Here is a 115,343-nt window from a genome sequence, read left to right as displayed (position 1 = left end):
ATTGAGTCCTGGCTGCGCGGCCATGGCGCCGTTGCACTGAACAACCTCATGGAGGACGCCGCCACGGCCGAGATCTCACGGTCACAGATCTGGCAGTGGATCCACAGCGAAGCCATCACCGACACCGGCGAACTCATCACCTTTGACTGGGTGAAGGAGATGCTGGCGGAGGAGTTTGAGAAGATGCCCCGCTTCGACGCCGACAGGTTCAACGACGCCCTGGAGATCTTCGAAGCAGTAGCCCTGGGTGAGGACTTCCCGGCCTTCCTGACCACCTCGGCGTACGCCAATTACCTCCACGAAACTCCCGAACCGGCCCCCGTTGGCGAGAGGGAACTGGCCGCAGTCTAGATTTGGTTGATTCACCGGGTGCGACGCCACTGCAGGCCCGAGATCCGGGTCCCGGTGAATCACCATTAGTTCCCGTCGAACGGGGAGTAGTTGTTGATGTTCACGGCGAACATCAACAACTACTCCCCGTTCGCGTGGCGCGGTGCTGGAATATTCGCCGCACTCCACCGGTTGGGCGAAGTATGAAGATTGAGATCTGGTCCGATGTGGCCTGCCCCTGGTGCTACATCGGCAAGCGCCGTTTTGAAACCGCCCTGAACGCTTTCCCGCACAAGGATTCCGTGGAGGTGCAGTGGCGCAGCTACCAGCTGGACCCCACCATCCCCGAGCACTATGACGGCACCGAGCTGAGCTACCTGAGCGACCGCAAGGGCATGGACCCGGCGCAGGTTGCCGGCATGTTCGCCCACGTCACCGAGCAGGCTGCCGCCGAAGGCCTGCACTACAAGTTCGACGACGTGGTGGTGGCCAACAGCTTCAACGCCCACCAGCTGCTGCATTTGGCTGCTGCCCAGGGAAAGGGCGACGCCGTCAAGGAAGCCCTGCTCTCGGCCCACTTTGAGCATGGGGTGGACATTGGCAACCGCGAGGCCCTGATAAAGGTTGGCACCGAGGCAGGACTGGACGCCATCGAGATCAACGAGGCGCTGGACACCGACAAGTACGCCGACGAGGTCCGCCACGACTTTGCCGAAGCCCGTGCCATTGGCGTGACGGGTGTGCCGTTCTTTGTCATCGACAGGAAATACGGCATTTCCGGAGCCCAGCCTGCTGCCATGTTTACGCAGGCACTGGAAGAAGCGTGGCAGGAAGCCAATCCGCTGACCATGGTGGCCGCTGGATCAGATGCCGAGGTGTGCGGGCCCGACGGCTGCGCCATCTAAAACAGCGCCTTGGCGGGCTGGCCGGTTTCCACCGGCTGGCCCGCTTTTTGTTTGGGCGACATCTCACAAATAGACGGAGTCGGTGCCGTAGGCTGGGCATTCCTAAAGTTTCCGCTGTTGTCTCGAACGGAGCCCGCCATGCACCAAACGCCCAGCATCCCCTGGTTCAGGCGCCTGCCGCTATCGGCTGTTATCGCCAGTGCCGTTGCCGTGGCGCTGGTAGCGGGGCTGGCCGGTGGCTGGATCGCCTACCTGTTGACGCGTCCGGCGACCACAAGCGTTGCGGCCGTTGCCGGGGCCTGTGACTCCACAGCCGTTGCCCATCAAGTGCTGCCCGGAGTGGTCACTGTCTCCGTCAGCAATGGTGAGGTGGGCGGCGTCGGAAGTGGTGTCATTGTCCGCAAGGAGGGCTACATCATGACGAACAACCACGTCATTTCTGCAGCCGCGGATGGCGGCACCATTGAGGTGTTGTTCAGCGATGGCAGGAGCTCCGAGGTTGACCTTGTTGGCCGTGACCCCAAGTCGGATCTAGCTGTCCTGAAGGTAAAGTCCACCGAGGTGCTGCCCACCGTTGAGCTTGGGAAGTCCGGTGACGTCCTGGTGGGCCAGCCGGTGGTGGCGCTCGGCGCCCCCTTGGGCCTCTCAAGCACAGTAACCTCCGGCATTGTCAGCGCGCTGGGCCGGAATGTACCGGTTCCCAGCGACGATGACACAACCGCGATACTTGTTGGCGCCATCCAAACTGATGCCTCCATCAATCCAGGAAACTCCGGCGGCGCACTGGTTGACTGCGCCGGGAAACTGATCGGCATCAACACAGCCATCGCCACCATCCCCAACGAGGCGCAGATTGCCAGCGGCAGCGTGGGTATCGGCTTCGCCGTCCCCGTGGATCTGGCCGCACGCATCACCGATCAACTCATTGAGACGGGCACTGTGGCCTACCCCTTCTTCGGCGTGAGCGCTGTTCCGCTGCCACCCGAGGCCGCAGCAAAGTTGGGCGTATCGGCCGGCCTATACCTGCAAGCCGTGGCCCCCGGGGGCCCCGCCGCCAAGGCCGGACTCCAACCCAGCGATGTGGTGACGCTGCTGGACGATCGGCCAGCCACGAGCATCGCTGTGCTCACCGAAGTCACGCTGGCCCGGAAGGCCGGCGACACCGTTCAGGTCACCTACGTACGGGACGGCAAAACGGCTACCACCAAGCTCACGATGGGGACCCTCCCCTAAGCTGGCGTCTGAGCCCACGCCGGCATATCCAACGACGAGCCAGGTGCCGAACAAGAATTAGATCTCGAGGAACTTATGCCGAGCATCATTCAAAAGATGGCATTTCTTTGAAAACTTATGAATGTGAGGGGTTTATTGGACGCTTCAGACCACAGTGGAGCACCACCCTGAGCCGGTTAATCAATCATCTTGTTTTGATCGTCAGGTGTTGCATATGAAGCTAGACGTGACCCACACCCGGCCCTGCCGTTGAGCGCGTAGGAGACAGCTGCTTCGGAGATCCCCTGCTGGTGCGCCAGATCGGCGATCGCCACATTGGCCCCGGGGAAGCTCCTATTGCTGCTGCACTTGGACCAGGTGTTCCACGTTGGAGGCGGAGAGCACGTGGTCAATGACCATGTGCCCGGCGCCGAGCACACCGGCATGCCCCGCCGCCATGGACTGTACTATACGCAAGCGGGCAGTGGCCAGCGGCAAGGAACGTTGGTACACAATTTCGCGCACGCCGGCCAGGAGGTATTCACCCGCCGAGGCCAGTCCGCCGCCAATCACAATGACCGAGGGGTTGAGCAGATTTACGCAGGCTGCAAGCACATCGCCGATGTCCCGGCCGGCCTGGCGCATGGCTGAGATCGCAACCAAATTCCCGCGCCGAGCCAGGTCCAGCACGTCCTCACCGCTCACCGCGGGAACGCCCGCAGCTGCCAGGGCCGCCGCCACTGCAGGGCCCGACGCCATGGCTTCCAGACAGCCGAAGTTGCCGCAGCGGCACATGACCTCGCCGCCGCGCGGGACGCGCACATGGCCAATGTCGCCAGCTGTTCCGTCAGCACCGCGCTGGAGCAGCCCGCCGCTGATGATGCCTGCGCCAATGCCCGTGGCAACCTTGATGAATAGGAGGTTCTCGGCGTCGGGCCAGTACGACGCGCGTTCCCCGAGGGCCATGATGTTCACGTCGTTGTCCACCAGCACATCCACGGCGAAGCGCTTCTGCACATACGCAGGAACGTCAAACCCATCCCAGCCCGGCATGATAGGCGGGCTGGCCGGCTTCCCGGATGAGTGCTCCACTGGCCCGGGCAAGCCCATGCCCATCCCCACGAGTTCCCGTTCGTGGCGGCCAGCCTGCTGGAACAGCTGACCGCAGAGCTCCAACACCTGATCGAGCACCGCGGTGGGACCTGCGGCGATGTCCATGGTCTCGCGCAGCTCGCTCAGCACTGTGCCACGAAGATCCAGCAACGCAATCAAGACGTGCGTTGCGCCAACATCAACGGCCAGGATGACCCGTGCCGATGGCTGAAAGGCAAAGCGCGACGGCGGCCGGCCACCTGAGGAGACGGCCTCACCTGCGGGGCCAATCAGCCCGGCGGCGGTGAGGGAATCAATGCGAGCCGCCACCGTGGACCGGGCAAGGCCTGTTATTTCCGCCAATTCCGCCCTGGTCCGGGCGCGTCCGTCGCGCAAAAGTTGGAACACATCCCCCGCACGCGAGTAGCCATAGGGCTGCCCACTGAAATCGGGGCCCTGCGCACCGCTGGAGGACGCGCCACGGGACAGGGGTTGCACTGGTTTCATTGGCATTCACAATAGATAACACACAGGCTTCTATCTGTCACAATCCGATAGTCCCACGACGTTTCACAAACTTTTGCTTGACGCTCGACAAAAGTTCCCCTAGCTTGGAATGGAACACTCATCCATGCTTTCAGGAGACCCCAGTGACGTATTCTCTGCAGCTTTACACCGTGCGCAAGCCCCTTGAAGAGGACCTGCCCGGAACCATTGCCCGCGTGGCAGAACTAGGTTTTACCAAGGTGGAGCCCTACAACTTTGTAGCCACGGCCGATGCCCTCGCCGCCGCCTTCGCTGAAAATGGCATCACTGCTCCATCAGGTCATGCACCGTTGTTGAGCGCCGATCAGGACGAAATTTTTGCCGCAGCCAACAAACTAGGCATCACCACAGTCATTGACCCCTTCATCGCTGCCGAACAGTGGCAATCCGCCGAGGACATCCAAAAGATTGCCGACGGCCTCAATGCCGCAGCCAAGAAGGGTGCCGAATACGGTGTCCGGGTGGGTTACCACAATCATGCGTGGGAGCTGGAGTCCAAGATCAACGGCACCACGGCCCTGGAATACTTTGAAACGCTGCTTGACCCCGAACTGGTACTGGAGGTGGACACGTACTGGGTTTCCGTGGGCGGAGCCAACGCCGTTGACATCTTGACCAGCTTGGGTGAACGCGTGAAATACATCCATATCAAGGACGGCCCCTTGAACAATGACACCAAGGCCCAGCTGCCGGCCGGCCAGGGCGAGGTGCCCATCTGGGACGTCATCGGCGCCGCCAAGTCGTTGGAAGTTGGCGTAGTGGAATTTGACGACTACGAAGGCGACATCTTCGACGGCATCGCTGCGAGCCTTGCCTTCCTCAATGCCGGAAAGGCCTGATCCTCATGGCAACAACAGGACCCGTTGGCGTCGCCGTAATCGGCGCTGGCAACATCAGCAAGCAATACCTGGATAATCTCACCACCTTTCCCGACATCAAGGTACTCGTGGTGGCTGACCTCTTCGAAGAGGCCGCCGCCGCACGTGCCGCAGAATACGGCATTGAAACTTCCGGCAGCGTTGACGTTGCCTTGAACCACCCGGACGTTGAGATCGTGGTGAACCTGACCATCCCGGCAGCCCACGTTGAGGTTGCCACGGCAGCAGTACGGGCTGGCAAGCATGTATGGACGGAAAAGCCGTTCTCACTGGATCGCGACAGCGGGCTGGGCCTGTTGAAGGAGGCCCAGGCTGCAGGGATGCGCCTCGGTTGCGCCCCGGACACCTTCCTTGGCGCTGGCCTGCAAACGGCCCGCCGCCTCATCGATTCCGGAGCCATTGGCACGCCGTTGACGGCACTGACCATGTTCCAGTCCCCCGGGCCGGAATCCTGGCACCCGAATCCGGCCTTCTTGTTCCAGACAGGTGCCGGGCCCTTGTTTGATATGGCCCCGTACTACCTGACCGCACTCATCCAGACCTTTGGCCCCATCGCCAAGGTGGCCGCCGTCGGAAGTACCGCCTTCTCCACCCGGACAGTTGGTTCAGGTCCCAAGGAAGGCGAGGTGTTCGACGTCGAGGTGCCCACCCATGTCAGCGCCATCGCCCAGTTTGAATCCGGCGCTTCCTCGCACAGCGTGTACAGCTTCGAATCTCCCAAGGCGCGCACGGGCTTTGTGGAAATCACCGGCACCGAGGGCACCATCTCATTGCCCGACCCCAACAACTTCGACGGCGAGATTCAGCTGTGCCAGCGCGGCGAGGACGAGTGGACCACCATCGCCGCCGAGGGACCCGCCCAAGGCCGCGGCATGGGAGTGCTGGACATGGCCCGTTCCATCCGCGCAGGCGTCCCCCACCGGGTGCCGGGCGAACTGGCGTACCACGTGCTCGATGCAATGGTCTCCATCGCCGAGTCCGTGGAAAGCGGCGAATTCGTCTCCGTCCAGAGCACTGCACCAGCTTCCCCGGCACTGCCCGCGGACTGGAACCCCACCGAAGCAACCCTCTAGGAATCGCTGACATGACCTCCCTCCAGACCTCCCGCACCTTGGGTGTTGCCGCGATTGGCTATGCGTTTATGGGCCAGGCACACTCCAACGCCTGGCGCACAGTGGCCAATCACTTTGACGTCCCCAACTTTGAACAAAAAGTCTTGGTGGGACGCGATGCGGCCGCCGTGGCCGCAGCCGCGCACAAGTACGGCTGGAGCGAATCCGCCACGGACTGGCGGGAGGTCATTGCCCGCGATGACATAGACATTGTTGACATTTGTGCCCCGGGCTGGCTGCACGCTGAGATTGCGACGGCGGCACTTGCCGCGGGCAAGCATGTCCTGGTGGAAAAGCCGCTGGCCAATTCCATGGCCGAATCTTTGGCCATGGTGGCGGCGGCACAGGCGGCCCGCTCCGTTGGCGTGCGGTCAATGGTTGGCTTCAATTACCGCCGGGTGCCTGCTCTGGCCCTGGCACGGAAGCTCATCGCCGCCGGCGAGCTGGGCACCGTTCGCCAGATCCGCGCGTCGTACCTGCAGGACTGGCTGGTTGACGACTCAGCCCCCATGACCTGGCGGCTGCGCAAGGAAACCGCTGGTTCAGGTGCGCTGGGCGACATCGCCTCGCATGCGGTGGATCAGGTGCAATATTTGCTCAATGACACCGTGGCCGACGTCTCTGGCCGGCTGCACACCTTTGTCACCGAGCGCCCCGGCCCTGATGGCCCCGAGCAAGTAACTGTCGACGACGCAGCTTGGGCCACGTTGACCATGGACGGCGGCGCCGTGGCCAGTGTGGACGTTTCGCGCGTGGCGCTGGGGCAAAAGAATGCGCTGCGCCTGGAAGTTTATGGCACAGCCGGGTCAATTACGTTTAATCTGGAGAACCCCAACGAGCTGTACTTCCTCAACGGCACCGACCCCGTTGAGGTTCAAGGATTCCGGCGCATTTTGGTCACTGAACCCGAACACCCCTACATTTCCGGCTGGTGGCCGCAGGGGCATGTGATTGGCTGGGAGCACAGTTTTACCCATCAGATCCGTGACTTCCTGCTGAACATTGCCAACGGCACTGACCCGTCGCCGTCGTTCGAGGAAGGTTTGGGCGTGCAACGTGTTCTCGCCGCCATTGAAGCCTCCTCGGCAGCTGGCGGCGCCACAGTTCCCACCGCCGCACCCCAACTCGTCTCAAAGGACTAACACCATGCCCCGCCCTTACACCTTATTCACCGGCCAGTGGGCCGATCTCCCCCTGGAAGACGTGGCGCGCCTGGCCTCCGAGTGGGGCTATGACGGCCTGGAAATCGCGTGCTCCGGTGACCATCTTGACCCGTGGCGTTGGGACGAGCCCGGCTACGTCTCCGGCAAGTTGGCCCTGTTGGAACGTTATGGCTTGAAGGTGTGGGCCATCTCCAACCACCTCAAGGGCCAGGCCGTGTGCGATGACCCCATCGATTTCCGGCACCAGGCCATTGTTGGCACCAAGGTGTGGGGCGACGGCGATCCCGAGGGCGTGCGCCAGCGTGCCGCCGAGGAAATGAAACTCACGGCGCGTTTGGCTCAGGCTCTGGGCGTCAACACCGTTGTGGGCTTCACGGGCTCCTCCATTTGGCAGTACGTTGCCATGTTCCCACCCGTTCCGGAATCGGTGATCGAGGCCGGCTACCAGGACTTCGCCGACCGCTGGAACCCCATCCTTGACGTCTTTGACGAATGCGGTGTGCGCTTCGCCCACGAGGTGCACCCCTCCGAAATCGCCTATGACTACTGGACCACGGTGCGGACGCTCGAGGCCATCGGCCACCGTCCGGCGTTTGGGCTGAACTGGGACCCCTCCCACTTCATGTGGCAGGGGATCGACCCGGTCTCCTTCATCTGGGACTTCAAGGACCGGATCTACCACGTTGACTGCAAGGACACGAAGCTGCGCCCCACGGGCCGGAACACCGTGATGGGTTCCCACCTGCCGTGGGGCGATCCGCGCCGCGGCTGGGACTTTGTCTCGGCCGGACGCGGCGATGTGCCCTGGGAATCATCCTTCCGCGCCTTGACCGCCATTGGTTATGACGGCCCCATCTCCATCGAGTGGGAGGACGCGGGCATGGACAGGCTCCAGGGGGCGCCCGAGGCGCTGGCTGCGCTGAAGAAGTTCGACTTTGCCCCGTCGGCCCTGTCCTTCGACGCTGCGTTCAGCAACCAGGACTGAGCCCCACATACCGAGCTTGCCTCGCGAACGGGCAGTAGTTGTTGATGTTTCCAAGGAACATCAACAACTACTGCCCGTTCGGCAGGCCCCCGGCGCATTCCGTCTGACTCGCCGTCCGGCGCTAGAGTGGATTCCATCATGAGCATTCCAAAAACTGTCCGGGCCTCCGTCCGCATTGATGCGTGGTTGTGGGCCATCAGGGCCTACAAGACGCGTTCGATGGCCACGGCCGCCTGCCGCGCGGGCCACGTGAAACTTAACGATGTCAACGCCAAGGCCTCGCACACGGTGGTGCCCGGGGATACCGTCCGGGTCCGTCAGCCCGGCTATGACAGGATTCTGGAAGTCCGCCAGCTCATCAACAAGCGCGTTGGTGCCGAGGCCGCCTCACACTGCTTCACCGACCACACTCCCCCGCGACCCGTCCTGCCGGCCCTTGGCCTGCCACAGCGCGACCGCGGCACAGGCCGACCCACCAAGAAAGACCGCCGGGAGATGGACCGGCTGCGCGGGGACCACTAAATCAGCCCGGTCGATCAGCGGTTCGGCGTCCAGCCAATGGCCGGGGCAATGTACTTGGCAATGTTCTCCAACATTTTGGTGTTGTAGGCAACACCAAGCTGGTTGGGCACTGTCAGCATCACGGTGTCTGCAGCCTGCACTGCCGCGTCGGCCGCCAACTCCTGTGCCAGTGCGGCAGGATCGCCAATATAGCTCTTGCCAAAGCGCGAGACCAGGCCGTCAATGATGCCCACCTGGTCCTTGCTGTCAGCCTGCGCGCGGAGCCCAAAGTACATTTGGTCGACGTCGTCAACCACGGGAATGACGCTGCGGCTGACCGAAACACGCGGCGTGAAGTCATGCCCCGCCGCAGCCCACTCATCACGGAAAAGCTGAATCTGCTCGGCCTGGAGCTGGTCGAAAGGAACGCCGGTATCCTCGGTCAGCAGCGTGGAACTCATCAAGTTCACGCCCTGCTGAGCCGCCCACACGGCTGTGCCGCGAGATCCGGCACCCCACCAAATCCGCTGGGAAAGCCCCGGCGACTGCGGCTCAATGCGCAGCAGCCGTTCCCCACCCATGGAGGCGTGCTCGGCGGGTTCGGCCACGCCAGCACCGGAAATGGCGTGCCTGAAGCTTGCAGTGTGGCGCCGGGCCATGTCGGCGCCGGTCTCGCCGTCGAGCGGGTGATACCCAAAGTCAGCCGCGCCGTTGGCGGCAGGCTCGGGTGAACCACGACTCACACCGATCTGCAGCCGGCCGTCGCTGATCAAATCTGTGGCGGCCGCCTGCTCGGCCATGTAAAGCGGGTTCTCATAGCGCATGTCAATAACGCCGGTGCCGATCTCAATCCGGCTGGTGCGCGCGGCAATGGCCGCCATCAAGGGGAACGGTGCTGCCTGCTGGCGGGCAAAGTGGTGCACCCGAAAGAATGCCCCGTCGATGCCCATCTCCTCCGCGGCAACCGCCAGGTCGATGGCCTGGTGCAGTGAATCTGCTGCCGTGTTGGTTTGTGAGCCACGGCCTCTGCCGTAGTGGCCAAAGGACAGGAATCCAATGCGTTTTTTGAAGTTCGTTTCCATACTGGTCACAACACGGACCCCCAGCCAGCTATTCCATGCATACGCATATAGCTGGCTGGGGGCCTTGCCGAGCTAGCGCTTTTTGACAATGTGGGCAACGGGATCGGCGGACTCATCCGCGGCGCCGCGCGACTTCTTCTGGGCACGCTTGGCCTTGATGGCGTGGCCCTTATCCAGCTTCTTGTGTTCGTGGTGGTGTGGCTGTTTGTCAGGCATCTTTTTCGAACGCTCCTCCAGTGGTCAAGCCGGTTTCGGTTCGGGCCGTCCGGTCCAAATCGCCCCCTCTGCCCACGTTACGCCGAATTCGGACGCGGCAGTAGGGCCTGATCTAGGCGTCCTGCCGCCAGGAATTCCACAGGGCCGCATAGGCGCCACCCTGGGCCAGCAGCTCGTCATGGGATCCGAGCTCGGAGATCCGCCCCTTTTCCACCACCGCCACCCGGTCGGCGTCGTGCGCGGTGTGCAGCCTGTGCGCAATGGCCACCACCGTCCGGCCGCTGAGCACTGCGCTCAGCGAAAATTCCAGCTCGCGCGCCGCCGCCGGGTCGATCAGCGACGTCGCCTCATCCAGCACCAGCGTGTGCGGATCGGCCAGCACCAGGCGGGCAAGCGCCATTTCCTGGGCCTGCCCCGGCGTCAAGGTGTGGGCGCCCGAGCCCACCTCCGTGGCCAGTCCCTGGGGCAGGGCGCGCACCCAACCCAGGGATCCGACGTCGGCCAGGGCCTTTTCAAGCTCGGCGTCTGTAGCGCCGGCCTTGCCCAGGCGAAGATTGTCCGCCAGGGTTCCCACAAAAATGTGGTGCTCCTGCGTCACCAGGGCCACCTCTCGGTGCAACTCATCCAGCGGCCTGTCAACCAGCGGAACCCCGCCCACTTTGACCGAACCGGCCGTGGGCGGGTGGATGCCCGCAATCAGGCGGCCCAGCGTGGACTTGCCGGCACCGGACGGGCCAACCATGGCAAGGCGCTCCCCGGGAACCAGCGTCAGGTCGATCCCGTGGAGCACGTCGCGGCCCTCACGGTAGGCGTAGCGAACCTCATCCACCACCAGGGATTCATCCGCCGGATGGGCGTCGGTGGCTGTCCTGTCACCGGCCACGTTGCGGATGCCCACAATGCGGGCCAGCGAGGACGCGCCCACCTGGATTTCATCAATCCACATGATCAAGGTGTCCACGGGGTCGATCAGCTGCATGGCGTACAGTGCCACGGTGGCCACCATGCCGGCGCTCACTGTTCCGTTGGAGGCAAGCCAGCCACCCCACAACAGGACAGCCGCCACTGGAAGCCAGAAGGAAAATTCGGCCACCGGGAACAGCACGGTGCGCAGGCCCAGCGTGTACTTTTCCACGTCAAAGCAACGGCGCAGTGCCGCGTCGATCCGGCCCCGGCGGTGCGGGCCCAGGCTCAACGCATCAACGGTGCGGGCACCCTCGATGGTCTCGGTGATGGCGCCGTTGAGGACAGCGTAGCTTTCACGTTCGCGCAGGTAGCCGGGGGTGGCACGTTTGAGGTACCACCGTGTCACGGGGATCAGCATGGGCGCACCCACCAGCAAGGCCAGCGCCAGCAGCGGGCTGGTAAAGATTGCCGCGGCAACTGTCAGCGCAATGGTGGCCACCGAAACCAGCACCTGCGGCACGCCAAACCTGACGGTGTGGGAGACGGCGTCGACGTCGTTGGTGGTGCGGGAGACAAGGTCGCCGGTGCCGGCCTTTTCCACCGTGGACAGCGGCAGCGAGGTCACCTGCTCCATGAATTCCTCGCGCAGCTGGGCAAAGACTTTTTCGCCAAGCACCATGCCCTTGCGCCGGGCCCAGCGCGCCAGGAACGTTTGCACCACCACAAAGGCTGCCAGCGCCAGGGCAACATTGGTGACAAACCCGGCGGTGGTGCCGCCGGTGATGGCGTCCACCAGCCGGCCCAGCAGGAACGGGCCGGCCAGGCCCGCGATGGCAGCCAGGACATAGAGTCCCACCACCATTGTCAGCGGCTTGCTGTGCTGGCGCATGAGCCGGACACCTTCGGCCTTGACCTGCGCCGAATCCGCTACGGGAAGTTTATTCTCAGCCATTAGCGCTGCCCTTCGCTGCTCGAGGTGCTGTGGTTGTCATCTGCGGGGCCGTCCGGTTCGTGCCCGCGATCTGCATGGCCGTCCATGCCGGCGCCGCGGATCACCACGTTGCGGTAGTCCGGCACCGTCGCCAAAAGTTGGTGGTGTGTCCCCTGGGTCAGCCGCTCCTCGCTGTCGAGGAAATAAACCGTGTCCATGGCGCCGAGCATGAGCGGGCTGGCCGTCACCACCACGGTGGTGTTGGCCTCCGTGCGCCGCTCCGTTTTCAGTGCGGTGGCAATCCGGGATTCCGTGTGCGCGTCCACCGCGCTGGTCGGTTCAATGAGCACCAGCACCTCGGCCCCGGTCAGGAGGGCGCGGGCCAGGGCCAGGCGCTGACGCTGACCGCCGGAGAAGCCGCGGCCCTTCTCGGTGACTTCATCGTCGAGGCCGTGCTCCAGCCCGTCAAAGACGTCGGCGGCGCTGGCCACGTCAATGGCCGCCATGATGCCGGCGTCGTTGTGCCGCCCCGACGGGTCCAGCTCTTCACGCAGGGTGCCGGTGAACAGTTGCGGTTCGGCGTCGGAAACCACAATGCGCGAGCGCACATCACCGAGCGGGACCAGGTGCAGGGCGGCCTCGCCCCACAACACCTGGGCCTCGCGCAGCACCGCATCTTCAAAGCGGCCAAGGCGGCGGGCAAGCTCCGCCGACGCCGCCGGGTCCGCCGAGACGATGCCCGTGAGCAGGCCAGGCTGGATCAGCGCCCCTGAGCTGCTGTCCAGCAAGGCGCTCGGCGCAGAGGGCGCGCCAACTGTTGTGCCGCCGTCGTGCACGGCAGAGGGCGTGGCCAGAACATCAATGATGCGCCGGGCCCCCACGTTTGCGCGGATGAAACGCGAGACGGCGTCGGAGGCGGTGCGGATGGGCGAGACCAGGAAGACGGCGTACCCGTACAGCGCCACCAGCTGGCCGGTCTCAATTTGGCCTGACAGTGCCTGCATGGCACCAATCCAGGTGAAGGCGACGCTGAAGACACCCACCACCAGCACCTGGGCTGCGTCAAGGTCGGCGAGGGAGTAGGCCACCTTGTTCCCGGCCAGCTGTGTTTCCCGGGAGCGCTCCCGGTACCGCTCCACGAAGATGTGCTCCCCGCCAATTCCGCGCAGCACACGCAAACCGGTCACGGTGTCGGCTCCCAGGGCCGTCATCTTTCCGGCGGCATCACGTTGGTCCTTCTGCCGTTTTTGCAGGGGCCGGATCACGAACAACAGCATGGCGCCGCAGAGGGGAACGCCGAAAAGCACCACCAGGCCCAATTGCCACGAGGACTGAAACACCAGGAACGCCACCAGCAGGTAGCCCACTATGGAACCGGCCAGCCGGGCCGAGACGTCAAAGATTTCCCCGATGCGCATGGCATCGGAGGCGGAGGTGGAGACCACCTCGCCGGTAGAGAATTTTTGCGGCAGGGCGTCGCCGCTGCGGGTGACCTTGTAGCCGATCAACTGCGAGCACCTGAAAGCGGCTTGCATCCAGTTGCTCACCGCCGCCCGGTGCCGCAACGTTGAGGTCACCGCCTGGATGAGCGTCAGACCAAGGAGCAGGGCCACCCATCCTGCAAGTGCCCTGAAGTTCCCGGCAACAATGCCCAAGTCAATGGCCTGGCCCAGGACATACGGGATCAGCGCCTGGGACACCGTCCAGAGGGAGCCGTAGATGATGCCAAGAAGCAAGGTTGCCCGTTGGGCCTTGGCAAGCCACCACAGGAACCGCGAGGGTGAACGGAGGTCGGGACTGCCGGCATCCGGATAAGGAAATGAGCGCACAAAAGCCTTCTAAAAAATGGGGGTTTGGCAGACGTGTCTAACGCGATCAAGCGGCGCATCGAAGCGCGGCGATCAACGGACGGATTGGGGCTGCTGTTCTCTAACTCACAATATGAAACTGTAACGCAAAAAACTTCACTTGTGGAAGAGCCGCGCTGTCCCGCCCTGATCCGCCCCAGATTCCCGCTTTGGGGCGTGCGGTTCGGAGAGGATCAGCTCGGACGGGGGCCTGCATTGGGAGGTTTCGGTGGCTGAATCGCATGAGCTGGACAGGGCGTATCTCGCGCAGCAGTGGCGGGCCCACGGTGGTACTGCGGGTGACAAGCCGCAGCCCGGCCCCGCGCCGGCTTGACCGTCAGCGGGAAGTGGGTGCCCGACGTCGTGCTCGGATTAGCGGAACAGGCCACTGTAGGCGTTCAGCGCCAACTGTCCGCCCAGGTGCGCGTAAAGGACATTGCTGGTGGCGGGGATGTCCTTGGCGCGGACCAGGTCGATGAGTCCGGCCATCGACTTTCCTTCGTAGACGGGGTCGATGATCATGCCTTCGAGGGAGCCAGAGAGGCGGATTGCTTCCATGGTGGACTCCACGGGAATACCGTAGAGGTCTCCGGCCCACCCTTCAAGGACGGTGATCTCGTCGTCGCGCAGTTCGCGTCCCAGCCCTATCAGCGCCGCTGTGTGGCGGGCTATGCGGGCCACCTGCGCGCGGGTCTTCTCGATGGTGGCGGAGGCGTCAATGCCGATGACGCGGCGGGGACGGTCCTGCCCGGCAAAGCCGGCGATCATGCCGGCGTGGGTGGACCCGGTGACAGTGCAAACAATGATGGTGTCGAAGAAGACGCCCATTTCTTCTTCTTGCGCCTGAACTTCATAGGCCCAATTGGCGAAACCCAGGCCACCCAAGTGGTGCTCCGAGGCGCCAGCCGGGATGGGATAAGGTTTGCCGCCGGAGTCCTCTACATCCTTGATGGCTTGCTCCCAGCTGCTGCGAATGCCAATATCAAAGCCGGCCGCATCGAGACGGACATCGGCGCCCATGATGCGGGAAAGCTGAATATTGCCCACGCGGTCGCTCAGTGGATCCGGCCAGTCCACCCAGTTTTCCTGCACCAGGCGCGCCTTCATACCAATTTTTGCCGCAACGGCAGCCACCTGGCGGGTGTGGTTGGACTGGTAGCCGCCAATGGAGACCAGGGTGTCGGCACCTTGGGCGATGGCGTCCGGAACAATGTACTCAAGCTTGCGCGTTTTGTTGCCGCCAAAGGCCAGCCCGCTGTTCACGTCTTCGCGTTTGGCCCAAATTTTGGCCCCGCCCAGGTGGTTGCTCAGCCTGGGCAGATCGTGGATGGGGCTGGGCCCGAAGGTTAGCGGATAGCGTTCAAAATCGGCGATGGCCATGGGAGGTCCTTGTCGGGTCGGAGCTTGGGTGGGTGCTGCTCGGCGGGAGCACACCTCCTTTTGCGTATGCAATATATTGCATACGCTTTGTGCGTGGCTGTCAAGGGTTTTCGCGCTTTGCGCAGCTGGGCAGCTGGTTGCAAGCAATTTGGGGCCGGGCCATTCCAAGAACGCCTCGAGAGACCTACGGCGATATATCCTATGTTGCATGCCCACTCCCCTGCCGCACGGCATTCACAAGCGGTCCCTGCTGCGCGATGATGTCTACGATTCCATCCGCAATGCCATTATTGACGGCATCTTTGCCCCGGGCGAACGCCTCAAGGACCCCGAACTGGAGTCATGGCTGGGCGTCAGCAGGACCCCCATTCGTGAGGCGTTGCTACGCCTTGAGCGCGCCGGTCTTGTTGTCACCACACCGGGCCGGGCAACCATCGTGGCCCCGCTTGACGCGCAGTCAACCCGCAACGCCCAGCAAGTGGTGGCCGCAATGCATGAGCTGGCCGCCCGACTGGCCGTGCCCGCCTTGGGCCCGAACCAGATTGCCGCCATGGTTGCTGCGAACGCAGGCTTCTCCGCAGCGCTGGATGCGGACGACGTCGATGCCGCCCTGACTGCCGACGACAAGTTTCATGCCGTGATGGTTGACGCATCAGGAAACGCCATGATTCCGGTGGTCCTGGAACAGGCCATGCCCGTGCTCCGGCGCAGCGAGTACCAGCGCTTCAGCACTGACGATGCCCGGCATTCAGTGACGGTGCACGCACAGATCATCAAGCTCGCCAGTGTTGGGGATGCCGATGGGGCCGCGTTGGCAACACGAGAAAACTGGCTGTCGTTGGACGCTGGGCAGGACCGCTGAATCGGCCTGGACGGTGCCGATGAGTGATGGCAAGGACTCGCTGATGGCCCGTGCATCATTCCCCCAATGTCAGTCCGGGTTGTAGATCTAGCTGAGCGTTTCCATCGCCGCTCGCGGAAACACAACGACGCAGACGCAGGCCGCGCAGGAAGGGCTCACCCTACCCACGCGACCGGCCGTCACATCGCTCACCGATTAGCGACTGATGGCTTCCGCCCGGCAGGCGAGGCGGCCCAGCGGTGATCCCCAAGCCGCCAGGACAGCTTTGACCTCGGCATTCTTTTCGGCGACCAGCGCCTGCTCATAAGCAGCCGTCAGGACGTCGTCAATCCGCACGCGCTGTCCGGTTTCGGCGGAAAGCACTGCCGCTTCCACCATGGCCAGCGAATGCACATTGGCATGAATCTCCCCGTCCGGCACCTTGCCTGTGCGGATCGCGGAGACGAACTCGGCCAGTGATCCGGCGATCTGCTCGGGACCGGCGGCGACTGCCGGCACCCCAAGCTTGCCGCCGGCCGCATCGACGGCGTCAACAACAGGCGCCTGCTCGCCGTCCCAACGCGCCGTCCCCCGTTCCCCGTTGACCCGCCACTGCCCGTTCCACGAGGTTTCTTGGCCGTCCGCGCACCAGGAACCTGAGTACACATAGCGCAGGCCGCTGGAGAATTCGAAGATGGCGGTAGCCGCGGCGTCGGCCTTGTACCAGCTCCAGGCGGGGTTGAATTCCTCGCAGTACACGCTGACTGGGTCCTGGCCCGTGAGGTGACGGACGGCGTCGAACGGGTGAATGGCCATATCCACCAACAACACGTGGTCCATGTCCTCGCGGAATCCGCCGAAGTGCGGCGCCTTGAAGAACTCGGTGGTGATGACCCCGATCTCCCCCAGCTCGCCGGTGACTGCCTTGAGCTGGGTCAGGGAGTTGAAGTAGCGACGGGACTGGCTGATCATCAGCAGCTGGCCACTGGCTTCCGCGCTGGCGGCCAGGGACAGCGCCTCGGCAACGGTCGGTGCGGCCGGTTTCTCACACAACACCGGCAGGCCGGCAAACATGGCCTCAACATTGACAGGGTGGTGGGCCACGGGCACTGTCACATTGACCACCGCGTGGGCACCAGTTGCTGCGGCGACGTCGCTGACACTGGTCCCCACCAGGACGCCAGCAAGTCCCTTCTCGGCAAGCGCCGCGTGGGCGGTGTCCGTGTTCAGATCAACCAGGCCCACCAATTCCACGTCCGGGTTTGCCGTGATCGCCTCGATCCAGGCCTTCCCCATGCCGCCGGCACCAACTTGGACCAGGCGCAGCCGGCCGGGAGTATCAGTGGTGGCAAAAGTGCTCAATGTGCAATCGCCCCCTGGTAGCCTTTGCCGTTGTAGAAGTCTTCGGTTTCATAGCGCAACAGCACAGGCTCGGCGCGTTCCGGGCGAAGCGTCTTGGCCCATTGAACTCCGTTGGCAATGACTTTACGGACTTCCTTCTGGTGGTAGACGGGGTAGTCCTGGTCGCCGGGACTGAAGAAGAAGATCTTGCCGAATCCGCGACGGTAGGTCATGCCGCTGCGGAACACTTCCCCGCCGGTGAAGGTAGAGAGGAAGATGAGCTCATCCGGTGCGGGGACGTCGAAGTACTCGCCGTACATTTCCTGGGCCGGAATGATGAACGGGTGCGGCACGCCCTGGGCAATGGGGTGGGTGGGGTCTACTGTCCACACGAGTTCGCGGTCTTGCTCCGAACGCCAGCGCAGGGTGCAGGAGGTCCCCATGAGCTTGCCGAAGATCTTGGACCAGTGGCCCGAGTGCAACACCAGCAGGCCCATACCTGCCAGTACATGCTTGTGCACGCGCTCAACCACCTCATCGGAGACTTCATCGTGGGCGGCATGGCCCCACCAGATCAGGACGTCGGTGGCGGCAAGAACTTCCTCCGTCAGACCGTGTTCTGGATCATCCAGAGTCACTGTGGTCACGGCAACAGCTGCGCCCAGGTTCTCTTCGATGCCTTCTTTAATGGTGGTGTGCATGCCGTTCGGGTAGATGTCCCGAACGCTCTGCTCCACTTGTTCGTGCCGGTTTTCTCCCCACACGACGACGTTGATGGGGGTTTCCGGGTTAGCGATTGCAGACATTGGTGTTCACTTTCCTTTTTCATGGTGTTGCGTAAGTTGTAGGGGGTGCACGTTTGGGGGCTATTTCACGGCTCCACCGGTTGCCCCGGCGGCGATGTACTTCTGTGCCACCACCAAGAGCACGATGGCTGGCAACGAGGACAACACGGCAGTTGCCATGACGGCGCTCCAGTTGGAGACTTGGGTGCCGAGGTACTGGTAGATGCCCAGCGTCACGGGGCGAATCTCATCGGTGGTAGTCAGCGTCAACGCAAACAAGAAGTCGCTCCAGGCGAAGAGGAAGGCAAAAAGGCCTGCCGTGATGAGGGCATTTTTGGCGATGGGCATGGCGATGGAGAAAAAGGCCCGGACTTGGCCTGCCCCGTCCACGCGCGCAGCCTCAATGATCGACGCCGGGATGCTCATCATCGATGCCCGCATGATCAAGATGGCGAACGGGATGGCATGGCTTGCATCTGCCAAAACAAGACCGGGGATGGAGTTCAAAAGTCCCAGATTGTTGTAGGCGGCATACAGGGCATTGGCGATAACAACGCCCGGGATCATCTGGGCGATCAGGATGGCAAGCAACGCCCAACTAATCCAGCGAAATTTGAACTGGGCCAGGGCGTAGGCTGCCGGCGCTGCGATGGCAAGTGTCACAACAACCGTTCCGAGGGCAATGACAAGACTTGTCAGCAGATTCTTGCCTTGATCTGCGATGGCCTTTTCATAGCCGGCAAAACTCGGATTCCATGGGAAGAAGTCCGCTGAGAGGGTGTTGCCGGATGGTTGCAGCGAGGCGTTGACCATCCAATAGATGGGGAACAACATGAAGGCCAGGAAAAGGATTCCCAGGACGGTGGAGGCCCGGGTTTTGATGGCTTTACGTCGCAGCGCGCTCACGCGAACACTGCTGTGGTTCAGGGTTGCAGTAGTCATTGAGGTCTCCTACTCATCGACAGCGCGGCGATTTGCCCGCAGGTAGATGACGGCGAACACGAGGGAAATGATGATCAGAATATTGGAGAATGCGGCACCCACCCCGAACTCGAAATTGACGAACGATTCCTGGTAGGACCGCACAGCAATGGTTTGGGTCGAGTTTGCCGGGCCACCGTTCGTCAGACCCAAAATGATGTCCAAAACCTTGATGGTGTAGACAACTCCCAGAATCAGCACCACACTGACAACCGGGCGAAGGTTGGGCCAGGTGATGTACCGAAACGCCTTCCACCCGGTGGCGCCGTCCAGTTGCCCAGCCTCATAGAGTTCCGCCGGGATGTCTTGGAGTCCGCCGTAAAGCAACGTGACGTTGAAGGGAATGCCCACCCAGATGTTGACAAGGATGACGGCGAGCAGTGCCACGTCGGGGCTTGTCAGCCACGGGATGGCGGGGACGCCAAACGTACCCAGGAATTGGTTCAGGATTCCGGAGTCCTGATCAAGGATGGAGCGCCATGTGGCACTGGCTACAATCAGTGGCAGCAGCCACGGGAGCAGCAGCATGGCCCGCAGGAAGCGGCTGAGCGGAAAGTTGCGGTTGAAGAAACATGCCAGCGCGAGCCCAATTGCGAACTGGCCGGCAATGGAGGCAATAGTGAACAGTGCCGTGTTGAGCAACGCCGGCCCAAACAGATTTGAGCTGATGACTGTTATGTAGTTCTGGAATCCAACCCACGGGGCTTCGCCGGTGAAGAAGGTCTTGGTTGTGTAGTCCTGCATGCTCATGACGAGGTTCTTGGCCACGGGGTAGCCAAAGAACAGCAGCATGTACAAGCCAGCAGGCACTACGAAAAGAATTTTGGCGATATTTTCGCGGGCCCAGAAACTCTGCCGCGGCCGCGATTCAGGTGTAGCCGCCCTCTTGCCGGATCGGGCGGTGGACGCAGCGGGCGCGTCGGTTGAAAGGGAAGTCATGGTGGCCTCTCTGCCGGTTCCGCAGCAACGTTGGGTGCGGAACCGGCGTCGAAATGGTGGTGGCGTTAGCCCTTGGCAGCTTGAGCGAAGGCCTCATCAACGCTGGCCTTGTCCGTCAGCACCAGCTGGATGGCCGTGTAGATGGCGGTTGCCGCCTTGGGCCATTCGGCGCCGAGGTTGCCCGTGCGTGAGCGTGCGTTGGCGATCTGCTCGGTGAACGATTCCATGTCGGGCATCTTGGCGACATATTCCTTGGCAAGCTCGGGCTTGGTGGGTACCGTGTAGCGTTCGGAGCCCAATGCCACCTGGGTATCTCCTGCGGTGAAGCAACTGATGAATTCAGCGGCCTTGGCCTGCTTGGCCTTGTCCCCTGTCTGCGGAATGGTCCAAACCTCGCCACCCAAAGGTGCTGTGGGCGTCTGGCCGGCCTTGTTGACAGGCACCTGAACGGATCCCCATTCCAGGGCGGCGTCATCGTTGAGTGCCGGAATCTGCCACGGTCCGTTGATCATCATGGCTGCCTTGCCAGACATGAACTGGTCCTTAACATCGCCCTGGCCCCAGTTGATGGCGCCCTTGGAGACCGCACCGCTGTCGATCAGGTCCTTCCAGAGCTGCAACGCCTCTTTGTTTTCAGGCGAATCCAACTCAGTTTCGCTGCCGCCATTGGTCCACATGAACGGCAGGAACTGCCATGCTCCCTCGTAGGTGGCTATGGCGGAGAACGCCAGACCGTACTGGTCGCCGGCGGTCAGCGTGGCGGCTGTTGTCTTGAGTTCCTCCCATGTTGTGGGCGGCTTCAGGCCAGCGTCGGCCAGGAGCTTCTTGTTGTAGAACAAGCCCAAGGTGTTGGCCGTGGGTGCCAGTCCGTAGACCTCGCCTTCGTAGGTGCCGGCGTCGAGCATGCCCTGGGCAAACCCGGAGGTATCCACATCGAAGTCACTGAGCGGGGCAAGGCCTCCGGTGGAGGCAATCTCCTGCACGTCCGGGTTGTCCAGCATCAAGATGTCCGGCAGAGTCTTGGAGGACGACTTCTGCAAGACCTTTTGAATCAGGTCCTTGCCGGGCACCACTTCACGGGTAATCGTGACACCAATATCTGCGGCGCATTTATCGATGGCCGTTTGGATCAGGGCCTTGTCTGGATCGTTGTTGTAGTAGTCCATGAGGGTCAGGCTGCTTGCGTCACCGGAGGCGCTGTTGCCGCCGCCGCCACAGGCTGTCAGGACGAAGGGTGCGATTGCTGCCATGGCCAAGAACTTGCTCAGGCGGGTCTTAGTTTGTTTCTTCACGGGTAGCTCCTTTGCTCGGTTACGTGATGCGGTGCCTTGGTTGTGAACGATTCCGCCCTCGCATAGCGGCGGAGAATCAAGCAATTTTCCTAAAGTTCGACGGCGGTTCCTTACGGACCGGGCGGCGCCCGGCGTTCGCTGACGGGAGGGAATTCTCGCCATTGATGGTTCCTGGGTTAGGTCCAAAGTGTTCACGGTAAAGCGCTTTACTTAGGGTGTGACATTGATCATGCCTGTGCCAATGCCGTTGTGTCAAGGAAAAAGTAAAGCGCTTTACTTTGTGTCTTCCCTGGAGCACACTTTGATTAGAGTTGGGTGAGGTAGCTTAGACCCAGAACACTTGGGAGGAGCAACGTGGCAACCATGCAGGATGTCGCCAATCTGGCGAACGTGTCCTTGGCGACCGTGTCATTTACCATCAACGACTCAAAACCCGTCTCGCCCAAAACCCGGGCCAAGGTGGAGGCGGCCATGAAGGATCTGGGCTACCGCCGCAATGCCGTCGGTAGCGCGCTGGCCAGGGGCCGCACCCACGTACTCGCATTGCTGTACCCAGCCTTGCAGCACCGCTTCTCTCCCACGTCGGTGCGATTTTTCACCAGCGCCGCCGACCAGGCCCGGCTCCGGGGCTACAACCTGGTGCTGTGGCCCATGAGTAACGACGCCGAGGCAGTCACCGAGCTAACATCCTCAGGGCTGGTGGACGGCGTGGTACTGATGGAAGTCCAACTCGATGACCCCCGCGTGTCCGAACTATCCGGAAGCGCCGTCCCCTTCGCCTTGATCGGGCGTACCCGGGACACCACAGGGATTCCCTTTGTTGACGTTGACTTTGAATCCGCCGTGGAGAACGCCATTGACAGGCTGGTTGAACTCGGGCACACCGACCTGGTGCTCATCGACGGCGGAGTTGGCAACCAGCTGCTCGGCGGCTACGGTCCGGTCGCCAGAACTCGCAAGGCGTTCGGGGAAGTCACAGCCCAACGCGGCCTCTCCGGCGCCATCATGAGTGGCGTGCATTCATCGGCAGGAGGCCGCGAGCTGGCCAAGGAATTTGCGGCAAAGCACCCCGAAACAACCGGCGTTTTGATGATGAATGAACATGCTGGTCCGGGTTTTGTTGCCGGGCTCCAACAGGCAGGCTACCGGTTACCGCAGGATATTTCCGTCCTAGCCTTGGCCTCCTCGCTGGACACGGCAAGCATGTCAGAGCCGGAAATGGCCGTGCTCATTTCCCCGGCCGATGAACTTGGCCGACTGGGAGTGGATGTCTTGATTGACCAGATCGACAAGAAAAACAACCCGCTGCCTCAATTGCTGATCGAGTGCTCGTACTCTCCCGGCGCCACCATGGGCCCGGCGCTCAAACATGGACGCTGACACCGGCAGGGGAGACTAGCGACGTCCTTAGGTTCCCAGCATCTGCTCCACGGCTTCACAGGCACCCAGATCATGCGCGGAAACGGGCGGGGCATCGCAGGCCACGCGGCGCAGCAGTGTCCGGAACAGCTCGCGTTCTTCGGCGGCCAAGGCGCCCAGCACGGCGTTTTCAGCTCCCGCCACGCGCAGTTGCAAATCAGCGAGTGCCTTGTTGCCAGCGTTGGTGGCCACCACAATGCGGGCCCTGCGGTCGGCCGGGTTCAGCTGGCGTTCCACCAGGCCCTCCTTGACAAAGTCATCGATCAAGTACGTCATGACTGTGCGGTCAATGCCCAGGTGCTGGGCCAGCGCCAGCTGGTTGGGCAGCTCCCCGCCCACCACGGCAACAAGCACCTGATAGCCACGCGCGCCGTGCAGGAATTCCCCCATGGCTGCCGTCGAGGCGTTTTGGTAATTGCGGACCAAAACGCCCAGTGTCCAGCCAAAGTCTTCCTGGGCATCGACGGAGGGGCGCTGCTCGGTTGGACTGTTACTCATGGCACCCATCATAACGGATAACTGGGCTTTACAACAGATCATATTCAGATAAGATGATCTGTAAAGCAACGTACATGAAGGAAGTTTGATCGCATGACTATGCAGACCGTTGGCATCCTGGGCGCCGGCAAGGTGGGCACCGGCGTTGCCCGCCAAGCCCTGAAGGCTGGTTACCGTGTACTGATAGCGGCATCCGGTGATCCCAAGGACATTTCGTTGATCATTTCCGTCATGGCCCCCGGCGCCGTTGCTGTTACAGCTGAGAAAGCCATGGCCGAGGCCGATCTGGTGGTTTTGTCGGTGCCGCTGCACAAGTTCCGCACCCTGAACCCGGACGCTCTCGCCGGAAAGCACGTGGTGGACACCATGAATTACTGGCGCGACACCAACGGTGACATGCCGGAGCTGGAGGATGCGCCGTCGAGCTCTGAAATGGTGCACGCCCACGTGCCCGGCGCCCTCGTGGCCAAGTCGCTGAACCACATTGGCTACCATGAGCTTGAGCTGGACGCCCGCGACGCCGGTACGCCCGACCGCCGCGCGCTGGCCGTTGCCGCGGACGACGACGATACGCGCGCCTTGGTGTTGGAGTTTGTGGACAGTCTGGGTTATGACGCCGTTGACGCCGGATCCTTGAGCAACGGTGCAGCCTTTGAACCGGGCACCCCCATCTTCACCGGCAGCTATACCAAGGCCGGCATGGAGGCCGAACTTCAGGCGCAGCGCGATGCCGGCGATGAACTGGTGCTCACCGCCAGCATCCGCTGACAAGTTCTTTCATGATCCGCTGCGCGGTGCCGTCGATTCCTTCTGCTTTTTCCTCGATCTCGCACCCGGTGCGGGGATGAAACGTCAGGCCTTGGTGACCACGGCACTGACGGGTGTCGCATAGCTACACATAGCGGATTCAGTCATGAGGGTTCCTTCGTGTGAAGGCGAGTGCCGGGCACCGCGCCATACTTACACCGCGCAGTCCTTTGCCGCACGAGTGTCGAATCGTCACCAGGGGCACCCCACTATGGTTTTGAGGGTTGCCGCCCGATCGGCCTGGGCCGCATGATCGGGACTCTTGATTCTGTCCACCAGTCTGCCCGCCGCAGCGCGCCGGATTCAAACCCCTCGTCACATGCGGCAACATTCTCTCGAGCTGGGCCCGTCGACGAGCCTCCGCGCCCGTCCCCCAACTGTGACGCACTTGTTGTCGCAAAACGGCGCAATTTGCACAACAAGTGCGTCACAGTTGGGTGGGGTGGGGCGAGATGTGGGCCACCACCGTCAGGGCAGTGGCCGGAAGCAACTTAAGATTGAATCATGAGCGCAACACTTGTGGTGAAGGACCTCTCCGGAGGCCACGCCCACCGCACCTTATTCAGCAATCTTTCCTTCACTGTGGCCCCCGGCGATGTCATTGGCGTGGTGGGTGCCAACGGCGCCGGGAAATCCACCCTTTTACGTCTGCTGGCCGGAGCCGACAAACCCCAGGGCGGCACCGTCAGTACGGCGCCACAGGATGCCTTCGTTGGCTGGTTGCCGCAGGAGCACGAGCGCCTCGACGGCGAAAGCATTGCCGCCTACATTGGCCGCCGCACAGGCTGCAGCGAGGCCACCGAAGCCATGGAATCCTCAGCTGAGAAGCTGGGCTCGGGCAACTCCGAGGACGACGACAACTACTCCAACGCCCTGGACCACTGGCTGGCCTGCGGAGCCGCCGATCTGGATGAGCGAATCCCCGCCACCCTTGCCGAACTTGGCCTGGATGTTGGCCCCGAGGCTCTCATGACCGGCCTTTCCGGTGGCCAGGCTGCCCGCGTGGCCCTTGCTGCGCTGCTGCTGAGCCGCTTTGACATGGTGCTGCTGGATGAGCCCACCAATGACCTGGATCTGGCCGGTCTGGCCCGGCTGGAGCAGTTCGTCACCGGTTTGCGCGGCGGCGTTGTCCTGGTCTCCCATGACAGGGAGTTTCTGGCCCGCTGCATCACCTCCGTGGTTGAGTTGGACCTGGCCCAGAACAACGTTGCCGTGTACGACGGCGGGTACGATTCCTTCCTGGAGGAGCGCGCCATCGCCAAGCGGCATGCCCGCGAGGCGTATGACGAGTTTGCCGACAAGAAGGCTGATTTGGTGGGGCGTGCCCGCACCCAGCGCGAATGGAGTTCGCAGGGCGTGCGCAACGCCCTGAAGAAGTCCCCCGACAATGACAAGATCCGCCGCCGCGCCAGCGCCGAGTCCAGCGAAAAGCAGGCACAAAAGGTCCGGCAAATGGAGTCCCGGATTGCCCGCCTCGATGAGGTGGAGGAGCCGCGCAAGGAGTGGGCGCTGCAGTTCAGCATTGGTGCCGCCACCCGTTCCAGCACAGTTGTTTCCACCTTGAATGAGGCCGTGGTGCAGCAGGGCAACTTCACCCTGGGACCTGTGTCGGCGCAGGTCAACGCGGGTGAAAGGATTGGCATCACGGGCCCCAATGGTGCCGGCAAGTCCACCTTGCTCAGACTCCTGCTGGGACACGCAACGCCGGACACCGGCACGGCTTCCTTGGGCGCCAATGTGGCCTTGGGTGAAATTGACCAGGCCCGCAGCCAGTTCCCCGAGGACACACCCCTGGGCGCAGCCTTTGAGTTACTAGTCCCCGAGCTGAACCAAGCTGAGGTCCGCACGTTGCTGGCCAAATTTGGGCTCAAGGCCGATCAGGTCACCAGCACCGTCGCTGCCCTCTCCCCCGGCGAACGCACCCGGGCCTCACTGGCGCTGCTGCAGGCCCGCGGCGTCAACGTGCTGGTGCTCGATGAGCCCACCAACCACCTTGACCTGCCGGCCATTGAGCAGCTTGAAGAGGCGCTGGAAAGTTACGAGGGCACCCTTTTGCTGGTCACCCATGACCGCCGGCTGCTGGAGAACGTCCGCCTGGACGCCCGCTGGGACGTCCGCGACGGCAAGGTCACCGAACTGTAACCACGGAAACCGACACCCAAAACGCGCCGCGGCACCCTCGGGTGCCGCGGCCCCAATGAGTTAGCTTTCCTTATCTATTGCCGGATTTTGACTTAACATTTCTAAAATGTTGCAATGGGTAACAAGTTGTTGTTTCTTGGATTTGCAACAACTGCTTGTCGAATCTTGGTGCGTAAAACGCACCAATACCTGGTTCCGGACTACCATTTGACGCCGTTTTGGCCTTGATGCGTATGAGCTCCTTGAAGAACCACTGGCGGCCATCCGCCAGATTACTGCCGCAGCCACCTCTGCCGCCGCGCACCTTGCGCCTTGATGTTTCGCCACAGATGCGCCCTTTTGGCCCTTTCTAGTACTTTCTGGCGGACATGGATTCGAAGCATCGTTTTTATCAGCGACACAAAGAATCCAAGGGATCAGGAGAGCACCATGACATTACGAGTCGGAATCATTGGAGCAGGCCCCAGCGGCATGGCACAGCTGCGGGCATTTGAATCAGCCCGCCAGAACGGCGCGGAGATCCCCCACATCATGTGCTTTGAAAAGCAGGACGACTGGGGCGGCCAATGGAACAGCAGCTGGCGCACGGGTCTGGACGCACACGGCGAACCCATCCACTCCAGCATGTACCGCCACCTGTGGTCCAACGGCCCCAAGGAATGCCTGGAATTCTCCGACTACTCCTTTGATGAGCACTTTGGCCGCGCCATTTCTTCCTTCCCGCCGCGCGAAGTCCTCTTTGAGTACATCAAGGGGCGGGTGGAAAAATCCGATGTCCGCAAGTATGTGCAGTTCCAGACGGCCGCACGGTGGGTTTCCTACAATGAGCTGACGCAGGAATTCACCCTCACCGTGGAAGACCTCCCCACCGGAAGCACCTCGGAGCACATCTTTGACAAGCTGGTTGTCTCCACAGGGCATTTCTCCTTCCCCGCTGCCCCCGAATTTACGGGCATCAATTCCTTCCCCGGCGAAGTCCTGCATGCCCACGATTTCCGTGGCGCAGAACGCTTTGCCGGCAAGAACATTCTCTTGATTGGCAGCAGCTATTCAGCCGAGGACATCGGCATGCAGTCCCACAAGATGGGCGCGGCATCAGTCACCTTCAGCTACCGCTCAGCCCCCATGGGCTTCGACTGGCCAGAAAACACGGTGGAGCGTCCGCTGGTCACACACTTTGACGCGAACACGGCCCACTTCAGTGACGGCAGCAGCGGCGACTTTGACGCCGTCGTACTGTGCACGGGGTACCAGCACAAGTACCCGTTCCTTCCCAGTGATCTGGCCTTGAAATCCAAGAACGTGCTGTACCCGGCCAACCTGTACAAGGGCGTGGTGTGGCAGCAAAACACCAACCTGTTTTACCTGGGCGCGCAGGACCAGTACTACACGTTCAACATGTTTGATGCGCAGGCCTGGTTTGCCCGCGACGTCATGACGGGGGCCGTGGAACTGCCGTCGCTCGAGGCTCGCGAAGCGGACATCGAACGTTGGCTGGGACTCCAGGCCGCCTTGCTGGACCACAACGCCGAGGCCGATTTCCAGTCGGAATACTTGCGTGAGCTCATTGCCGCCACCGACTACCCGCCGTTTGACCTAGCCGCCGTCTCGCAGTTGTTCAAGGACTGGATGGGCCACAAGGCGACTGACATCCTAGGCTACCGGGACATGAGCCACCGCTCGGTTGTCACCGGAACCCTGGCTGCCAAGCACCACACGCGCTGGCTCAACGCCATGGATGATTCCCTGCAGCGCTACCTGCAGGGTCCCTCACAGGATGTGGACACCGCCACCTTGGATGCCGTCACCGCGGAAGCCATCAGCAGATAGCCTGCAAGGGGCCCTCTGACGGCGTGTGGCAGGAAAACCGAAGGCCCGGCCGCTGCCCCACCTCCATGACGGCGAGGGGGCAGCGACCGGGCCTTCTAGGTGCGGTCCTACTTAGGACTCGACGATGATGACCGTGTACACCGGCTTGCGGCGCAGCGCGCGGTCGGACCAGCGCAGCAGGGCTTCGGCGACGGCCTTTTCGGCGCCATGGCCCGTCTTCTCGCCGCGGAGCCCGGAGATGGTCTTCTCCACGATCCCGGTGGCCTTTTCAATGTCCTTCGGCGTGAGGTTGAAACCTACGGGGAAGTATTCCGGGTCTTCTTCAATCTTGCCATTGTCAGGGTTGACGATCAGCAGTACGGTGACAGCACCGTCCTCGGCCAGACGGAGGCGGTCCTGGAGGGACTCCTCCGTTGCCGCGCCGGGCACCATGTTTTCCACGTAGACGTAGGCTGCGGGAACGCTGCCGGTGACCTTGGCAACGCCGTCCTTGAGGTCAATGGTGGTGCCGTCCTCAACGATGAATGCATTCTTGGGGTCGACGCCGGTGCGGACCGCCAGCTCGGCGTTGGCCTTCAGGTGGCGGTATTCACCATGGACCGGCATCACGTTCTTGGGGCGGACCAGGTTGTAGCAGTAGACGAGCTCGCCGGCGCTGGCGTGGCCGGAGACGTGCACCTTCGCGTTGCCCTTGTGGACAACATTGGCACCCTGCTTGGTGAGGTCGTTGATCAGACGGTAGATCGAGGACTCGTTGCCGGGGACCAGCGAGCTGGCCAGCAGGACGGTGTCGCCCTCGGTCAGGTTGATCTGGTGGTCACCGCTGGCCATGCGTGCCAGTGCTGCCATGGGCTCACCCTGTGAACCGGTGCAAATGAGCACGGCCTTGTTGGGGGCCATGCGCTCAAGTTCCTTGGCGTCAACGAGCATGCCGCGGGGGATCTTCAGGTAGCCGAGGTCGCGGGCGGTGCCCATGTTGCGGACCATGGAGCGGCCCACAAAAGCGATCTTGCGGTTGTACTTGTGCGCAGAGTCAATGATCTGCTGGATGCGGTGCACGTGGCTGGCGAAGCTGGAGACAACGACGCGGCGCGGCGCGGTGCGCATGACCTGGTCGATGGCCGGAATCAGGTCCGCCTCGGCGGCCAGGAAGCCGGGAACTTCGGCGTTGGTGGAGTCAGGCATGAACAAGTCAACGCCTTCCTCACCCAGACGGGCGAAGCCGGCAAGGTCGGTGATGCGCTTGTCCAGCGGGAACTGGTCCATCTTGAAGTCACCGGTTTCCAGCACCAGGCCGGCAGGGGTGCGAATGGCAACGGCCAGGCCGTCCGGGATGGAGTGGTTGACGGCCAGGAATTCGACGTCGAACGGGCCAAACTTGCGACGGTCACCTTCCTTGACAGTGATCATCTTGCCCTTGATCCTGTGCTCGTCCAGCTTGGTCTTCAGGAAGGCCAGAGTCAGCTTGGCGGAGATGACAGGGATGTCGCCACGGTGCTTGAGCAGGTACGGAACACCGCCAATGTGGTCCTCGTGGCCGTGGGTCAGCACCAGGCCAACCACGTCCGCCCAGCGGTCCTTCAGGTAGGAGAAGTCGGGGATGATGACGTCAACGCCGGGGTGGTGCTCCTCGGGGAAGAGCACGCCGCAGTCAACGATCAGCAGCTTTCCGGCAAATTCGAAGACGGTCATGTTGCGGCCGATCTCCCCCAATCCACCGAGGGCGACGATGCGCATGGCGCCTTCGGCAAGGGCGGGCGGAGTTTGGCGAGCAGTTCTTCTCATGGGATTCCAGACTTTATTGGTGATATGGGCGTCAGGCCGTCGACGGAGCGAGGCCTTCTAGTGCGATTCTTTCGGCCAGAAGCTAGACCGGTATCGCTAAAAGTTTGTGCGTGCTAGACCCGATTTTACCACCGCACCCGCACCTACATTCGCGCCGGCGCTGCGCTTCGCTTGGGCTAGCGCCTGAAGCCTCATTTCGGGGCCTCGGTGGTGGCTAGATAATTGATCGCCGGGACGTGACTGACGCCCGTGCTGAACGCCGTGACGGCCGTGAGCAGCGGCTCCTCACCCTCGAGGTGAATGATCAGCTGTGCAGCCCTCACAGGCTCGACGACGTGGATTCGTTGGGTCCCGATGGTCCCGGCCTCAACCACGAGCCGGCCGTCCTCGGTCAAGACCAAGTGGTGGGCCACACGCTGGCCCGTCACCAAATCTTCGCTCAGGCGCAGATGGTCAAAAGCAATCTCGGCGCCGAAGTCGGCAAGCCAGGTACCGTCACCCGCAGCGCTGAGCGCGGCGGTAAGCGGAGTCTGGAAACGGCGTCGAACTTCAGTGGAAAACTCCCCCAGCCGGGCAACGTCCTGGGCCGGAATCAGCCCGCGCGTGTCCGGGGGCAGGTTGAGCAGCAAATTGGCGCCCAGCCCAATGGAACGGTAGTAAATGGCCAGCAGGTGGTCCAGTTCCTTCGGCTCGTCCTCCGGGTGCCAGAACCAGCCGCGACGCAGCGACACATCGCATTCCGGCGGCAGGTACAGGGCCTCGGTGAGGGCCGCCGAGTGGACCGTGTAATTGGAGAAGTTGGTTTCAGCCACCACGTAGTGCACGGGGTCGGCGGCCAGGCCGTCCTCATTTCCCACCCAGCGGATGGTGGGGGCGCCCATGTTGAAGACCATGGCTTCGGGCTGCAACTCGGCGATCAGCGCGCTGATGCGCTCCCAGTCATATTCACGCCCCTGCGAGCCGGCGCCGTCGAACCACAGCTCTGCCAGCTCACCGTAGCTGCTGCACAGCTCACGCAGCTGGGCCAGGTAAAAATCGTCGTAAGCTTCCCTGTCCGGGTAGCACGCGGCGTTTCTGTCCCAGGGCGAGAGGTAAATGCCCAGCTTCATGCCGAACTTCCGGCATGCAGCGGCCACCTCGGCCACAACGTCACCATCACCCCCGCGCCAGGGCGAGGATGCCACGGAATACTCCGTGGTGGCCGTGGGCCACAGGCAGAAGCCGTCGTGGTGCTTGGCCGTCACAACAACATATTTGGCACCCATGGACGCTGCGGTGTGGACCCACTGTTCGGCGTCCAGCTCGGTGGGGTTGAAGGACGCCGCAGGCAGGGTCCCATCGCTCCATTCCTTGCCATGGAAGGTGTTCAAGCCGAAGTGGAAGAACGCCCCCATGGCGTCTCGCTGCCAGACGAGTTGTGCAGGGGTGGGGATCACGGAATGCATGAACCAAGCTTTTCACAACTTTGGAGCCAGGTGGCTCCAATGTTGTTGCTAGCTGCCAACCCCGGCGTAGGAGTGCAGGCCGGAGAAGTACATGTTCACAATGGTGAAGTTGAAGACCACGCAGAGGTAGCCAACAATGGACAACCAGGCCGCACGGGTGCCCGTCCAGCCCTTCGTGGCGCGGGCGTGCAGGTAGCCGGCGTAGACCACCCAGATCACGAATGACCATACTTCCTTGGTGTCCCAGCCCCAGAAGCGTCCCCAGGCCTTTTCGGCCCAAATGGAGCCGAACATGACTGTCACCGTCCATCCCACGAACGCGATGCCGTTGATGCGGTAGGAGAGGTTTTCTAGGCTCAGCGCGGTGGGAACCAGACGCATCACCACAAACTTGTCCTTCTTGCCGGCGGCAATGGATGCCTCGCGGCGGGCCTGGAACAGCTGCAGCACCGACATGGCAAAGGTGAGAGTAAAGAATGCTGAGGAGAGCACGGCGATGGAGACGTGGATGATCAGCCAGTAGCTTTGCAGCGCCGGCACCAAATGACCCACGGGGGTGTAGAAGGACACGTGCGCGGCAACAATCATCACCATCACCAAGCCAATGACAAAGGTGCCCAGGAAGCGCAGGTCACGGCGGGTCAGTACCAGCAGGAACACAACAACCACGGCGAATGAGCCGGTGGTGCAGAACTCGTACATGTTGCCCCACGGAACCCGTCCCGCAGCCGCGCCACGGAGCACCACTGCAATGCCTTGCACGACGACGGCAACCACAGTCAGTGCCACGGCCACCCGGGCAACAACACGCCGCTCTTTGCCGTAGCGCATGGAATCGCCGGCGGTGACGCCGTTGGCGCCGGCATGGGTTTTGCTGCTGGGACGCACACCCTTGTCCTGCGGGCCTCCTTCCAGGCCCTGCCCTGCCGCGGCCCTGGCGCCAACAAGAGCGGCTTCCTTGCTGCTAAGGGTCTTGTCTGCGGCGTCCTGTTCGCCGGCCAGGCCCCTCTTGACGGCCTGGCTAAAGGTCACCAAGTCCCAGGTGTAGGCGCAAAAAGCCACCAGATAAGCGAACCCTGCTGTCAGCATGAGCTGGTAGCTGAGCAGCCCGAAGCCTTCGTTGATCTCTTGCATTACTGATCCTTACTTGCCGCGGGGACTTGTTGCGCGGAGTCTATTGGTGCGGAATCGTTGTTTGTTGCTGGTGCCTGGTCACCATTTTGCTCCTGCGCGTCCATCGGCACCAGCCATTTGGCGTGCAGTGCCTTGTTAATGGCTGCGTATTCGCCGGCCAGGCGGTGGTCCTCGCCGCGGGCCAGGAGGCCAAATTCCACCATGGTGCGCCCGTCGGGATGGTTGCCCGTTCGCACCCACACACGGCGGCGGTTCAGGAACAGGGAACCGATGAGCCCGGCCAGGGCCAGGACTGCGAAGACCAAGACGTAGGCTTGGCCCGGATCGTGCCTGATATCCAGGGCCGCGAATCGCTTGATGCCGTCAAAACTGATGCTGCCGTTGCCATCAGGCAGCGTGTAGCTCTGGCCTGGAACCAACACAATGCCGCCGGCGTCCACGTTGCGTGAGTTAATCTCAGTCATCGTGGAGGTGTCCAGGGTGTAGACGTTGCGTGGCACACCGTTGTCCAGCCCCAGATCGCCTGTGTAGGAATTGAGGTTCAGCTGTGGGTTGAACGGATCGGGGTCCGAGCCGAAGGCCACACCCTTTTCATCGATGAGTGCCGTGGGCAGGAAGAAGCCCACAAATCCAAGTTGGTTGGGCTTGGCGTCGGGCACCTTGATCACCATCAAGGAGGTGTAGGCGCCGTCCGTTGGAATGGTGATGACGGGACCTTGGAAAGCCACATCTCCCTTGCCATCCTTGACGGTGACTACCGGGGCGTAGCCGTTGCCCACCAAGTACAGATTGGTCCCGCCCAGGGAAACTGGCTCGTTGACCTTCAGTGTCTTGGTTTCAGACTCAGCACCGGGGCCGTCCTTGACGCTCAGCGTGGCAGTGAAGTCCAGAGGCTGGCCATAGTGGGCCTGCGTTGACCTGTCGTACTTGACCACCAAGCGATCCAACTGCGCCGAATAGGGGCTCAATTTGTCGCCGCTGAAATTGGCTCCCGGCGTGAACGTGTCATAGCTCGTGAGGGTGTTGACAAAGGTTTCACCCTCCACCAAAACGCGCTGGCCACTGTATCCGAACAATCCGCTGAATCCAACGGCCGCCAGAACACCAATCATGGCCGTGTGGAAGATCAGGTTGCCCACTTCCTTAAGGAAGCCAATCTCGGCACCCACAGAGGGCCGCTCGGTGTCCAGGTCACGCACATCCACTCGGTAGCGGCGGGACTTCAACACGGCCGCTGCGTCCTCCACAGCAGTGTGTGCGTCGATTCCGCTCCCGGCCGGGATTTCCACCGTGCCGTATTCGGCAAGCCGGGAAAGTCGCTTGGGGGTGCGCGGGGGTGCGGAGCGCATGGCCTTGTAGTGAATCTTGGCGCGGGGCAGAACACAGCCAATCAAGGAGGTGAACAGCAGCAGGTAGATGGCGGCAAACCAGGGCGAGGAGTACACGTCAAAGAGTTTGAACCAGTCCATGATGGGCCCCGAGGTGGGGTTGTCCTTCAAATACTGGGTCACTTCGGCAGCGTTGGTTGAGCGCTGCGGGAACAAGGAGCCAGGCACGGCCGCCACGGCCAGCATCAACAGCAGGAACAAGGCGGTGCGCATGCTTGTCAGCTGCCGCCAGGCCCAGCGCAGCATGCCGATGAGCCCGAGTTGGGGCAGCACAACGTCGCCGCCAGCTGGCTGCGGCTTCTTGCGCTTGGGCTCTTTCGCCGGCTTGGGCTCTTCCACCACTGTCTCTTTCATTAGATTGGCAATCTCACTTCGTTAGCAAACCAAAACTGCAGTTGATTGATCCACGTGCCCCACAAGCCGGAGACCATCAACAAGCCCAACACAATCAACAGGCCGCCGCCAAAGAACTGCAGTCCGCGGCGGTGCTTGCGGAAGAACGCCAAGGCGCCCAGTCCCTTTCGTGCACCCAGGGCGATCAGCAGGAACGGCAGGCCAAGTCCCAGGCAGTAAACAAAGGTCAGGAATGCGCCCTTGGCCGCATTGGGCCCGTCTGAAAACGCCAGCAGCTGTACTGCACTGAAGGTGGGGCCAATGCACGGAGCCCAGCCCAATCCAAAGGTTAGCCCCAAAATGGGTGCGCCCCACAGCCCTGCCGGGGGTTTCGCGTGGATCTTCGCTTCACCTTGGAACCAGCTCATGCCGCCCAAGAACACAACACCCATGAAAATGACCACGACGCCCAGCACCTGGGTGACCCATGCGGCGTCGGGCCCCATGAGCCACGCACCCAGCTGGCCAAAGACCGCGCCTATCAGCATGAAAACCACTGAGAAGCCCAGCACGAACAAGCCAATCCCAGCGAACATCCGGCCGCGGCGCTGATCCTGCAAGTCGGCCCCGCTGAGCCCGCTAACGTAGCCCAGGTACCCGGGAACCAGCGGCAGCACGCAGGGTGAGAGGAAGGAGACAAGCCCGGCCAGTAAGGCAACGGGCATGGCCAGAAGCATGGAGCCGCTGAGGATTGTCTCAGCAAATGGATTGTTCATGAAGGGTGGGTGGCCGCTAGTTTTCGGCCAGGGCCGTGGTGAGGAGGGCCTTCAGGGTGCCCTTGTCCGCAACGCCCAGGATGCGGGCGCAGACGCGGCCCTTTTTATCCAGCACCAGAGTGGTGGGAACGGCGGCCGGGGGCACAAACTTGGTCAGCGCCAGCAAAACACCGCCGTCCTTGTCCACGATACTGGGGTATGTCAGGCCAAAATTGCGCTCAAACGCTTCGGCCGTGGCCTTTTCATCGCGCACATTCACGCCCAGGAACTCCACGCCCTTGGCACTGAATTCGGTGTTGAGCGACTGCATGTCCGGGGCTTCCAAACGGCAGGGGGCGCAGGCCGCGTACCAGAAATTCAGCACCGTGACCTGGCCGAGGAAATCTGCCGCGTCAACTTTTTTGCCGTCGAAGAGGGTACCCGTGAACTCAACCGGTTCTTTGCGGTCAGCGGCACCGTATTCCGTCACTGAACCGTCGCCGGCAATGTAATTCTTGTTGTCTCCGGCGTTTGCCTGCTCTGCCAGGGGGTCCTTGCCAGTGCAGGCAGCCAGGACTACCGCCAACGCGGCGCCACCAGTGGCCATCAATGATCGCCGGCTCATCGAGGAAGTCACGATGGTGCCTTTCATTCTTAGGGGAAGCCATCGCGCAGGCGCAGAAACGGCATTATGTTCTACGCTACGTCGAAAAGCTGATTGTCAGCTGTGTGCCTTGTGACGGTAAGGCTAGGCGCCGGGGGTGGTTGCGGCACCGGGCAGCAGCACCGCAGCAGGTTCGCTGTAGAGAACATCCACCACGTCGTCGCCGTCGAATGTCAAGGAGGTCAGGGACGCCAGCGTGCACTCGCGGTTGCGCGGGTCATGCCACAGCGGCTTGCCCTCGGCGCTGCGGCGGGTGGCCCAAATGGGCAGCTGGTGGCTGACCATGATGGCCTGCGCGCCGTCGCCGCCCAATTCGAAGGCACGACGGCGGGCATCCCGTGCCGCTTCGAGCATGCGTTCGGCTTGGGCCGCGTACGCTTCACCCCATGACGGCCTGAACGGGTTCACAAAATAAGGCCAATGCTTGGGCTTGCGCAGCTCAGCCTTGCTCATAGCCAGGCCCTCAAAGTGGTTCTCCGCCTCGATGATGCGCGGATCCGTCACGATCTCCAGGCCCAGTGCAGCAGCCGTGGGCTGCGCCGTTTCCTGCGCCCGGGTCAGCGGTGAGGCCACCAGGTAAACGGGGGCTGCGCCGTCGGCCGCCTGGGCCGCAAAATGCTCGGCGACCATGTCAGCCATGGCCCGGCCACGCTCCGAAAGATGAAATTCGGGAAGCCGGCCGTAGAGCACGCCATCGGGGTTGAAAACCTCGCCGTGGCGCAAAAGATGAACAGTTACTCGGGACATGTTTCCCAGTTTCTCAAAGTTAGTTGGTTAGGGGTTAATCCGTTGCCGCTAAAGTTTTTTTGGAACACGGGAATATTAGATACAAACGCATGCTTATACCTATCGATGGGCAACCACTGCGGATGTCCGAAGCGCAACTTTCAACGCAAAACTTTCCCCAAGGAGATCCACATGTCAGTAACCACCATTGAATCCACCGGCCTCGCACAGGGCATCTGGAACCTCGACACCTCACACAGCACCGTGGGCTTCGTAGTCCGCCACGCAGGCATCTCCAAGGTTCGCGGCCAGTTCACCGACGTTGAAGGCGCACTGACGCTCGGCGAAACCCTCGCCGAGTCCTCAGTGACCGCCACCATCCAGGCAGCCAGCTTCAGCTCAGGCGACGCCGGCCGCGACGGCCACGTCAAGAGCGCCGACTTCTTCGACGTCGAGACGTTCCCCACCCTCTCCTTCGTTTCCTCCAGCGTTTCAGGTGACGCCGAGGACTTCGAACTGACCGGCGAGCTGACCATCCGCGGCATCTCCAAGACCGTCACCTTCAAGGGCGAGTTCAACGGCGTTGCTGTTGACCCGTTCGGCCTGACCCGCGCAGGCTTCGAAGCCAAGACCGTCATCAGCCGCAAGGAATTCGGCCTGACCTGGAACGCAGCCCTGGAAGCTGGCGGCGTATTGGTCTCCGATAAGGTCACCATCACCTTGGACGTTGCCTTCGTCAAGGCTGCATAACCTTCAACACCCGTAATACGAATGCCGGTTCGCCACTGTGGCGGGCCGGCATTCGTACTACCACTTAGTACACCTATACAAGTGCTTGGGCCAGGACTAGGGTACTGCTATGAGCACACCGAATGAGTTTGAAGGTACCGAGCACTCAGGCTCGCAACCGTCTCCTGCCGGTTCCCAGCCTGATCCCAACACTGCCGCCCCCGGTCATCAGGCACCCGGGCCACAGACGCCGCCACCGGGGTACCAAACACCCGGGCCACAGGCACCCCCTCCGGCCGGATCCATGCCGCCTCCGGGATATCAACAGCCCGGCTACCACGCTCCGCCGCCCGGGTATCAACAGCCCGGGTATCAATCTCCGCCGCCCGGCTATCAGCAGCCCGCTCCCCGACCGGCCGGAGACTCCAAGTTTGAAATGCCAAAAGACACTCCCCATTCAATGAATGACGTCATGCCGGTGGGCGGCTTTGGCGGGATCTTCAAGATGGACGGTCTGCCGCAGCTACTGAAGATCTCCTACATCATCTGGCTGGTCTCGGCAGGCCTGTGGCTGCTGGGCACGTTCTTCTTGCTGATCGGTTCATTGTTCGCGTTGGGCGCCAGGGACAATTCCATCTTCGGCATCACCGTCCCGGGCAGCGGAGCCGAGATCCGTGCGCAGGGCGTCAAGGGAATCGTTGTTGCCATCATTTCCCTGGTTCTTATAGCTGCCATAATCATTTGCGCCATGAAGCTCAAGGAAGGCATGCAGTGGGCCCGGATGGCGTTGTCGGTCATCGCCTTCCTGAGCATCGTTTTGCTGTTCTTCGGCGCTGGCGGTGGCCTGCTCGGCATTGTGGCCGCTGTGTTGATGTGGCTACCAGAATCAACGGCCTGGCTTAACTCCCGGGCCAGGGGAGTCACGCCTTAGCAACAAGAAGTAGTGAGCAAAGACAGAGGTCGCGTAGGGTTTAGAGCAAACCCCACCGCGGCCTTTCTCTTTGCCTGGCCAGCTTCCTGGCACAAGTGTTCAGCCCGCCGCGGCAAAACTGAAAGAGCAGCTGCCATGACCACACCCGGTGAAGAATCCCAAGAGCACCCCACTCCCCGCCCGGGAAGCTATGGGGAAATAGCCCCCGGTGTCCCCCGCTATGGCCAGTACGCCCCTGCCGGATGGGAACCGCCGCAGGACGTCAAGGACGCCCAGGCAGCACTCTCCTCGTCAGCGGCACTGCCCCAGGCGTCCCAATACCCCGGATTTCAGGGTGGCCCCGCCGCCAACACTGGTGGTGGCTCCGTTGACCCGCAGTCAGCCTTGGTGCCTCCTGCCCGTGTCATTCTGGCGGTCCGCTTGATCATGACCGCCGGCATCCTGCAGGCGGCATCCGTGGTGGCGCTGCTGCTGGTGCTGCTGGTACCGGCAGTCAAGGAAAGCGTCATGGAAACTCTCCGGGCATCCATGTCGGATTACCCGGCCTTGACGGAGGCCTATGCGGACCCGGCCATCGTCAACGCAGCCTTGTTCATGGCGTTCGTAATCAGCATTGCCATGACGGTGGTTTATTTTTGGCTGGCCATCAAAATTCGACGCGGTGCCACGTGGGCCCGGACCACAGCCCTTGTGCTGGCGTGCTTTTCGCTGCTGATGCTGGGGCAGCTGAATCCCCTCAGCTTCGTCCAGATTGGGCTGGGATTGGTAGCTGTGGTTTTCCTGCACCGCTCCCCCGCCAAGGAGTTCTTCCTGGCTCACAAGGCCCGCAAGGGTGCCAACCTGTAATCTTCTCCCACGCCTGCCCGGCCTCGTGGCCTCGTGAACGGGGAGTAGTTGTTGATGTTTGAGTAAAACATCAACAACTACTCCCCGTTCACGAGGCAAAAAGGGCTGTGCGCAAACGTTGCCCCCGACTAAGTGCCCGGGCTGTCCTGCTCCAAGGTCGGGTCCTGCAGGCGCTGGGCGTGGTAGGCCAGGATCTGCAGCTCAGTGGCCATGTCCACTTTGCGCAGGTTCACGTTGTCCGGGACACTCAGGGCCACGGGTGCAAAGCTGAGAATGCTGTGGACACCAGCCGCCACCACCCTGTCGCACACGGATTGTGCCACCGCGGCAGGAAGCGCCAGGACCACCATGTTGGCCCGGGTGCCTGCCAAAACTGATTCAAGATGCGCCACGTCGCTGACCCGCAGCCAACCGATCTCGTTCCCCACCAGCAATTGATCAGCATCGAGCAACGCCACAACATCAAATCCGCGCGATTCGAACCCGGCATACCGGGCAAGGGCCCTGCCCAGGTTACCGGCACCAACTATGGCCACCCGCCACTCGTGGGTCAGACCGAGTGCCTGGGCGATCTGCCGGCTCAAATTCGCAACCTCATAGCCAACACCGCGTGTGCCGTAGGAACCCAAGTGGGAGAGGTCCTTGCGGACATTTGCTGAGCCCACTCCGGCGGATTCGGCCAGGGCTTCAGAGGAGACGTTCTCCACTCCGTCAGCAAGCAGGGCATTGAGTGTGCGCAAGTACAAGGTCAGGCGGGACACCGTGGCGGGGGGCAGCTGCCGGGCCTGTTCGGCCGGCTGGTCACCCGGGGTCTGCACTGGGATCAAGAAAACACTCCACATTCTCAAACTAGGCCGCCCCAGGTGAGGAACAGGTGTCCGCAAGATCCGCCGTTGGCCTTAGACCGTTTAAACTACTGTATGACCTGTCCTTGGTCCTCACCAAAAGCCGCACCTTGACCCGGCAGACAACAACAGGGGCAGCGGACGGCCTCGCGTTGCACCGTTCTAGGCGTCCGCCATAGCCCGCTCCAGGATGGTGCGGAGGCGAACGGGGTCGATCTGCCAAAAATCACGCTGAATTCCGTCCACCAGGACAACAGGAATTTCCTCACCATAACGGGCCGTGAGCGCGGCATCGCCGTCAAGGCTGAGCTCAGACCAGTCCAGACCCAGCCCACCAGCCACCTGGGTGAGCACCTCGCGGGCGTCGTCACACAGGTGGCAGCCCTCCTTGGTCACCAGCTCCAGCCGCGGAACACGGCGGGTGGGAGTGGTTTGATTTTTTGCGGTGTCGGGAGCAGAATCCATGCCTACAACGGTACTCGTCTGGACGGGTTCGCACAGCTGGCACGCGATTTGCCAGCCAGCTGCGTGCCTCCGCTGCCGAGAAATGAAAGTTTCACCACAGTTAAGCCCCACTTCAAGTGGCGTGAGCGGCATAGACGGGCTGGATTGACTAGACTCGATCCATGCCCGACGTGATTACCAACAGTGCCGAGGCCACCTCGACCACTGCGCACCACCAGGGCGAGGCAGCTTTCTTTGATGTGGACAACACCCTGATGAAGGGTGCCAGCTTGTTCCATGTGGCCCGCAAGATGTATCAAAAGCGCGCCTTCACCCTCGGTGACGCTGCCGGCTTCGGTTGGAAGCAAACCAAATTCATCCTGCGCGGCGAAAACATGAACGACGTTCATTCGGTTCAGGATTCTGCACAAAAACTCGCTGCCGGCATCAGCGCCGAATTTGTTCGCCAGCTGGGTGAAGAGGTCTTTGACGAAATGATCGTCTCCAAGATCTGGCCCGGCACCAAGGCCCTCACACAAGAACACCTGAAATCCGGCCGGCAAGTTTGGCTGGTGACAGCCACCCCAGTGGAGGTTGCCGGCGTTATCGCCGCGCGCCTGAACCTGACCGGTGCCCTAGGCACCGTGGCAGAAATTGAAGACGGCGTGTACACAGGACGCCTGGTGGGCGAGATCCTGCACGGTCCTGCCAAGGGACGGGCTGTTCGTGAACTGGCCGAACGCGAAGGTTTGGACCTCGCCCGGTGCTGGGCCTACAGCGACTCTTATAACGACATTCCCCTGCTCACCGCTGTGGGAAACCCGGTGGCCATCAACCCCGACGCAAAACTGCGCAAACATGCCCGTGACAACAACTGGCCCATCTACGACTACCGCTCCGGGCGTCGCGCAGCAACACTGGGACTGAAGGCAGCCACCGGAGTAGGCGCTGTCTACGGTCTGTGGAAGGGCATCTCGATCGTCCGCCGCCGCTGAGTCGTCAGCGCCGCCGTCGGACATGAAAAAAGCACCCGTCCACCGAAAGGTGAACGGGTGCTTTCGCAAAAAAAGAAGATTTACTTCTTGTTACGACGCTGGTGACGCGTCTTGCGAAGCTGCTTACGGTGCTTCTTCTTGGACATCCGCTTGCGGCGCTTCTTAACTACTGAACCCATGAAAGTTCCTCACAAACTGCATAGAAGGCCCCAAATGAGGCCCAAACGATTAGGTCGACCGATCGCAGGAATCGGTCAAAGCCGAAAATGGATCTTTCCTAGACTACCGTGCCTAACCGGTCTGCGCCGAACCGGAAGTTCCAGCAGTCCCTGTGCCATCCACCACCGCACCCTTGAGGAACGCCTCAACCGCGTTCTGCGGCACCCTGTATGACCTGCCAAAGCGGACAGCCGGGAGCTCTCCGGCGTGCACCATTCGGTACACGGTCATGTTTGACACGCGCATAAGAGCGGCAACTTCTTGAACCGTCAAGAAGTGCACATCGGAGAAATTCTGATCCTGTGTCATGACCGTACCTCGATGTTCGCTGGCAAAAGACTCTTCAAGCGTCCGACTCACAGCGCCTTCTGCCTCTAGCGCTAACTCTAGGGGCAGAAGGGGCCACTGTGATAGGTGTCCAGTGCATCTTTGCCAAGTGCAACTTTGCCAAGCGCGCGGACGTTAGGCAGCGCTTGCGCTGTTGTTGCGGCGCGCCCGTGAGCTGCGTGCAAGGTTGGCCAGCACATCGGCGCTGACATCCCAGTCCATGCAGGCGTCGGTGACACTCTGGCCGTAGTTCAGCTCAGCGGTTCCGGCGGCAACCTGCTCAACATTGAGGTTTTGGGCCCCGCCCATCAGGAAACTCTCCAGCATGACCCCGGCAATGTTGTGTGCGGAGGCGTCGTCTACTTCCAGCTGAGCACCAATTTCCAAGGCCACCTCGGCCTGGCGGTGGTGGCTCTTGCCGGAGTTGGCGTGGCTGGCATCAACAATGAGTCGCGGATTAATGCCGGCGCCGCAGGCCTGCGCGGCGGCGTCAGCCACGTCGGCCGCACGGTAGTTGGGGCCCTTGCGCCCGCCGCGCAGAATCACGTGGGTGTCCTGGTTGCCTTCGGTGCTGACCAGGGACGCGCGGCCGTTGCCGTCAATGCCCAGGAATGACTGGGGCGCACTGGCAGCGTTGCAGGCATCGAGCGAGACTTGAAGGTCGCCGTCGGTCCCATTCTTGAACCCGATGGGCATGGACAGTCCGGAGCTGAGCTGGCGGTGGATCTGGCTCTCGGTGGTCCGCGCGCCGATGGCACCCCAGGAAATCAGGTCGGCCGTGTACTGCGGGCTGATCGGCTCAAGGAACTCGGTGCCCGTGGGCAGTCCCAGCTGGGCCACCTTCAGCAGGAAGTCGCGCGCCATCTCCAAGCCCTTGGCGACGTCGTGGCTGCCATCCAGCATCGGATCGTTGATCAGACCCTTCCAACCCACGGTGGTGCGCGGCTTCTCGAAGTAGGCACGCATCACGATCAGCAGGTCTTCCTCGTGCTCCTTGGCCGTGGCAGCGAGCCGGCGGGCGTATTCCAACCCTGCCTTGGGATCATGAATGGAGCACGGGCCCACAATGACCAGCAGCCTGTCATCCACGCCGTCCATGATGGCCCGCACCTGGTCACGGCCGCGTTCGACGACGTTGCTTGCGTGGGCGTCCAGCGGAAGCGCAGCTTCAAGCTCGGTGGGGGACGGCAGCGCCGTGAAGCGGCTGACGCGCAGATTGGCGGTGGATTGGTGGGCCGGTTCGGTGGCTGCTGTGATGCTCATGAGGGGTTCCTTTGCTGCGGGCTGGCAGCGGACCCCTCTTCGGAGCCCGCCTGGAAATGGCGAAGGACAGAGAATGAATTCTCTGTCCTGTTGGCTCTGAAGGTGATTGGATGCGTGTCAGTTAGACGCGGGCCCCTCCAGAGCCAACGAAAAATACGCATACCAACGGTTTGTCATGCCCAAACCATACGCCGACATTTAGCCGGCCAGCAAATCGGCCACGTAATGCAGCTGCCGGAGCCAGTGGTGCTCCTGCCCGCCTTCATGGTTGTTGAAGCGGTAGTACGCCATTTCTTTGGCCGGTGGCTGGGCCGCTGAGCTGCCGTAGCCGTTGTAGGAGCCAAACACGGTTGTAGGCGGGCACACGTCATCCTGGCCGGCGCAGGAGTACAGCGCGGGGACGCTGGTGCGCGCGGCGAAGTGCACTCCGTCGAAATAGTTCAGCACTTCCAGGAACGGTTCATAGTCAGTGCGGTGGCGCTTGAGGAAGGCGGCGATTTCCGGGTAGGGGCCGCGCACAGCAACGTCGATGGAGCGCGGGAAGTCCTGCAGGAAGGGGACGTCGGGCATGAGCGCCACGACGCCGTCGAGCCTGCCCGCGGCCAAACCAGCTGCCGCTATGGCCAGCCCACCGCCCTGGCTGACGCCGGTGAGGATGACCGTGGATTCATCCACTTCCTCATGGGATTGGGCTGCCTCAATGGCACGGAAGGCATCCACGTAGAGGCGGCGGTAGTAGTAGCCCTCACGGGAGCTGATGCCACGCGTCATCAAACCAGGGTGTGCCACCTCGCCTGCGGAGGGGTGCGGATCCGGGGTGTCGCCGAGCAAGCCGCCATAGCCCTGGCCGCGGCTGTCCATGATGAAGTGCGCGTACCCGGCTTGGGCCCAGGAGGTGTCCTGCTGGACCAGTCCGCGACCACCGGAGTAGCCAATGTATTGGACCACCACGGGCAGTTTCCGGCCCGTGGTGCGGTTGGCGGGCAGGTGCAGCCATCCTTTGATGGGGGCGCCGTCGAAGCCGGCAAAGGTGGCGTCAAAGCTGTCGATGACGCTCAGCATGTTCTCCACCGGGGTGAAGTTGGCTTTCAGCGGAAATTCGCGAGCTTCGGCAATGGTGTCGTCCCAGAAGCTGTCAAAGTCTTCGGGCGCAGTGAGTGCTGCGGAGAAAGTGCGAAGCTTCTCGAGGGGCAAATCGAACTGTGGCATGGCTCAGGTTCCGTTCCAGTCAGGGCCCGGCACAGGATCCGGACAAACACTTTGCTAGAGACATCCTACGTCCTATGCGTTGTCTTCGCCTGTGTTTTGGGTGCATTAATGCGCTTCAGCGCCACGACTGCGCTTGAGCGGCTTGTTGGCGGTTGGGAAACCGCCAACAAGCCGCTCAAGCGCAGTTATGCGAGGTAAGACTGTTCATTCATGGTTTGCATACCTAGCCGTGGGATCGCCGACGGCGCATGAGCAGCGCACCAACTAGGAGCACAACCACACCAACGGCCAGCATGGGCAAGAGGCCGCTGGCACCAGTGGCTGAAAGTTCACTGCCACTGCTGGAACCAGCTGCCGCACTGTTCGTTGCGGCGCCACTTGCCGTCGGTGGATCAACAGTGGACGTTGGTGCCGTGGCTGGCCCCGTTGGCAGCTCAGTTGGAGGCTGCGACGGTTCCGGATTCACAGGTGCCCCCGGCGCTGGCTCACTTCCGGTGTAGGCGATGCTGGGCGCCTTGGGCGCCGTCATCCCAACACCCAGGAAGTAGGAGGTGTGCGGTGGCTGGTTGTAGGCGGTGTTTTGCCATGCCACCCCCAACCGGTAGACGGGGTCCGACTGCAAGGTCCGCAGGCGGTGATCCGTCAGATCAACGGTGGTGGCGATCCGCAATGCCGAGGAATCATCCAGGCGCGTAACAATTTCCTCGCGCCAGTCACCGAACAGATCCGCCTGAAGTGATGGGCTTCCCTTGGTGTCATTGTTTGTCAGGGTTCCCGCAGCGCGGTAGATCTCCTTGCTGGTGTTTGTTGTCCAGTCCCACTTGGAAATGGTGGGCACTCCAGTTCGGCTTGCGTCCGTCCACTCGTGGTCAGTGATCTCGCGCAGCAGGTCACCGTCCCACCAGGTGAGAAAGTTTGCGGCCGGAATGCTTGTTCCGATCAGTGCACCATCGGCTGCGTGCAGTTCACCCACTGGTGAATTCCATGCGGCAGTCCCGCCAATCGCCCATGCTTCGGCGCCTTGCTGAGTTGGATCAATGTCTGCTGCCGCTCCGCGCCCGGTGTCCTTGGTGGCCGGGATTGACCAGAGGACTTCGCCGGTGGCTGCGTCGCGGAACGTGGCGCCAATACCGTGCTTGGACGGCGCCTCCTCATGAACGGCGAACACCTCCATGCCTGGCCGTGACGGATCCAGATCCGAGACGTGGATGGCATCGCCGTGCCCCAACTTGGTGTTGTACAGGACCGATCCGTTGTCATCGATGGTCATGGAGCCAAAGACAATCTCGTCTTTCTGGTCACCATCAACATCGGCGACGGAGAACTGGTGGTTTCCTTGGCCACGGTATTCATCACCAGCGCTGTTGGAGTCAAAGGTCCACCGCTTGCTCAGGGTTGTGCCGTCAAAATCGTAGGCGGCAACGACTGTGCGGGTGTAGTAGCCGCGGCTGAAGATCACACTGGGGTGTTCGCCGTCGAGGTAGGCCACCCCTGCGAGGAAACGGTCCACTCGATTGCCATAGGCGTCACCCCAGGCACCAACGTCGCCGCGTTCAGGTGTGTAGTCGATGGTGTCAATCGCGGCGCCTGTTGCCCCGTTGAACACTGTCACGTATTCGGGACCAGAAAGAATGTAGCCGGAGGAATTCCTGTAGTCTGCCCGCGGATCACCAATCACCGTGCCAGCACCGTCCACTGTTCCATCGGCCGTCTTGAGGGTAACCTCGGCCTTGCCATCACCGTTGAGGTCGTAGACCTGGAACTGTGTGTAGTGGGCTCCAGCGCGGATGTTCTTGCCCAGATCTATCCGCCACAATCGCGTCCCGTCCAACTTGTATGCGTCAACGTACACAATGCCCGTATAGCCGGCCTGCGAATTGTCCTTGGAGAGGGTGGGATCCCACTTCAAGATGATCTCGTAGCTGCCATCGCCATCGACGTCGCCAATGGATGCATCGGAGGCGCGGTAACTGTACGGCTGCCCGTCCTTGGTGTAGTCATCGGCCGGCTTTTGCAGTGGAACATCCAATGTTTGGGCGTCCCACACAGTGAAGCTTTCAGTAGCCCACAGCTCGGCACCATTGAGGACGGTTGAGATCCTGTAGCGGGCCTTGGATGTTCCGTCGGCGTCGAGCAGGTTGGTGCTTCCCGTAACAGGGGCGTCGGTGATCTTCACGCCATCACGGTAAACATTGAAGGCGATGGAATCCGGGTCAAGGCCCAGCATGCGCCACCCCAGGTAGACACCCTTTTCGGTGTCAACGGCGACCGGGGCCCTGTCCAACCGCTCGGCCTGCCGCACCAACGTGGTCACAGCGCCGGAAGTGACTGTCTCAGATTGGTCCGAGACACCGCCTCCATTGACTGAGGCAACCGCGTACTTGTAGGCAATGGTGGTCAACACTGAGTTGTCGGTGTATTCCGGCGTGCCTGCCCGGCCCACCAGCTTGAAGTCGCCAAAACTGCCATCAGCCTTCGCATCAGCCCTGAATACTTGGTAGAAAAGTGCATTCTGGACAGGCTTCCACGCCAGCGTCAGGTCATTCTTGTTGACTTTGCCCAGCGTGGGTTTTCCCGGCACGGCAGCTTTTGCTACCGACGGATCAACAGTTGTCACGGAGATCTTGTTCGATGCCACTGACTCACTGCCGGAAAGATCCAACGCCGCGACGTAGTAGCTGTACTCGAGCCCGATCTCTGCTTTGGTGTCAGTAAAGGAAGCTGTTGTGGTGTCACCCAGGGCCTCCGCCTTGTCCGCCGTGGCGGACTTTCGGTACACCCTGTAGTTGGCAGCATCTGTGCCCACCCAGGACAAACGAACTGTTGCAGATCCGGTTTCGATGCTGACGCCGTCGGCCTTCAAAGAGGTGGGGGCCAGCAGCAGAGGCGTAATCTCAATGCCGTTGAGCCGCGATGAGTCCCCGCCCATGACCAAGTTCAGTTGACCGTCGAGGACCTGGACGGGCTGGCTGATCTTTGCCGATACCGAACCCTTGCCCGCATTGGAAGCACCGAAGTCCTTCCCTTCCAGCAGGACAGTCGATTTTGAGCTGCCAATCCAGTCACCGTTGTACGTCTTGACGGCGTAACTGCCGTTGGGAACGTCCACCACAAACTGGTGCGTTGCCGCGGGCAGGAGGAAGTCCCGCTCCACATTGTTCGGTGCCGGGTCGAAGTTGCTGCCCCTGTCCCGCCCGCCCAAACCGGCAAGGTCAAGGAACCCCCAGCCAATTTCCTTGGTGTACAGGGACTTTTCGTTGACTTCGGTGTATCCGGGCATCAGCGGATTCCCGGCAAGTTGGACATCGAATTTGTACAGGGGCGCCTTTGTCTGGATGCGCACAATGTTCGACGGCGTGGAGTCACCGCGGCCGTTGACGGCCACCACACGGAAGTCGTAGGACGCGCCTTCTGCCAGGTTTCCCACAGTGGATTGGGGCAGCGTCGAAGTGGACACCAACGCCCAGCCGCCATCACCTGCGGCTGCGTCCTTACGGAAGACCTTATAGATGTCTGCCCCTGTGACGGCTGACCAACTTAGCTGGGCACCAGCATTTGAAATGGATCCGGCCACCAGCTTTGCCGGGGCCGCGGGCACAGCGGCGGGCGGTTCAGCGGCCACCACCTCATCAGCCAATGGCATGTCCAGGGCTGAAATGCCTGTGGCCACCAGCCGCGCCATCGCGATGGCACCATATTCCTGGAAGTGGGTGTCGTCGGCCGTGCCGCTGGGCCGGGACGGGTAAACACCTGCCGGCACGTGCAAGAACACCGAGAGGGCCGCTTCGGGGCCAATGCTGTCAAGGTATGTCTTGGACAGCGCCGACAGGTCCACTAGCGCCGTTTTGCTTTGGCTGGCCAACCCACTGGCTGCTGCCACATAGTCGGGGAAGGAAACATTGAACTTGCCGGTGGCTGCATCGAAGGAGCGGCGGGAAACTGGTGTCACAATGATGGGTGTGGCCCCACGTTGCCGGGCTCCGTCCACATAGGTGCGCAAGTATTCGGCGTAGTCGGCCGGGGCGGCGTATCTGTCATCAACACCCTTGCTGTTGTCATTGTGGCCAAACTGAACAAAGAGGTAGTCGCCCGGACGGATGCCGCGCAGCACTTCATCCAGGCGGCCCTGGCTGATGAAATTCTTCGAGCTGCGGCCTCCGATGGCCTTGTTTTCCACTGTGACGTCCTCGGACAAGTAGCGCGGGAGCATCTGGCCCCAGCCTGCCTGCGGGGCATAGTCGGAGGTGTAGCTTTGCACTGTGGAGTCCCCGGTCACCCACACTGTGGGTTTGGTTCCGGCAAGCCGTGGCGACTTTTGCGTCAGGACCACAGCGTTGATGTTGGGGGCCGTGCCGCCAAATTCCAGGTTCAGCTGGCCGTCAACCACAGCAATATCAAAGGACATTTCCAGATAGTTCCCGGCCGTCCTGGCTGTTTGCTGAACTTTTGCCATCTGCTCAGCGGCGATGGAGATATCCGTGGCGCCCGTTGCATCGCCGGCTATCAAGTCAACTGTGTAGTCGCCATTGGGCAGGTCCACAACAAATTCGGTGTCCCCAACAGTGGCAAAGTCGCTGCGTAGGGCATCGGCTGTTCCCCTGTCCGTAGCTGTGACAGCGGATGGATCAATAAATCCCGCCCGGTTCTTGGCTGTGTAGGCGGTTGTGGCTTTGATACCAACACTGTTGCTTGCCACGGCGCCGTTGCCGAAGTCGAAGGTGAGCACGCCATCCTCGGGCAGGACCGGCGCAGGAGATGAAAGTGAGGATACTGCTGCCGCCGATGGCTTTGAAAGTCCGTCGCCACCTTTGGCTTGGACTTGGTAGTAGTGGACTTTGGTGGTGTCCACAGCGTCGGTGACAAAGACATCGCCGGTGGTCTCGGCGACCTTCGCGTAGGTGCCCGACACACTGTCTGAGCGAGAGACCACATAGCCTTTGGCGTCCTTGACTTCATTCCAACGCAGCATCACGGATGCGTCGGTGACATGGGCCATGCGCACGGCGGTGGGCGCAAGAAGCGCCGACGGCGCCGTTGTGGGGGTTGGTGCGGACGTGGGCGTTGGGGCACCGGTGGTGGCAGGTGGCTGCGTCTGTGCCGCCTTGATGACCACCGCGTTGACGTAGCCTCCGGCACCTTCGCCGGTGATATCAATGGTGAGCTGGCCGTCACTCACTGTTGTTTGCCAGGTTTGGGTCACCACAGCTTGGCGGGCTTGGATTGTGCCGGCGCTCTGTCCTTCCAAGGCAATGCTTGTCTTGGTGGTTGAGGTGCCAGCCAGTTGGTCGCCGGATTGCACCTCGACGTCGTAGATGCCATTGGAAACATCAGCAACGAACCCCCACGAGGCGCCCAGGACAAAGTCATTGGCGACGGCGTCCGGCACAGTAGCGGTGCGGTTCCGGGACACGGGGGCGACGCCCGCAACGGGCACAATGCCGAATCCGGTGGCGGCGCTGTAGCGGGTGGCTTCGTTGACCCCCGCCCATCCCTCACCTATGGCACTACTTGTTGTGCCGAAGTCGAATGACCAGAGCGCCTTCTGCTCGGCGGCCAGGGCTGGCACACCCATAAGGACCAGCCCACATACGGCGGTTCCGGCTATGGCCGGGCGAAGTAAATATCGGAAATGGGACGGGAACTGCATTGCATCACTCCTTGATAAAGAAAGATGTTGCGGTGACATAGCCGGTCGAAAATCCATGCAGTGATTCACATTCAACTTTGAATCGATTCACAATAGAGTCACAGATATCCCCTGTCGAGCGCGAGGAATTGATTCAGCCCAAACGGCCACTCGGCCGGGCGGGGCCGCAAGTCGCGGCACCACCTTCAAGCAAGCTGTGAGCTAACCCACATCTGAATCGATACAAACATGATTGCTGATAGTTTGCAAGGAGTTTCCAAATCATTTCCGCTTAAGACGGTAATCGCTTTCCCACGCGGTCCACTCTTGCCAGAAGGAACCCCCGCCATGCACCACGCAGTAGTTCGCCAGCCAGCGCCAGCCGTTGCCGGTCACCTCCGGATGGGAAACCCTCGCATCCGGGTGGACAGCCAGAAACTCATCAGGGATGGCAAGGCCTGGTTTCCCGTCATGGGCGAATTTCATTTCAGCCGCTACGACGCAAAGCTGTGGCGCCTTGAGCTTGAACGCATGAGGGAGGGCGGCATCACTGTTGTTTCAACGTATGTATTTTGGCAGCATCATCAGGAGCGCCAAGAGTCCTTTGTCTGGTCCGGAAACCGTGATCTGCGTGCCTTTATTGGCCTGTGCGCCGAACTGGGTTTGGACGCCGTGGTGAGGATCGGCCCATGGGTCCACGGAGAAGCACGCAATGGCGGTTTCCCCGACTGGCTCCAAGCGTTGCCGCTTCAGCACCGCAGCAACGATGAGGCGTATCTGGACCATGTTCGCCCCTTCTTCACCGAGATTGCCCGGCAACTCGATGGCCTGTATTTCGGTACCGGCGGACCAATAGTTGCCATCCAGGTGGAGAACGAACTCTATGACCAGAGCGCACATATTCTAACGCTCAAGGAACTGGCCCTGGGCTTGGGCATGGACGCTCCCCTGTGGACAGCCACTGCATGGGGCGGAGCCGAACTGCCGGAGAATGAAGTTTTGCCGCTCTATGGCGGCTACCCGGAAGCCTTCTGGGAGGATGCCCATCCGGGGTGGGCCAGGGGCAGCAGAAAGCACTACTTCTTCACTGACATCCGTGACGATCACAGCATCGGAGCAGATCTGCGCACCACTGCCTCGCTGGGCCAGGGCACCGACAGCACCCGGTACCCCTATGCGACCTGCGAGCTTGGCTCCGGGATGCCGTCGGCCTACCACCGGCGACCCATCATCCCCGCCCATGACGTTGCCGCCCTGGCCCTGGCCAAAGTGGGAAGCGGATCAGCGTGGCAGGGCTACTACATGTACCACGGGGCATCCCATCCGGTGGGTGAGTTGTCTTCCCTGCAGGAATCCATTGAAACCGGCTACCCCAACGATCTCCCAGTCATCAGTTACGACTTTCAGGCACCCGTGGGCGAGCACGGCCAGCTCAGGGAGAGCTACCACAGGCTGCGTGCCCAGCATCTGTTCCTTGCCGAAGTTGGCCCGGAGCTGGCTGGCATGCCGCTGACCTTGCCGCAGCTGCTTCCTGAGAATCTCGACGACGTGGAAACGCTCAGGTGGTCAGTGCGCAGTGACGGCCATGCAGGATTCATCTTCGTCAACAACCACCAGCCCTCCACTGACGCCTTGGCCGCCAAGGAGGAGGTCCAGTTCCGTGTGACCTTGACTGATGGAAATACTGTCACGGGGCCGGAAAATCCCGTCACAATCCCGGCAGGCGCGTATTTCGTCTGGCCGTTCAACCTTGATCTGGGGAGGGGCGCCACGTTGCACAGTTCGACGGCGCAGCTTGTCACCAGTGTGGTGGCGGGCCAGAAGAAGGTTGTTGTCTTTTCACGCACAGCGGGGATCGAACCCGTCTTCGTGCTCGACCTCGCCAATGACGACGGTTCGCTGCGCAGGGTGCGGCTGGCTTCGTCTGTGGAAGCAAGCCAGGTTGAGCTGGCCGTCACCGAGAATCTGAGCATTCTTCTCATCACCGAGGCGGCCGCACTACGCCTCTGGAAGACGGAGGTGGACGGGGTGCCCCGGCTCATTCTGGCCGAATCCCTGCTGGTCCGGGACGGGCAACTGCATCTGGACGCTGCAGTGCAACAGACACTTGGCGTGTTTCCTGCTGTGGAGTCACTTCTGGCCGTGCCCGGCTCGGTGGCACCGGACATTCGGCGGCTGGAGGACCACGGGCCGTTCCGTGAGTTCTCCCTGCACCTGCCTGCCTCGGCTGTGGAAACCACCGTCCACGTCCACACGGTGCGTGACGCCGTCGTGCTGGCGCCAAGGCGCAGCGGAGGTCCGCAGAACAGGGCTGCGGCGCCTTTGACTGAGGACTACGAGCAAAGCGCCCGCTTTGACATCACCTTTGCCGCTGAGCAGCTCCCAGTAGGCACGAAGAACGTGCTGCACATCGATTGGGTGGGCGATTGCGCCAGGGCCTTGGTGGGTGGACGCCTAGTTTCGGACAACTACTGGAATGGCCTGCCCTGGGAGATGGATCTGAGCGAGCATCGCGATGAACTGTTGCTCCATGGGCTTTCCATCAGGGCTTTTGCCTATGACCCCGGCGCAGCCATCTACGTCGAAGAAAGCATCCGCCCGCAGCGGCCCACACTGGAGATTTCCAGCGTGGGCATCCGTCACAGCGCACTGGTTCCGGTGACAATCAGCTGATGGGCAGGTACCTGACACACTGGTGACTCGCGGCCACTACTGCCCGCAATTCACCCCGGGTAGCCGGTGCGGCGCCGGCTGCCCGGGCCTGGATCAGCACGTTTCCCAAAGCCGTGGCTTCCACGGGCCCGGCCTCCACGGGCAGGCCCGTGGCGTTGGCGGTGAGCTGACACAGCAGCTCATTTTGAGATCCGCCGCCCACAATGTGGATAACCTCAACAGCCTGTCCAGAGAGTTCAGCAGCTTCCCGAACGGTTGCCGCATAGGCTGCGGCAAGGCTTTCCAGAATGCAGCGCACGACGGCGGCCGGCCGGGTATCCAGGGCACCTCCCTTGGCGTGCACGGCGGCCCGGACGCGCCCGGGCATCCCGCCCGGGGCAATGAACTCCTGCGAATCCACGTCGATGCGCGGCCCGCCGGGCGGTTCAGCTGCTGCCGCGACCAACAGCTCCGTGAGCGAGGGCGCCACAGTCCCAGCGCTGGCCGCAGCTTCATCCCAGGAGCGCATGGATTCGCTGAGCAGCCACAGGCCGCCCACATTGCGCAGGTAGCGGATGGTTCCGTCCACGCCGCGCTCGTTGGTGAAGTTCGCCAGGCGGCTGGCCTCACTCAGAACCGGTATAGCCAATTCAACACCCACCAGCGACCAGGTGCCGGAGGAGATGTAGGCAAAATTCTTGCCCGCAGCCGGCACAGCGGCAACGGCAGAGGCAGTGTCGTGCGACCCAACGGCCACCACCGTGGTTGTTGCTGGTAACCCGGTGTGCGCGGCAATCTCCGGGCGAAGCGTGCCGATGGTGTCCCCGGGCTCAACCAGCGGCGGGAACAACTCCGCCGGCAGTCCCAGAGCAGCCAGGAATTCCGTGGCCCACTCCCCGGCCACGGCATCAAAGAGCCCCGTGGTGGAGGCGTTGGTTGACTCTGCGCGCCGCACACCCGTGAGTTTGAACGCGATCAGGTCCGGAATCAGCAGCGCGTGCCGGGCGGTGAGATCCTGACCGGCAGCCTGTTCAGCGGCCAGTTGGTAGATGGTGTTGAAGGGCAGGTGCTGCAGACCAGTGGTCTGGTACAGCTGTTCCGGACTGATCCGTTCATGGACGCTGACAACCTGTTTGGCTCCGCGGCCATCGCGGTAGCTAAACGGAGGCCCGGCCATGGCACCGTCGGCATCAATGAGACCGTAGTCCACGGCCCAGGTATCGATGCCGATACTGGCGATCTGCCCGACCACCGTGGCGGCATACTCTGCCGCCGCGGCGAGCCCCACCAGGACCTGGTCGAAGAGCCCATCCAGATCCCAGTGGAGACTGCCGTGTTCTGGCGCGGGGTGTTCCATGACACCGTTGGGGAAACGGTGCACCACTTCCAGCGACACCTCACCACTGCCGATATTGCCCACAATGACCCGTCCCGAGGACGCCCCAATATCGACGGCGGCAAACAACGGAGCCGCGGGGCTGGTTTCTTCGGAGGCGACGTCAATCCCCGGGCGCTCCCACTGCTCGCGAGCTCGCAGCGGGTCCCGCGCGCCCGTGGACCCAAGACCGGAGGCCGCCCGCGGCCGAGGGTCGGGAAGTCGCCGAGAAGATGCCGGCTCCGCGGCTCTCATGTCTGTCATCGCAGGAAGGCTGCTGCCACGCCGGCGTCGACGGGAATGTGCAGCCCCGTGGTGTGGGAGAGTTCGGCGGAGGTCAGTACTGCCGCGGCGTTGGCCACGTTTTCCGGCAGCACCTCACGCTTGAGCAGCGTCCGCTGGGCGTAATACTCACCCAGCTTCTCCTCATCCACCCCGTACACAGCCGCCCGCTTGGCCCCCCATCCCCCGGCAAAGATGCCGGAGCCGCGAACCACGCCGTCGGGGTTGATGCCGTTCACGCGGACGCCGTATTCGCCCAGTTCGGCAGCCAGCAGGCGCACTTGGTGGGCTTGGTCCGCCTTCGTGGCCGAGTAAGCAATGTTGTTGGGTCCGGCAAACACCGAATTCTTCGAGGAAATGTAGATGATGTCCCCGCCCATGTCCTGCTCGATCAGCACCTTTGCCGCAGCCTTGGAGACCAGGAAGGAGCCCTTGGCCATGACGTTGTGCTGCAGATCCCAGTCCTTTTCGCTGGTTTCCAGCAAGGGTTTGGAGATGGACAGCCCGGCATTGTTGACCACCAGATCCAGCCCGCCGAAGGCCAGTACGGCGGCATCCACGGCGCCCTGAACGGCGGATTCATCCGTGACATCGGCGCGAATGCCGATGGCCACGTCCGGCCCACCCAACTCCTGGGCCACGGCCTGGGCCGCGTCAAGGTTCAGGTCCGCAATGACAACGCAGGCACCCTCCGCGGCAAGACGGGTGGCAATGGCTTTTCCAATGCCCGACGCCGCCCCGGTCACCAGGGCGATGCGGCTTGCGTGGGACTTGGCCTTGGGCAGGCGCGCCAGCTTCGCTTCTTCCAACGCCCAGTATTCGATCCGAAACTTCTCGGCCTCGTCAATGGGTGCGTAGGTGGAGAGTGACTCGGCGCCGCGCATGACGTTGATGGCGTTGAGGTAGAACTCGCCGGCCACGCGTGCGGTCTGCTTGTTGGCGCCATAGGAGAACATGCCCACGCCCGGGATCAGCACAATGGCTGGATCGGCCCCGCGCATGGCGGGAGAATCAGCAACCGCATTGCGCTGGTAGTAGGCAGCGTAATCCGTGCGGTACTCCGTGTGGAGTTCCTTCAGGCGAGCGATGGATGCCTCCACCGAAGCGTCGGCAGGCAGGTCCAGGATCAGGGGCTTGACCTTGGTGCGCAGGAAGTGGTCCGGGCAGCTTGTGCCCAACGCGCCCAGCCGCGGGTGTTCGACTGACGCCAGGAACTCCAGCACGGCGGAATCGTCGCTGAAATGCCCCACCGCGGCCTTGTCCGTGGAGGCCAGTCCGCGGATGGTCGGGGCCAGGGCGGCAGCCTTGGCCTTTCGCTCGGCGTCGGACAAGGCAGCGTAGCCGGGCAATTCCGCTCCGAAGGGGCGCGTGCGGCCGTGGGCGTTGATGTACGCCTCTGCGGTTTCAATGATCCACAGGGAGTTGGCTTCGGCTTCTTCACTGGTATCGCCCCAAGCGGTGATGCCGTGGCCACCGAGGATGGTGCCGATCGCCTCGGGGTTGTTCTCCTTGATGGCCGCAATGTCCAGGCCCAGTTGGAATCCGGGGCGGCGCCACGGAACCCACGCCACCTTGCTCCCAAAAATCTTGGCCGTCAGTGCTTCGCCGTCGGCCGCGGTTGCAATGGCGATACCGGAATCCGGGTGCAGGTGGTCCACGTGGGCGGCATCAACCAGGCCGTGCATGGCCGTGTCGATCGACGGCGCGGCACCACCTTTGCCGTGCAGGCAGTAGTCAAAGGCCGCGACCATTTCATCTTCGCGTTCAACACCCGGGTACGTGTTGACCATGGCACGCATGCGGTCCAGACGCAGCACGGCCAAACCTGATTCCGCCAGCGTGCCCAGGTCCCCGCCGGAGCCTTTGACCCACAAAAGCTCCACAGGCTCACCGGTGACCGGATCCGTCGCCGTACCCTTGGCCGAGGTGTTTCCGCCGGCATAGTTGGTGTTGCGCTTATCCGCACCCAACCGGTTGGATCGGGCAATCAAATCGGCCACGGCGGGATGGGTGCCATTCGCGGGCTCGACCCCGGAAACATTGGCGGGGGCCGCTGCGGTATTGGTTGTGCCGGTCATGGCTATGCTCCCCATCCGGCCTGGGTGCCGCCCACGCGCTGGTCATTAATCAGTTTCTGGTAGCCGCTGGCGGCAAAGGCGGCCAGCGGGTCTGCGGGCAGGCCGCGGGATTCACGCCAGTCTGCCAAAACTGGGCGGACATCCGTGTAGAAGGCGTCGGAGAATACAGCGTTGGCTCCCAGCACATCCCCGGCTGCTTGGGCCTCGGCCAGGGCGACCCTGTCCACGAGCAGGGCGCGGGCAGTCATTTCCTGCACATTGAGCACCGAGCGGATCTGGCCGGGAATCTTTTCCTCCAGGTTGTGGCACTGGTCCAGCATGAGCGCCACACCAGAATCAGGACCCAGACCATCACCGCGAATCACTTCATACATGATGCGGAACAACTGGTAAGGGTCGGCAGCACCCACAATGAGATCATCGTCCGCGTAGAAGCGGGAGTTGAAGTCAAAGGAACCGAGTTTGCCCAGGCGCAGCAGCTGGGCCACGATGAATTCAATGTTGGTGCCGGGGGCGTGGTGGCCCGTGTCCAGGCAGACCAGCGCCTTCTCACCCAAGGCCAGGGTGTGTGCGTAGGATGTTCCCCAGTCCGGGACGTCCGTGTGATAAAAAGCCGGCTCAAAAAACTTGTATTCCAGCACCAAACGCTGGTCATCGCCCAGGCGGGCGTAAATTTCCTGCAGGGATTCGGCGAGGCGGTCCTGGCGTCCGCGCATGTCCCCCTGTCCGGGGTAGTTGGTGCCGTCGGCGAGCCAAATCTTCAAGTCCTTGGAACCCGTGGCGTCCATGACATCGATGCATTCGAAGTGGTGGTCAATGGCTTGGCGGCGCACTTGCGCATCGAGGTGCGTGAGGGAACCGAACTTGTAAACATCATCCTGGAAAGTATTGGAATTGATGGTGCCCAGGCCCACGCCAAGATCGGCGGCGTAACTGTTCAACTCCGAATAGTCATCGACCTTGTCCCACGGAATGTGCAGGGCCACCGACGGCGCCAGCCCCGTGAGTTTGTGCACCTGGGCGGCGTCGGCAATTTTCTCCTGCACAGTGCGGGGTGTGCCCGGTGTGCCGAACACCTTGAAACGGGTGCCTGAATTTCCATAGGCCCATGAGGGGACCTCGATGGCCAGTTCATCCAAGCGACCCAGGGCCGCTGCAAAATCCGTCATTTAGCTGTTCCTTCGTTGTGATCGCTGACGGCGGCCAGCTGGTCTTCCAGATTAAAAACTTCTTCCATCACGATGAATCCCTCATCCGGCGCACCATCGGCGGCCGGGAAGAGCTTCGCCATCTGCTCCTGCCACCGGGCGTTCACCCCGGTGAGGGCCATCCGGGCACGTGCGGCGTCAAGATCGTCGCAGTCAACAAAACCGATCAAGAGCCCGTCCGCACCCAGGTGCAGCGTGTAGTCATTCCACCCGGCTGCCTTGAGCTCGCGCAGCATTTCCGGCCACACCTGCGCATGGGCCAGCTTGTAGGCCGGGATCTTGCTGGGATCCACTGCGGAACGAAAACAAACACGCATTTTGCTTCCAAACTCTTGAAACGATTCATTAGTACGATTCAAAGTACACTTGAGCACGAAGCAATGTCAACCATGGCCCGGCATGAAAACTGCCTTTAATTGGGTATCGAAGGTGGAGAGATTTCATGCGGGCAGCAAGCATTAAAGATGTAGCAAATCACGCGGGCGTGGCCGTAGGCACAGTCTCGAACGTCCTGAACTACCCGGACCGGGTTGCCGAGCGGACCCGAGCCCGGGTTCTGGACTCCATCTCAGAACTCGGCTTTGTGCGCAATGACGTGGCACGCCAGCTGCGCGCCGGGCACAGTCGCACCATTGGCCTGATTGTGCTGGACATTGGCAACCCCTTCTTCTCCTCCATTTCCAGGGCGGCAGAAGACGCCGCCGCGAAAAGCGGCAATGCTGTAGTCCTGGGCAATAGCGGCCACAACACCGGCCGCGAGCAGCACTACATTGACCTGTTCGAGGAGCAGCGGGTACAAGGCGTGCTCATCTCCCCGGTCTCCGATACCTCCGCGCGGTTGGCTGCGCTGGCAGCGCGGGGCATCAAGGTGGTCCTGGTGGACAGCCCCTCAAGCGAGGGGCAGTTCAGCTCCGTCTCCATTGACGACGTCTCCGGCGGCTACATGGCCACCAAGCACCTGCTGGACATTGGCCGGCGCAGAGTAGCCTTCGTGGCCGGGCCGCAACAATTTCACCAGGTCACCGACCGTCTGGCCGGCGCCCAGCGCGCCGTCCTGGAAGTTCCCGGGGCAACTCTGGAGGTCCTGCAGGCCAGCGACTTGACGGTTCTGGCTGGCCGCGAGGTGGGCGATGCCCTCGTGGAGCGCGAGCGCGAGCTGCTGCCCGACGGCCTGTTTTGCGCCAATGACCTCCTGGCCCTGGGCGTCATGCAGTCGCTGACCATGCTCCACACCCTGCGAATCCCCCAAGACGTTGCCTTGGTGGGCTATGACGACATCGACTTTGCCGCCTCCGCCGTGGTGCCCCTGACCTCAATCCGGCAGCCCACCACACTCATTGGCCAGACAGCCATTGAACTTCTGGCAGAACAGTTGGAAACCCCGGACGCCAAGCCGCGTTCGGTGGTCTTCAAGCCCGAATTGATCGTCCGGGCCAGCACGGCCCAGTAGGGGCGAATCCCGTCACGGCGGCGCCTTAGCTGACGCAAAGATTGCACCCCCAGCATCCTGTCCGAATAGATAGTGAATCGTATCAATTGCCGAATATCTCTTGACCTGACCCTTTCCTGATGGCTACGCTCGGCGACGGAAAGCGTTATCCCAATGAGGGGCGAACCGCCCAGAGATGGATTCAATGATGAATCTCAATAAACACCCATTCCGCACGGCCTTGGCGGTGACGGCCTGCGCAGCTTTGGTGTTAGGCGCCGCACAGCCAGCCAGCGCAGCCAACCACGAGCCCCCAAAGACGAGCGCCGTACAACTTGAAGCCTTGGACCGGGGACTCGTGGCGGTCTCCACCAGCGAAGGCGTATTCCTCAGTTGGCGGCTGCTCGCCCCGGAAACCACCGGCGCATCAGAAACAGGAATGACTGGCCCGAACTTCGCCGTCTACCGTGACGGCGTCAAGCTGGCCATCGTCACGGACAGCACCAATTTCGCGGACACCTCAGGATCGGCGTCATCTCGATATTCAGTGGCCGCGGTAGTGAACGGCATCGAACTTACCCAAAGCAGCACCACCACGGCCTGGGAAAAGGGTTATCACGACATTCCGTTGCAGAAACCTGCCGACGGCGTCACCCCCGCCGGCGCCCCGTTCAGCTACTCCGCCAGCGACGTTTCCGTGGGCGATGTGGACGGAGACGGTGCCTACGAATTTATCGTTAAATGGGATCCGTCCAACGCCAAGGACGTCTCCCAGGTGGGCTACACCGGAACTGTCTACCTGGACACCTATAAGCTCAACGGCACGCTGCTCAACCGGATAGACCTGGGTGTGAACATCCGGGCCGGCGCCCACTACACCCAGTTCATGGTCTACGACTTCGACGGCGACGGCCGTTCTGAAACCATCCTCAAGACGGCACCTGGCACAAAGTCGACCAGCTACACAGCGGATGGAAAAGTCCAGAAGCAGTCGTTCGTGACGCTGCCCAAGGATGACATCAAGGCCGGCTACTCCAACCAGGACGACTACCGCCTCAGCGCCGCCGGCTACCACGAGCACCTGGTGGAAATGTTTCAGGGCTGGTCAAAGCACCCGGAAGTGGTGGCCGGCAACTGGCCAGCAACGATTGAACAAGCTCTCGGCATCCCCGTGACCCACAGCTACCCCCTGTCCCGCACCGACGCAGAGGATTTGGTGGACTACTTCATGGACGTCTACGCGCCGTCGCGCAGCGCAAACAACAAATTGCGAACCTTTGAAGGGTTTATCCTGGCCGGCCCCGAGTACCTCACCGTATTTGACAGCGCCACCGGCAAGGAACTCCAGACGGTACGTTACGAGCCCGGGCGCGGAGACGACGGGCTGATGTGGGGCGACTACGCAATGTCCCGGATCGAACCCGGCAACCGTGTGGACCGCTTCCTGGCCGGCGTTGCCTATCTCGACGGCAAGCGGCCATCGGCCGTATTTGCCCGCGGCTACTACACCCGCACCACCATGGCCAGCTACGACTGGAACGGAAAAACGCTCAAGCAGCGTTGGCTCATTGACAGCGGGCACGCCCCCATGAGCAATCCCTTCAAGGACTCCCCGCATGGTCGTGACGGAACAGACCCCGTGTACGGCAAGATCACTACGCAAGGCTTCCATTCCCTGAGCGCTGCGGACGTTGACGGCGATGGCAAGCAGGAGATTGTCTACGGCTCGGCCACGATCGACGACGACGGTTCGGTCCTGTACAGCTCCTTCGACGACCTGCCACCACTGAGCAGCGCCCCGGGTGAAAGCGCACGCCTGGGGCACGGCGACGCCATGCACGTGGCCGATATTGACCCCAACCGGCCCGGACTGGAGATCTTCACAGTCCACGAAGGGGCCACAAGTGCCCCCTACGGTTCAGCCATGCGTGACGCGGCAACCGGGGAGCTGATCTTCAGCGCCTACTCGGGGAAGGACACCGGCCGCGGCATGATTGGTGATGTGCGCCCCGACGTGGCCGGCATGGAAGTTTGGTCGAGCATGCCCGGCGGAACCGAAGCCAGCGGGTTGCTCAGCGCCACCGGCCAGAACTTGTCAGCATCAACCCCGGGAACCAACCAGTCCATCCGATGGTCCGCCCAACTGACCACCCAAATCGTCAATGGCAGCGGCGATTCCACACCGACCATTGACGATTGGGCAAAGGGTACGGTGTTGACCGCCAGTGGCACGCGCACCAACAACGGCACCAAGGGCACGGCGTCATTAGTGGCTGACGTTTTCGGTGACTGGCGCGAAGAACTGCTGGTGCGGACCGCAGATTCCAGTGCGCTCCGCATCTACACAAGCACTGAGGTGGCGAACCACAAACTGACCACGCTCATGCACGATCCGCAATACCGGGTTGAAATTGCGCGGCAGAACACCACCTACAACCAACCCGCCTACACCAGCTATTACCTTGCCAGTGACATGGACTTCACCAAGGTCCCCTTGCTCACCACAGCCGAAACTCCTGCGGCACCGACTTTTGTCAATGCCGGGAAATCCCCCCCACGGGATAGTCATTACACCGAACTCAAGCTCGATGGACTATTACCTCGACGGGGTCAAAGCGAAGCCAGGCTCCACCAAGGTCAAGCAGCGCACAGTGACGGTGACGGCGGTGCCCAAGCCCCATTTCTCCATCACAACAGGCAGCCAATCCAGCTGGACCCACACGTTCGCCAAGTAGCTGCTGAGAGCCCCGCTGGGCCAGTCAGGGGCCGCCTCGATTTCCACTGTAATGGTGTATGCCGAGGCGGCCCCTTGCCGGGGTCACGATGCGCGGGCGGCTAGCAGCTCATATTGACCACATAACGCATTTTTGATACGTTTCACTTAACGTGGTGGCGATCACTTTCGCACCCCCGGGTTGTGCTGTCAAAGGGCCCGGGGCACCTCTACCCAATTCGCTTTTGCCCTCCGTGAAAGCAAGCACAGATGGAGACCGATCAAACGCATGGGCAGCATGGAAAACCTTCTTACGGCGCAGACCTCCCACGCCAGGCCCACCTCGCTCCCCCGGATCGCACTTGTGGGAGTTCATGGCTTTGGCGCCCACCATTTGATCAATCTAGACCGTTTGGCGGCTGCAGGGGCCTTGAAATTGGTGGCCGTGGCTGATCCCAACCCTCCAGCACCGGGACGCTTGGCCGAAGACGTCAAGATTTTCCATGATCTGGCGGAGCTGCTCTCTGCTGGAGTCTCGCCGGATGTGGTCATCATCGCCACACCCATTCAAACCCATGCACCGCTGGGCCTGGCCGCTCTGGCGGCAGGCGCCGACGTCTATCTGGAAAAGCCCACTGCCGCCTCAATGTCCGCCTTTGAGGAGCTGCGCGCAGCTGCGGCCGCCGCCGGCAAGTCAGTCCAGATCGGTTTCCAGTCGCTCGGTTCGCTGGCACTGCCGGCACTGGCCACCGCCATGTCCCAGGGCGCTCTTGGCGCCATCACCGGCGTCAGCGCCACCGGCATGTGGGTCCGCGACAAGGCCTACTACCAACGCTCGCGCTGGGCCGGCAAGCGCACCATCAACGGGGTGGATGTGGTGGATGGAGTCACCACCAATCCACTGGCCCACGCAGTTGCCACGGCCCTGCACATCGCCGGCATCCACTCCGCCGAGCAGATTGAAACAGTCGAAACCGACTTGTACCGTGCCCACCAGATTGAAGGCGACGACACCTCAAGCGTGCGGATCACACCCACGCAGGGGCCGCGCGTCGTCAGCGCCTTGACGGTGTGTGCGCCGGAAGAATCAGACCCTTTTGTCACCGTTCACGGCACCGACGGTACGGCGGTTTTCTACTACACCGAGGACATTCTGGACATCACGACTGCTGCGGGCACCACCTTGCAAAAATTTGCCCGCACGGATCTGTTGGAGAATTTGCTGGCACACCGCTCGGACGGCACACCCCTGCTCAGCTCTCTTGAGAACAGCGGCGCCTTCATGAGTGTGCTGGAAGCAGTGCGCACGGCCCCCGACCCGCAACCCATAGCCGATGAACACCTTCAGTGGCATGGCGAGGGGACTGCCGCCCATCCCCTCATTACTGGCATCGGCACCTGGATTGAACGGGCGACGGCGGCGCAGGCCACCTTCAGCGAAATCGGCGCACCGTGGGCCCGGCCTGCCCCGTCCGTGGACAGCATTGTGGTTGCGGGCGTGGAAGTCGCCCGTGAGCTCAGCGGCGAAAACGTGGCCACAACCCTCTCGCCACGTCCGTATCTGCACCCGGTCACCACCCTGGGCGGTGTGGTTGTTACCGAGGCCCTGCCGTTGGACCACCCCTGGCATCTTGGCGCTGGAGTGGCCTTGCAGGACGTCAATGGCGTGAATTTCTGGGGCGGTAAAACGTACCGGCGCGATGCGGGCGCCTACATCTGGCGGGCGGACCACGGCACTGTGCGGCGCACAGCCTCCGTGGACCAGGCGGCGTCACGGCAGCAGGAACTGTTGTGGTGCGGACCCGATGGTGAGGAAATATTGCGCGAAAACCGGTCCTGGTCCTGGGAAGCTCTGCCCGAGGGTGCTTGGAGACTGACACTTTCATTCACGCTGACCACTGCCGGGGCCGAGGCCGTGAGCCTGGGCAGCCCCGGTTCCAACGGGCACCGGGGCAGCGGCTACGGCGGCTTCTTTTGGCGCCTGCCTGCCGTGGAAAACTCGCACATCCGCACAGCCTCGGCAACCGGTGAATCGGCTGTCCACGGCAGCAGCGCACCCTGGCTGGCCTGGTCCGGGGAGTTCTCCGGAAAGCCGGCCACCTTGGTGTTCTCCGCCCCGCCGGAAGCCGCCGATCCCTGGTTTGTGCGTGCCACGGACTACCCCGCGGTAGGATCCGCGCTTGCCGGGGATGCCGCCGTCGTGCTGGCTCCGGGGCAGGCGCTGACGCGCACCATCACCGTCACCCTAGCCGACGGCATCGCCAGCGACGCACAGGCCGCCCACTGGGCCAACGCCGGGAAGCCCCCAGCGACTCAAGCCTGAGGGCGCGGCCCCACAACCAATTCTTGAACTCAGCAATTCCTTTTTACCTGCATCAGACCAAAGGAGCTCCATGTCGTCCCCGAACCCCCAGCAGTCCAGTCCGCCGCCGAAGAGTGCCGCGGCCCAAGAACCCGTTGGCGCCGCCGAGCTGCGGGCGGCCACGTTGTGGGAGGCCCTTCCCGGGCTGTCCTACGGTGGGGACTACAACCCGGAACAGTGGCCCCGGGAGATTCGGCTCCAGGATGTGGACCTCATGCGCCAAGCAGGCGTAACGGCCCTGAGCGTCGGGATATTCTCCTGGGCCTGGCTGGAACCGGCCGAAGGGCAGTATGACTTCGACTGGCTCGACGAGGTCATGGATAACCTCGGCGCAGTCGGCATCAAGGTTGCCCTCGCCACGGCCACGGCGGCACCGCCGCCCTGGCTGGTCCGCAAGCACCCGGAAATCCTGCCGGTCTCAGCCGACGGGACTACGCTGGGATCGGGGTCGCGGCGTCACTACTCGCCGTCGTCGTCCGTCTACCGGCAGTATGCCGCGCAAATCACCCGGGTGCTGGCGGAACGTTATAAGGACCACCCGGCGCTGGTGTTGTGGCATGTTGACAACGAACTGGGCTGCCACGTGGGCGACTTCCACGGCCCCGAGGACACTGCGGCCTTCCGCGGCTGGCTGGAACGGCGCTACGGCACCATTGCGGAGCTGAACGAGGCCTGGGGCACCGCTTTTTGGTCCCAGCGCTACGGCAGCTTCGAGGAAATCCGCACCCCCGGCACTGCCCCCACAACACTGAACCCCACACAGCAGCTGGACTTTGCCCGCTTTAATTCCTGGGCCTTCATCGACTACTACGACATGCTGCTTGAGGTCATTCGCGAGGTGACCCCGCACATTCCCGCGACCACCAACTTCATGGCCTCCAGCGCCACCAAAACCCTTGACTACTTTGACTGGGCCGCCCATGTGGACGTCATCGCCAACGACCACTACCTGGTGGCCGCCGACACCGAACGCCACATTGAGTTGGCCTTCAGCGCCGACCTGACACGGGGCATTGCCGGCGGAAAGCCGTGGATGCTGATGGAGCATTCCACCTCCGCCGTGAACTGGCAGCCACGCAACCTGCCCAAGCTGCCCGGCGAAATGCAGCGCAACTCGCTGGCGCATGTGGCACGCGGCGCGGACGCTGTCATGTTCTTCCAGTGGCGCCAAAGCAAGGCCGGCTCGGAGAAGTTCCACTCGGCCATGCTGCCGCATGCCGGGACCAACACCAGAGTCTGGAACGAGGTGCTGGAGCTGGGCGCCGCCCTGCAGGCCCTGAATGCCATCCAGGGCTCACTGGTCGAATCCCGCACGGCCATCATCTTTGACTACGAGGCGTGGTGGGCCAGCGAACTAGACTCCCATCCCAGCACCGACGTGAAGTACCTAGACCTGCTGCGCGCCTTCCACCGGGCCCTGTTCCGTCGCGGCATCACCGCTGACTTCCTCCACCCATCAGCGAATCTGGACGGTTACGATCTGATCCTCGCGTGCACGCTGTATTCGGTGAACGACGCCGATGCCGCCAACATTGCCGCCGCCGCCCACCGCGGGGCAACAGTGTTGATCAGCTACTTCAGCGGCATTGTTGACGAGAACGACGCCGTCCGGCTGGGCGGGTACCCAGGCGCCTTCCGCGAACTCCTGGGTATTTCCACCGAGGAGTTCCATCCGTTGCCCGAAGGAGCCCTGGCCGCCGTTGCCCCGGCGGGCGCCGGGGGCACCGGCTGGTCAGGGCGGATCTGGAGCGAACATGTGCATTTGGCGGGGGCGCAGGCCCTGGCCAGCTTCACCGAATACCCGTTGGAGGGCGTCCCCGCACTGACCCGGAACACCACCGGCGCCGGTGCCGCCTGGTACCTGGCCACGTTCCCGGAGGAGGATGCTCTGGATGGGATCCTCGGGTCGCTGCTGGCGGAGTCCGGCGTGAGCGCCCCCGTGGCGGTTGCTCCCGGCGTTGAGCTGACCCGCCGTCGGGCAGCGGACGGAGCCGGCTACCTCTTCGCCATCAATCACGGCCGGGAGGACGCAGCTGTTGCCGCGGCCGGTCTTGAGCTCATCAGCGGGACACCGTTTGCCGGGGTTGTGGCAGCCGGCGCCGTGGCCGTGATCGCCGAAAGCTAACGCTTTCCATAATTGAGACTGCAGCTGATGCGGGTGCGCCCGTCCGGCACCCACATCAGCTGCAGTCTCAAACCATGACAGACCCAAAAAGGCGGCCTCCGGGTCCCAGGATTTCCTGGGACCCGGCGGCCGCCTTGTGTGTTGCCGTACTTTTAGTTGTTGTATGGCGGTGCCGCTTTGCGGTGCTGCGTTTAGCCGTGCACGCTCCGCTGGCGGAACCGCACCGACACAACCGCCAGCGTCAGGGCGCCGGGCACAATGAAGACCAGCGGCGGCAACATCCACACGAACGTCAGGCACATGGCCATGGCTACGAGCAACAAGAGCGTGCCGATCCAGTCACCAGCGGCTTCACGCTTGGCCTGTGCCCAAGAAGCCGCCCACGCTGAACTGGCGGGGTCCGCCGTCGAACCTGGCTCCGCGGCACTACGTGCCCGTTCCTCCTGCCAAAGGCCCGCCGTCCGCAGGAGCAACACGGCAAGCCCCCCGGCCAGAACCACGGTGGCGAACAGGACGGCCCTGCCACCGGGCAATTGCTGGGACCCAGCCAGCAGAAGATTGACGCCGGCCACCAGGGCAGCGCCCAGCGCCAGAAGGCCGAACTTCCAGCTGCCTGGCAATGCTGCCTTGAAGTCGGTCCAGAGCGAGGCGATGGTGTCGGGGCGGCCCGAAACATGGCGTTCCATGTGGGCCGCCCCGGCAGCGTACGCTGCCGGGACGGTCACGAGGGGCAGGCCCAGCACGAACAGGCACACGCCCAACAGCAGCGTCTCGCTCAACAAGGCAAACTTGTTGACTTTTGGTGCTGCCGTTGCGGCAAGCCTGGCATTGCGTTCCTGGCGCGTGGTCCGGCGGGTGGCAGACATGGCTAGCCCTTCAGTCCCTGGGTGGAGACACCTTCAACAATGTGGCGCTGGAAGATCAGGAAGAACAGCAGCACCGGCAGCAAGGCCAGAACTGACATGGCGATCATGGCGCCGTAGTCCGAACTTTGCGTTTGGTCCACGAACAGGCGCAGAGCCAACGGCAGCGGGTACTTCTCGGGGCTGTTCAAGTAGAGCAGCGGGCCAAGGAAATCGTTCCAGCTCCAGATGAACGAAAAGATGGAGGCGGTGATGATGGAGGGCTTCATGAGCGGGAGCATGATGCTGCGGAAAATCCGCACGTGCCCTGCCCCGTCAATACGTGCCGCCTCATCAAGTTCCCGCGGCAGGTTTCGCATGAACTGAACCATGAGGAAGACGAAGAACGCCTCGGCTCCCAGGAACTTGCCCAACAGCAGCGGGATGAACGTGTCCACCAGGCCCAGCTGCTGGAAAATAATGTACTGCGGGATGATGACCACGTGGAACGGCAGCAGCAGTGTCACGATCATGAGGGTGAAGAACAGTTTCCGCCCCGGAAAATTGATGCGTGTGAAGGCATAGGCAGTCACCGTGGATGAAAACACAACGCCCACCACCGAGCCAACAGCCAGGATCAGCGAGTTACCGAAGAACTGCAGCGTGCTGACCCCGCCAATGCCGTCCATGGCCTTCACGAAGTTGTCAAAGCTGAAATTGCTTGACCAGATGGCGGCGTTGCCGACGATTTCGCTGCTGGGTTTGAAGGACGATGCCACCATCCAGACGGCCGGGTAGAGGACCACGGCTATCAATACCAGGGAAACTCCGTGGAAGACGAGTGCTTTGAGGCTCTTCCCCAGAATGGTTCGGCCTTGGGGGTGGCGGTTTCCCGCTACCCCGGAGGTGCCGCTGGCGGCAGTGTCGGGCTTGATTGCTGTGGTGGTCATTTTTCATCCCCACTGTAGTGGACCCAGTTGTTGGAGGTCTTGAAGAAGATGAGGGTGATGATGCCGATGGCGATGAGCAGCAGCCAGGCCATGGCCGAGGCGTAGCCCATGCGGAAGTCGCCAAAACCTCGCAGGTACAGGTACAGGGTGTAGAACATGGTGGAACCTGCGGGCCCGCCCGAACCGTTGGAAATGATGAAGGCGGAGGCGAAAATCTGGAAGGCGTGGATGGTCTCCATGAGCAAGTTGAAGAAGATCACCGGTGAAAGCATGGGCAAGGTGATGCTGGTGAACTTCTTCAGCCAGCCGGCCCCATCCATCTCGGCCGCCTCGTAAAGTTCCGCGGGGACCTGCTTGAGCCCGGCCAGGAAGATGATCATGGGGGCACCAAACTGCCAGACAGTCAACAAGATCATCATGGGCATGGTCATATTGGGGTTTCCCACCCAACCGCCCAGACCGATCCCGAAGAAGCTCAGGAACTGGTCCACGGGGCCGGCATCGCCAAACATTGCCTTCCACACAATCGCGATGGAAACGCTGGCACCAATAAGCGAAGGCACATAGAACGCTGAGCGGTAGAAGCCCTGGCCCCGGCGCTTGCTGTTGAGCAGCATGGCAATGGCCAATGCCGCAGCCAACTTCGTCGGCGTACCAAAGACCACGTAGGTCAGGGTCACCTTGACGGACTGGAGGAAGCGTTCGTCGGCGAACAGGTTCGTGTAATTGTCGAACCCGATCCACTTGGGCGCTTCAAACAAGTTGTAGTTGGTGAAGGAAAGGTACAGCGAAGAAATCATGGGCCCTGCAGTCAGGGCAATGAACCCCAACAGCCAGGGGAGCAAAAAGGTGTATCCGGTGAGAGCCTCGGCCCTCCGCTGCTTGGATTTTTCATTTCGCAGCGAAGGGCCGAACTGCGCCCGCCGGGTCGGGGCTGGTGTTTGTGCCAATGCAATACTCTCGTCTGCTACGCGTTTTGCTGGATGACGTCTTCAGCGGACGTGAACCACTGGTCAACAGCCTGGTCCACGGTAACCTTGCCGTAATTGAGCTCTTCCTGGATGCGCAGGAATTCGGTCTCCAGCGTGCCAAAGCCAACAATGGGGGGTTCCGGTGCGTCGCTGAGGTACTTGGCAATGGACTCTTCGTAGGCCACAACCTGGGCGTCGACGCCGTCGAACGTGGTGGCTTCGCGCTGGATCTTCGACGCCGGGACGCCGCGGGTGGTCTTGAAGATCGCGCCAACCTCGGGAGAGTTGAGCATGAAGTCGATGAACTTGCCCGCAGCTTCCTTGTTCTTGGTCTTTGCACTGGCCACCATGAGCATGGCGGGCTTCAGGAACAGTCCAAGGTTGTTGGGATCGTCCGAGGGGACAGCCACCATCTTCAGTTCCTTCGCCCCGGAGTCAGCAAGGTAACCGCCCATGAAGTTGTCCCAGGTGGGCTCGGAGACGGTCTTGTTGGCGCCGAAGGGGGACTTGGGCAGCAACTGGGTGATTTTGTCGGAGGGAATAATGGCGGGGGTTCCGCGCAGTTCCTTGTTCAGGTTCCACCACTTGGTCAGGTCTGCTTTGGTGAAGCCGAGCTTGCCCTCAGAGGTGAAGCTTTCGATCTTGTTCTGGCGCAGCCAGATGTTGAACTGCCACCAGATGCCGGTGAAGTCGGTGGAACCATAGTACTTGCCGGCACTCTTGGTACCGGCATCGAGCAGGAACTGCTGGTACTCGGCGTAGCTCCACTCGCCGGTTGGTTCGGCAACGCCGATTTCCTGCAACTTGGCCGGGTCGTAGTAGACGGCGAAGGCGTTGGTGCCGGTGGGCAGGGCAACCTGTTTGTCATTGACCTTGCCGGAGGGCAGCAGCTTCGCGTCGAAGCCGGACATGTCGATGCCGGCCTGGCCCAAGTCCAGCAGCTGGTTGCGCTGAGCGTAGTCCCGCAGGTAGGACAAGTCCCACTGCATGACGTCCGGCAAGCCACCCCCGGCGGCTTCCGTGGCGCGCTTCTGCCAATAGCCGGCCCAGTCGGTAAACGTGCCCACAACCTTGATCGTGGGGTTTTTCTCGTTGAACAGTGCAATGGCCTTGTTGGTGCGCGCTGCGCGGTCATCGTTGCCCCACCAGGTGTAGTTCACCAATGTGGGGTTTTCGGCAGTGCCGCCGCCGGCAGTGTCGCCGGATTTGCCGCATGCGGACAGCAATGCGGTGGCAGCCACACCCGTGGCAATACTGGTGATGAGTTTCCTTCTGCTGATCATGGGAGCTCCCTCGCTCGTAGACTTGCTCGGGGCCACTGTGGCCGCCGCTGTTGGTGCTTTTCAAATCCTTGGTGTCACCTGTGAACGTGACCAAAATAACAGCTTATGAAACGATACAATATCTCGCTGCGGGTGACTTGGCAAGCGCATTCCGAAACGTCCCCGAAATATTTGTCCCTCACTTGTTAGCGCTCACTGGCTACAGGTGTGGGCGGTACTACCATTGCGCGGACCGCAACCGCGCCATTTCCTGCGCACTGACGGCCAGGAGGGATCCATGCCTGGCACCCGGCGGCAGGGCAGCGTCCGGCAGGTGCTCCCAGACGCCACCAGCAAGGTCACTCGTGGCGAACAGCTGGTATCCGCGCAGACCAAATTCATCGGCCAGCAAATACCAGCGGCCGCCGGCCGGATCGGCAGCCACGGCCGGGCCTTCCGCCTGGACCATCACGCCCTTGCCAATGTCCACTGACAGCGGGGTGAAGGCGGGGTCGTCCAGAGAAGTCCCGACTTCCCCAAAAATGTGCCGGCCCGCCGTTGCCGACCCTTCCGGGCCCATGGCGTTGGCCGAGAACCTGTAGTGGCGCCCCTGCTCCACGAGGAAGGTGGCGTCAATGACGTCATGACCCAGATCAAGGTAGACCTCAGGGTCCCCAAAAGTGCGAAAATCCGTGGTTTCGGCAACCATCATGCGTTGGTGGCTGCCGGCTTCGCGGCCACTACCGGGGGCGAACAGGGCCGAAGCCCAAAAAACCAGCCAGGCCTTGCGTTCGTGAGACCAGAAAGCCTTCGGCGCCCACGTATTGCCGGCATCGGGGGTGGACACACAGCGTCGGAAGGGGCCCTGCCATGTCACCAGATCAGCCGATTCCCAGACGATGATCGAATCACTGCCATGGCGGGTGGCCCGGTCCCAGTCCTGCCCCGTGCCAATCTTCAGGTCGGTGGCCAGCAAGACAAAGCGGTTTCCTCGTTCATAGCGGACCAGGAAGGGATCGCGGGTGCCACCTTCCCCCACGGCGGATGGCAGAACGGGCAAGCCGGCATTGAGCGGCGTCCATGCGAGCGGCTCCGGGCCATCGCTGAGCGCAAACCGGACTTGTTCGCCGTCGGACACCTCTTCGCTCAGAAAGTAGGACAGCAAGAACCCTCCGCCCGACGTCATTCCGGCGCTCCGTGCGCCACGGCCGGCACCGGCAGGCACAGCGGCTCGGCCGTGGGAACCACCTGCTCCAGAAGGCCATCCGGCCTATGGTGCAGCCTGTCAAAACGGAGCTCGCGATGGTAGCCGTTGCCGCCGGGTATGGCGAAGCGATGGTACGCCACCACCCAGTCGTCAGTCCCGGCCACGCGCGCAATGGCATGGTGTCCCGTGGCCAGAATGCCACGGTCAGCGTCCTTGCACAGCAGAACCCCGCGGTACCGCCACGGACCAAGAGGTCCGGAGCCCGTGGCGTAGTGGACCTGATAGTCCTCGCTGCGGGTGTCATCGACCGACCAGGACAGATAATAGCTGTCACCGCGCCGATGCACCCACGCGGCTTCCCGGAAATCCCGGGGCACCCAAGAGACCACTTGGGCCGGGTCAAAGGAAACCATGTCCGCACCCAGCCGGACCCCGTGGGCCACCGAATTTCCCCAATAAAGGTAGCTTGCCCCGTCGTCGTCGGTGAAGATCGCCGGATCTATTGCGACCCCGGCAAAGTCGCCCTCCGCAACCAGTGGCCGACCGGTGTCCACATAGGGGCCCGCAGCCGCCTCGGCCACGGCCACGCCTATGGAGCCGCGGTCGGCGGTGAAGTACAGGTAGTGCAATCCGTTCGCGTGCGCATAGGCCGGCGCCCACGCGTGCCCGGCAGCCCATGCCGAGTCCCGCACGTCAAAGGCCACGCCGTGGTCTTCCCACGTGAGCAGGTCGTGCGAGGTAAATGCGCGGAAGGCTGTTGAACCCCAGTCCGGGGAACCGTCGGTGGTGGCGAACACCAAGTATCGCCCGTCAACTACTGCAATGGTGGGATCGGCAAAGTAGCCAGGGATGGGCGACGGCGTCTCCGTGGCCGTGCTCGTTCCGGCGCCCACGTGGAGCGGCTCGGCGATGGTGAAGTTGCTGTCAATTCTCATCTGGGCACGGGACATGGACGTTCGCTCCTGGGGTTCGCAAAGAGTGGCCCGCTCGGGATGGCGGGCGCGTGCGCAACATCAAGTGTGAGCGCTAACAAACGGACTGTCAAGGATTTGTAAAATCCTTTCATGTGCGTGCGCACTGACAACTGCAGCCACAAACAAATCTGAGACGTCAATTGGGTGAGTTAGGCGGCAAGGATGAGGATGACCTCGTTTCCGAGCTGCCCACAGCTCTTCAAAGAGTCTGCTGGTGGCCAGCTGTGCGGTGTTGGCAGCTTATGCGCCAGCCTGAGAACCGGGGCCACTTAGGGCATGCGCGCTACTGGAACCGGGCATGGCGCCAGTGTCACAGCTGCGCCGCACTGGCTCCTGGCGCGACGCATAGCCAAAGCAGGCGTGCCCAGAATGGGGTATATGCGCCACACTGGTTTCCACGGCTGCGCATAAGCCACGGCAGAATTTACAGGTACCCCTGGCGCGGCGAAGCCGCCCACCAGCTGATGCAACTAACCCGCAGAAATCGCCGAAAAAATGGCATTTTGCGCGGTTTTTCGGCGATTTCTGCGGGTCAGTTGAGGCGGAGGAGCTTAGATCAAACCCTGGGCCAGCATGGCGTCGGCAACCTTGACGAAGCCGGCAATGTTGGCACCAACCACGTAGTTGCCCGGGGAGCCATAGGTGTCAGCTGTTTCGGCGCAGCGATCGTGGATGCCCACCATGATCTGGGTGAGGCGGGCCTCGGTGTGCTCGAACGTCCATGCGTCGCGGCTGGCGTTCTGCTGCATTTCCAGCGCTGAGGTGGCTACACCGCCGGCGTTGGCTGCCTTGCCGGGGCCGAACAAGGTGCCGGACTCCTGGAAGACGGCAACAGCACCACTGGTGGAAGGCATGTTGGCGCCTTCAGCTACGGCGATCAGGCCGTTCTTGACCAGCTTGGTGGCTGCTTCGGTGTTGAGTTCGTTCTGCGTTGCACAAGGCAGGGCAACGGTGGCGTTGACGTCCCAGACGGAACCGCCCTCAACGTAGCTGACGGAAGCTCCACGGCGAACCGCGTACTCCTTCAGGCGGCCGCGCTCTTTTTCCTTGATCTGGCGCAGGAGGGCAACGTCAATGCCGTTCTCATCCACAATGTAGCCGGAGGAATCCGAGCAGGCCACAACGTTTGCGCCGAGCTGCTGCGCCTTGGCGATGGCGAAGGTGGCAACGTTTCCGGAACCGGAAACCACCACGCGCTGGCCATCGAAGGTGGTGCCGCGGGTCTTGAGCATCTCGTTGGCGAACAGAACCGTACCGAAACCGGTAGCTTCCGGACGCACCAGCGAACCGCCCCAACCAACACCCTTGCCGGTCAAAACGCCCGACTCGTAGCGATTGGTGATGCGCTTGTACTGGCCGAACAGGTAACCGATTTCGCGGCCACCCACACCAATGTCACCTGCGGGGACATCGGTGTACTCACCAATGTGGCGGTACAGCTCGAGCATGAAACTCTGGCAGAAGCGCATCACTTCGGCGTCGGACTTGCCGCGTGGGTCAAAGTCGGACCCACCCTTGCCGCCGCCGATGGGCATGCCGGTCAGGGCGTTCTTGAAGATCTGCTCGAAGCCGAGGAACTTCACAATGCCCAAGTACACCGACGGGTGGAAACGCAGGCCGCCCTTGTACGGGCCAAGTGCCGAGTTGAACTCAACACGGAAACCGCGGTTGATCTGCACGCGTCCCGAATCATCCATCCACGGCACACGGAAAATAATCTGGCGCTCGGGCTCACACAAGCGCTGCAGAACGGCAGCGTCAACGAATTCTGGATGCTTATCCAAAACCGGACCGAGGCTTTCAAACACTTCAAGAACAGCCTGGTGGAATTCTTTTTCGCCGGGGTTGCGAGCTAAAACTTGCTCCCGGATGGCTTCTAGCCTGGTATCCATGAGTCTCCTGAAAAGGGTGAGGCGCGAAAAAAGCGCATAAATATGCTCACTGGCAATCTTCCAGTCACCACGGCCGTAAGACTAATTTTTCCCATTCTTCGAAACGTCATGCATGTTCATGCATAAAACGCGGGATCAGGCGGAGTTGCGGTCCGTTTACCTAGTCTTTGCGGCGCCTAAAAGTAGGCAATGCCGGAAGGTTGGCCAGCAAATCTGCCGCCTTATTGGCTGCACGGCCCACGCTACGGCTAATCTGCCCGGGAACACCACCATCGTTTTCATTCGATTGCACAATCACCGCCGCCTGGCTGGAGGGAATTGTCCCTGTTGCCCGGACTCCGGCCGCCCCGTTGGCTGCGGCATGGGCAGCAGGGGTAGTACTGACGGCGGTACTGGTGGCGGCATTGCTGGCATGAGGTGCGGGCGCACCGGCAACTTGCGCTGCGCTGGTGGGGACTCGGGCACCATTGGCTGCCGCGGGAACCAGCTTTTCCGCGGGCTGCACTTCTTTCGCTGCCGCAGGCGCAGCAACAGGCACTGCTGTGGCAGGAACCGGCTGAGGCGCAGCCGGGGCTGCAACGTGCCCTGCACCGGCAAGAGGGGCCCGCGTATGGAGTGGGGCCACGGCTGTACCGGAAAGTCCGGGCGCTGTGGCGCCGAGGGATTCCAGCCACCCGGCAACCAGCGCAAGGGGTTCCGTGTTGATCCCGTAGAACCGCTTCTGGCCCTGCGCGCGCATGGTGACAACGCCTGCTTCGCGCAATACGCGCAAATGCTTGGACACTGTTGGCTGCGAGACCCCCAGTTCATCCACCAGCTGACCCACGGCCTTGCTCTCCTGAGCCAGGGCTTCCAAAATGTCCCGGCGGGTACTTTCGGCAATCACCGCAAAGACTTTTTCAACAACCATCCCACTACTCTAGCGACATATGCCGGCTACAGTATTTTTTGACTCTCCGGGCGCCCTTGTTGGGCTGGGCCCACACGCCCGAGGGCCACGAACTTCGGACGCGCCAGCGGCTGAGGTTTGGGGAGGAGTTGGGGATCAGTCAAACCACGGATCGAGCCCGTACATGGGGAAAACCGCTTTCCGGGTGGCCATCACTGTCCTGTCCAACGCGTCCGAGGGGTTGTAACCAACTTCCCAGGACCGCCACCACGTATCGGCATCCTCCCCCATGAATAACGGAGCTACCTTGCCGTATTTCTGCGCAACATGACTGCGCCACGTCTCAGGCACGGGAGTTCGCAGCGGAACTGGTTTGCCCGCCACAATGGCCATCAGGTGGCTCCACACCCGCGGCACCACACCCACAATGTTGTAGCCGCCGCCGCCGGTGGCAATCCACCGCCCGCCACACATCTTGTCCGCCAACGCCGCAATGCTCAGAGCCGCCTCACGCTGCCCGTCAACGCTCGTGTTCAGATGGGTCAGCGAGTCTTCCCGGTGCGAGTCGCAGCCGTGCTGGCTGACAATGACCTCCGGCGCAAAGGCTTCCACCAATTGAGGCACGACGGCGTGAAAGGCCCTGAGCCAACCGGCATCCGAGGTGCCGGCTGGGAGGGCAACGTTCACTGCGGTGCCTTCTGCCAGTGGCCCGCCCAGGTCGTTGGCGAACCCCGTGCCTGGAAAGAGCGTCACTCCGGATTCGTGCAGTGAAATGGTCAACACCCGGGGGTCGTCCCAGAAGATGCGCTCAGTGCCGTCGCCGTGGTGGGCGTCTATGTCAATGTAGGCAACTTTGGAAACCCCTGATTCCAGCAGCTTAACAATGGCCAAGGCGGTGTCGTTGTATATACAGAACCCGCTGGCTTTGCCGGCGAAGGCGTGATGCATGCCGCCACCAAAATTCACGGCGCGCGGGACGGCGCCGCTGATAAGTGCGCTTGCGGCCAGCAAGGATCCCCCGGCCAATCGGGCGCTGGCTTCGTGGATCCCGACAAAGACGGGGTCATCTTCTGTGCCCAGACCACGGTCGGGATCACTCAGGGTGGGGTCATCCCCCACCCGGCGGACCGCGGCTATGTAGTCGCGGTCATGAACTGTGGCGAGCTGGTCATCGCCCGCCACATAGGACTCCACCACATCCACCTGCGGCAGTTCAAAAATCCCCAGCTCACGAGCCAGTGATGCTGTGAGGTCAAGACGGGCCGGGGACATCGGATGATGGGGGCCAAAATTGTACGCCGACATGGCCGCATCGCAGACTATGCTTGTCGGGACGGCCGCTGGTCCTGCACTGGCGAAGGATGACATCCACCACAGGCTATCGAAGTATGGCAGCAATTGCAGTATCCACGGCTCGGCAACATCTACGGCAGGAAGGGCAGCAACGCGTTGGCAGCAAATTCAACACTTCAACAAGGGCTCCCGAAATGGCCGTTGAGAGTCGTGGTCAGTGTCCGGGATTTCGTAGACCACGTCGCCAACAGCTCCCCCGCCCGTTTGGCCTTGATTGTTTTTGCCTTGGTCATCATGGCCTTCACCCTGACCTTGTGCCTGCCCGTCGCATCCCGTAGCGGTCAGGCCACAGCCTTCCACGACGCCCTGTTCACGGCTGTTTCCGCCGTCTGCGTGACAGGCCTGACAACGGTTTCCACTGCATTGCACTGGTCATTCTTTGGCCAGCTCGTGATCTTGATTGGTATCTTTGTTGGCGGCTTGGGCATCCTGACGTTGGCATCCCTGATGTCCCTGATGGTCAGCAAGCGCCTGGGCGTCCGTGGAAAGCTCATCGCGCAGGAGGCCATGAACGCCGGCCGGCTCGGCGAGGTGGGCACCCTGCTGCGGATTGTTATCAGCACCTCGGTTGCCGCGGAAGTGGTGCTGGCCCTGGCCCTGGCCCCCCGCTTCCTCATCCTGGGCGAATCGCTCCCCCAAGCCATTTGGCATGCCACCTTTTACTCCATCTCAGCGTTTAACAACGCTGGTTTCACGCCCCATTCCGACGGCGTGGTCCCCTACGAGGCCGACCTGTGGATCCTGACCCCGCTGATGATCGGCGGATTTGTTGGCAGCCTGGGCTTCCCCGTCATGATGGTCCTGTTGGTGACAGGGTTCCGCTTTAAGAAGTGGACGCTGCACGCCAAGCTCACGGTGCAGGTCTCCCTCATGCTCCTTGTTGCGGGCAGCCTGATATGGGGCGCCATGGAGTGGACCAATCCGGCCACCATTGGCGGCATGAGCGTAGGAGACAAGATCACGCACTCCGTGTTTGCCTCCGTCATGACCCGCTCCCTGGGTTTCAACCTGGTGGACATGAACGCCATGAACTCCTCCACCATGCTGCTCACGGACGCCCTCATGTTTGTGGGCGGTGGCTCCGCATCAACAGCTGGCGGCATCAAGGTCACCACCTTGGCCGTGATGTTCCTGGCCATCGTGGCTGAGGCCCGAGGCGACAATGACGTCAAAATCTACGGCCGCACCATCCCCCAGGGCACCATGCGCGTGGCCATCTCCGTCATCATGATGGGCGCAACGTTCGTCATGATCGCGTGCGGATTGCTGCTGGCCATCTCCGGCGAAAGCCTGGACAGGGTGCTTTTTGAAACCATCTCCGCCTTCGCCACCGTGGGACTGAGCACAGGGCTCAGTGCCGAGCTCCCGCCGTCGGGCAAGTACGTACTCAGTGCCATGATGTTCTTTGGCCGTGTTGGCTCCATCACCCTCGCCGCAGCCCTGGCCTTGCGCCAGCGCCGCCAGCTGTACCACTACCCGGAAGAGAGGCCCATCATTGGCTGAGAAAACAGACTCCAACAACCGCCCGCCGCACAACGCACCCGTTTTGGTGGTGGGTTTGGGCCGTTTTGGTGCCGCCACGGCACACCAGCTGGTCAAGCAGGGCCGCGAAGTGCTGGCCATTGAACGTGACCCGGCGCTGGTGCAAAAGTGGGCCGGCGTCCTCACCCACGTGGTCGAGGCCGACGCCACCAACATTGACGCGCTGCGCCAGCTAGGGGCACAGGACTTCAGCTCCGCCGTCGTGGGCGTGGGAACCTCCATCGAATCCAGCGTGCTCATCACAGTGAACTTGGTGGACTTGGGCATTGCGCACCTGTGGGTCAAGGCCATCACGCAGTCGCACGGCAAGATCCTGACCCGCATTGGCGCCAACCACGTCATCTACCCGGAAGCCGACGCCGGCGTCCGTGCCGCGCACCTGGTGGGCGGGCGCATGCTGGACTTCATCGAGTTCGACGACGACTTCGCGATAGTGAAAATGTACCCGCCCAAGGAGACCCAGGGCTTCACCCTCGAGGAATCCAAGGTGCGTTCCAAATACGGCGTCACGGTGGTTGGCGTGAAGTCGCCGGGCGAGGACTTCACCTACGCCCAACCGCACACGCGCGTTTCCAGCCGCGACATGCTCATTGTTTCCGGGTACGTTGACCTGCTGGAACGCTTCGCCGCACGGCCCTAAACTCACGTTTTAGCCCTGCCGATCGTCTACAGGATAGGGAGGTAAGACTGATGCTTGAACATTTGATTTTCGACTCACCGTTGGGCCTGCTGACAGCTGTGGCGAACGACGCCGGACTGCAGGCTGTGTACATGGCCGAGCACAAGCGACGGCCCGCCCAGGAGACTATGGGCGGGCGGGTTGCCGCTGCAGATTCGGCTGTTTTGGGGCAGGCGGCTGCCGAACTGGCGGAGTATTTTGCCGGTTCCCGGCACCAGTTTTCCGTGCGGCTGGCACCGCTGGGCAGCCCCTTTCAACACCGGGTCTGGGCGGCCCTGCGTGCAATCCCGTTCGGGGAAGTGCGCAGCTACGGCGAACTGGCAGCCACGCTGGGCGACGAGTCCATGGCCCAAGCCGTGGGCTCGGCCAATGGCCGCAACCCCATCAGCATCATCGTCCCCTGCCACCGGGTGGTGGGGGCCGACGGCGCCTTGGTGGGCTATGCGGGTGGCTTGGACCGCAAGCAATTCCTGTTGGAGTTGGAGAACCCGGCGTGGACAGGCACCGAGGCGTTGTTTTGACCGAGCCGGCTTTGAGCAAACCCGAAAGGGACGCCACTTTGCCGCCGTTTGAGGTACTGGTGTCCACTCATGGCGCAACCGTACTGCGGGTCTGCCGGGCTCTGGTGGGTGTCAGCGATGCCGACGACGTTTGGCAGGAGACCTTCTTGGCCGCCTTGCGGGTTTATCCCACGGCTTCAAAGATCACCAACTGGCAGGCCTGGCTGGTGACGATAGCCCGCAACAAAGCTGTGGACCATCACCGGAAGTCATTCCGGCTCCCGGTCCCGGCGAGTGGTTCCGGGGTGTCTGACTCCTCCGACGGAATCTTTGCCGGTGATGCGCGCCTTGGTGCCGCCGGGCACGGTGGCGGGGACGCCGTCGCACATGTTGTTGCAGCCAATCTGGAAGCGGCAACCGTGTGGGCGGCGTTGGCGAAACTGTCACACACCCAGCGTGAGGCAGTGGTGTTTCATCATCTGGCAGGGCTGCCGTATCGGGAGGTGGCCCACCTGTTGGGGAATTCGCCGGAGGCCGCGCGACGAGCTGCCTCCGACGGCATGAAGGCGCTGCGTGTGATTTTGGCGCAAAGCCGCACAGTGAGTGAAAGGACTTCTGGTGAACACTGACGTTGAACTGCCCCTTGAGCTCGCAGCCGTGGCGGACCTCGAGGCTGGCGCGCTGGAGCGGCTGCGTGGCGCTTTCCTGTTGGCTGCTGAATCGGGCGGACTGGTGGATGTTGCGTACAGGGTGCTTGATTCCCCCGTGGGTCCGTTGCTGCTGGCCGGAACCGAGCTGGGTCTGGTGCGGGTGGCGTTTGCCCGCGAAGGCCACGATTCTGTGCTGGAATCCCTGGCCGCCACCATCAGTCCCCGCATTGTGCGGGCACCGGCACGGTTGGATCTGGCCGCACGGGAAATGGACGAGTACTTTGCCGGCCGCCGCCACAGCTTTGAGCTGCCCTTGGACTTCAGGCTGGCCAGTGGCTTCCGCCGTGAGGTGCTGGCCCACTTGCCGGAGATCGGGTATGGTCACACGGCCAGTTACGCACAAGTGGCGGCGTTGACGTCCAGCCCCCGGGCCGTCCGGGCCGTGGGAACTGCGTGCGCCCGCAATCCGCTGCCGTTGGTGGTGCCGTGCCACAGGGTGATCCGCTCCGATGGCAGCCAGGGCGCCTATCTGGGCGGGGTGGAGGCAAAGGCACTGCTGCTGGCCCTCGAGTCTCACCACTGACCCTCTGGCAGGCTGGGGACGCCGAAACGGTCTTTCGCTGTTGATATATCAGCAGCGAAAGACCGTTTCGACGTCCTCGCCCCTAGCCTCTTGCCCGATAGCTTTATTTGGCGGAGAGTTCTTCCGTGATGGCTGCTGCACGGGCTGCGGCTGCACGGGCGCCCGTCCGGACGATTCCGGGCAGATCGTCCCGGTCGAAACTGGCAATGGCCTGCTCCGTGGTGCCGTTGGGGCTGGTGACTGCACGGCGCAGCTCCGTGGGATTCGCGCCGGGTTCGGTCAACATGATGCCGGCGCCGGCCACGGTTTCCCGGGCCAAGATCAGTGCTATCTGCGGTGAGATGCCGAAGTCCTCGGCTGCTGCCGCCATGGCTTCAGCCAGATAAAAAGCATAGGCCGGGCCGGAGCCGCTGATGGCCGAGACCGCGTTCTGCTGTTCTTCTGGAATATCGAGCACCACGCCCGATCCGTCGAAAATTTCGTGAGCTGCTGCCAGATGGTGCTCATCTGCGGACGTTCCCGCAGACAGGGCAACCACTCCTCGGCCCACCTTCAAGGGCGTGTTGGGCATGGAGCGCACCACCGGCTGACCCGGGCGCAAAGCACCTTCGAGCTGTGCCAGGGAAACAGCCGCTGCCACACTGATAACCACCGCGTTTGATTCCAGGGCGTCGGCAATTTCACGGCACAAATCCATGATCCCGACGGGCTTGACCCCCAGGATGACCACGCTGGCCCCTGCCACGGCCTCCATGTTGGCCTCTGATTCCTCGTTGGAGGCCAGGGCTGTGACACCGTGCCGGGTGGCCAGCTCGTGCGCCCGCTCCGGGCGACGCACAGTCACCACAACGGAGAGCGGGGACACTCCAGCGGCCAACATGCCAGCCAGAATCGCCTCACCCATGGAGCCGCAACCAAGAAACACAATCTTTTTCATCATGTCCCCATCTTTGTTGGCCACCGCACGGCATGCAACCGCGCAGCTTCTTGCAGCCCAAATTGCACCCCCAAAATGGACCGCTTAATGGCAAACGCACAGCTGGCGCCCCGGCTATTCTCAAGCACGCCCCGTAATCTCTTAATTACCTCATAAGGGTGCGAGTGATGATCGGACTGGTCTTGTCCTGAAGACCAGTCAAATCGCCGGAGATCTCGCCAGTGAATCCCCCCATCCACTGGCTGAGCTTCCTCCGGCGATTTCGCTTTAACGCAACTTTTTAGCGTAACTTGTCCGCCGTTACGGCGCCGTCTGCCCCAGGTGCACCCGGGCAAATTCCAAGGTTTCAGCCAACCATTCCTCACGCTGCCCGGCCCCCTTGGCCTTGCGCGTGGAGATTTCAGCGACAACAGCGCCGTCGAACCCGTTGTGGGCAATATGTTGGAGCACCTCAACGCACTCCTGCGTGCCGTGTCCGGGGATCATGTGCTGGTCCTTGGTGGAGGGCGAAATGCCGTCCGTTAGGTGAATATGCCGCAGCCGCTCCCCCAACGCCCTGACGGCATCCAAGCTTGACGCCCCGGCCGTGGCGGCGTGGGAAAAGTCCCAGGTGACGTCGCGGTAGTCCAACGGAACAGGGTCCCAGTGCGGCAGGTAGGCCAGGGCCTCACGTCCGCGCACACGCCACGGGTACATGTTCTCCACGGCAATGCGAATCCCAAACGAGTCAGCAATGTCCCGCACACCGTGGGCAAAAGTTTCGGCGTAGTCGTTCTGCCAGCGGAACGGCGGGTGCACCACCACCACCTCAGCACCAACGTCAACAGCCATCTGGGCCGATCGCTGGATCTTGTTCCAGGCACTGCCCCACACCTGCTGGGTGAGCAGAAGCGTGGGTGCGTGGATGGCCAGGATGGGCTGGTCGTAGCGTTCGGCCAGCCTGGTCAGGGCGGCGGAATCCTGGCTGTCACCATTGTGCGTGACAAGGACTTCCACGCCGTCGTAGCCCAGATCAGCGGCCACGGCAAAGCCGTCATGCACGGAAAGCGGGTACACCGAGGCGGTGGAAAGTGCCACGGGAATGTGGGCCCGCGGGGCGCTGTTAGCTGCCGCCTGGTTGTGCTCCGCAGGCGAGTCTTTCGGTGTTTGAGTCATATCCGCCTACTTAGTTTTTCGAGTTCATCAGCTTGGCAACGTGGGCTGGCGGGTCCAGCGGGCCGTCAAAAACCAGCTGGTCCAAACGCCGCAGGATCAGTCCTTCACGCAGGGCCCACGGGCTGATCTGCATGGTTGTCACACCAAACATCTCCATGGCCGTCTGCGCCACCAGCGCCCCCGCCAGCACTTGCTGGGCCCGTGGCGCGGAAACTCCTGGCAGGTGCAGCCTGTCCGCCGAGGACATGGCCGACAACCGCTGGGACCACAGCCCCAGATCACTCATGTGCAGTTCGCGGCGCACATAGGGTCCCATGGACGACGGCGCGGCCCCCGTGATGCGTGCTAGCGCCCGGAACGTCTTGGAAGAGCCGGTGACGATGTTGGGCGGGCCGAGCAGTTTTGTGGCTGCGACCGGCTCCCGGAGCGTGGCTTTGATGTGTTTGCGCAATAGTTTGATGCTCTTGGCCGTGGGCGGATCCTCGGCGAGCCATTCCCGGGTCAGCCGCCCTGCTCCCAAGGGTACTGAATGGGCCTGGTCAGGGAGTTCATTCTCGCCTTGTGAGATTTCAAAGGAGCCCCCACCAATATCCAAGTTCAGGATGGTCCCGGCATCCCAGCCGTGCCAACGGCGCACGGCAAAGAACGTCATGGCCGACTCTTCTTCACCCGTGAGCTCAGTCAGGCGGACAGTTGTCTCATGCTGCACCCTATCCAGCACTGCCGCACCGTTGGTGGACTCGCGGATGGCTGAGGTGCAGAAGGCCAAAAGGTCCTTGGCCTTGTGTTTGGCGGCAAACTCCCATGCCTCCAAGATGAACTCAATGAGCTCGCTTTGGCCCTCATCGGTGATGTTGCCTTGCTCATCAAGATGCGCCACCAGGCTCAGCGGCCGTTTGTGCGAGGCATACGGGACGGGTTTAGCCCCCGGTCGTGCGTCAACAAGGAGCAGGTGAACGGTGTTGGAGCCAATGTCGAGCACGCCTAATCTCATATGCCCATTATGGGGTGGCGGGTGGAAAAGCAAAAATGTTCCGTCTCGGGCACGGTCATCACGGCCCCGTCTTCCCGCGCACAGAGGTTAACGCCCAGGCACGACGGCGGCCGTGGCAGGCCGCCGTCGTGCCTGGGTTTGGCGGGGCTACTGCCCCGGCACCCAGAGCGGGGCCAGCACCCCGGCTCCGGTGAGGCTGTCGCAGTGGACCAGTTGCCGCTCGATCCGCTGTAGCGGGCATTGCGGGGCCACCCATGTCTGAGTGATTTCGATTGGCGGTCCCCCCGGGTCCAGTTTCGCTTGAGCCGGGGCGGGGACGGCGGTGGCCAGCAGCAAAGCTGCCGCTGTCACACCGAGCCACCGCGGCCCATTGTGTGCAATGGACATGATGTTGTTCTCCTTAGATGCTGTCATTCTGATGCCACCACTGTGCTCTCCGGACCTGCCTGAGCACATCAGTGGTAGCCGCTGAAAAAGTCACGTCCCATCCTCAGATTCTTGAGACACGGCGTGCCGGAAGTGCGAAACTGGGGAGGTGAACGGAACCGCAGCTGCGCTCGGGGAAGGGCTCGTTGGTCGGGCCACGGAGCTGGCTGCCATCACGGCGTTTTTGGACGCCGCGTCAACGGGGGAATCGGGCACGTTGCTGGTCACCGGCGATGCCGGCGTGGGAAAGACCGTCCTGGTGCAGCAGGCCTGCCGCACCACAGGATCCGCGCCGTGGATCTTTACCGGCGCCGCCCTGCCCTTGGCTTCCATGACGGTTCCTTTTCTGGCCCTCCGTTCAGCTTTCCGCAACGCGCCCGGCATGGACGGCGTGGCGCATCTCCTGCACGGTGTTTCCGGAGCATCCCGCCCCGACGTCCCCGTCATGATTGACGCGTGGCTTGAGGACGTCTGCGCGCGCCGGCCCGTGGCGTTGGTCATTGATGACCTGCATTGGGCGGATGTGAGCACCCTGGATGTGCTGATGTATCTCATCGCAGGTCCGTCCGACCGGCGCCTAGCCATCATCGCCACTGTGCGCAACGGCGAGCTCGGGGACGGGCATCCCCTGGTTCGCTGGCTGGCAGATATCCGCCGCCTGCCCCGGGTGGTCTGGCTGGCGTTGGGACCGTTGGACCGGATCGACACTGGTGTGCAGCTGGCCGGGTTGCTGGGGGCACCGCCGCACCAGAGCCTGGTGCAGGAAGTCTTCACCCACACGGCCGGAAATGCCTACCTCAACAAGCTGGTGGTAGCAGGTGTGCAACCCGATTCCCGCCATCTGCCGGCCGGACTGCCGGACGACCTCAAGGCAGCCCTCCTGCGTTCGTGGACGCTCCTCTCACCGCCCGCCCAGGCGCTCACTCAACTCTTGGCAGTCGCCGGCAGGCCCCTTCGCGCCAGGGATCTTGACGCCGTCATGGCCGCCAAGGATGGCACTCCTGCCGCACTGCCCCTGCTGCACGAGGGCTCCAATGCTGGCATCTTGGACTGCGGGCCGGACGCCACACATTGGTGGTTCCACCATCCCCTCATTGCCGAGGCCTTGCTCCAGCGGCTGGACGGCGACGCCCGCAAGCACTGGCATGCGGCGTTTGCGGCCCTCCACGAGGACTCACTGGCGGGCGCGCATGAGCCCGATTTTCAAGACCTCGCCGCGTTGGCCGAGCACCACCACTTTGCCGGCCATGTGCAGGAGGCCTATGTGTGGGCGCTCCGTGCAGCAACGGCCGCGGGAAACGCTGGCGGGACCGCCGAGATGGTGCGCCTGCTCCGGCGCGCACTCACCTTGCGCGTCCAGCTGCCGGACGCCTCAGAAACTTTTGAGGACTTGTGGTCCAGACTGCGCACAGCGACAGCGGAATCAGGTGCCCAGACCGAGGAATTGGAGGCCGTGGAAGCCCTTCTGGCCTTGATCGACGGCGGCGCCCGCCCCTTGGACGCGGCCGAACTCTTGGTGCGCCGCACGCTGCTGCGCCACGCCACCGGGCGGGCGTTTATGGATCTTGAGGACACGCGCGCGGCCGTGCGCCTGGCCGCCGTGGCCCCCGACAGCTGGCAGTACGCCCTGGCACTGGCCGAATCCGCTCATGCTGGCCTGTGGCACGGCTCCCCCGGCGCCGCGGAACAGGCCGGTGAAGCGCTCAAAGTGGCCGTGGCCGCCAACCATCCCCGGGCCCTGAGCTACGCCCTGACGGCGAACGCCATGGCCGCCCTGGACGACGACCGGGCACAGGACTGCCAGGAACTTGCCGGGCAAGCCGTGACTGCGGCCGCGCAGTCCCGGGATTTTTGGGCCTATGTCCATGCCACGCTCTGGCGGGCAAACGCCACAGCAAGCTGGACCAGCCAGCGCTATGCCGACCTCATGCGTGCGGGCAGGGCGCAACTGCTGGCCCTGGGCGCGCCGCACGCCTACGTTGCCAAATTGGCTGCGGACGAGGCCAGCAGCTACCTGGTGATCGGCCGGTGGAGGGAGTGCGCAGAGGCGCTTCGAGCGGCCCATGGATCCGATCCCGGGGTGATGGCCGACGTCGACTCCCGACTCACGGGGGCCCGCCTAGCCGCTTTGCAGGGCCGGACCGCCGAGGCGGAGGCGCACTTGGCACGCGCCGACGAGCTCTACGCTGCTAAGGCGGAGTTCCTGAACTTGGGCTTTGACGCCACCCGGGCCGAGGTGTGCCTCGCTGCGGGAAAGCCCGCCGCCGCCTATGCGGCTGCCTTGGACGGCGCCACGGCTGCCGGGATGCAACCAACCATGTGTGAGTGGTTGATTCCCCTGGCTGCCCGCGCCCTTGCCGATCTGGTGAGCCGGGACCGGGACGAGGGTTTGCCCCCTGCCCGGCATCTTGCCTTGCTCAATGGATTGGTGCAGCGATTCCCGCAGGTCCTGCAGGAGGCTGGGGACACCTCCGAGGAGTACCAGCACCAGTTGGCGGCCCTCAACCTGCTCTACGACGCCGAGGTGGGCCGCGCCAAGGACGGTGGCAACTATGCGCGGACATGGCGGGACGCCGCCGACGCCCTGCATCTGGTTTCCTTCCGCTGGGAAGAGACCTACGCCTGTTGGCGTGGCGCGGAGGCACTGCTGCTTCACGCCCATGCGCACCGGACAGAGGCGGCTGCGCTGCTGCGCCGCGGACTTGACCTGGCAGTGGAGCTGCAGGCCACCCCCCTCAAGGAGCAGCTGGCCGACCTTGCGGCCAGGGCCCGCATCGACACCACAACGCCTGCAGTGCCGGACATCTCTGGCCAATGGCCGGATTTGACCCCGCGCGAACGGGAAATTCTTGGTTACGTCATTGCGGGGCGCACCTACAGCGAAATTGCGCAGGCGCTGGTCATCAGTGAGAAAACCGTCAGTTCACACATCTCCAATTTGTTGCGCAAGAGCGGTGCCACCAACCGCCTTGACCTGTCCCGGCTGGCAACCCGTCGTGCCGGGGCAGCGCAAAGGCCGCCCGATGGATAAGGCAATGGTTGATTTGCCTTACCCATCGAACGGCCCGTGCCGTGAGACGCTGCGCCTCTAAGCGCTGCGCGGTTTACTTATGCATTCCCGCACGGCGTCGGTTGCTCATGAGAACAACTGCACCAAGCAGAGCCATCAGTGCAGCGCCGCCCCACAAAGCTGTGGCGCTGGTGCCTGTGTTGGCCAGACCGTCCTTGGCAGAGTCCGACGACGTTGCAGCGGTGGAACTCGTTGCTCCACCAGTGACGGTGGTTGCTGCGGCGCTGGCCAGGACAGTGAAGACTGCCTCAACCACACGCTTGGACGTTTCGCCGCTGAGCGTAACCGTGTGCTCGCCCACAGCGAAGTTGGCTGGCACATTCCAGGTGAAGGAAACGTTGCCGCTGGCATCAGCCACGCTCACACCCAGATCCACGGGATCGCTGTGAACGGTTCCGCTGACCTTCTCGCCGGGCAGGAAGCCTGAACCGGTGAAGGTCAGCGCCTGGCCCTGCTGAACATCGTCTGCCTCAACAGAGGCAGGCGGTGCAGTCGTTGCCGGAGCCGTCGTGGCTGGAGCCGTCGTCGCCGGAGCGGTCGTGGCAGGAGCCGTTGTCGCCGGAGCGGTCGTGGCCGGAGCCGTTGTCGCCGGAGCCGTCGTGGCAGGAGCCGTTGTCGCCGGAGCCGTCGTGGCCGGCGCCGTTGTCGCCGGAGCGGTCGTGGCCGGAGCCGTCGTGGCCGGAGCCGTCGTGGCTGGAGCCGTTGTTGCCGGAGCCGTCGTGGCAGGAGCCGTTGTCGCCGGAGCGGTCGTGGCGGGAGCCGTTGTCGCCGGAGCGGTGGTGGGAACCACAGTCGAGTCAGCCGCGTCAACAGTCAACTCAGCCAGGGAGGTCCACGGCTGGCCCGACTGCTCGGACAGGGCCTTGACGGTCACGAACTGGCCCTTGGCGGGAGCAGCCAAAAGGACTGTCTGCATGGTGGAGACATTTGCGAAGGTTCCCGAGGCAACCTTTGTTCCCACTTCAGCCGCGGTATTGCTGACGTAGATCTCGTAGTCCTTGATGCGGCCGTTGATGGCGCCCGAGGATGTGCCCTGGCGTGGCAGTGCGTTGATGGCGCAAATGCTCATCTCCTTGCCAAGGTCGACCTTGATGGTGTGCGGCAAGGGCGCGTTGGAAGGCGTCCAGGCTGTTCCCCAGAAGGTGTTGGGGTTGCCGTCAATGGCGTTGGAACCGGGGGTGATTTCGCCTCCGGCGTTGTTGAAGTTGTCAACCACTGCACCAACGGGGCGCAGAGGGGCAGCCGAGCAGGTCAGCAAGCCTGAGGCGCTTGAGTTGCTGACGCGTGATTCAGCACCAACCTTGTAGGTCGTGGATGCGGAGACAGTAAAGTTTCCAAAGGCTGTTCCTGCCGACGGCGTTGCCGTGAACGTTGCCGTTTTAGCAGTTCCGGCGGCAACATCGCCCACGGGGAACGACGCCGGGGAAATGGTCCAGCCAGCAAGAGGCGCCGGGGTGACAACGGCAGCTGTGATGTTGGTGGCTGTCCGGTTGTCCACAGCAACTGTGATGGTGGCAGGCGATCCGGCCACTGCGCGGGCCGGAGCCGTGACGGTGGTGGAGACTTCGCCTGTCAGCGTGAAGACGCTGGCTGCGAGGACGTCGGCGGCCTGCTGTGTCAGTGCTCCTGCTGCATTGACGCTCAGCGGCATCTGGGTGATGGCGTTGCGGATCTTGTAACCGTTGCCAACCTTGATGACTTCCCACTTTTGCAGGTTGTTCACGTTGCGGTTAGCCGTGGTGCAGTCGGACAACGACGGCGCCAGGTCCTGCTGCATGGGGGCTCCGAGCCAGAGCACCCCGCCAGCCATGGCCAGGCACTTGCCGTTGGACGCTGTCAGCTTGTAGTAGTGGTCAGTGGTTGCTTCAAGCATCCAGGTCTCACCGGCTGCGGTAGCTACGCTCACGCCTGCTCCGCTGACGTTGACTGACTTGCCGGCTGTGGAAAGCGTGTATCCGCCGTTGCCTACGGGAGTCCTGTCATAGCTGTCATAGCCGGGTACACGACCCAGGTTGTTGGTCAGCGTGCTGAACTTGGCGAAGTCGGCTGTGGGCTTGGGGCCGCCCCACGTGGCCTGGGCCAGGAAGCGGGTGGTGGCGAAGAGCTGCTCTTCAACCATGGATTCGGTGGCAGCGGCTGTGTCATCGGGCCAGGCTGTAAGTTTGGCGCCAATGACCTTGCCCTTGCCGGGAACGTCGGTCACAGTGGTGCCGCCGTCGAAGGTCTTAGGGGTCCAGCCTGAGTTCCACAGGTTGTTCAGATTCACGTTGTAGGCGCCGGGGCGGTTGAAGTAGAGTGCCTGGGCGGAGTTTTGCACATCATGGCCGGCATCGAGCAGGGCTTGGGGCTTGGGGGTGCCACCGGCGTTGTACCAGTGCTCCACCACAATGTCCTTATCCAGCGGGATGGTGCTGGACGCCGGGACGCCGTCATTCCAAATGCGCAGCTTCTTGCCCTGGGCCTTGACGTGGGCGTTGACCTTGTTCATGAACCAGATGAACACGTCTCCGGGTCCTGAACCGGCCGGGAAGATTGCAGGGTTGGCCGCAACGAAGGCCGCAAACTGCGGATAGTTGGCGTAGCTGTCGCCCATCATGTATTCGTCGCCACCCATGTGCCAGTAAGGCTGATCCGGGAACGCTGCAGCGTACTCGTCGGCCAGCTTGGTGACCATGGTGAAGGCCTCGGGCTTGCTGATGTCGAGCTGGTTTTCCTTCTTGTTCCCGCCATTGTTGACCAGCTGCAGCTCGGGGTAGTTGTAGAGCCACGGACGCATGTGCCCGGGAGAGTTCACTTCAAGAACCAACTCAATGTGATACTTTTTGGCCCACGCGGCAATCTGCGCAGCCTCGGCCTTGGTGTAGTAGGACCAGAAGTTCGCCTTGGGGTAGGCGTCGGACTTGAGCTTGGTTTCCAGCCACAATTGGTTCAGCTTGTTGTAGGCCATGTCCTTCATGGTGCGTTCCAACGACTCCATGGAGATGTTCATCTGGCAGGCGCACAGGCCAACGCCGCGTTCGGCGTACTGCGGGACATCAATGGAGCTGCCCTTGTTGACAGTATTGCCCTGGGTCAGCAGCTGCAGGATGGTCTGGGCGCCGTAAAAGGCGCCCGCGGCCTTGGCCCCGGTGACCTTGATGGTGTTGCCCACCGTGAGCTCGTAGCCTTCTTCACCCAGCGCCGCACTGCGGTTGGCATCCACGGCGACTTCAATATCACCGGCAATGGCTCCGGTGGTGCCAGTTGTGACGGTGCGCCCCAGCACGGCCGTGAGCTGCGCGGCAAGTTCGCCCGTCAGCGTGGCGTCGGCACCGATCACCTTGGCACCGGCCCCCAAGGTGAACTGGCCGGTGGCGGATGTCCAGGTGGTCAGTCCGGGGATGGTTTGCGGCGCTCCGGCCGGTGTCAGCGGGACTGCTCCGGACGGTGCAGCAACTGCCAGCACGGCCGGGGCAAGTGCGGGCGCAACAACTGCGTTGGCGCCTGGCAATGCTACGGCGGCGGAAGCTAGGGTCAGTGCGGCCGCGGTTAGCGCGGCAACAACGGCTCTACGGCCGGTACGATGGCGAATTTTCATATCTCCCCGTGAAAGCTGGAATGGTCTTGGTGGGCAGCAACGCCATGCCGTGAAGCTCACCACCACATGATGTGATGGGGCGCACAGTGAATGGGCTACGTGAGCTATGTTACGGGTCTCATTGGCGAAAATCCATATGTTACCGATCTCATTTCTAGGCATTCGCACATTTTCAAACATTTTCGAAAGTGTAGCGTCACCGTATGCACCTCGGCAAACGCCAACAGCCCCAAACACCGGGTGGTGTTCGGGGCTGTTAAATGGTGCGGTATAGCTACTTTTTAGCGGGTGCCTTTTTCTTGGCCGGTGCTTTCGCCGCAGGCTTCTTGGCAGGCGCCTTGGCGGTTCGCTTGACGGGCCCGCGCTCACGCTTGTCGGCGAGCAGCTCAATGGCGGTTTCCCGGGTCAACTGCTCCACCTCAGTTCCACGCGGAACAGTGATGTTGGTGACACCGTCAGTGATGTAGGGGCCAAAGCGGCCTTCCTTGACCACAATGTTCTTCCCGGAGACGGGGTCCTCACCAAACTCAGCGAGCGGCGGTACGGCCGTGCGGGCGCCACGCTGCTTGGGCTGAGAGTAAATTTCCAGCGCCTGCTCCGGCGTGATGGTGAAAATTTCTTCCTCAGTACCGATGGAACGGGAGTCCGAACCCTTCTTCAGGTAAGGGCCAAATCGGCCGTTCTGAACCGTAATCTCAACACCCTCGGCGTCGGTGCCCAGCACGCGAGGCAGGCTCATGATGGCCAGCGCCTCATCCAGCGTGACAGTGTCCACAGTCATGGTCTTGAACAAGGAACCGGTGCGCGGCTTGGCCTTGACGGGCTTCTTCGGCGGCTTCGGCTTGCCGTTCTTGTAGTACTCGATCGGCTGGTTGGCGATCTGCTCTTCGGTCATTTCCGGGATGACCTCGGTGACGTACGCGCCGTAGCGGCCGTTCTTGGAAACCACTGTGTGACCGCTGGTGGGGTCAACACCCAGTACGCGTTCCTCGGGTGCTGCTGTGTCCATGAGTTCCTGCGCCTTGGCGGGCGTTAGCTCGTCGGGAGCCAAGTCCTCGGGGACGTTGGCGCGGGCTGCCTCAATAATTTCCCCGGTCTTGGGATCCACAGTGGGAACTGTGCTCTCCAAGTACGGACCAAACTTGCCAACGCGCAGCACCAACGTGTCGGTGATGGGCATCGAGTTGATCTCGCGGGCATCAATCTCGCCCAGGTTGTTCACAATGCTCTGCAGGCCTGCGTCGTGGTCGTCGCCGAAGTAGAAGCGCTTGAGCCACTCCGAACCCTTGTCCTGACCATTGGCGATCTTATCCAGACCCGTTTCCATGCCGGCCGTGAACTCATAGTCCACGTAGTCGGTGAAGTGCAGTTCCAGCAGGCGCACCACGGAGAACGCAATCCAGCTCGGAACCAGGGCAGAGCCCTGTTTGCGAACGTAGCCGCGGTCCATGATGGTGGACAAGGTGGAGGCGTACGTGGACGGGCGGCCAATGTCGCGCTCTTCCATTTCCTTGGTCAGGGACGCTTCGGTGAAACGCGGCGGCGGGGAGGTGTCGTGGCCGTTGGCCGTGACGTCCGCGGCGCTCAGGGCATCGTTTTCCTTGACGTTAGGCAGGCGGCGGTCCGAGTCATCGGAGTCGTTGCGGGACTCATCCCGGCCTTCCTCATACGCGGCCAGGAAGCCCCGAAAGGTGATGACGGTACCGGAGGCCGAGAATTCGGCGTCTTGGCCGTCAGCGGCGCCACCAACAGCCTTGGCGCCCAATTTGATGGTGGCAGTGGAACCCTTGGCGTCAGCCATCTGGGAGGCGACAGTTCGCTTCCAGATCAGTTCGTACAGCTTGAATTCGTCGCCGCGCAGTGCGCTGGCCACCTGTGCTGGGGTGCGGAAGGAGTCACCGGCGGGGCGGATGGCCTCGTGGGCTTCCTGGGCGTTGGAGCTCTTATTGGCGTAAACGCGCTTGGCCGCGGGCACAAATTCGGGGCCGTACAGCTCCGAGGCCTGGCGCCGGGCTGCGTTGACGGCTTCATCGCTCAGCGAGGATGAATCGGTACGCATATACGTGATGTAACCGTTTTCGTACAGTCGCTGGGCGGTTGACATGGTCGATTTGGAGGAGAAGCGCAGTTTTCGGCCGGCTTCCTGCTGAAGGGTCGACGTCGTAAACGGCGGGGCGGGGCGGCGCGTATACGGCTTGTGCTCCACCGAGCGGACGGCAAATGCCACGTCCTGCAAAGCGGTGGCGAGGGCCTTGGCAGCAATCTCGTCCAGGTGAGTGACGTTCTTGCCGGTCAGCTCGCCCTTGTCGTTGAAGTCGCGGCCCGAGGCCACACGGCGGCCATCCACGGCAGCCAACTTGGCGCTGAAGGTTTCGCCCGTTTCAGGGGTAAAAGTCCCGGCCAGGTCCCAGTAGTTGGCCGAACGGAACGCCATGCGCTCACGCTCACGCTCCACCACCATGCGGGTCACCACTGACTGCACACGGCCGGCGGAAAGCTTCGGGGCAACCTTGCGCCACAGCACCGGGGACAGCTCGTAACCAAACAAGCGGTCCACCACGCGGCGGGTTTCCTGGGCGTCCACCAGGTCGGTGTCCAGTTCGCGCAAGTTGCCCAGGGCACGCTGGAGCGATTCCTTGGTGATTTCAGCAAACGTCATACGGTACACGGGCACCTTGGGCTTGAGCACCTCAAGCAGGTGCCACGCGATGGCCTCGCCCTCGCGATCCCCATCAGTTGCGAGGTAAAGTTCATCGGCGTCCTTGAGCTGCGCCTTGAGCTCGGCCACCTTCTTCTTCTTATCCGAAGAGATGACGTAGTAAGGCTTGAAATCGTTCTCAAGATCGACGGCGAACTTGCCGATCGAGGACTTCTTCAGTTCCGCCGGAAGCTCCGAAGGCTGCGGCAAGTCACGGATATGACCGATGGAAGCTTCGACGACGAAACCCTCACCAAGGTACTTGGCGATGGTCTTGCTTTTGGCAGGGGACTCTACGATTACGAGCTTTTTGCCAGTCTTGGGCTTGCTTGCTGCTGCCTTGGTGGGCACGGTACTCCTACAGGGAAGGAAAGGGGGACGAACGGCGTCCTCAAGAGCCTAGTTCACCATATTTTTACCGTGAACGCGTATTGCTTGGGAAACTGAGTCCGAAATTTGTTGCCCGACCGCAGCCACCGTTCTTCCCCTGGCAAGGGCAATCGGAGCGGGCTTGTAGGACCTCTGGCCCCAAGATTCTGCCGCAGCGAAGGGCAGCGCCTCAGCGAGCGGGCGGCCCAGCAGCGCCGCCCGCCACGGTTCACTGGTGCCCAGAATCACGGCGCTGGACCGCCGACTCAGCCGAGAGGGGTAGGCCGGGGCACATTAGGCAGGCAGGAGGAATCCGTCCCGGACCAGATTGCGGACATCGTGGCTGAGGCCGCGGGCAAATTCCTCGTCGTCGCGTTCCAGCAGCACAGCGAGGGCGCCGACAATTTGCCCAACGCTCAGATCGCCGTCGCACGCCGAGACAAACCCCGCCAATTCGGTGCTCATGAGGTTGGTGCGGCGCAAGCCGGCACCCTGGCGCAGCAAGATCACGCCGGGGTGTTCGGCGCCGGGCTTTTGGTGGCGTTCCTCCGTGACATCCTCGGCCACCAAGAGATACTCATTGCCAATGTCCGGATGCTGCGCCAACCACTGCTGGCGGTCCAGGGCTGCGGCCAGATGCGGCCCCACGGGCTGTTCAATCGGGTACAGAATTTCTTCACAGCGGGTTTCCGCTGTGGACTCCGCAGCTGCCTCTTCGATTGCCGGCCGGCGCAGCAAGATGTAGCCGAAGCCGATCCCCGTGACGTTGCGGGAGGCGAAATCGAGCAGGTACTCCTCATAAGCGTCGGCGTAGGCCTGCGAATCGCGGCCCTGTGAGGCGTCCTGCAACCAGGTTTCGGCGTAGCCGCCGGGGCTGATTTGTTCACGCTGAATGAACCAGGCCTCTGTGCCCGGTGCCAGCCACTGCGCAGGGCGGGCCGACCACGCTGCCCCCGCTCCGCCGTCGGAGGACTCCTGCGCCACGACCTCCCAATTGCCCAGCATCTGCGCCATGCCGCCGGGATTAAGGACGGTGGGCAGCTCCCGGACCAATGTTTCAACAATGGCGTCGCCAGCCATCCCGCCGTCGCGATAGGTGAACTGATCACTGCTGTTTTCACCTCCGTGCCTCGGGGTAATGACGAACGGCGGGTTGGAAACCACCAGGTCAAAACGCTCACCGGCCACAGGGTCCAGCAGACTGCCCAAGCGCAAGGAGACACGCGCCTGCTTGTTGTCCGGGTCAAAATCGGCGCTGGTCAGCCCAAGCGCCGGCGCGTTCAGGACCAGGTTAAAGCGGGTGAAGGCCAGGGCCCGTTCTGAAATGTCAGTCGCCACAACAGTTTTAGCGTGATGCAGCAGGTGGAAAAGTTGGATGCCGCAGCCCGTCCCCAGATCCAATGCCCGCTCCACCTCACGGCGGATGGTGCCCTGGGCCAGGGTGAGGGACGCCTGGCCGATACCCAAAACGTGGTCCTTGCGCAAAACGCCGGGACGCTGGTGGGCGCCAAGATCGCTGGCCACCCACAGATTGGTGTCCTGCCCGCCCTCTGTCGCTGCGGGCCAACCATAGGGGCGCAGATCAACGGCTGCACGCACCATGGCCTGATCGTGCGCTGACTCCACCAATCCCAATGCGGCCAAGGAGTCAACATCAATGCTGGGAAGGGCCTGCGTCAGCGCCTCCGGCGAAACACTCTGGGCCAGCAGCCACAGCCGGACCACCACGGCCAGTGGCTCGGCGCTGGTGCGCAGCAGCAGCGCCGCCGGCACCGTCTGGTCGCGCCCCAGCGCTTGATGGGCGTCCTCGCCCAGAAGCGCCGCCACACCATCCACGGTGTAGTCAACGGCCAGGAGGTCACGGGCCAAAGCTTCAAGGAGAGCGTCTTTGTCGCTGCGAGGGGCGTCGGGGACGGTGGCGAAATCAGTCATGTACCCAGCTTAACGAGTCCCGGACGGCCCGCCGGTCGAGCTTGTTAGTCGGTGCAGCCCTGCGGGCATTGCAGGGTGTCCGGGGCGCTGGCGCAGTCGGCACAGTAAAGATTGAGGTTGCGGCAGCTGGGGTTTGAGCAGTTTTCAAACTTGTTGCTGGGGTTGTTGCAACGAATACAGTGGCCGATTTCCTTGGCCTCGTCGCTGAATTCCATGTGCATGCGCTTGTCGAATACGTAGAGCGAACCCTCCCACAGGCCCTTGTCCTTGAAGGTTTCCCCGTAGCGGACAATGCCGCCGTCCATCTGGTAAACCTCTTTGAAGCCGCGGTTGACCATGAGGGAGCTGAGCACTTCGCAGCGGATGCCGCCGGTGCAGTACGTGACCACGGGTTTGTCCTTGAGGTCGTCGTACTTGCCGGAGTCCAGTTCCTTGATGAAGTCGTGGGTGGTGTCGACGTCGGGGACTATTGCGTTCTTGAATTTGCCGATTTGGGCTTCAAAGGCGTTGCGTCCGTCAAAGAACACCACTTCTTCACCCTTGGACTCTTTGTCCGCAACGAGTTCGTGCAGCTCCTCGGGCTTGAGATGGGTGCCACCACCCACCACACCGTTTTCATCGACCTTGAGTTCACCGGGGGCGCCAAAACTGACTATTTCCTCGCGTGCTTTTACGCTCAGGCGGGGGAAGTCGTCTCCCGCGCCGTCGGACCATTTGATGTCCATGTTCCTGAATCCGGGGTACTCACGGGTGGTTTTCAGGTACTGCTTGAGGTCGTTGATGTCTCCTCCAACAGTGGCGTTAATGCCGTCCTTGGAGATGATGATCCGGCCCTTGAGGCTGAGCTTTTCGCACAGGGCACGCTGCCAGAGCTTGATGGCCTCTGGATCGCTAAGAGGGGTAAAGCCGTAAAAGAGCACAATCTTGTTCATTGACACATGTTAAATCCTACTTTGTGCCACCAAATGGCCCCGATTTAGCGTCACACCCGGGCCGCGGGCATAGGCTGTTCATATGACGGATGGTGCCACGGAACTGCAGCGACATTTGGCTGCATGGTTTACCGCTTGGACGTCCCTGCGCAGCTACCCGGCGAGTGCTGGACCAGGCTACTTGGCAGCGTTGCGGCTGGACCGCAAGGGCGGCTGGGAGTACTTCGTTGCCGCCCCCGATCCTGCTTCATTCGCCACCGTTGCCGCTGAAGTTATCAGGTCTCCCCGGCGGGCCCTGTGCATCATTGGCAGTGATGTGCACGGCTATGTAAAACAAGCCCATCGGGCCGGTTTGGGGATGATTTCCAACTCGGAAAAGTTGATGATCCTGGCCATGGAAACCCAGGACAATCAGGATCCCTTCCTCGGGGACCCCGAGTTGTCACTTGTGGTCAAGAAAATTGGTGGCAAACACAGCGATACGGCATGCCAAGCCCGTTTTTCCGCAGCGATTCTTCGTGGGCAAACCATTCTGGCCACCGGGAAGGTGGGTATTTTTGGCGACTATGCCGTTTTTGATCAGCTGGAAACTCATGCACTGCACCGGCGCCGCGGCTACGGCATGTTGCTTATCAGGACGCTGGCCGCCAGGGCCCAGGAATATCCGGTCACCACGGGGCTGATACTGGCCAGTACCGACGGGCAGCGGCTGTATTACAAGCTCGGTTGGCGCAGCCTGGGCTCCGTGACGGTTCTGGTGCCCAAGGCGCGCCTGCTGGAGATGGCAGCCAGTGCTTAGCCCGCGTGCCCCGGGCTGAGCGCGGAGCTGAGACTTGGTTGTTCAGCGCCCCCTTTGAGGGGGCGCGCTTGCCTTAGGGCCGAACCAGTGGAGCTGTTGTCCTTGCAGCACGCCCGGCCAGCCGCTTCTTCAAAAAGATCAAGGGCAAGAAGATCGCACCCAGGGTGGTGGTTACCCAGACCAAAAGGGCCGCCATGATCCAGGTGGTAAATCCACTGATGTGCAGCCCGCCAGGGAACATCTGCGCCAACAACAGGGCCACCAAGGTTGAAATCAGGCCAATTCCGCCCAGTGCGGCAGGGACGTAGCGGTTGGTCATGCGGGCAATGAAGGGCGTCAGGATGGACTGGGCCAAGGCAAAAACCACCACTGCCACAAGGAATCCGCTCCATTCAAGGCCAAAATCGGGCAGCAGCCAGGCCGCAACCAAGAGGCCCAGTGCTGAGGTGCCCACGTAAATTGCTGCTCGAATCAGGAAGATGATCATGAGCGTAATTATAGGAACAGGAATTCGCCGTGGACATGACATTTGCTCTTCAACGCATCGATTGTTACCACATGACCTAGCTGGCCATGCGGGCATGACCCTGCCGGAGTCTCATCCGGCATGTCCTGCCCGCATCATGGCCCGGCCACCCGGCAGCATGGCCAACCCATCAACGAGGCACACTGGCCAGCGGTGGCACAATGATGAAGTGTCAACCAACAATTCGCTGATCTCGCTTCTGGGCCGGGGAACCAACCCGCCCCAACTGCAGCATGTGCGCAGGATCCCGGCCCGGCAAGCCGTCAACGAGCCATGGCCGGAATGGGTCCACCCCGACCTGGTCAGCGCATACTCATTGCTGGGTGTTGCCCAGCCGTGGCGCCACCAAGTTCAGGGAGCCAACGCAGCCCATGACGGCCAGCACACTGTTATTGCCACCGGCACTGCCTCAGGAAAATCCCTGGCCTACCAGCTGCCCGCCTTAGACGCTGTCCACAGGGCACAGTTGAGGGTGAACGCAAACCCAGGCCTGTTGGAGACCGAGGGTGCCGTGGCGCTGTACCTGTCACCGACCAAGGCTCTCGCAGCCGACCAGCTGGCGGCACTGACCTCGCTGCACCTGCCCACCCTCCGTGCAGCGACGTACGACGGCGACACGGCCCCGGCCGACAGGCGCTGGATACGCGATCACAGCAATTTCATCTTGTGCAACCCTGACATGCTCCATTTTGGTGTGTTGCCCAACCACACCTGGTGGGCCCGCTTCTTCAAGCGCCTGCAGTTCGTCATCATCGATGAGGCCCATAGCTATCGAGGCGTTTTTGGCTCCCATGTTGCGGTATTGCTGCGGCGGTTGCGCCGCATCTGCGCCCATTATGGGTCCTCCCCCACTTTCATTGGCGCCTCAGCCACCTCGGCTGATCCCGGCACCTCTTTTGCCCGCCTCATTGGCGCCCCTGTCACGACCGTCACCGAAGACTGCTCACCGCACGGAGCCACCACTGTGGCCCTGTGGGAGCCGGAGCTGACTGATTTTGCCGGCGAAAACGGGGCCAAGTCCCGGCGTACGGCCATTGCCGAAACATCGGATTTGCTGGCCAACCTTGTCTCCTCACACGTGCGCACCATCGCCTTCATCAAGTCGCGGCGGGGCGCCGAAACAATCTCCACGGTGACCAAACGGCTCCTGGACGACGTGGACGTCAGCCTCCCCTCTCGTGTTGCCGCCTACCGATCCGGCTACCTTCCGGAGGAACGCAGGGAGCTGGAAAAGGCCTTGCGCGCCGGAGATCTGCTGGGAATTTCGAGCACCTCGGCCTTGGAACTGGGCATTGACATCTCCGGTTTGGACGCTGTTTTGGTGGCCGGCTGGCCGGGCACCCGGGCGTCGTTCTTTCAACAAATCGGCCGTGCGGGAAGGGCTGGCCAGGACGCGCTGGCAGCCTTCGTGGCCAGCGACGACCCCTTGGACACCTTCCTGGTGCACCACCCCGAGGCCATTTTTGACAGGGCGGTGGAGGCCACCGTCTTTGACCCGTCCAACCCGTATGTGCTTGGCCCGCATCTGTGTGCGGCGGCTGCCGAGCTACCCATCACACACCAAGATTTGGCCATTTTCGATGCCAGCACCCCAGCATTGCTTGACCAGCTGGTGGCTCAGGGATATTTGCGCAAGCGCCCTGCCGGCTGGTTCTGGACGCATCCCCAAAGCGCTGCCGCCATGGTGAGTCTTCGTGACGACGGCGGTGGCCCCATCAACATCATTGAGGCTGACACTGGCGCCCTGCTGGGCACCATGGGTTCACCGCAGTCCCACTACCAAGCACACACCGGCGCCGTGTACGTCCATCAAGGGACAAATTACGTTGTTCTTGAACTCAACGAGGCCGAGCACTGCGCACTTGTCCGCCGGGGCACCCCCGACTTTTACACCACGGCCAGGGACGTCACCCAGATTGAGGTGCTCGAATCAAGCAAACATGAGCTGTGGGGGCCCGTCGAGATGCACTTTGGCTCTGTCCAGGTGCGCACCCAAGTGGTTTCCTTTCAACGCAAGGCGCTCATCTCCAACGAGGTTCTGGGTGAAGAACCCCTCGAACTGGAGGCACGGGACCTTTTCACCAAAGCCGTCTGGTTTACCCTGGATAACGCCACCATGCTTGCCGGCGGACTTGTGGAACCGCAATTTCCGGGTGCCCTGCATGCTGCTGAACACGCGGCGATAGGCCTGCTGCCGCTGGTTGCCTCCAGTGACAGATGGGACGTGGGTGGGGTATCCACAGCCATGCACGCCGACACCGGTCAACCAACAATCTTTGTCTATGACGGGCATCCCGGCGGGGCCGGCTTCGCCGAACGCGGCTTCGATATGGCGCGGATTTGGCTGCGGGCCACGATGGAAGCAATTCAGGCTTGCGAATGCCCCTCCGGTTGCCCGTCCTGTGTGCAATCCCCGAAGTGCGGCAACAAAAACAATCCCTTGGACAAAGCCGGTGCCGTTTCGCTGCTCAAGGTCATTCTCAACAACGCTCCTTAGCGGATCCTCATCCCGCCAGTCACGGGGTTGCCGGCTCCGGAGGCGGCCCAGCCCTGGCCTGTCCGTGCGCTGGCCATGGCAGGGGTGCTTGGAAGGCCACTTTCACCTGGACTGAGCCAGTCCCCAAGAGCCTGCATTCCAATAATGTGGCGCCGTGGAGTGCCGCCACTTCGGCAGCGATCTGGCAGGGAACGCCCGTGCTGAGCCCCCTGTACGCGTCAGCTGCAGCGAGGGCAGCCAAGTCCGCTACTGTTGCAGTCTTCCCTGCTGCGGCGGCGGCTTGGCCCAGCCACAGCACCAAGGCAGTCAGCAAAAGTAGTGCCAGCGCCAGCGCCGCGGCCAACACAGTCCCGGCGCCTTCCTCACCCGTAGTCATGATGCCCACCCCACTGGCCAATGGTGGTGGCCGCGCACAGGGCTGCTGGACTGAACTGGCAATGAGGCGCCTTGACCCACCTCCACAATGATGTTTTCGAATCCATCGTTCCAGTCCCCCGCAGTGGCGCGGATGCCACGATGAGTTGTGTCAAAGCCGTGGGCTCTGCCTTTTCAACTCTGGCACTAGCTTGGGCCGACTGCATCCAAGGAACCAGGCCTGACAGAACCCCGTCCACCTTCCCGTAAACAGTGACTGTGGCGTAGGCGCCGGAACTGCTCAGAGAAACGCTGGCCTGCTCCCCTGCCACCCGCGAAACGAGGTCAAGAACCAGGGCCGGAGCGTCACCGCGGGCCAGGGCCCTGGCGCCGGCCCTGGCTCCCTCTTCCAGCCGCAGCTGCAGCATGCCGGCGGATACGCCCAGCAGTAGCATCGCCAAAAGCGCTGTGATGGCTGGCAGGACCACCGCGATCTCCGCCGTCACGGATCCGCGCGTGGCCGTCATGGTGCTGCGACGTCCGCGCTTGGACCTGTGGGGCTGCGCACTGTGGGTCGTGCAGCGGTACGATGATGTCGATTGCATGGCCTTCGTCCCGGCTCTCCGATCTCGGTGGTGTCTAAAAACTCAGGGCCGCACGAATGATGTTGAGCAGGAACCCGCGCACTTCATCGCTTTTGAGAATTACCACCAACAGGCCGGCAAACCCTACTGCCGCCACCGTTGGCGACTAATGGCATATTCGAAAATGAAAATTCATTCGGGAGAAACACTCCATTTTGTGATACTCTTCGAGCCTAAATGAATCCCGCTGGGGCCGTGACTTAGAAGCACGGGATTTCTTCACCCAGATATGTAGCCGGTCAAAGCACCCGAAGCGTGGTGGGGAACCGGAAGATCTCCAACAATGGAGGCTTCCGATGGATGCTGCTCTTTTAACCCCAACGACCGTCGATGGACTCGACGACTACGATCTTCCGCTCAATAACTTCGGTGCGATCACCAGGAACTACCCGCACACGGCTAGTCGTCGAGTGGAAGTCGACCGCCAAGATTGTGGTCATTTACCTGCCGCGCAGACCATGCACGGAACTCGGGCCCGTAGTGCCGACCTTGCTGAATATGAGCGCCCGATCAAGTCGGTCGAGCAACTGAACCCTGCGGTTGCGAATGAAGCCTCGAAAGTGGCCGAGGATGATGCTGCTGTCATCGCCCGCGTAGTTGCCACGTTTCCTCCGCTTTCACCAGAACAACGAGAACGCCTTGCGGTAATCCTGGGTGGTGCCTCATGACCGCACACGGAAACGCCAGGGACTATGCCGATGGCTTCGTCTACTTTCAAAGCTCTATCCGCCGCCCGACGGAGATCGACGAGACCATGGCACGTCTGCGCGATCTCCTCCTGCTGCGCACGGCTGTCAGCGAGCTTCTCCGCGAAGAGGTGGGTCTTCTCTCCTATGAACCGTCACCGGCGACGGATGCAGTCCTCGCGCAGCTGCTTCAGGATGTCTCTGAAGCTGACACAGAGATGCACCAGAACCTGACGGTACAACTGACGTCTGCCCCGGACGGTGGTGACGGTGAGTGAAGCATCAAGGCAGGCCGCAGCTTGTGCGCTGTGTATATCTTTTTTGGCCTGTCCCGGCCAACCTATCCAGGCTCTCCATTTTCAGGGACCCAAAAACTGTGCACGTTTTTGAGTCAAGTGCGAAAAGTGCCTAGTATCTCAACACTTGTACGTGCGCTCGTCCCGTGCGACTTGATTGGACTGCCGAAAAACTGTGTACGCAAATTGCCTACCAAGGACAAATATTCTTTGGATCTGTGCGGTTCTTCAACACTCCGGACTACACAGTTTTTCCACGAAAAACTGTGTAAAACGCCCCAGAAACTGTGTAGCTCAAAAAAACTGTGTACGCCACTTTGCCATCAACGTCCGAATTGCAATCCAATAACGAAGAAAGCCCGGCAGTAACCGGGGCTTTCAGAGAACACGAGGATTCATCTCATGGCCAGAACATTCAAGAAAGTACCTACCACCGAACGCCGCCACCGTGGCTTCTCCATTGTGTCGGACTTCCTCACATGTGAAGACCTCCAGCGCTTCATCACCGAGAACCCAACGGCTGACGTTGTCGCCATGGTCCATGACGCTGACCCGGGCCGCAAGACCCATGGTCACCTTTTCGTCTACTTCCGGGGAACGCCCCAAACTAAGTCGGCGGTGCTGCGCAAGTTTAGGAAGGCCGTCCAAGTCATTCTCTACATCGAGCACTACGAGCCGGGCAAGCCCCACACCGGCAAGCACGCTTTGACCCGCGCCGCCCGGTATTTGACCCATGAGCACCCCAACGAGCAGGCCAAGGGCAAGCACCGCTACGGCGACGACGAGATGCTCTATTCCACAAGATGTCAACGGTGGAGGGCTGAGGTCGATGCCCTAAACCAACTGGACGGCATTGATCCCGAGAAGGCTACGAAGACCACATTGGTTGAGCGATTGGCCAGACAAGTCTTGAGCGGGGTGCTGACAGAACGGCAGGTGAAGACTGACTACACCTCGCTGTATCTGGCCAAGGGACCGAGTTATTGGGAACGGTTGGAGCGGCGTTTCAAGAAATTCGCCGCTGACGATGCCGAGGCAGCAAACCACAATGCCTTGCGAGAAGAGCGCGAGCGGGCGGCTCGTGAAGCCTCCATTCGTGCTGCACAGGAAGAGCTGGACCAGCAGGCCCAGGCCGCAGCCGAACAGCTCCAGCATGAGGCGGACAAGGCGGCGCAGGAAGACGAAGCAAGGTCGCGCTCACAAGCTGAGCGTGAACTGCATGAGTCGCCGGAGTACAAGACACAACAGCGCTTTGAAGAAGAAGAAACGGAGCGTAGGAACATGGTTGTGGTCATTGCCATGGCGATTGGATATTCCGGCCCTGCTTCTGGCCGCGAACGTGCCGTTGCCAAGCATATCCAGGACGCTGGCTTCGCGTCGAAGAAGTACGGCCCTGACGAGAACCTGACCGCCGAAGATGCACGGGTGTTCCTCATTGACGATTATGGGCTCCAGGGGACACCTGAGGAGCAACTGGCCCAAATGCTTGAGGACGTCGAGCTGGAGATGGAGTTCTTCAAAAGAGTCCAGCACCGGATCCATATTGCCGAGTTTCATGCCGGAGCCGACGACGCCAGCAGTGTGGACGCCTATCTGAGTAGCCTGAGCCTGCGGGACCAGTGCCAGGGCTTTGAGGACCTTGTTCGTCTCGCTAGTCCCCGCGCAGACATCCCCAAGTCCGTGATCGCGGCTGCCACCAAAGACCTTGAGAAGGGTGCTGCCGGCGTAGCCGGCTACAAAGCTGAAGCTGAGCACGCCGCCACAGCCGAGGCCAAGGCGGCCTAACCAACCTGCCCAGAAACTTGGATGGGCACCGGCATACAAAGAAAAGGGAGCAGCACAATGACTGACCGAGTGGCCGAGCTTGTGATCACCGCAAATGCGCTTGTGGATTCTGCGGATGCTGAGCGTCCCGACTTTGACGCTCAGATTCGTTCAGCGAAGCGGCAGCCCAGTGGGGTGACGCGTAGCTGTACGGCTGGCAAAACCACCACTCAGCGCGAGCTGATGGGGGCTTTTGCTTGCCCACGCAGTGGGCGAGACCCGCAGGGCGCCAGACAATATTCGAGGCACGAAAATATTGTCTTTATGGCGCTAAAGAAATTCTGCTGCCTTGAGAGCGAAGCCGAGGCTCAAGGCAGCAGAATTTCTGCGACGCCATGGTGTTGGGAGGGGCGTAGCCAGAGGCTCCCAACACCGTGGTGGCGTACTACCGCACGCACCGGGAGCGCGAAGCAGAGGCTCACTGTGCGGGTTGGTGGTGACCAGTGAGTGAGAACAACGGCAGGGTCGGCGCTGACGTACGTCACCTTCGGCACGGTGCAGAGGGCACACGCTCAGACCGGGCCTCTTTGCTCCATGAGTCGATGCGGGAGCTCGATCCCCAGGCGGCTGCCTACTTCGCCGCAGCAAACCCCAACATCGTTGCTGCCGACACGCACAGCAACATCGCCATGGTCAACGACGGTGTTGGAGGGTTCCGGCGTCCGAAGACGAAAGAGGAGGTACTGGACTACGGCGACGCTCGTATAAATGGAGTTCACCGCAAGATCAGCACCAGGTCGTTCGAGACAACTCTGATCGTCATCCATTTGCCTAAGTCGATGTGCGTGGAGGTACCAGGCTTCTATCCCGTGGTGGACAAAGATGGGGTCCATCAACTGGATCGGGAGGGCAATCCCCGGACGAAGTCCCGCTGGATAACTCGTGACCGTGATGAGGCAATCCGCTTCTTCAATGACGCGTTGACGTACTTCGGCAATGACGTACTGACCGGCGGCATCGACGCCATCCATGGATTCGACATCAACTTCGATGAGGCCACCCCTCACGTCCAAGCAATGGCCGACACGTTCGCGCCGGACCCTAAGCACGACGGCAGCCTGCGTGTTGATGCCTCCCGCATGTGGGGAAGTCATCCTGAGGTGCGTGACGAGAGTGGAAAACAGATTGGCGGCAGCCGGAAGATGCGCCAGTATCAGGCTGGACTCCGTCAGCGGATGCACGATCTTGGCTACCCCGTCGAGCTCAAAGTCGATCCGACTCGCAGCATGTCGAGCCAGGGGAAAGAAGAGTACATCGAGACCCAAGACAAGTTAGCCGAGATCGCCCAAGGCGAGGAGTCTCTTCAATTGGGGCGGCGACGGCTCAACATGGACCTACAGGACCACAAGTATCGAGATGCTGCCGTAGGCCGTCTCCTGGCGGATGCCCACATGAAGCACAACCAGGCCGATGCTGAACTGGATGGCCTGCCTGAGCTGCGGCGGAAGGCTCGCCAGGAGGGCATTGCAGCTGGTCAGTCGGTTCTGGCCGCTCGCGAGGCAGATATTGATCGACGTGAACTCGCCATCGTACTGGAACGCGCTGAGATGGCTCAGAAGTCCGAAGCTGCTCAGAGAGCCCTCGACGGTGCGCGAAGGTCGCAGATCGCGGCTCAGGCCGCCAGGGATGAACTTGAAGCTGAAGTGCAGCGCCTGAAACGCCTTCCGGCGGATTACGACAGGTTCCTGGATACGGTGATGAAAAGCGGCAAGACGCTCCGACCGATGTTTGAGCGCTCCGTGACCGCGAATCAAATAGGTCGTGGGGAGCGGGTGCAAGGCGTCATCCAACGGCACTCAGCGGTGTTGGACACGCTCATGGATGACAAAGACGCCGACCCGTCACCCTGGTAGCGGCTGGTTCATATGGAAACTCGGGACATGGCCGCATGAGCGGTGAAGAATCTGCCCATGGGAACGAGCTACGGTGCGACACGCGGGGGTTCAGGTTCGAGGTGCCGTTTGGCATAAACGCTTCCTGTCCGTATGCGTCCTTTTACGAGCAATAGGTCTCCATTCTAGATTCGTCCAAACTTCAGGATCGGAGGTGTGAATATTCGGGCGTCCCGGATTGAGTATCGAAGCGGCATAAGGTCAACGGATGAATCACGTCGAACAGAATGAAATTCTCGTCAAGCTCCTGAAGTACCTGATGGAGGCACACCGCAAGAACTGGCTCACCAGCGAGGGACTTGTAGCGTGTCTCGAGAGGGAGTTGGCCGCCGTCGATGGCGAGCAGGCCACTACGATTCCGGACCAGATTCGGACTCCCCACATCGGTGAGGGTCTACAGCGGGCCAAGCCACTGAGATCAAAACCCGCCGACGTTCTTGCTCGAAAGGTCAACATCCTTCTGGACACGATCGGGACCGACTCTGGTAAGCGGTTTGAATACCAGGATGTACGTGATTGTGCCTTGGAAGCAGTGGGATATTACATTTCACGTACCAGATGGGAACTCCTTAAAGCTGGCAAGGAACAAGTTGTCCCAGAAGAGTGCCTCCATGCCCTCGGAGCAGTTTTCGGTATCGACCCAGACTTTTTAGTCCGGGAAGACGGTGCGATTCCGGAGCCGGTTTGGGAAGAAATGAGTCGGCTAAGGAGGCTACGGCTCGCCGAGGTGTGCCTTTTTGCCGAACAATCTCTGGAACTAGTGGATCCAGAAGCTCTCGAGGCGATAACCGCGATCCTTCGCGAAGTCAGCTAGCGATAAACATCCACACGGACGCACGCCCCCTTGGAACCAGCAACGAGGACAACGATGGCATTCAGCAGAGCATATGACCCAGAAAACAGGGACCAGATCTTTGATACTTTGCGTCGCGAAATTCTTGCCGCTCGGCTGAAAGTTACCTTGGATAGGGAACTCAAGCGTGAGACATCCGAGATGGTCATGCGCTTGGCCGGCATGAAGCTGCCGCCGATAGTACAGATGACCCACTACTCCTGTGATGTTCAAACTTGTGCCGTTGTTAAGCAGGCCCTGGACATTCATGCGGGCGCCGTCAGACGATGCCGGCCGACGAAGTGAGACGCGACCTTCGCCTGGATGGTTGAGCAAGGGGGATTTTGACTCTTCGGGAACACTGGATGAGGAAGAGCTCAGTTTATCAGGGCCGAGAGTTGGTGCTGCGTTCTTCGTTGGGCACATCCTGGGTGCTGGCAATCGGACTTCAGCTATGGAGCAGCCGGATCAGCCCTGTGCCTGCCAGACAAGCTCGTAGCCCATAATCAACCCATTGTTGCCCAGTGTTGTACAAATTGCACCCACAGTGCACCCGCAACTCCCACTGCCCATCACGCCGGCTTGCGGGACTCTGAGCCAGAAGATCTGTGACCAATTTCTGGCCACGGTTGCGCAGCAAACGGGTCAAAAATGGGCTTGCAGATGGTCAAGTTTCTCCTAAAAAAGACTCTGTCGCCGCCCTTGCAAGTCACACTGTCATGAGATCTCGAGGCTATACCCTGACGTTCACCAGCGAACCATCAAGATCTTGGATGCGGCTGCCGCCTCCAAGATCTATCCCGGCACCGTCCCGGAGCTATGGACCGGCACCCTGCAACACGCCACAATGTAAGCACCAGGGAGGACAACGATGGCAATCAGCAGAGCATACGACCCAGAAAACAGGGACCAGGTCTTCGATACCTTGCGTCGCGAAATTCTTGCTGCCCAGGTAAAGGTGACACTGGACAAGGAACTCAATCGTCCGACATCAGATACCGTGAAGCGCCTGGCCGGCATGAAGCTGCCGCCGATCGTCAAGATGAACCACTACATCTGTGATGCTCAGATTTGTGCCGTCGCCCAGAACGCCAAGGACATTCGTGCGGGGCACCGTTGTCCGATGCCGGCCGACGAAGTGCGGCGCGACCTTGACCCAGATGGTTGATCAAGTGGAACTTTGACCCTTCGGGCCCAAAAACAGGGCTGGCAGGGATCCGTTGTCCCGACCAACCCCTAGGTGTCCACTCAACTGACCTGAGGTATGCGGTACAGACCGTAAGTGATGTTCTCCAACCCGCCCCTCGGCGGCCAGTGCGTTACACGACCACCTTTGCGCCCTTGGTGCGGTTGCAGCGCCAGCACAGTGTCAGCAGGTTCTCAGGAATACTGAGACCGCCTTTGGACACCGGCATGATGTGGTCAACTTCCAGCAGCAAGTGCGGCTCGGCGGCCACTGAAACGCCGCACCCGGGGTTCTGACAGGTGTGGTTGTCACGGGCCTTGATCCATCCGCGCAGGTGAGCAGTCATCAGCGCGCGTTGTCCGGCCGCCGATTTCGCCCAGCGGATCTTCTCGACGAGCGTCGCAGACAGGGCTTCCAGAGTGCGGGCATCGAGTTTGATGCTCGTTGCCTGGCCACTGTTGCCTCCCGCGGAGGTGTACTGGAACTTGTAATGCGGGTACGGCACCGTAATGGGCGAGAGGTGGACACCGACCTGATTCCAGAAATCGTCAGCGTAGCGCTTGAGAATGAACGCGGGCGGATTGATCCTCGCCGTGATCTCCGCCTCGCGGCCCTTCACATTGGCGACAGCCTCTTCCAACCGCGAGATGTCTTCGGCAACGCGCTGGACGTCAGCCAGTGTCTCCTGGTCAGCCTTGATGGAGAAGTACTTCATGAGGTACTTGATCGGGTCGACGCTGGCGCTTCGCACAATCTGGAGGGATCCGTTGTGCACGTGCGGCTCATATTCGGCCACGTTGCGGTCACGCCGATTGTTCCAAGCCGAGTTGTTCTCGAACGTCGCCAAATGCGCATACTCGCCTGTGGAGGACGCTCCCAGCTCGAACGAACCCTCCGATCGGATCTCGGCCACGTAGCTCACTACTTCGTTGTGCTCGGCGACAACGGAGGCAACCTCCGTCCGTAGCCCCTGGAACTGCTCTGAGTTGAAATAGCGGCGCTTGCGGATCTTCCAGATGATCGGACTGGAGATCAGAACCAGGACAAGCGTGAAAAAGGTGACAGCGCCGTTACCCGTGATTCCACCAAGGCAGAGGGGCAACACAATGAGCAGCGTTATGTAGAGCGGTTTAGGCATGGTGAAGTCCCCCAAGAGTTGCTGTGATGTCGAAAGACCATTATGACGTGTGCTCAGGGCATCACTGCATGAACTGCCTCATGTGTCAGGGGAAAGGGCCAAAGTCCGACCGCTTAAAGGGGCGCACACATCAATCGCCTCACGGTTTTCAGGAGAAGTGCGGGACGGACCCCCGTGTCGTGTTTTCTCATCGGTGGCGGCTGGTGAGAATCAAAGTCTGTGCCGGCGGTGCCTCGGGGGCAAAAAGAAGCCCCACGTGATCGGTGGATCATGTGAGGAGTCTGGGAATCTCACCGAGGGAAGTAATCAGGTACCCAAGCCGAGACCACTTGTGAGTACTCCACAGAAAACCGTTACAGCTGTATGTAAAAGTAGTGGCGTTTTCATGCTCGCTGTGAACTGAAGTCGATTGAAAAGTCGGCCAGTTTTGACAAAAATCAAGCCAACTAGGGCAAAGCACACGAGGCTGAAATCTGCCAGGGCTACCAAGCTTTCGCACTAGGTAAGCCAAAACAAACCGTTCGTAATGTTTGCTGAGAGATTGGACAACGCTGCTGACACATCACTATGGTGATGAAAATACCCGGGTATTTTCATCACCATCATTGAACTCTTGCCTTGGTACTACAACAGATTGGGGAACAAAACATGCGTAATTTTCGTAAGCGGGCTCTAGTGCTCGGCACATCAGCTGTGCTCGCCCTTGCAGCGACCGGATTGGCGGCTGGATCGGCATTTGCGATCGGCGAGAAGCGGGGCTATACAGAGTGCCAGGCCAACCGCAGTGTGATTGTCACCAGCAACACGACTACAGCAGGCAGCCCGTCCTCTTTTGCCGTCGGACACTACGTAACCGGCGGCGGTACATTCAACTGGTCATCCGCAGGATATCACCAGGCAAAGCACCAAACGCCCGGTGGAACGTGGACAATCTCAACGACGGGCACGGTAGGTAGTGGCGGCGGTAGCTGCGGCTAATGATTGACAAGGTGATGAAGCGGTGGATCGGTAGAAGCGTTGTTGTCTTCGTTGCAGCAGTCTTGCTTGCGAGTTGTTCAGCTGAACTAGAGAAACCAGCAGAAGTTCTCGATACGGATCAGTCATACTTGCAGGAAACGGCAAAGACTTGGGCTGAGTACTACCATATTTCCGATCCACCGCCCGTCACTCCCGTCCGCTTCATCGGCACAGAAGAAGCCGACCAAGTACACCGCGATTGTTTGCTAGACGCGGGTTACCCCGTCAACAGTTTCGGAATGATTGATTTTCCTGAGGATCAAAAGCAACAATTCGACCTTGCGGAGTTCATTTGCAAGCTGCAATTCCCACTTCCTGAGCGGTACACCCAGGTCTGGAGCGATGCAGAAATTTCCACCCAGTATGACTGGACTGTTCAGTATGTGATTCCCTGCCTGGAACGAGAAGGACACCGTATCTCTACTCCGCCTAGTGAGACGGTCTTCTTGGAAACTTGGCGATCAGACGCTTTCTACCCTTTCAAGGACGTAAAAGTCGATCTGCCCGGTGCACAGTTCAACCAAGAAATGACGCGGCTGGAGAACCTCTGCCCGCAGATCGCGCCCGGCTCTGTGCTTTTCGATGGTATGAGCATTTCCGATTGGACGGCCACTCGTTGAGCTCGGAATCGAGTCGGCAAAGCATTGCAGGCCGAACATCCACATCATCTAGGGTTCCCGAGGCCAAAGCTGAACGACGGCTAAGGCATGGTTGGAACCTTCTGGCGGGCGGAATCCTTGTGCTGGGATTAGGCACCGGAATCGGTTTTGCGGCCAAGACCGTTCTGATTCCTCCGCCCGATCCCATCAAGGCCTCAACTTTCACGTATGTTCCCGTGCGGGCAGGGGAAGTTGGTTCCACACTCGACATCAGCGCCACGGCACAATGGAACACGCAGAATGCCGCCGCCAATCAACTATCAGGTGTCGTAACCAGCATCGCAACATCTAGCGACGGCCTGTACTCACAGGGTGAGGTTTTGTATTCCGTCAACCAAATCCCCGTGGTTGTTGCCATAGGTGATGTGCCGGCGTTTCGCTCGATAGGTGCTGGTGACCAAGGCGACGATGTAGCCCAAGTTCAACAGATGCTCGCTGACTTGGGGTTGTTTGTCGGATCAGTCAACGGTAAGGCCGGATACGACACCGTAGCCGCAATTTCAGCATGGCAGGATGGTCTGGGAACCAAAAACACAGGGCGGGTTGAATTTGGCCAAATCATTTTTCTACCCTCCCTTCCTGCGCGAGTAACAGTCGACTCTGCGGTTATTTCAAAAGGCTCCGCACTGTCCGGCGGCGAGCAGACCATCCGTCTAACTGACAACCAGCCAACCTTTTGGTTGTCGGTTACCCCCAGCCAAGCAACCACGTTGCGCGCTGGGCTTGAGGTCCAGATTTCTTCACCCAATGGGAACACCTGGCACGCAGTAACAGATGGACAAGAGGCCGACAAAGAATCATCCACCATCAATGTGAGCCTCAAGTCAGCAAATGATGGTCCCATCTGCGCGGATCAATGCCGGGAACTCAAATTCAACGACCGCAGTGTGCTGCCTTCCAAGGCAATCCTGACAAAACCTGTCAAAGGGATGGTCATTCCAACATCGACCCTGGTAGTTTCGGCCCAGGGCGACACCGTGGTCGTGGACGAGGCTGGCACAGCTGTCCCTGTCTCAGTCCTTGCCTCTGCTCGCGGAATGTCCGTCGTTGAAGGCGTCGACAATGGGACGAAGATTAGGTTACCTGGCAGAATTAGCGATTCAACGGCAGAAGATCCAAAACAATGAACCGCAGTATCAGACCGTCGTTGGAAGCCCAGGAACTTTCCTTCGGATATAGTTCTGGATCGAGCCTTCTGGATAACTGGTCAGCATCCTTTTATCCAGGAACGATCACAGCACTTACCGGGTCGTCTGGACGCGGAAAGTCAACTCTTCTCTACCTTCTCGGGTTGATGCTCACGCCGTCGGCTGGTGAGATATTGGTTGAGCAACAGTCGGTTAGTTACCGCTCAGACGCAGAGAAGGCCTGGCTCAGAGCTCACCGCTTTGGTTTCGTCTTCCAAGACGCCGCCCTCGATATCACGCGCAGCGTCATGGACAACGTGACGGAAACAGCCTTGTACCGTGGTGAGCCTCGCAAAGCCAGCGCATCAAGAGCTTTGGACCTTCTCGACCGTTTCGAAGTTGATGTTCATCCAAGTCGGAAACCAAGCCAGGTTTCGGGTGGGCAAGCGCAACGGATCGCGCTCTGTCGAGCTCTACTATTCCAACCCAGCATTGTTTTAGCCGATGAACCCACGGGAAATCTGGACCCAGCATCGAGCAAGATCGTCATTGGAGCCCTCCGCGAGCACGCCGATTCGGGCGGAACCGTGCTGATCGTCACCCATTCACCTGAGATTGCTTCTGGGTGCGACAACGAGATCGTGCTGTGAAGACACTCCGTCCGATTGCACTTGAGGCACTAGCATCTGCTCGATCTCAACCGGTGGTTTCAGCGCTCACGGTTCTAATGGTGGCCGCCATGGTGTTCACGGTCATGCTCACTACAGGCAAAGCTGTCGGATCTGAGCAGAAAGTACTTGGAACCATCGACTCCATCGGCACACGAACACTAGTCGTTAGAGCGGAAGCAGACGCTGGAGTACTCAACGACGTCATGAGTCGTGTGGAGGATATTGTTGGGGTGACATGGGCGCTGGGCTTCTCACCAGCCCAAGACGTAACGAACTCAGCGTTCGAGGACGGGACCCCGGTTCCGGTCAGATTCGCCTACGGAACGCAACTCGGTACCCTCAGCATCCCTGAGCGACAGCCCATCTCAGATGACCTTGCCTATGTTTCTCCCGAGGCGCTATCCCAGCTTGGACTTGACTACCCCTCTGGCAGCATTTCATTAAACAGTGGCGCCGCCATCGCTGTAGTTGGCGAAATCGAAACTCCCGAGGTCTTGGACCGATTTGAACCTCTAGTAGTTGTTCCGCGGCAGGACAGCACCACTGATAACCAGCCGCTGGGCTTGGTCGTAGTCACTGTCGATGCACCTGAGAATGTGGAAGCCGTTGGTAAGGCAGTACTTAGTGTGCTTGCAGCCACTGACTCCACGAAGGTCAAGATCGAATCCAGCAAGGAGCTCGCCGATCTGCGTGCAATTATCCAGAGTCAGCTTGGCAGCTTCTCCCGAACATTGGTCCTTGCCCTCTTCTCCGTCACGGCGGTGCTCCTCACCGTTGTCATGACTGGACTGGTCTTGATGCGGCGAAAAGACTTTGGTCGGCGTCGCGCTCTCGGCGGAACTCGATCATTCGTCTTCCTTATGCTGCTCTTGCAAACATCCATATTGTCGCTAGCAGGTGCCCTGGCAGGCTCCCTGACATCGCTGGCCCTGTTGGCCGGCAGCGGGGACCCGCTACCAGGAATGGCCTTCTCGGTCTCCGTGATTACGCTGACTCTCGGGACTGCGTTGGTTGCAGGCGTTATCCCCGCTCTGATCGCGAGTAGGCGCGAACCAATGAAAGAACTCCGAGTGGCCTGACTTTTGGTGCGCAAGCAGATGCGTTAAAGTTGCAGCGTCGACCTCCAATTCATGCATAGTTCCAGTCCCCGGTGCAGGTGGATGCTGCTCTAACCCAGAACCCCCAGGTCAGCGTATTTCGTGCTGCCGGCCTCAGGTACATCCCCTCTTCTACACCCAATCATGAAGATTGTTCGATTGACCGCAATAGCCAAGTGATTGCAAGTAGCACTTCTGCGGAGCGGTTGCTCCATGTACCGGCGATGGGTGATCCAGTTCTAGCTACGAGAATCCTGTCGAGCTATCGACGGCTGGAGACAAACCCCTCCACCTAAAAACAGGCCACCCCCAATTAGCTGCGCACTGAAAAGCTTTAACTGTGTCTCGCGCTACGGAATGAACACGATAGGAAGAAACGAAGAATATGGATCCAAGAAATTCGTTCAGTGGTTTGGGTGGACCGTCAGGACAAGGATTTAGTGAGATTCTTGGGCCCCCCGAAGGCCGATACTTCGGAGGTGGGTTCCGCCGGGTTTCCCACCGAATCGAACACGCCGCTGACACTGGATCGGCATCGCAGATAATGCTCAATGCTGTCGGGTCCGCTTTCTATCCGGAGGACTGGTCGCTCGACGCGTCTGGTAAGCCCAGAACAGTCCATTTGAGCACCTTCGACGCCCTAGCACTCACAGCCGCGACCTTGAGACATGCAGCTTCGGGAAATGAGCGAATGAACCGGCTCCTCACTGATTGTTCAGTACGGAGTGTTCGCGTCAAGGCTCCCGCCCGGACTATCACTTCCATTCTAGGTATCGACATCACAGTGCAAGGTACAAAGTCAGCGGACGAGGTTGGCGGGTGGCACATCACATCTCGGGTTGGAGGCTTCACTGTCGACCTTGACCTCTCTCCTGAAAACTGGGGCTTCTTACCTATTGACGAGCAACTCCATCAGCCCAGCGGCTCGGATCCATTCATGGAGGGGTGGATGACACCGTTGGCCTCTACTGCAATACGCACGGTTCAGGAGCTCGATGGCACTTCCATCACATTGACGTGCCTTGAGGAGATGGCGATGTTCGGGCAGCTCAGTCAGCTTGTCGTCTATACAACCAAAGACACGGACCGCCATGGTATTCCGAATCTTTGGTTGCGGCAGTTGTCATTGGCGCGAGCCGCACGAACCCCCTCCGCACGGATCGAGGCGCGGACGACCCTAACACGCGACCGTATCTTGCGTATAGGTGGTGACACCCTCGTTGACATTCGGGTCAGCTTTGAAACAGACTACGGAGCGGTGGCACAAGCCTCGTTTGGTTACCGTCCCCTTTGACCCCGTACTCCAGTTAGTTTCAGTTAGTTCCAACGAAACATAGGAACAGGTACTATATATTTCTAACAAGTTGAGATGAAGGGAGCTTGGGTGGCGAAGCAGGAACGTGCGATTGCAACACGTGAGGCGTTGATGGTTGCGGCCGGAAAGGTCTTTTCCCGGCTTCACTTTGAGACCGCTCGCGTCGCGGACATCTTGGAGGAAGCCGCGGTCACGCAAGGCGCCTTCTACTTTCACTTCCCCAAGGGGAAGAAGCAGATCGCCGAAGAACTGATCGAGCTACAGAACGAACAGTTCATTGAACTCCGGGACAAACTCGCCCGTTCTGATTTGGACGGCTTGTCGGGAGCGCTCGAACTGTCAGATGTGCTTGGGCATCTCCTCCAGTCAGAGCCAATTGCTCAAGCCGGCATCCGGTTAGTCACCCAGGCATCCACGCTGTTCCCTGGCGTTGCTCATCTACCAGACCCGGCGTGGCTCGAAGCTATTAGTGCCTACCTCTATCGCGCGGATGGCGAGGGTAATCTGCGCAAAGACGTAGACATCCCGATGGCTACGAGGACAATCGTTT

General features: G+C 61.5%; 93 protein-coding genes, 1 pseudogene and 1 riboswitch (2 of these 95 only partly in view). Of the genes and pseudogenes, 42 read left to right on the top strand and 52 right to left on the bottom strand.

Features of this window, described 5'->3' with window-relative positions:
• From aceB to CVS27_RS01245, 3 genes are all read left to right on the top strand, one after another.
• Positions 1–351: the end of a malate synthase A gene (aceB, locus tag CVS27_RS01255; RefSeq protein WP_103463920.1), read on the top strand. The gene continues 1,266 nt to the left of window position 1, outside the view; 351 of the gene's 1,617 nt are visible here — the last part of the coding sequence; the start codon falls outside the window, past its left edge; its stop codon occupies positions 349–351.
• 182 nt (positions 352–533) lie between these two features.
• A complete protein-coding gene (locus CVS27_RS01250; RefSeq protein WP_103463919.1) occupies positions 534–1,235 on the top strand; it encodes a DsbA family oxidoreductase in 702 nt (233 codons plus the stop codon).
• A 138-nt stretch (positions 1,236–1,373) separates the two neighbouring features.
• Positions 1,374–2,468 carry a S1C family serine protease gene (locus CVS27_RS01245; protein ID WP_103463918.1) on the top strand — a complete coding sequence of 365 codons (1,095 nt, stop codon included), beginning with the start codon at positions 1,374–1,376 and terminating at the stop codon, positions 2,466–2,468.
• Between the two features lie 333 nt (positions 2,469–2,801).
• On the opposite strand, the gene CVS27_RS01240 is transcribed toward CVS27_RS01245, so the two are convergent.
• Positions 2,802–4,046 carry an ROK family transcriptional regulator gene (locus CVS27_RS01240; protein WP_103463917.1) on the bottom strand — a complete coding sequence of 415 codons (1,245 nt, stop codon included), beginning with the start codon at positions 4,044–4,046 and terminating at the stop codon, positions 2,802–2,804.
• A 143-nt stretch (positions 4,047–4,189) separates the two neighbouring features.
• Here CVS27_RS01240 and CVS27_RS01235 point away from each other — a divergent pair, with 143 nt between their 5' ends.
• The 5 genes from CVS27_RS01235 (at position 4,190) to CVS27_RS01215 (ending at position 8,745) form a co-directional block, all read left to right on the top strand.
• Positions 4,190–4,924 (top strand): sugar phosphate isomerase/epimerase family protein, encoded by a 735-nt coding sequence (locus tag CVS27_RS01235; RefSeq protein WP_103463916.1) that lies wholly within the window; start codon positions 4,190–4,192, stop codon positions 4,922–4,924.
• A gap of 5 nt (positions 4,925–4,929) precedes the next feature.
• Positions 4,930–6,036, top strand: a complete 1,107-nt coding sequence (locus CVS27_RS01230) for a Gfo/Idh/MocA family protein (protein WP_103463915.1) — start codon at positions 4,930–4,932, stop codon at positions 6,034–6,036.
• 11 nt (positions 6,037–6,047) lie between these two features.
• Complete coding sequence (locus tag CVS27_RS01225) at positions 6,048–7,217, top strand: Gfo/Idh/MocA family protein (protein ID WP_103463914.1); 1,170 nt, start codon at positions 6,048–6,050, stop codon at positions 7,215–7,217.
• Between the two features lie 4 nt (positions 7,218–7,221).
• Positions 7,222–8,223, top strand: a complete 1,002-nt coding sequence (locus CVS27_RS01220) for a sugar phosphate isomerase/epimerase family protein (protein WP_103463913.1) — start codon at positions 7,222–7,224, stop codon at positions 8,221–8,223.
• Positions 8,224–8,361: 138 nt separating this feature from the next.
• Positions 8,362–8,745 (top strand): RNA-binding S4 domain-containing protein, encoded by a 384-nt coding sequence (locus CVS27_RS01215; RefSeq protein WP_207767418.1) that lies wholly within the window; start codon positions 8,362–8,364, stop codon positions 8,743–8,745.
• 14 nt (positions 8,746–8,759) lie between these two features.
• Here the strand turns inward: CVS27_RS01215 and CVS27_RS01210 are convergent, their stop codons facing one another.
• The 5 genes from CVS27_RS01210 to CVS27_RS01195 all read right to left on the bottom strand — a co-directional run bounded on the left by CVS27_RS01210 (position 8,760) and on the right by CVS27_RS01195 (position 15,086).
• Positions 8,760–9,806 (bottom strand): LLM class flavin-dependent oxidoreductase, encoded by a 1,047-nt coding sequence (locus tag CVS27_RS01210; protein WP_103463912.1) that lies wholly within the window; start codon positions 9,804–9,806, stop codon positions 8,760–8,762.
• 72 nt (positions 9,807–9,878) lie between these two features.
• Positions 9,879–10,022 carry a hypothetical protein gene (locus tag CVS27_RS20690; RefSeq protein WP_165788230.1) on the bottom strand — a complete coding sequence of 48 codons (144 nt, stop codon included), beginning with the start codon at positions 10,020–10,022 and terminating at the stop codon, positions 9,879–9,881.
• A gap of 112 nt (positions 10,023–10,134) precedes the next feature.
• Positions 10,135–11,880, bottom strand: coding sequence for an ABC transporter ATP-binding protein (locus CVS27_RS01205; protein WP_103463911.1), 1,746 nt, complete (start codon positions 11,878–11,880; stop codon positions 10,135–10,137).
• Positions 11,880–13,688, bottom strand: a complete 1,809-nt coding sequence (locus CVS27_RS01200) for an ABC transporter ATP-binding protein (protein ID WP_103463910.1) — start codon at positions 13,686–13,688, stop codon at positions 11,880–11,882. Before CVS27_RS01200 ends, CVS27_RS01205 begins: the two co-directional genes overlap by 1 nt.
• A gap of 390 nt (positions 13,689–14,078) precedes the next feature.
• A complete protein-coding gene (locus CVS27_RS01195; protein WP_103463909.1) occupies positions 14,079–15,086 on the bottom strand; it encodes a 1-aminocyclopropane-1-carboxylate deaminase in 1,008 nt (335 codons plus the stop codon).
• 208 nt (positions 15,087–15,294) lie between these two features.
• Between CVS27_RS01195 and CVS27_RS01190 the strand changes: the two genes are divergently transcribed.
• Entirely contained in the window at positions 15,295–15,948 is a 654-nt protein-coding gene (locus tag CVS27_RS01190) for a GntR family transcriptional regulator (protein ID WP_103463908.1), read from the top strand.
• Positions 15,949–16,143: 195 nt separating this feature from the next.
• On the opposite strand, the gene CVS27_RS01185 is transcribed toward CVS27_RS01190, so the two are convergent.
• From CVS27_RS01185 to CVS27_RS01165, 5 genes are all read right to left on the bottom strand, one after another.
• Positions 16,144–17,289, bottom strand: a complete 1,146-nt coding sequence (locus CVS27_RS01185; protein WP_103463907.1) for a Gfo/Idh/MocA family protein — start codon at positions 17,287–17,289, stop codon at positions 16,144–16,146.
• Positions 17,286–18,074, bottom strand: a complete 789-nt coding sequence (locus CVS27_RS01180) for a ThuA domain-containing protein (RefSeq protein ID WP_103463906.1) — start codon at positions 18,072–18,074, stop codon at positions 17,286–17,288. Before CVS27_RS01180 ends, CVS27_RS01185 begins: the two co-directional genes overlap by 4 nt.
• A 60-nt stretch (positions 18,075–18,134) precedes the next feature.
• Entirely contained in the window at positions 18,135–18,995 is an 861-nt protein-coding gene (locus tag CVS27_RS01175) for a carbohydrate ABC transporter permease (protein ID WP_103463905.1), read from the bottom strand.
• 9 nt (positions 18,996–19,004) lie between these two features.
• On the bottom strand, positions 19,005–19,973 hold the full coding sequence (locus CVS27_RS01170; protein ID WP_103463904.1) for a carbohydrate ABC transporter permease: 969 nt from the start codon (positions 19,971–19,973) through the stop codon (positions 19,005–19,007).
• A 65-nt stretch (positions 19,974–20,038) separates the two neighbouring features.
• The gene (locus CVS27_RS01165; protein WP_243400005.1) at positions 20,039–21,265 is read right to left on the bottom strand and encodes a sugar ABC transporter substrate-binding protein; all 1,227 of its coding nucleotides are present in this window, start codon (positions 21,263–21,265) and stop codon (positions 20,039–20,041) included.
• Between the two features lie 363 nt (positions 21,266–21,628).
• Between CVS27_RS01165 and CVS27_RS01160 the strand changes: the two genes are divergently transcribed.
• The gene (locus tag CVS27_RS01160) at positions 21,629–22,645 is read left to right on the top strand and encodes a LacI family DNA-binding transcriptional regulator (RefSeq protein WP_243399643.1); all 1,017 of its coding nucleotides are present in this window, start codon (positions 21,629–21,631) and stop codon (positions 22,643–22,645) included.
• 27 nt (positions 22,646–22,672) lie between these two features.
• Here CVS27_RS01160 and CVS27_RS01155 read toward each other — a convergent pair whose 3' ends face one another.
• Entirely contained in the window at positions 22,673–23,182 is a 510-nt protein-coding gene (locus tag CVS27_RS01155) for a MarR family winged helix-turn-helix transcriptional regulator (RefSeq protein ID WP_243399616.1), read from the bottom strand.
• Positions 23,183–23,275: 93 nt separating this feature from the next.
• Between CVS27_RS01155 and CVS27_RS01150 the strand changes: the two genes are divergently transcribed.
• From CVS27_RS01150 to CVS27_RS01140, 3 genes are all read left to right on the top strand, one after another.
• Entirely contained in the window at positions 23,276–23,950 is a 675-nt protein-coding gene (locus CVS27_RS01150) for an NADPH-dependent F420 reductase (RefSeq protein ID WP_103463902.1), read from the top strand.
• A 183-nt stretch (positions 23,951–24,133) separates the two neighbouring features.
• Positions 24,134–24,257: riboswitch (SAM riboswitch) on the bottom strand.
• A gap of 236 nt (positions 24,258–24,493) precedes the next feature.
• On the top strand, positions 24,494–26,131 hold the full coding sequence (locus tag CVS27_RS01145; RefSeq protein ID WP_103463901.1) for an ABC-F family ATP-binding cassette domain-containing protein: 1,638 nt from the start codon (positions 24,494–24,496) through the stop codon (positions 26,129–26,131).
• Between the two features lie 429 nt (positions 26,132–26,560).
• Positions 26,561–27,961, top strand: a complete 1,401-nt coding sequence (locus tag CVS27_RS01140; protein WP_103463900.1) for a trimethylamine monooxygenase — start codon at positions 26,561–26,563, stop codon at positions 27,959–27,961.
• 111 nt (positions 27,962–28,072) lie between these two features.
• Here the strand turns inward: CVS27_RS01140 and CVS27_RS01135 are convergent, their stop codons facing one another.
• From CVS27_RS01135 to CVS27_RS01105, 7 genes are all read right to left on the bottom strand, one after another.
• The gene (locus CVS27_RS01135) at positions 28,073–29,746 is read right to left on the bottom strand and encodes a ribonuclease J (RefSeq protein WP_103463899.1); all 1,674 of its coding nucleotides are present in this window, start codon (positions 29,744–29,746) and stop codon (positions 28,073–28,075) included.
• A 191-nt stretch (positions 29,747–29,937) separates the two neighbouring features.
• The gene (locus CVS27_RS01130; protein WP_103463898.1) at positions 29,938–31,191 is read right to left on the bottom strand and encodes an alpha-L-fucosidase; all 1,254 of its coding nucleotides are present in this window, start codon (positions 31,189–31,191) and stop codon (positions 29,938–29,940) included.
• A gap of 48 nt (positions 31,192–31,239) precedes the next feature.
• Entirely contained in the window at positions 31,240–32,325 is a 1,086-nt protein-coding gene (ccsB, locus tag CVS27_RS01125) for a c-type cytochrome biogenesis protein CcsB (RefSeq protein ID WP_103463897.1), read from the bottom strand.
• The gene (gene resB / locus CVS27_RS01120; RefSeq protein WP_103463896.1) at positions 32,325–34,067 is read right to left on the bottom strand and encodes a cytochrome c biogenesis protein ResB; all 1,743 of its coding nucleotides are present in this window, start codon (positions 34,065–34,067) and stop codon (positions 32,325–32,327) included. The genes ccsB and resB overlap by 1 nt, the downstream gene beginning before the upstream one ends.
• Positions 34,067–34,822 (bottom strand): cytochrome c biogenesis CcdA family protein, encoded by a 756-nt coding sequence (locus CVS27_RS01115; RefSeq protein ID WP_103463895.1) that lies wholly within the window; start codon positions 34,820–34,822, stop codon positions 34,067–34,069. The genes resB and CVS27_RS01115 overlap by 1 nt, the downstream gene beginning before the upstream one ends.
• A 16-nt stretch (positions 34,823–34,838) precedes the next feature.
• Positions 34,839–35,426, bottom strand: coding sequence for a TlpA family protein disulfide reductase (locus CVS27_RS01110; protein WP_103463894.1), 588 nt, complete (start codon positions 35,424–35,426; stop codon positions 34,839–34,841).
• A 123-nt stretch (positions 35,427–35,549) separates the two neighbouring features.
• On the bottom strand, positions 35,550–36,212 hold the full coding sequence (locus tag CVS27_RS01105; protein WP_103463893.1) for a histidine phosphatase family protein: 663 nt from the start codon (positions 36,210–36,212) through the stop codon (positions 35,550–35,552).
• A 171-nt stretch (positions 36,213–36,383) separates the two neighbouring features.
• On the opposite strand from CVS27_RS01105, the gene CVS27_RS01100 reads away from it, so the two are divergent.
• The 3 genes from CVS27_RS01100 to CVS27_RS01090 all read left to right on the top strand — a co-directional run bounded on the left by CVS27_RS01100 (position 36,384) and on the right by CVS27_RS01090 (position 38,697).
• Positions 36,384–36,941 carry a YceI family protein gene (locus tag CVS27_RS01100; RefSeq protein ID WP_103463892.1) on the top strand — a complete coding sequence of 186 codons (558 nt, stop codon included), beginning with the start codon at positions 36,384–36,386 and terminating at the stop codon, positions 36,939–36,941.
• Positions 36,942–37,380: 439 nt separating this feature from the next.
• The gene (locus tag CVS27_RS20685) at positions 37,381–37,851 is read left to right on the top strand and encodes a hypothetical protein (RefSeq protein WP_165788229.1); all 471 of its coding nucleotides are present in this window, start codon (positions 37,381–37,383) and stop codon (positions 37,849–37,851) included.
• 135 nt (positions 37,852–37,986) lie between these two features.
• Complete coding sequence (locus CVS27_RS01090; RefSeq protein WP_103463891.1) at positions 37,987–38,697, top strand: hypothetical protein; 711 nt, start codon at positions 37,987–37,989, stop codon at positions 38,695–38,697.
• A gap of 128 nt (positions 38,698–38,825) precedes the next feature.
• On the opposite strand, the gene CVS27_RS01085 is transcribed toward CVS27_RS01090, so the two are convergent.
• Together CVS27_RS01085 and CVS27_RS01080 are read right to left on the bottom strand one after the other, a co-directional pair.
• A complete protein-coding gene (locus CVS27_RS01085) occupies positions 38,826–39,524 on the bottom strand; it encodes a redox-sensing transcriptional repressor Rex (protein ID WP_243399615.1) in 699 nt (232 codons plus the stop codon).
• 180 nt (positions 39,525–39,704) lie between these two features.
• Positions 39,705–40,007, bottom strand: coding sequence for a glutaredoxin family protein (locus tag CVS27_RS01080; RefSeq protein WP_103463889.1), 303 nt, complete (start codon positions 40,005–40,007; stop codon positions 39,705–39,707).
• Between the two features lie 161 nt (positions 40,008–40,168).
• On the opposite strand from CVS27_RS01080, the gene CVS27_RS01075 reads away from it, so the two are divergent.
• Complete coding sequence (locus tag CVS27_RS01075) at positions 40,169–40,981, top strand: HAD family hydrolase (protein ID WP_103463888.1); 813 nt, start codon at positions 40,169–40,171, stop codon at positions 40,979–40,981.
• A gap of 80 nt (positions 40,982–41,061) precedes the next feature.
• Here CVS27_RS01075 and CVS27_RS01070 read toward each other — a convergent pair whose 3' ends face one another.
• The 5 genes from CVS27_RS01070 to CVS27_RS21540 form a co-directional block, all read right to left on the bottom strand.
• Positions 41,062–41,160 carry a 30S ribosomal protein bS22 gene (locus CVS27_RS01070; RefSeq protein WP_074712200.1) on the bottom strand — a complete coding sequence of 33 codons (99 nt, stop codon included), beginning with the start codon at positions 41,158–41,160 and terminating at the stop codon, positions 41,062–41,064.
• A 112-nt stretch (positions 41,161–41,272) separates the two neighbouring features.
• Entirely contained in the window at positions 41,273–41,509 is a 237-nt protein-coding gene (locus tag CVS27_RS01065) for a helix-turn-helix domain-containing protein (RefSeq protein ID WP_103463887.1), read from the bottom strand.
• Positions 41,510–41,662: 153 nt separating this feature from the next.
• Complete coding sequence (locus CVS27_RS01060) at positions 41,663–42,790, bottom strand: 3-deoxy-7-phosphoheptulonate synthase (protein ID WP_103463886.1); 1,128 nt, start codon at positions 42,788–42,790, stop codon at positions 41,663–41,665.
• A 198-nt stretch (positions 42,791–42,988) separates the two neighbouring features.
• Positions 42,989–43,999, bottom strand: a complete 1,011-nt coding sequence (locus tag CVS27_RS01055) for an acetylxylan esterase (protein WP_103463885.1) — start codon at positions 43,997–43,999, stop codon at positions 42,989–42,991.
• A gap of 223 nt (positions 44,000–44,222) precedes the next feature.
• Positions 44,223–49,646 carry a rhamnogalacturonan lyase family protein gene (locus tag CVS27_RS21540; protein ID WP_133159020.1) on the bottom strand — a complete coding sequence of 1,808 codons (5,424 nt, stop codon included), beginning with the start codon at positions 49,644–49,646 and terminating at the stop codon, positions 44,223–44,225.
• Between the two features lie 327 nt (positions 49,647–49,973).
• Between CVS27_RS21540 and CVS27_RS01045 the strand changes: the two genes are divergently transcribed.
• Entirely contained in the window at positions 49,974–52,298 is a 2,325-nt protein-coding gene (locus tag CVS27_RS01045; RefSeq protein ID WP_165788228.1) for a beta-galactosidase, read from the top strand.
• On the opposite strand, the gene CVS27_RS01040 is transcribed toward CVS27_RS01045, so the two are convergent.
• The 4 genes from CVS27_RS01040 to CVS27_RS01025 are packed head-to-tail and all read right to left on the bottom strand — an operon-like array spanning position 52,291 to position 57,537.
• Positions 52,291–53,916 carry a rhamnulokinase gene (locus CVS27_RS01040; RefSeq protein WP_243400004.1) on the bottom strand — a complete coding sequence of 542 codons (1,626 nt, stop codon included), beginning with the start codon at positions 53,914–53,916 and terminating at the stop codon, positions 52,291–52,293. The genes CVS27_RS01045 and CVS27_RS01040 overlap by 8 nt on opposite strands.
• A complete protein-coding gene (locus tag CVS27_RS01035) occupies positions 53,913–56,012 on the bottom strand; it encodes a bifunctional aldolase/short-chain dehydrogenase (RefSeq protein ID WP_103463881.1) in 2,100 nt (699 codons plus the stop codon). The genes CVS27_RS01040 and CVS27_RS01035 overlap by 4 nt, the downstream gene beginning before the upstream one ends.
• Before the next feature lie 2 nt (positions 56,013–56,014).
• Entirely contained in the window at positions 56,015–57,181 is a 1,167-nt protein-coding gene (gene rhaI, locus CVS27_RS01030) for an L-rhamnose isomerase (RefSeq protein ID WP_103463880.1), read from the bottom strand.
• Entirely contained in the window at positions 57,178–57,537 is a 360-nt protein-coding gene (locus CVS27_RS01025) for an L-rhamnose mutarotase (protein ID WP_103463879.1), read from the bottom strand. Before CVS27_RS01025 ends, rhaI begins: the two co-directional genes overlap by 4 nt.
• 125 nt (positions 57,538–57,662) lie before the next feature.
• Between CVS27_RS01025 and CVS27_RS01020 the strand changes: the two genes are divergently transcribed.
• The 4 genes from CVS27_RS01020 (at position 57,663) to CVS27_RS01005 (ending at position 65,849) form a co-directional block, all read left to right on the top strand.
• On the top strand, positions 57,663–58,670 hold the full coding sequence (locus tag CVS27_RS01020) for a LacI family DNA-binding transcriptional regulator (protein ID WP_103463878.1): 1,008 nt from the start codon (positions 57,663–57,665) through the stop codon (positions 58,668–58,670).
• Between the two features lie 187 nt (positions 58,671–58,857).
• Positions 58,858–61,488 (top strand): rhamnogalacturonan lyase, encoded by a 2,631-nt coding sequence (locus tag CVS27_RS01015; RefSeq protein ID WP_165788227.1) that lies wholly within the window; start codon positions 58,858–58,860, stop codon positions 61,486–61,488.
• A 163-nt stretch (positions 61,489–61,651) separates the two neighbouring features.
• Positions 61,652–63,685, top strand: a complete 2,034-nt coding sequence (locus CVS27_RS01010; RefSeq protein WP_306418469.1) for a DUF6807 family protein — start codon at positions 61,652–61,654, stop codon at positions 63,683–63,685.
• Between the two features lie 70 nt (positions 63,686–63,755).
• Positions 63,756–65,849 carry a beta-galactosidase gene (locus tag CVS27_RS01005; protein WP_103463877.1) on the top strand — a complete coding sequence of 698 codons (2,094 nt, stop codon included), beginning with the start codon at positions 63,756–63,758 and terminating at the stop codon, positions 65,847–65,849.
• A 191-nt stretch (positions 65,850–66,040) separates the two neighbouring features.
• Here the strand turns inward: CVS27_RS01005 and CVS27_RS01000 are convergent, their stop codons facing one another.
• From CVS27_RS01000 to CVS27_RS00960, 9 genes are all read right to left on the bottom strand, one after another.
• On the bottom strand, positions 66,041–66,715 hold the full coding sequence (locus CVS27_RS01000; RefSeq protein ID WP_243400003.1) for a Poxvirus protein I5: 675 nt from the start codon (positions 66,713–66,715) through the stop codon (positions 66,041–66,043).
• A gap of 2 nt (positions 66,716–66,717) precedes the next feature.
• A complete protein-coding gene (locus tag CVS27_RS00995; RefSeq protein ID WP_103463876.1) occupies positions 66,718–67,641 on the bottom strand; it encodes a carbohydrate ABC transporter permease in 924 nt (307 codons plus the stop codon).
• Complete coding sequence (locus tag CVS27_RS00990) at positions 67,638–68,543, bottom strand: carbohydrate ABC transporter permease (RefSeq protein ID WP_370739456.1); 906 nt, start codon at positions 68,541–68,543, stop codon at positions 67,638–67,640. Before CVS27_RS00990 ends, CVS27_RS00995 begins: the two co-directional genes overlap by 4 nt.
• A 65-nt stretch (positions 68,544–68,608) precedes the next feature.
• Complete coding sequence (locus CVS27_RS00985; protein ID WP_103463874.1) at positions 68,609–69,895, bottom strand: ABC transporter substrate-binding protein; 1,287 nt, start codon at positions 69,893–69,895, stop codon at positions 68,609–68,611.
• A gap of 217 nt (positions 69,896–70,112) precedes the next feature.
• On the bottom strand, positions 70,113–71,060 hold the full coding sequence (locus tag CVS27_RS00980) for a glycoside hydrolase family 43 protein (protein ID WP_103463873.1): 948 nt from the start codon (positions 71,058–71,060) through the stop codon (positions 70,113–70,115).
• Positions 71,057–72,031 carry a family 43 glycosylhydrolase gene (locus CVS27_RS00975; RefSeq protein ID WP_243400002.1) on the bottom strand — a complete coding sequence of 325 codons (975 nt, stop codon included), beginning with the start codon at positions 72,029–72,031 and terminating at the stop codon, positions 71,057–71,059. The genes CVS27_RS00980 and CVS27_RS00975 overlap by 4 nt, the downstream gene beginning before the upstream one ends.
• Positions 72,032–72,606: 575 nt before the next feature.
• The gene (gene gdhA / locus CVS27_RS00970) at positions 72,607–73,947 is read right to left on the bottom strand and encodes an NADP-specific glutamate dehydrogenase (RefSeq protein WP_103463872.1); all 1,341 of its coding nucleotides are present in this window, start codon (positions 73,945–73,947) and stop codon (positions 72,607–72,609) included.
• 160 nt (positions 73,948–74,107) lie between these two features.
• Complete coding sequence (locus CVS27_RS00965) at positions 74,108–74,857, bottom strand: ArsR/SmtB family transcription factor (protein ID WP_103463871.1); 750 nt, start codon at positions 74,855–74,857, stop codon at positions 74,108–74,110.
• A gap of 135 nt (positions 74,858–74,992) precedes the next feature.
• The gene (locus tag CVS27_RS00960; protein ID WP_370739446.1) at positions 74,993–76,204 is read right to left on the bottom strand and encodes an acetoin utilization protein AcuC; all 1,212 of its coding nucleotides are present in this window, start codon (positions 76,202–76,204) and stop codon (positions 74,993–74,995) included.
• A gap of 126 nt (positions 76,205–76,330) precedes the next feature.
• On the opposite strand from CVS27_RS00960, the gene CVS27_RS00955 reads away from it, so the two are divergent.
• The 5 genes from CVS27_RS00955 to CVS27_RS00935 are packed head-to-tail and all read left to right on the top strand — an operon-like array spanning position 76,331 to position 80,143.
• Complete coding sequence (locus tag CVS27_RS00955) at positions 76,331–77,692, top strand: TrkH family potassium uptake protein (RefSeq protein WP_243399641.1); 1,362 nt, start codon at positions 76,331–76,333, stop codon at positions 77,690–77,692.
• The gene (locus CVS27_RS00950; protein WP_103463869.1) at positions 77,685–78,371 is read left to right on the top strand and encodes a potassium channel family protein; all 687 of its coding nucleotides are present in this window, start codon (positions 77,685–77,687) and stop codon (positions 78,369–78,371) included. Before CVS27_RS00955 ends, CVS27_RS00950 begins: the two co-directional genes overlap by 8 nt.
• Positions 78,372–78,421: 50 nt before the next feature.
• Entirely contained in the window at positions 78,422–78,931 is a 510-nt protein-coding gene (locus CVS27_RS00945) for a methylated-DNA--[protein]-cysteine S-methyltransferase (RefSeq protein ID WP_103463868.1), read from the top strand.
• Positions 78,904–79,539 (top strand): RNA polymerase sigma factor, encoded by a 636-nt coding sequence (locus tag CVS27_RS00940; RefSeq protein WP_243399612.1) that lies wholly within the window; start codon positions 78,904–78,906, stop codon positions 79,537–79,539. The genes CVS27_RS00945 and CVS27_RS00940 overlap by 28 nt, the downstream gene beginning before the upstream one ends.
• Positions 79,529–80,143 (top strand): methylated-DNA--[protein]-cysteine S-methyltransferase, encoded by a 615-nt coding sequence (locus CVS27_RS00935; protein WP_103463867.1) that lies wholly within the window; start codon positions 79,529–79,531, stop codon positions 80,141–80,143. Before CVS27_RS00940 ends, CVS27_RS00935 begins: the two co-directional genes overlap by 11 nt.
• 103 nt (positions 80,144–80,246) lie before the next feature.
• Here CVS27_RS00935 and proC read toward each other — a convergent pair whose 3' ends face one another.
• From proC to CVS27_RS00915, 4 genes are all read right to left on the bottom strand, one after another.
• Positions 80,247–81,083: a pyrroline-5-carboxylate reductase gene (gene proC / locus CVS27_RS00930; RefSeq protein ID WP_103463866.1), complete on the bottom strand. Its 837-nt coding sequence runs from the start codon at positions 81,081–81,083 to the stop codon at positions 80,247–80,249.
• 297 nt (positions 81,084–81,380) lie between these two features.
• A complete protein-coding gene (locus CVS27_RS00925; RefSeq protein ID WP_103463865.1) occupies positions 81,381–82,235 on the bottom strand; it encodes a sugar phosphate isomerase/epimerase family protein in 855 nt (284 codons plus the stop codon).
• Between the two features lie 10 nt (positions 82,236–82,245).
• Entirely contained in the window at positions 82,246–83,229 is a 984-nt protein-coding gene (locus CVS27_RS00920; RefSeq protein ID WP_103463864.1) for a Ppx/GppA family phosphatase, read from the bottom strand.
• A gap of 147 nt (positions 83,230–83,376) precedes the next feature.
• Positions 83,377–83,616 carry a hypothetical protein gene (locus CVS27_RS00915; protein WP_103463863.1) on the bottom strand — a complete coding sequence of 80 codons (240 nt, stop codon included), beginning with the start codon at positions 83,614–83,616 and terminating at the stop codon, positions 83,377–83,379.
• 148 nt (positions 83,617–83,764) lie between these two features.
• Between CVS27_RS00915 and CVS27_RS21440 the strand changes: the two genes are divergently transcribed.
• Entirely contained in the window at positions 83,765–86,686 is a 2,922-nt protein-coding gene (locus CVS27_RS21440) for an AAA family ATPase (protein ID WP_103463862.1), read from the top strand.
• Positions 86,687–86,759: 73 nt separating this feature from the next.
• On the opposite strand, the gene CVS27_RS00905 is transcribed toward CVS27_RS21440, so the two are convergent.
• From CVS27_RS00905 to trhO, 4 genes are all read right to left on the bottom strand, one after another.
• Positions 86,760–90,302 (bottom strand): family 20 glycosylhydrolase, encoded by a 3,543-nt coding sequence (locus CVS27_RS00905; protein WP_165788226.1) that lies wholly within the window; start codon positions 90,300–90,302, stop codon positions 86,760–86,762.
• Positions 90,303–90,576: 274 nt separating this feature from the next.
• Positions 90,577–93,351 (bottom strand): type I DNA topoisomerase, encoded by a 2,775-nt coding sequence (gene topA / locus CVS27_RS00900; protein WP_103463860.1) that lies wholly within the window; start codon positions 93,349–93,351, stop codon positions 90,577–90,579.
• A 312-nt stretch (positions 93,352–93,663) separates the two neighbouring features.
• Entirely contained in the window at positions 93,664–95,301 is a 1,638-nt protein-coding gene (locus CVS27_RS00895) for a DUF7059 domain-containing protein (protein WP_103463859.1), read from the bottom strand.
• 44 nt (positions 95,302–95,345) lie between these two features.
• On the bottom strand, positions 95,346–96,239 hold the full coding sequence (gene trhO, locus CVS27_RS00890) for an oxygen-dependent tRNA uridine(34) hydroxylase TrhO (RefSeq protein WP_103463858.1): 894 nt from the start codon (positions 96,237–96,239) through the stop codon (positions 95,346–95,348).
• Between the two features lie 76 nt (positions 96,240–96,315).
• Between trhO and CVS27_RS00885 the strand changes: the two genes are divergently transcribed.
• Positions 96,316–97,032, top strand: a complete 717-nt coding sequence (locus tag CVS27_RS00885) for a GNAT family N-acetyltransferase (RefSeq protein ID WP_103463857.1) — start codon at positions 96,316–96,318, stop codon at positions 97,030–97,032.
• A gap of 73 nt (positions 97,033–97,105) precedes the next feature.
• Here the strand turns inward: CVS27_RS00885 and CVS27_RS00880 are convergent, their stop codons facing one another.
• Positions 97,106–97,519, bottom strand: a complete 414-nt coding sequence (locus CVS27_RS00880; RefSeq protein WP_103463856.1) for a phage holin family protein — start codon at positions 97,517–97,519, stop codon at positions 97,106–97,108.
• Between the two features lie 208 nt (positions 97,520–97,727).
• Here CVS27_RS00880 and CVS27_RS00875 point away from each other — a divergent pair, with 208 nt between their 5' ends.
• Entirely contained in the window at positions 97,728–100,055 is a 2,328-nt protein-coding gene (locus CVS27_RS00875; RefSeq protein WP_103463855.1) for a DEAD/DEAH box helicase, read from the top strand.
• Positions 100,056–100,074: 19 nt separating this feature from the next.
• Here CVS27_RS00875 and CVS27_RS00870 read toward each other — a convergent pair whose 3' ends face one another.
• The 3 genes and pseudogenes from CVS27_RS00870 to CVS27_RS00860 all read right to left on the bottom strand — a co-directional run.
• A complete protein-coding gene (locus CVS27_RS00870) occupies positions 100,075–100,431 on the bottom strand; it encodes an Rv3654c family TadE-like protein (RefSeq protein WP_103463854.1) in 357 nt (118 codons plus the stop codon).
• A complete protein-coding gene (locus CVS27_RS21165) occupies positions 100,418–101,014 on the bottom strand; it encodes a TadE family type IV pilus minor pilin (RefSeq protein WP_243400001.1) in 597 nt (198 codons plus the stop codon). Before CVS27_RS21165 ends, CVS27_RS00870 begins: the two co-directional genes overlap by 14 nt.
• 34 nt (positions 101,015–101,048) lie before the next feature.
• Positions 101,049–101,153 (bottom strand): annotated as a pseudogene (locus CVS27_RS00860) (DUF4244 domain-containing protein); the annotation flags it as partial.
• A 196-nt stretch (positions 101,154–101,349) separates the two neighbouring features.
• On the opposite strand from CVS27_RS00860, the gene CVS27_RS00855 reads away from it, so the two are divergent.
• The 6 genes from CVS27_RS00855 to CVS27_RS00820 all read left to right on the top strand — a co-directional run bounded on the left by CVS27_RS00855 (position 101,350) and on the right by CVS27_RS00820 (position 107,751).
• Positions 101,350–101,721 (top strand): hypothetical protein, encoded by a 372-nt coding sequence (locus CVS27_RS00855; RefSeq protein WP_103463852.1) that lies wholly within the window; start codon positions 101,350–101,352, stop codon positions 101,719–101,721.
• Entirely contained in the window at positions 101,718–102,017 is a 300-nt protein-coding gene (locus CVS27_RS00850) for a hypothetical protein (RefSeq protein WP_103463851.1), read from the top strand. The genes CVS27_RS00855 and CVS27_RS00850 overlap by 4 nt, the downstream gene beginning before the upstream one ends.
• 420 nt (positions 102,018–102,437) lie before the next feature.
• Positions 102,438–103,820: a hypothetical protein gene (locus CVS27_RS00845; RefSeq protein WP_103463850.1), complete on the top strand. Its 1,383-nt coding sequence runs from the start codon at positions 102,438–102,440 to the stop codon at positions 103,818–103,820.
• Between the two features lie 581 nt (positions 103,821–104,401).
• On the top strand, positions 104,402–105,712 hold the full coding sequence (locus CVS27_RS00835) for a hypothetical protein (protein ID WP_103463848.1): 1,311 nt from the start codon (positions 104,402–104,404) through the stop codon (positions 105,710–105,712).
• Between the two features lie 247 nt (positions 105,713–105,959).
• Positions 105,960–106,565 carry a hypothetical protein gene (locus CVS27_RS00830; RefSeq protein ID WP_103463847.1) on the top strand — a complete coding sequence of 202 codons (606 nt, stop codon included), beginning with the start codon at positions 105,960–105,962 and terminating at the stop codon, positions 106,563–106,565.
• 889 nt (positions 106,566–107,454) lie between these two features.
• The gene (locus CVS27_RS00820) at positions 107,455–107,751 is read left to right on the top strand and encodes a hypothetical protein (RefSeq protein WP_103463845.1); all 297 of its coding nucleotides are present in this window, start codon (positions 107,455–107,457) and stop codon (positions 107,749–107,751) included.
• A gap of 151 nt (positions 107,752–107,902) precedes the next feature.
• On the opposite strand, the gene CVS27_RS00815 is transcribed toward CVS27_RS00820, so the two are convergent.
• Complete coding sequence (locus CVS27_RS00815; protein ID WP_103463844.1) at positions 107,903–108,907, bottom strand: HNH endonuclease; 1,005 nt, start codon at positions 108,905–108,907, stop codon at positions 107,903–107,905.
• 977 nt (positions 108,908–109,884) lie between these two features.
• On the opposite strand from CVS27_RS00815, the gene CVS27_RS00810 reads away from it, so the two are divergent.
• The 6 genes from CVS27_RS00810 to CVS27_RS00785 form a co-directional block, all read left to right on the top strand.
• A complete protein-coding gene (locus CVS27_RS00810; RefSeq protein WP_133162846.1) occupies positions 109,885–110,544 on the top strand; it encodes a hypothetical protein in 660 nt (219 codons plus the stop codon).
• Between the two features lie 215 nt (positions 110,545–110,759).
• A complete protein-coding gene (locus CVS27_RS00805) occupies positions 110,760–111,710 on the top strand; it encodes a peptidoglycan-binding domain-containing protein (protein WP_133162845.1) in 951 nt (316 codons plus the stop codon).
• A complete protein-coding gene (locus tag CVS27_RS00800; RefSeq protein ID WP_103463841.1) occupies positions 111,707–112,360 on the top strand; it encodes an ABC transporter ATP-binding protein in 654 nt (217 codons plus the stop codon). The genes CVS27_RS00805 and CVS27_RS00800 overlap by 4 nt, the downstream gene beginning before the upstream one ends.
• Before the next feature lie 89 nt (positions 112,361–112,449).
• Positions 112,450–113,460, top strand: coding sequence for an ABC transporter permease (locus CVS27_RS00795; protein ID WP_243400000.1), 1,011 nt, complete (start codon positions 112,450–112,452; stop codon positions 113,458–113,460).
• Between the two features lie 403 nt (positions 113,461–113,863).
• The gene (locus CVS27_RS21595; protein WP_133162844.1) at positions 113,864–114,772 is read left to right on the top strand and encodes an AvrD family protein; all 909 of its coding nucleotides are present in this window, start codon (positions 113,864–113,866) and stop codon (positions 114,770–114,772) included.
• 90 nt (positions 114,773–114,862) lie between these two features.
• Positions 114,863–115,343, top strand: the 5' portion of a protein-coding gene (locus CVS27_RS00785; RefSeq protein WP_165788224.1) for a TetR family transcriptional regulator. Its footprint extends 140 nt past the window's final position; only the first 481 of its 621 coding nucleotides appear in the window; it begins with the start codon at positions 114,863–114,865; its stop codon lies beyond the right edge, outside the window.

Origin of the sequence: Arthrobacter glacialis (assembly GCF_002909445.1) — a bacterium.
Taxonomy (GTDB): Bacteria; Actinomycetota; Actinomycetes; order Actinomycetales; family Micrococcaceae; genus Specibacter; species Specibacter glacialis.
Note: the sequence above shows the minus strand (reverse complement) of the source record. Positions and strands in the feature narration are given on the sequence as shown.

What these genes read in the sequence shown, in the direction of transcription:
- CVS27_RS00945 (WP_103463868.1), top strand. Translation starts at nt 78,422, where the DNA reads ATGCTTGAACATTTGATTTTCGACTCACCGTTGGGCCTGCTGACAGCT.
- CVS27_RS00895 (WP_103463859.1), bottom strand. Translation starts at nt 95,301, where the DNA reads ATGACTGATTTCGCCACCGTCCCCGACGCCCCTCGCAGCGACAAAGAC.
- CVS27_RS01015 (WP_165788227.1), top strand. Translation starts at nt 58,858, where the DNA reads ATGAATCTCAATAAACACCCATTCCGCACGGCCTTGGCGGTGACGGCC.
- CVS27_RS00960 (WP_370739446.1), bottom strand. Translation starts at nt 76,204, where the DNA reads ATGTCATCCTTCGCCAGTGCAGGACCAGCGGCCGTCCCGACAAGCATA.
- CVS27_RS00915 (WP_103463863.1), bottom strand. Translation starts at nt 83,616, where the DNA reads ATGTCCATTGCACACAATGGGCCGCGGTGGCTCGGTGTGACAGCGGCA.
- CVS27_RS01150 (WP_103463902.1), top strand. Translation starts at nt 23,276, where the DNA reads ATGACTATGCAGACCGTTGGCATCCTGGGCGCCGGCAAGGTGGGCACC.
- CVS27_RS01145 (WP_103463901.1), top strand. Translation starts at nt 24,494, where the DNA reads ATGAGCGCAACACTTGTGGTGAAGGACCTCTCCGGAGGCCACGCCCAC.
- CVS27_RS00965 (WP_103463871.1), bottom strand. Translation starts at nt 74,857, where the DNA reads ATGGTTGTTGAAAAAGTCTTTGCGGTGATTGCCGAAAGTACCCGCCGG.
- CVS27_RS01180 (WP_103463906.1), bottom strand. Translation starts at nt 18,074, where the DNA reads ATGTCTGCAATCGCTAACCCGGAAACCCCCATCAACGTCGTCGTGTGG.
- CVS27_RS00885 (WP_103463857.1), top strand. Translation starts at nt 96,316, where the DNA reads ATGACGGATGGTGCCACGGAACTGCAGCGACATTTGGCTGCATGGTTT.
- CVS27_RS01240 (WP_103463917.1), bottom strand. Translation starts at nt 4,046, where the DNA reads ATGAAACCAGTGCAACCCCTGTCCCGTGGCGCGTCCTCCAGCGGTGCG.
- CVS27_RS01250 (WP_103463919.1), top strand. Translation starts at nt 534, where the DNA reads ATGAAGATTGAGATCTGGTCCGATGTGGCCTGCCCCTGGTGCTACATC.
- CVS27_RS00905 (WP_165788226.1), bottom strand. Translation starts at nt 90,302, where the DNA reads ATGAAAATTCGCCATCGTACCGGCCGTAGAGCCGTTGTTGCCGCGCTA.
- CVS27_RS20685 (WP_165788229.1), top strand. Translation starts at nt 37,381, where the DNA reads ATGAATGACGTCATGCCGGTGGGCGGCTTTGGCGGGATCTTCAAGATG.
- CVS27_RS00995 (WP_103463876.1), bottom strand. Translation starts at nt 67,641, where the DNA reads ATGACCACCACAGCAATCAAGCCCGACACTGCCGCCAGCGGCACCTCC.
- CVS27_RS01055 (WP_103463885.1), bottom strand. Translation starts at nt 43,999, where the DNA reads ATGCCACAGTTCGATTTGCCCCTCGAGAAGCTTCGCACTTTCTCCGCA.
- CVS27_RS01175 (WP_103463905.1), bottom strand. Translation starts at nt 18,995, where the DNA reads ATGACTACTGCAACCCTGAACCACAGCAGTGTTCGCGTGAGCGCGCTG.
- CVS27_RS01005 (WP_103463877.1), top strand. Translation starts at nt 63,756, where the DNA reads ATGTCGTCCCCGAACCCCCAGCAGTCCAGTCCGCCGCCGAAGAGTGCC.
- CVS27_RS01220 (WP_103463913.1), top strand. Translation starts at nt 7,222, where the DNA reads ATGCCCCGCCCTTACACCTTATTCACCGGCCAGTGGGCCGATCTCCCC.
- CVS27_RS01205 (WP_103463911.1), bottom strand. Translation starts at nt 11,880, where the DNA reads ATGGCTGAGAATAAACTTCCCGTAGCGGATTCGGCGCAGGTCAAGGCC.
- CVS27_RS01245 (WP_103463918.1), top strand. Translation starts at nt 1,374, where the DNA reads ATGCACCAAACGCCCAGCATCCCCTGGTTCAGGCGCCTGCCGCTATCG.
- CVS27_RS00975 (WP_243400002.1), bottom strand. Translation starts at nt 72,031, where the DNA reads ATGTCCCGTGCCCAGATGAGAATTGACAGCAACTTCACCATCGCCGAG.
- CVS27_RS01080 (WP_103463889.1), bottom strand. Translation starts at nt 40,007, where the DNA reads ATGGATTCTGCTCCCGACACCGCAAAAAATCAAACCACTCCCACCCGC.
- CVS27_RS00920 (WP_103463864.1), bottom strand. Translation starts at nt 83,229, where the DNA reads ATGAGATTAGGCGTGCTCGACATTGGCTCCAACACCGTTCACCTGCTC.
- CVS27_RS00925 (WP_103463865.1), bottom strand. Translation starts at nt 82,235, where the DNA reads ATGACTCAAACACCGAAAGACTCGCCTGCGGAGCACAACCAGGCGGCA.
- CVS27_RS01100 (WP_103463892.1), top strand. Translation starts at nt 36,384, where the DNA reads ATGTCAGTAACCACCATTGAATCCACCGGCCTCGCACAGGGCATCTGG.
- CVS27_RS01210 (WP_103463912.1), bottom strand. Translation starts at nt 9,806, where the DNA reads ATGGAAACGAACTTCAAAAAACGCATTGGATTCCTGTCCTTTGGCCAC.
- CVS27_RS01040 (WP_243400004.1), bottom strand. Translation starts at nt 53,916, where the DNA reads ATGACAGACATGAGAGCCGCGGAGCCGGCATCTTCTCGGCGACTTCCC.
- CVS27_RS00870 (WP_103463854.1), bottom strand. Translation starts at nt 100,431, where the DNA reads ATGACTACGGGTGAGGAAGGCGCCGGGACTGTGTTGGCCGCGGCGCTG.
- CVS27_RS01140 (WP_103463900.1), top strand. Translation starts at nt 26,561, where the DNA reads ATGACATTACGAGTCGGAATCATTGGAGCAGGCCCCAGCGGCATGGCA.
- CVS27_RS00845 (WP_103463850.1), top strand. Translation starts at nt 102,438, where the DNA reads ATGGCCAGAACATTCAAGAAAGTACCTACCACCGAACGCCGCCACCGT.
- CVS27_RS00855 (WP_103463852.1), top strand. Translation starts at nt 101,350, where the DNA reads ATGGATGCTGCTCTTTTAACCCCAACGACCGTCGATGGACTCGACGAC.
- CVS27_RS01130 (WP_103463898.1), bottom strand. Translation starts at nt 31,191, where the DNA reads ATGCATTCCGTGATCCCCACCCCTGCACAACTCGTCTGGCAGCGAGAC.
- CVS27_RS00985 (WP_103463874.1), bottom strand. Translation starts at nt 69,895, where the DNA reads ATGATCAGCAGAAGGAAACTCATCACCAGTATTGCCACGGGTGTGGCT.
- CVS27_RS00980 (WP_103463873.1), bottom strand. Translation starts at nt 71,060, where the DNA reads ATGACGTCGGGCGGAGGGTTCTTGCTGTCCTACTTTCTGAGCGAAGAG.
- CVS27_RS01155 (WP_243399616.1), bottom strand. Translation starts at nt 23,182, where the DNA reads ATGAGTAACAGTCCAACCGAGCAGCGCCCCTCCGTCGATGCCCAGGAA.
- CVS27_RS00800 (WP_103463841.1), top strand. Translation starts at nt 111,707, where the DNA reads ATGAACCGCAGTATCAGACCGTCGTTGGAAGCCCAGGAACTTTCCTTC.
- CVS27_RS01195 (WP_103463909.1), bottom strand. Translation starts at nt 15,086, where the DNA reads ATGGCCATCGCCGATTTTGAACGCTATCCGCTAACCTTCGGGCCCAGC.
- CVS27_RS01190 (WP_103463908.1), top strand. Translation starts at nt 15,295, where the DNA reads ATGCCCACTCCCCTGCCGCACGGCATTCACAAGCGGTCCCTGCTGCGC.
- CVS27_RS00795 (WP_243400000.1), top strand. Translation starts at nt 112,450, where the DNA reads ATGGTGTTCACGGTCATGCTCACTACAGGCAAAGCTGTCGGATCTGAG.
- CVS27_RS01225 (WP_103463914.1), top strand. Translation starts at nt 6,048, where the DNA reads ATGACCTCCCTCCAGACCTCCCGCACCTTGGGTGTTGCCGCGATTGGC.
- CVS27_RS00830 (WP_103463847.1), top strand. Translation starts at nt 105,960, where the DNA reads ATGAATCACGTCGAACAGAATGAAATTCTCGTCAAGCTCCTGAAGTAC.
- CVS27_RS21540 (WP_133159020.1), bottom strand. Translation starts at nt 49,646, where the DNA reads ATGCAGTTCCCGTCCCATTTCCGATATTTACTTCGCCCGGCCATAGCC.
- CVS27_RS01020 (WP_103463878.1), top strand. Translation starts at nt 57,663, where the DNA reads ATGCGGGCAGCAAGCATTAAAGATGTAGCAAATCACGCGGGCGTGGCC.
- proC (WP_103463866.1), bottom strand. Translation starts at nt 81,083, where the DNA reads ATGATGAAAAAGATTGTGTTTCTTGGTTGCGGCTCCATGGGTGAGGCG.
- CVS27_RS01230 (WP_103463915.1), top strand. Translation starts at nt 4,930, where the DNA reads ATGGCAACAACAGGACCCGTTGGCGTCGCCGTAATCGGCGCTGGCAAC.
- CVS27_RS00880 (WP_103463856.1), bottom strand. Translation starts at nt 97,519, where the DNA reads ATGATCATCTTCCTGATTCGAGCAGCAATTTACGTGGGCACCTCAGCA.
- CVS27_RS01000 (WP_243400003.1), bottom strand. Translation starts at nt 66,715, where the DNA reads ATGTCTGCCACCCGCCGGACCACGCGCCAGGAACGCAATGCCAGGCTT.
- CVS27_RS01170 (WP_103463904.1), bottom strand. Translation starts at nt 19,973, where the DNA reads ATGACTTCCCTTTCAACCGACGCGCCCGCTGCGTCCACCGCCCGATCC.
- CVS27_RS01215 (WP_207767418.1), top strand. Translation starts at nt 8,362, where the DNA reads ATGAGCATTCCAAAAACTGTCCGGGCCTCCGTCCGCATTGATGCGTGG.
- CVS27_RS21165 (WP_243400001.1), bottom strand. Translation starts at nt 101,014, where the DNA reads ATGCAATCGACATCATCGTACCGCTGCACGACCCACAGTGCGCAGCCC.
- CVS27_RS01135 (WP_103463899.1), bottom strand. Translation starts at nt 29,746, where the DNA reads ATGAGAAGAACTGCTCGCCAAACTCCGCCCGCCCTTGCCGAAGGCGCC.
- CVS27_RS01010 (WP_306418469.1), top strand. Translation starts at nt 61,652, where the DNA reads ATGGGCAGCATGGAAAACCTTCTTACGGCGCAGACCTCCCACGCCAGG.
- CVS27_RS01035 (WP_103463881.1), bottom strand. Translation starts at nt 56,012, where the DNA reads ATGACCGGCACAACCAATACCGCAGCGGCCCCCGCCAATGTTTCCGGG.
- CVS27_RS01065 (WP_103463887.1), bottom strand. Translation starts at nt 41,509, where the DNA reads ATGACACAGGATCAGAATTTCTCCGATGTGCACTTCTTGACGGTTCAA.
- CVS27_RS20690 (WP_165788230.1), bottom strand. Translation starts at nt 10,022, where the DNA reads ATGCCTGACAAACAGCCACACCACCACGAACACAAGAAGCTGGATAAG.
- CVS27_RS01105 (WP_103463893.1), bottom strand. Translation starts at nt 36,212, where the DNA reads ATGTCCCGAGTAACTGTTCATCTTTTGCGCCACGGCGAGGTTTTCAAC.
- CVS27_RS01090 (WP_103463891.1), top strand. Translation starts at nt 37,987, where the DNA reads ATGACCACACCCGGTGAAGAATCCCAAGAGCACCCCACTCCCCGCCCG.
- CVS27_RS00850 (WP_103463851.1), top strand. Translation starts at nt 101,718, where the DNA reads ATGACCGCACACGGAAACGCCAGGGACTATGCCGATGGCTTCGTCTAC.
- CVS27_RS00835 (WP_103463848.1), top strand. Translation starts at nt 104,402, where the DNA reads ATGCGGGAGCTCGATCCCCAGGCGGCTGCCTACTTCGCCGCAGCAAAC.
- CVS27_RS00810 (WP_133162846.1), top strand. Translation starts at nt 109,885, where the DNA reads ATGATTGACAAGGTGATGAAGCGGTGGATCGGTAGAAGCGTTGTTGTC.
- rhaI (WP_103463880.1), bottom strand. Translation starts at nt 57,181, where the DNA reads ATGACGGATTTTGCAGCGGCCCTGGGTCGCTTGGATGAACTGGCCATC.
- ccsB (WP_103463897.1), bottom strand. Translation starts at nt 32,325, where the DNA reads ATGCAAGAGATCAACGAAGGCTTCGGGCTGCTCAGCTACCAGCTCATG.
- CVS27_RS01045 (WP_165788228.1), top strand. Translation starts at nt 49,974, where the DNA reads ATGCACCACGCAGTAGTTCGCCAGCCAGCGCCAGCCGTTGCCGGTCAC.
- gdhA (WP_103463872.1), bottom strand. Translation starts at nt 73,947, where the DNA reads ATGGATACCAGGCTAGAAGCCATCCGGGAGCAAGTTTTAGCTCGCAAC.
- CVS27_RS01115 (WP_103463895.1), bottom strand. Translation starts at nt 34,822, where the DNA reads ATGAACAATCCATTTGCTGAGACAATCCTCAGCGGCTCCATGCTTCTG.
- CVS27_RS01160 (WP_243399643.1), top strand. Translation starts at nt 21,629, where the DNA reads ATGCAGGATGTCGCCAATCTGGCGAACGTGTCCTTGGCGACCGTGTCA.
- CVS27_RS01070 (WP_074712200.1), bottom strand. Translation starts at nt 41,160, where the DNA reads ATGGGTTCAGTAGTTAAGAAGCGCCGCAAGCGGATGTCCAAGAAGAAG.
- CVS27_RS01025 (WP_103463879.1), bottom strand. Translation starts at nt 57,537, where the DNA reads ATGCGTGTTTGTTTTCGTTCCGCAGTGGATCCCAGCAAGATCCCGGCC.
- CVS27_RS01060 (WP_103463886.1), bottom strand. Translation starts at nt 42,790, where the DNA reads ATGAGCATCACAGCAGCCACCGAACCGGCCCACCAATCCACCGCCAAT.
- resB (WP_103463896.1), bottom strand. Translation starts at nt 34,067, where the DNA reads ATGAAAGAGACAGTGGTGGAAGAGCCCAAGCCGGCGAAAGAGCCCAAG.
- CVS27_RS01110 (WP_103463894.1), bottom strand. Translation starts at nt 35,426, where the DNA reads ATGAGCCGGCGATCATTGATGGCCACTGGTGGCGCCGCGTTGGCGGTA.
- CVS27_RS21595 (WP_133162844.1), top strand. Translation starts at nt 113,864, where the DNA reads ATGGATCCAAGAAATTCGTTCAGTGGTTTGGGTGGACCGTCAGGACAA.
- CVS27_RS01075 (WP_103463888.1), top strand. Translation starts at nt 40,169, where the DNA reads ATGCCCGACGTGATTACCAACAGTGCCGAGGCCACCTCGACCACTGCG.
- CVS27_RS00820 (WP_103463845.1), top strand. Translation starts at nt 107,455, where the DNA reads ATGGCAATCAGCAGAGCATACGACCCAGAAAACAGGGACCAGGTCTTC.
- CVS27_RS00815 (WP_103463844.1), bottom strand. Translation starts at nt 108,907, where the DNA reads ATGCCTAAACCGCTCTACATAACGCTGCTCATTGTGTTGCCCCTCTGC.